The sequence below is a fragment of the Desulfothermus naphthae genome, from assembly GCF_054657475.1.
Genome location: NZ_BAAHYQ010000001.1, coordinates 978,358 through 1,093,700 on the forward strand (window position 1 = coordinate 978,358; position 115,343 = coordinate 1,093,700).

Genomic DNA, 115,343 nt, shown 5'->3' on the forward strand with positions numbered 1-115,343 from the left:
CCCAGATTTTTTTCTAAAAGGGATTTTACTCTTTTTAGGAAGATAATTTCATCATCCACAACTGCTGTTATAATAGATGAAAAATCCCTTTTCATAATTTAATTGTGGGCATTTTGGGAATAAACTGGAAGATAAACAAAAAAGGTAGTACCTTGTCCTTGCCTGCTTTTGACCTCTATGTGGCCTCCATGTTTTTTGACTATTCCGTAGACAATTGAAAGCCCCAGGCCAGTACCTTTACCTACTGGTTTTGTGGAGAAAAAGGGATCAAAAATTCTTTCCATAACCTCTGGCGGCATACCCACACCACTGTCTTCCACTGCTATTTCAATAAAACCTTCTTTTTCTCTGGCACTTATTTTGAGGTATCCACCATTTGGCATTGCCTGTATTGCATTTAAAAACAGGTTGATAAATACCTGTTTTAAGTTGTCTTCATTACCTTTAATCTTGGGAAGGTCAGAAGGAATATTTCTTATTAGTTGGATATCTGATAGCATTAGCTGGTTTTTTATAAGTTTTATTGTAGAATCTATTAGTTTTTTAATATCTATTAGTTCTGTTATGTCTGTCTTTCTCCTCCTGGAAAAGTCCAACAGATTTTTCACAACAGAGCTGGCTCTCCTGGCCTCCTCTAAAATTTCTTGTAGCATTTCTTCTATTTCTTCTTTTGATAAGTCGTTAAAATCTTCTAAAATGGCCTCTGCAGTGAGCGATATATTGTTTAAAGGGTTGTTTAGCTCATGTGCTATACCTGAAACAAGGGTTCCTACAGCAGAGAGTTTTTTTGCCTGGATCAAGGCATTTTGTCTTTCATCCAATTCTCTGATCATTCTGTTAAAAGCACCAATTATCAATGAAAAAGAGGAAGACTGTTGTGAATCCTGTGGAATATAGGAGAAATCTCCTTTGGATATCCTCTCTGTTGTTTGTTGAATAAAAGAAATTTGTTTTAAGATAGTGCGGGTTAATATGATTAAAAGTATAATAAGAGTACTACAAAAGAGAAACATCAAAATAGATGGAATATACAGAATTTTATTTAAAGTCTTTTCAATATGTTTTTTATTTAAATTTAAAAGCTTTTCAGCAAATGTGAGCATATTTTTACCATATTTTCTTATTTGTCTTAAATCCACTTTATTTTTCTTCTTTGCAATGAGAATTAGATTTTCATAGATAGTTAAGTCATTTTCAAATCTTTTAAAATCAGAGGATAGTTCTTCAAAAATATCTTTAAATGCATCTTGATTTTTTATATTATTTATTTCGGATTTTATCTTTTTTAAATATAAAAGCACCTCATTTAAATCTTTTTTATCTATAAAATATACAAAGTTCTTCTCATATCTTCTAAGCTCTAACACATCTTCCATAAAGTCATGTGTCCTTTCTAACATAGCAAGTTGTTTTTTGAAAAAATTAATATTGTAGGCATATCCAATTAATTGAATTAGCAGAAATAGAATGGCAGTAACTGTAAAAAGTAATATTTTGATCCTTAAATCTTTCATTGTTCCTGTTTTCCCAAATGTTCTAATAGGATTATTTAAAGAATTGTATATCTACTTTTAGGTATGCTACCAAAAGAATATTGGGTTTTGTCAAGTCCAAATACAAGGGAATTTATTTTTATCAGGAATTTAAATAAGTTGATAGCCTTAGATGAGATGAGGGGACATGGCCCCCCCTTTTTTAGCAAACTAAAGTTCCGAAAGCTGCATGTTGATTTGTGTTATGACTTTCTTAGTTATTGGTAAATCCCCTAACTTTGCCTGAAAAAAAATTGAATGTTCACAGGTAATTTCCTAAATAGGTGATTAGCACACACTCCATAAGGAGGAAAATTACCTGTGAACAACAACTTCATTGCTCAATTTTCAAAAAATATCAAGTTTTCCTACACATCTTTTGATCGTGTTATCCTTCGCGGTTACATTTTAGACCTCTTCTATGAAGGAGGCGTTGTTTCTTTCCTTATATGGGCTTTGTTAAACGCTCTAATGGCGTTATGCGCATTTTCACTGACCCGCCTGCCAATCGCCTTGATACTCTTTCATTAAAACTATATACCCTGCCTTCTCTAGTTAAATACCACATATTGTCGAGGCACTGGCGGGCAGGAACCACCATTAACAACCCTAAATCGCTGGGGCTTAAAAAACCTGTTTTCTATCTACAGGCCTATTTATGGAAAGGTCTTGATGCCAATAACAAATTCCTCAATTGTTGTGCTGACGTTGATCTCTCCTCATTATGTGAGATTGAACCGAACATGTTTTCAAAACCTGTTCTTGACCACCTTAACCATAAGGTCTCTGCTCCTGATCTTAGAAAAGACAGACAACTTGCTCTCATCAAAGAATTGCTTAAAACCAAATACTCCTCTTTTGGATTTAAAAGTTGTGAACTTAAGAATGCTCTATCCAACTACTTCCGAAATTCTTCTCAAATTCGCTACGAATTGAAAAAATTAATCTCTAGAAAGATCGTCAAAAAGGCAAAAGGTATATCATTTTATGCGGTTACTAAATTTGGCTGAAAGTGGCTTTGGGCTCCAATTTGTGCTAACGACTTTTTTAAAAATCCCATAATTTCAAGGTGTTTTAAAAAGGACTTAGAACATAGGACATCACAACCATCTAATATTGAAAAGTGCTATCTCCTCATCCATCAAGGCTTAACCATCATAACTCAAGAACTTGCAATGATTTAGGCTTCTCTAAAAAACGTAAATTTTTTTCATGTTGTTAAAGAAAAAAGCATAACCTTCGCCTATTTTGATAATTTCAACAATATCCGAATATATCATACTTCAAACCCCATAATCTTCAAAGAAGAGTATTATTCGTCTGGCACATTTCCGCTTATTTTCATAGAAGAGATCTAAAATGTAACCGCGAAGGATAACACGATCCAAAGATGAGTAGGAAAACTTGATATTTTTTGAAAATTGAGCGATAAAGTTATTGTTCACAGGTAATTTGCCTCCTTATGGAGTGTGTGCTAATCACCTATTTCGGAAATTACTTGTGAACATTCAATTTTTTTCAGACAAAGTTATTGCACTTATCAATAACTAAGAAACCTATAACACAAATCAACATGCGGTTTTTCGGAATTTTAGTTTGCTAAACTAGATAAGAAAGGGGATTTACGCATATCCGGATAACCAAAACCTCTATTATTTACTTGGGGAAAATTATCTCAGATTGGGAAAGACAAAAGATGCAAAGATGGCCTTTGTCCAGGTCCTCAAACTTGACAAATCAAAAGAGACAAAATTTGCCAAATTGGCCAGAAATTATCTGGATATCCTCAAATAAAAAAGACTATCCAAGGGTCTTAGGGATTAATCCGTGGATCTATGATTTTGCTGCATACAATTTCTGGGTCCGCCCAGTTGGTTTAATCTCCTGCCTAACTATGCTCAAGTTAGTTGGATGTGAAGTTGCCCTATTAGACTGTTTATATCCAATGTGGAGAGATATTAAATGGCCTAAGCCAGTCAAATATGGCACAGGTCCATATCCTAGAGTAGAGATTCCAAAACCCTGTGGATTAGAAAATGTTCCAAGAAAATTTGCAAGATATGGGCTGGATTTTAATGCAGTTAAAGGTGCGTTGAAAAATATGTCACCACCTGATTTTGTTCTGGTGTCTACAGTTATGACCTACTGGTATCCAGGTATAATCGCTGTTATATCACTTATTAGAAAAATATTTAAAAAAACAAAAATAATAGTTGGAGGGATTTATTCGACCTTGTGTATGGATCACGCCCAAAAAAATTTAGATGTGGATTTGATTATAAAAGGGCCTATTGAAAAAGAAGAGAACTGGAATTTGCTTATGAAGTTTATGGGACTTCCTTTATGCAAAGCAAATTTTAGAATTTCTTCAGAGTTTTATTCTGAGCCATATTTTTCCATAATATTAGGGTCCAGGGGTTGCCCATTTTCCTGTGAGTATTGTGCAAGCAAAATATTATACACTAATTTTATACAAAGACCCTTTAAAGATATTTTTGAAGAATTTTTGTTTGATTATAAACGAGGTGTTAGGGACTTTGTATTTTATGACGACGCACTCTTATATCAACCAGAAAATTGGTTTATTCCTTTTTTAGAAAAAATTATTAAAAATGGCTATAATGTGAGATTTCATACTCCAAATGGGCTCCATATACGTTATTTAACCAAGGATATTTGTATCCTCATGAAAAGGGCCGGATTTAAGACCATTAGACTGGGTTTGGAGACCAGAAATTTTCTGTCCAGACTGGATAAAAAACTTACAAAGGAAGAGTGGGATATAGGGGTAAAAAATCTTTTAGAAGCAGGATTTAATAGGGAAGAAATAGGTGTCTATATCTTATTTGCACTCCCAGGGCAAAGGGATGAAGAGGTCATTTCAACCATAGAATTTGCAAAATCATTTGGGTTTAGGCCTCATCTTGCCTATTTTACTCCTATACCAGGTTCAAAATTATTTCAAAAGGCCAAATCTCATTCTCTCTACCCCATAGAGGAAGATCCAATATATCAAAATAATGCGATCTGGCCATGCTATCCAGGTGGATTTTCATGGGAAAAAAGGTCCTTTTTCAGAAAGTTATGATTAAAACAAGCATTGACACTTCATTACTAATAATGCTAAAATACTTTTTAATAAATTAAATAAAATTTTTAAAATTATACAAAGGTATTTTTCTGTAACAATGATCCAGAATAAAAATGAGATAAAAGGCGATCTTTTAAATATTATGGATGGTTTGAAAATGCTCAAACCACCATCTCCATATTGGCCCCAATCTGCTAATGTATATATATTTGAAGACATGGAAGGATTGACACTTTTTGATGTGGGATGTGGAAGCATAAGCTCCATAGAAAATCTTTTATTGATTCTTAAGAGATTGGGCTGGGATTCTATAAAAATTACAAAAATCGTGTTATCCCATGCACACCCAGATCACATGGGTGGAATGGAGCTACTTGTGCCTGAATTAAAACCAGAAACAATTATTATTCACGAGTTGGATTTTCCTTTTGCTCTGAATCCTGAAAAACTAGAATCTTCTTTTGATATACCTCTATGTAAAGAACGACTGAAAGAAAGAGGAACTGTTGAAGATCAAAGTGATACAACGGGGAATTCAGGTAAAAAAGGACCGGCTTTTGATTTGCTCAATTATTTTAAGTCAGTTAATTGTCCAATGTCATCAGTTAAGGCAAATACTATTGTAAAGGAAGGAGATTGTATAAAAATAGGGGCTTATAATTTTGAAGTTTTACATACCCCAGGTCATGCCCCTGGCCACATCTCATTATACGAGAGAAAAAAAAGATTCTTGCTTTCTGGAGACATCCTTGGAGATGTAGTACCTTGGTATTCTCCATCCTCAGGAGGAGTTATAGGATATCTCAAGAGTCTTGAAAAAATAGAAACTTTAGATATTGATTTTATTCTTCCTTCTCACGGTGATGTTATTAGTGATGCAAACAAAGTTATTAGAAAAACAAGAAAGGAACTTTTGAAAAGGGATGAGCTGATTTTAATGAATCTAAAAAAGGGTCCTAAGAATTTTCATGAACTTGTCCAAGAGTTTTTTGATTCGCCTTCAGCACAATTTTTTCCTGGGACCCCAATATTACAATGCCATCTTCAAAAATTGAGATTAGAAGGAAAGATAAAAAGCACCACTTCTCGACCACAAAAATTCTTTCTTGTTTAATTAATATAAACTCCAAAAGGGGGACCTTGGGCCCCCTTAAAAAGTCACTAGATTCAAAATCCCGAAAGTTTTATAAATCATTATGCGGTATCTGGCTCAGCCACACCAAAAACAGACCTTAAAACGTCACACATCTCTTGAAGTGTTGCATATGCCTTAACACAATCAATAATATAGGGCATTAGATTTTCGTCTTCATTCTTTGCTGCCTTTTCCAGGGCCTTGAGGGTTTTAGAAACCGCTCCATTGTCTCTTTCCTTCTTAAACTTTGCTAATGATGCCCTTTTTCTCTCTTCTGCAGTTGCCATTAACTCTGCAGGATATACTTCAGGTACACTACGATTTGTTGTGACTTCTATCTCGTGGGGTCCAGTAAAACAATTTACGCCAACAACAAATTCTTCCTGATTTTCTATTTTACGCTGTTTCTCATAAGCACTTTTTGCGATTGCCTGCTTCATGTATCCATTCTCAATAGCTGCCACTGCTCCGCCCATCTCTTCAATCTTATCAAACTCCTTTTGTGCAGCTTCTTCAATCTCGTTGGTGAGCGATTCCATAAAGTATGAGCCTGCCCAGGGATCATTCACTTCACCGACCTTTGCCTCATAAATCAGAATACGAGTTGCGTCAAAGGCTAGTTGCTGAGCTTCTAAACTATGTCCAAGCCCTAAGGGCTCATCATATGGAGGGAATACCCCGGGAATGCCACCACTCATTCCAGCAGCCATGGCACCTACCACAGCGCGTGTCAAGTTATTGAGAGGACGCTGGAGGGTTGTGCTAGAACATCCTATATGTGCTGTTGATATCTGTCTAATCATCATGCCCCTGGGATTTTTGGCACCAAATCGCTCTTTTAGCATCCTTGCCCACATCCGCCTTGCTGCCCGCTGAAATGCTATTTCTTTGTAAAATTCCATACTTCCGCCAAAACCATTAAACGTAAAGTTTGGGGCAAAAGAGTCAATGTCTAAACCTGCATCTACTCCTGTTTGCAAGTATGCTGCTCCAATTGCCATACTAAAGGCCAAATCTTGCTCTCTTGTAGCACCTGCCTCCCGCATATGGTACCCGCCAATACTTGTTACATTCATATTGGGTACATATTTTGTACAAAACACCAGAATATCACGAAATAATCTCATTGAGGGACGAGGTGGAAAGATATAGGTACCCCTGCTCACAAATTCCTTCAAAATATCATTTTGAGGAGTACCCCTTAGCTTTTCCAAGGGGATATTTCTCTTCTGTGCCAAAGCTATATACATGGCTATTATTATTGCTGCAGGAGCATTGATTGTAAAGTTAGAGGGGACTTTATCTATATCCAATTCCCCTGTATAAGCTTCATATATTATCTCAAAATCACGAAATGTGTCCACAGCCACTCCCACTCTGCCTACTTCTCCTTCTGCCCAATCACTATCAGAATCATAACCACATTGAGTAGGAAGGTCAAAGGCCATATTAGGACCGCCTTTTCTTCCCATTTTGTGCATTCTAATCAAATAGTCTCTATAATCTTCAGGAGTACCAAAGCCACCATATTTTCCAGCTCCACTTGCACCCCATTCATAACGAACTCCTGCCTTTGCTGCTAAATTTGCCAGGGCCTGCCATCTAGGGAGAGGGTCATTGCCTGCTACAAAGGGATATTGCCCTGGAAATCCAACTTGCTCTAAAAAATCAAAATCCTTGATATCTAAAGGAGTATAGAAGCGAGTAGGACACTTATCTAGTTTAAATTTTTTCATCCTTGGCTCAAGTACTCGCTTTACCCACTCTTTTTGGGCCTGCTCTAAAGATTTGAGTTTTTCCTTGTTGTTAGCCATAACTTACTCCTACCTTTATATTTAATTGTGATTTCTATCCTAAAAGTTCCCTTTATTCTATTTTTTTTAAGACTTTTCGTCAAGTTTCACTCCATATTTCTTTTTTAGTTCCACTTTTTTAATCTTTCCACTGGCTGTCATAGGGAGTTCATCAATGAATTTTATATGTCTTGGATACTTATACCTGGCTATCTTACCCTCAAGAAAATCGTAAATTTCTTCTTTTGTTAGAGTTTCTCCTTTTTTTACAACTATAAATGCCATTCCTGTTTCACCCCACTTCGCATCTGGTACTCCAATTATTGCAACGTTTTCAATTTTTGGATGACCTGCCAGAACCTTTTCAATCTCAGCAGGATATACATTTTCACCACCACTGCGATACATATCTTTGGCCCTATCTACGATGTAGAAATATCCCTCTTCATCCTGATATCCTAAGTCCCCTGTATGTAACACACCATTTCTTAGAGCTTCTGCTGTTTTTTCAGGCATATTCCAATAACCACTCATAACTGTAGGTCCTTTTGCCACTATCTCTCCAATCTGACCTGGAGGTAATTTGTTGCCCTTTTCGTCTTGAATCCAAATATCTGTAAAAAATCCTGGAAGACCTATGGAACCCTTCTTCCTCTCAACATCTTCTTTAGGTAATAGCATCATTGCGGAATTTTCTGTTTGGCCAAACCCCTGTTGCATATAGAGGCCTCTTTTCGCCAACTCATCTAATAGGCTTAAAGGTGTTCTTTCTCCTCCGCCAAAAACAACCCGTACACTGCTTACATCTATATTATCTAGGGCATTTTTTTGTAATATAAAGCGCCACATTGTGGTTAAGGCAAAAATTATTGTGGCTTTGTACCTCTCAATATCTTTAGCAAAATCTTCCGGTCTAAATGTTTGACGCATAATAAATGTGCCACCACGACAAAAGGTAGGTGTCAACGCAATGAACAATCCGCCTGAATGGAAAAGGGGAAGTTGTGCCAGAAATACATCATCAGCTCTCATATCTGAATAAAGAATGATTTGAAAATTTTTAAAATATGTCTGTTCGTGGGAAAGCACAGCCCCCTTTGGAAGCCCTGTAACTCCTGAGGTATACATTATTGCTAGAGGATCACCAAATTCTATTGGCTCTTCTGGCTCAGGCTCTTCTGTAGACATATTTTTAATCGCTTCATTATAGTCCTGTGCCCATCCACTACAATCTGGTCCTTCTGAAATACCACTTTTTACAAATAAATATTTGTCTTCTTCCACTGGCACCCTGGAACGGATAGATTCAAAATTCTTTGCCAAAACATCATGAAACACTAAAAGACGAGAGCCACAATTATTTAGCTGGTATTCAAGCTCAGGTCCTACAAGACGAAAATTCAACGGAACAAATATTAAACCAAGTTTGGCCGCTGCAAAATAAACCTCTACAAACTCTGGACAATTCAAAAGCAACACTGAAATCCTATCTCCTTTTTTCAAACCCTTTTGTTGCAAATAATGCGCAACCTGGTTTACCCTCTTATTCAGTTCTTTGTAAGTTATAGGAACATCCTCATAAATGAGAGCTGTCTTATCTGGGGTAAGCATTGCCCTCTTACTCATTATGTATCCAACATTCCATTCCATAATAATTAACTCCTCCTTGGTTTATAATAATTTCAATTTTTATTAAAAGTCCTTATTGTTTCTTAAAATGGGCACGTATCCTCTCAGCAATCTCTTTTATTGATGTCCCAGCAACAAACACCTCGGCCACTCCTATTTCCTTGAGCTTGGGTATATCTTCTTCAGGAATAATTCCACCCACTATTACTATTACATCTATGGCCTCCATCTCTTCAAGTTTTTTTATCACCTTTTTACTCAAAGGGATGTGAGCGCCTGACAAAATAGATAGACCCACTACCTCCGCATCTTCCTGTACCGCTGCCTTTGCTATTTCATCAGGACTCTGTCTAAGACCTGTATAAATTACTTCAAATCCTTCATCTCTTAATCCATAGGCTACAACTTGGGCACCACGCTCATGACCATCAAGCCCGGGTTTGGCTATTAACACTCTTATCTTCCTGTCTTCATTCATAAAATAACCTCCCTATCCTCTAGGCCCTGGTATTCTCCATATTATTAAAAATTTAAAGGGGAATATTCCCATGACGTTTGGATATCCTTTGAACCTTCTTACCCTCAAGCATCTTGAGACAGCTAATTAGATACTTCCTTGTCTCTGCTGGTTCTATTACGTCTTCTACATTTATATTAGATGAAATATCATATATAGGATTGGCATAAGTCTCTCTATATTCTTCTAATTTCTCCGCTAAAAATTCTTTTGAGACATTTTCCCCCCCATAAAATAATATAACTGACTGCTCAGCCCCCAATATCCCTGTCTCTACAATTGGCCAATATAAAACTATATCTGTGCCAAGACCAGGCAATACACCCATACCTAAATTACCACCACCATATGCCTTTCTCAAAACAAGAGATACCCTCGGAACCACTGCCTCACACAATGCATATAAAACCTTTGCTCCATGCCTAATGATTCCAGCATGTTCCTGGGCTGATCCTGGCATATAGGCTGGCGTATCTACTAACAAAATTATCGGTATATTAAAACAATCACAAAACCTTATAAATCTAGCCTGTTTGTCTGAACTGTCTACTGTCAAACAACCCGCCATATACATGGGTTGGTTCCCTATAAAACCTACTGTTTGACCATCCAATCTCCCAAATCCAACCACTATCTCTTTTGCAAATTCGGCCTTCACTTCCATAAAATCATGATCATCTACTATTTCCTTTATTACCTCCCGCATGTCATAGGGTTTGTTGGGATCTGAGGGAACCAACTCTTCTAATTTTTTACACTCTCTCTCAGGATCGTCTCCAGTCTTAACCCTGGGAGGTTTTTCATCACAATTTAATGGAAGAAAACTCAATAATTTTCTAATCTTAAGTAAACATTCCCTTTCACTTGCACACCTGAAATCACAAACTCCAGATTTTTGAGCATGGATAGCTGCTCCACCCAGTTGTTCCTTTGTAATGTCTTCTCCCAACACAGATTTCACAATTAAAGGCCCGGTAATAAACATATGACTGGTCTTATCCACCATGAAAATAAAATCTGTAAGTGCTGGAGAGTAAACTGAAATACCCCCACAACTACCCAATATCGCTGATATTTGAGGAATCACCCCTGATGCCTGGGTATTTGGATAAAAAACAGAACCACCATGCTTATCTGAAACTAGTGAAAAAAAAGAACGCTTCTGTTTCCTCAACATTTCTACATCCTGGACAGTAGGTAACCTTGCGCCTGGAGAATCATGGAGACCAATGAGAGGAACTCTCATCTCCAGGGCCCTTTCTATGGTGCGATACATTTTATAACCATGCTCTAAGCCAATAGATCCGCCCTTAACTGAGGGATCCTGGGAATAAACAAAAACTTTTCTCCCATCAATGGTACCACTTCCAGTAATAATACCGTCTGCTGGACGGCCATCTAAATGCCCCACAAGCATATTTAATTCATGAAAACTGCCAGGATCTAGAAGAATTTCCAGCCTTTCCCTGGCAGTTAGCTTTCCCTGCTCATGGAGCTTTACAGCCCATTTCCCCCTACTTGCCTCAAGTACTGTTTCTCTGGCCTTTTTCAATTGTTTAAGACGCTTTTTTAACAGTGATTTCATATGGCCATACTCCTTAACTCTACTAAATAAATCTCTTTATAACATAGAACTATTTTTACCATTTTAAAACTAAAATTTGATATTTAGTTTAAACACAATATATCAGTCATGTCAATATTTTTGTACATAAATTTATCAGTAAAACCATATAACAATATTAGATAAATCTTATATTTTAATTTTAATATTGTTTATTTATAAATTATTTAATATATAAGTAATTATATTAATTTTATATTTTATAAAATAATTATAATTTATTTTCAGTATAATTTATTTATTTTTAAAAATTAACATAAATAATAAATGAAGTAATAAAATATGGATGTGTTAGCAACTTCTAGAAAAATTTTATTTTTTACAATCGAGAAAAGAAAATATTTCTCATTTTAAAAAAAAATGATAATTTTAAAGGAAATTTTTTATTTAATATAATATAACTCAACTTATTATAGTTTATAAAATAGTTGCTGTAAATTGTCTATTTTATCTAAGATATATGGAAGTGTTATTTTAACTGGTATAATTGAAATATGTGACTGATATAAAACAACTAAAGCTATAAAAGTAATTGAAAATACCAGAGGGATTTAATTTTGGCACCTATTAATGAACTCTCAATAATCTTTAATAAAATGGATTTGAATACTTTTCTGTTTTAGAGGGTGCTGCTTCAAAATAAAAATTTTTCACTTTTAAACCCAGAAAATTTGTTACCATGTTTAACAGTATGGCATTGATGTATATGTCGATGAACCAACGGTAATTTCTGACAAGGTTAAAACCCATTATCATGTAAAACTTGTTTCAGAAATAGAAAAATTTGCTCTTTATGATGCCTTTTGTAGTAGCAGTTAAGCACGGTGAATGTCAGAAAATATGTCACGAAAAGTTATTCTATTTTTTTCCATCAAGCAACCTTTTTAAGATGTTGTTTAATTCCTGGACTGAGATCAACACTTAAAATAGAATCCCAATTCCTAATGTTCCCAGACCACCGTTCTGGATATTTAGAACGAGCATTTTTGTATACATCTTTTTTACGGCTATAAATATAGTTATCCGCACAATTTCATATAATATGGGGTGACCTTTAAAAATTTTTCTATCCAACTTTTAGCAAAACTTATTTTTTTACATAACCTATTCCATGCTTCTGATATAACCTCCTTCATCTCTTTTATATCTTTTACAAAAACTAATGAAAGCACTCTTTTTATACTTTTCCAGATATACTCAATAGGATTTAACTCTGGTGAATAAGGGGGAAGATAGACAGATAAATAGCTAACTTAGATGCCTTTTCTCTTACTACTTTACTCTTATGGGATGAAAAATTATCTATTATTGCTACTATCGCTTTATATCTCTTATTTACTTCTCTTATCTTTTCTAAAAACTTAGCTATTGATAAACCTTTTGAATCTTCTAAAAATGACTTTACACTTTCTCCTTTTATAGCATAAAAACCTATTATATTTGTCTTTAACAAAGAAAAAGTAAGTTGAAGTTGATCCTCTAATATCTTCTCTGCATCTTTTGGTTTCCTATAATCCATCGGATATGGTTTAGAAAAATGCATCTTAAGCTTATCTCTCAGAATCCTTACTACATGATCTTGTGAGTATTCTATATCAGAAGTATCTTTTATCAATGTCCTTACTTCTTTTGTGGTCCAATAGGCTCTCTTTTTAAGTAATTCCTTAAGCATTTTTAAATCTTCCCTTGACAGCCTACTTGGCCTTCTTCCCCCTTTTCCTCTTCCTTTACCTTTTATCCCTTTATAACCCTCTTGGTTCCATTCCCTTATCCATAAGTACCCTGTCGATTGGGCTATCCCACAACCGCTACAAGCCTTTTCAAAATCTATCCCTTCTTTATAAGATTTAGAAAAATAAGTTTTACCAAGATATTGTCTATCTTCTCACTCTTTAATTTTTCCTTTAGCTCTTCTATATTTTAAACCTTAATACATTTCCCTTTCATAAATATTCATTATATCAAATTGTTCCTATTATATCAAGTTCTGAAGGATACTATAAATCGTGACTAGGATATATAATTTATTGCGTATTCATTCTCACATAATACATATGATTATTTCTAACCACTACCAACATAACTGCTTTCTGAAGCCTGTATCTGATATATGCATGTATCAATTTGTTAATAGATGTTTGAGCGGTCCCTCCTATTTTATAGATCACATCACCAGGCTTAAGTCCAAGTGCTGAGGCTGGTGAATTAGGATACACATTGGTTACAAGAAGGTTCCCTTTATATTCTTTTCCCCAAAAACCCCATCTCTTTTTTATTAACCTAATCGCTTGTTTTTTAGTAAAATATACAGGTTTTAGAGGGGAGGTCTCATACAATTTGCCCATTCTAAAAAGTTTTAATTTAATAACAGATTCAGAAGTAGTATTTAATAAATACCTTATATAATCTTCTTTATCTCGAATCTGTATTCCATTTATTGAAACTATCACATCTCCAGGTTTTATTCCTTCTTTATATGCAGGAAGCCCTTTAATCACCTCAGTAACCAAGAGCCCTTCAAGGCCTTTTAATCTGAGATAAGAGGCCACTCTTGGATCCACATTTTGGCCAAAGATTCCAAGCCATACAGGTTGCACCTTGCCATAATGGAGCAGTTCATAAATAACATTTTTTGCCTTATCTATGGGAATGGCAAATCCAATTCCCTCTGCCTTTGCGTAAATGGCTGTATTAATTCCAATTACTTCACCGAGTATATTTAAAAGAGGTCCACCACTGTTTCCTGGATTAATAGCTGCATCTGTCTGAATAAATCCAAAATAGGTTCCTTGCTTTGTCCTAATAGACCTATTTAAAGCAGACACAACACCAGTTGTCACTGTATGGCTAAAACCGTAAGGATTTCCTATTGCGATCACTGTCTCTCCAACCATTAAGTCTTTAGATGTCCCCATCCTTGCCTCGGGTAATTGCCCATGTCCTCGTAATTTTAAGAGGGCTACATCAAAATCAGGATCACATCCAACTAAATCTGCCTTAAATTCTCTTCCATCTAGTAATTTTACCTTGATTTTTGAGGCACCCATAATCACATGGGCGTTTGTAAGAACCAATCTTTTTATCCCGTTAATTATTACCCCAGAGCCTAAACTCTGTTCTAAAAATTTTCGTTTATATCCTGGAAAAATATCAGAAAAAAAAGGAGAAAAAAACTCATCTCCAAAAAAATCCCTAAAAGGATTAGAATACCTCTCAACTACCTTTGCTGCTTTAATATTTACCACTGCTGGAGCAGTCTTTTCCACTGCCTGAACAACCAGATTCCTTCTCAACTCAATTCCATTCTTGCCAAAGACATTTACTGAAAACAACAAAAAAAATAGACACATAGATATAGTAACCTGTTTTTTCATTCTAAATACTCCTTAAGTTAAAAATAAAAAAAGCTCAGGACTTCTCCTGAGCTTAAAAGATAATCCTTTAAAATTCAATCTTTTATTTTACCAATCTATGTATTTACATAAAGGGATTTATTAACTTTGACCATCAAAGGCCAATCAAACCCAGTTTTATCTTTAAAAACTCATGGCTCTTAGCCGTCTTATTCTTTCCTCAATAGGTGGATGGGTGCTAAATAAACTTATCAAAGACACACCTTTAAATGGATTTACAATAAACATGTGGGCAGTTGAAGGATTACCGACACTCATTGGTATTCTGCTCGAATATGCTTCAAGTTTTTCCAATGCGCTTGCAAGATAATGGGGATTTTCACACAGCTTTGCACCAGTCTCATCTGCAAGATATTCCCTTGACCTGGAGATGGCCAGTTGTATTAGCATTGCTGCAAATGGAGCTATAATTGCCAAAATAATGGCAACAAATGGATTTGAATCTTCATCATCTCGTCCCATCCCAAATATTGCAGCCCATTTTACCATATCAGAAATAAACATTATTACACCTGCTAAAGTTGCTGCTATAGTCTGGATCAATATGTCCCTATTCTTGATATGGCCTATCTCATGGGCAAGAACCCCCATAAGCTCCTCTGGAGTAAGGAGTTCCATTATACCCCTTGTTACAGCAACAACACCATTTTTTGGGCCACGCCCTGTTGCAAAGGCGTTTGGTTGTTCAGATGGTATAATGTAAATCTTTGGCTTTGGAATCCCAGCCCTTTTTGCCAGTTCTTCAACAATGTGATGAAGCTCTGGAGCCTCGTGATAATCAACCTTCTTTGCGCGATACATTCTCAAAACAATTTTATCAGAAAACCAGTAACTTCCAACATTCATTAAAATAGCAAAGAAAAATGCAATGTAAAGTCCTTGAGTACCACCAAGGGCCTTTCCAAAAAGTAAGATAAGGACAGTTAAAACACCCAAAAAAATCCCTGTTTTTACTTGATTTTTCATATTTTTCCTCCTCTTTTTATTTTTTTATTCCTCAAATTGTATTTGAATTTTTATTTCATCTGGTTTCACCTCTTTTTTAGGGAGCTTGATCATTAAGATCCCAATATCCATAGAAGCAGATATTGAGTCCAAATCAATATCTTTTGGAAGAGAGAACTTTCTTATAAAAGGGCCATATGACCTCTCTAAAATCATGTAAGAACATCTGGGAGTTTCTTTAATCAGCCTTTTTATCCCACAAATAATAAGCTCTTCCCCTTTTAATTCAATTTGAATATCTGATTTTTCCACTCCTGGAATCTCCATTTGTATCACATAATATTTTTCTGTTTCATAAACATCAGTTGCTGGTTCCCAGGTAGTAGAGGTTGGTTCATTATTGTTGGCAAACCTTCCAAATGTCTGTTCCATAATCTTATCTGCTCTTTTTTTCATATTTTGGATTTCAACAAATAGATCCGTGGATTTAAATCTAAAAGCACCCATTTTTTTCTCCTCTTTTTTTGCTTATGGTTAATTGAATTAGTAATTAATTTAGACAAAAAGTCAACTCTTGAAAGCAAACTTAATCTTTGACATAAATATATTTTAAAGGCTATATCTAATTTTTCAATCAACTACCTTAAGAGTTAAGGAGAATGAGCCATGCAAGAATTTCCAAGGATGAAAAGATTGCCTCCTTATGTCTTTGCCACAGTAAATGAACTCAAGATGAAATTAAGAAGACAGGGAGAAGATATAATTGACTTGGGAATGGGGAACCCAGATATTTCAACCCCAAAACACATTGTAGATAAATTAGTTGAAGCAGCACAAAAGCCAACAAATCACAGGTATTCTGCATCGAGGGGGATTCCTAACTTAAGAAAGGCAATAGCAAATTGGTACAAAAGAAGATATAATGTAGATATTGATCCAGAAACCGAGGCAGTAGTGACCATTGGTGCCAAGGAAGGACTCTCTCACCTTGCCCTTGTTATGTTGAGTCCAGGAGAGGTAGTCTTTGTCCCTGATCCAACCTATCCCATTCACACCTATAGTGCAATTATAGCAGGGGCTGATGTAAGGAGAATTCCCATATCACCAGAAAGGGATTTTTTTGAAGACCTATTAACAGCCACAAAACAAACCTGGCCCCAACCAAAATTACTAATAATATCTTATCCACATAACCCCACAACAGTAGTTGTAGATCTGGACTTTTTTCAAAAAATAGTGGACTTTGCCAAGGAACACAATATCTATGTAATCCATGACTTTGCCTATGCAGACCTTGCCTTTGATGGATATAAGCCACCGAGTTTTTTACAGGCAAAGGGCGCTAAGGATGTTGGTGTGGAATTTTTCTCCCTGTCAAAAAGTTATTCCATGGCAGGATGGAGAGTTGGATTTTGTTGTGGAAATAAACAGATGGTCCATGCACTTACAAGGATTAAAAGTTATCTAGATTATGGAATATTTCAACCAATCCAAATAGCATCCATTATAGCTTTAAATGGTGATCAAAGTTGTGTGGGAAAAATTGTTGAGGAATACAGGATTAGAAGGGATACCTTAATTCAAGGACTAAACAGAATCGGATGGCATACTCCCTCACCTAAAGCAACCATGTTTGTATGGGCAAAAATCCCTGAACAATTTCAATATATGGGTTCTGTTGAATTTTCAAAGCTCTTGCTCAATGAGTGTAAAGTAGCAGTATCTCCTGGACTTGGATTTGGTCATTTTGGGGATAATTATGTGCGTTTTGCCCTTGTTGAAAATAAACACCGAATAAATCAGGCTATTCGTGGACTAAAAAAATTATTCTCATAGAGTACCTTTTAAGGGAGAAAGGATGGAAAAAGACTCTATAAACATAGGAATAGCGGGATTTGGAACAGTTGCAACTGGTCTTACAAAATTAATTTTAGGTAACAGTGATATTATTTACAGAAGACTTGGAAAAAAAATAAAAATAAAGACTATCCTGGTCAAAAACATTAATAAAAAAAGGGATTTTTTGCCCCCTGAGAGCGTGAAATTTACAGACAAAATAGACGATATAGTAAATGATCCAGAAATTGAGATAGTGGTTGAATTAATTGGTGGTACAACAGTGGCAAAAGAGGTTATTAAAAAGTCCATTTTGGCCAAAAAACACGTTGTTACAGCCAATAAGGCAGTGCTTGCAGAATATGGAAGTGAACTCTTTCAACTAGCCAAGTGGCAAAATAGTGCATTGTACTTTGAGGCAAGTGTTGGTGGTGGTATTCCAATTATTCAAACACTCAAGGAAAATCTCTCTGGAAATAAAATCATTTCATTAACTGGAATTTTAAATGGAACTGCAAATTTTATCTTATCTAAAATGTCTCAAGAAAAGTTTCCTTTTGAACAAGCCCTTAAAATTGCCCAGGATAAAGGTTATGCAGAAGCAGATCCCACTTTAGATATTGAGGGAATTGATGCTGCCCATAAACTAATTATTTTAATTATGTTGGCCTACGGAAAAAACTATCCCCTAGATAAACTCACCATTGAAGGCATTTCAAATACAGACCCTTATGATATAAAAATGGCTGAAGAGTTTGGATACACTATAAAATTAATAGCAAAAGCAAAGGACAAAGGCGGAAATTTAGAGGCAGGGGTATATCCTGTTCTTATACCTAAAAAACATATACTTGCCAAGGTAGATGGTCCTTTTAATGCGATTTTAATAGAAGGAAATGGGGTTGGACCAATAATGTTATATGGTCAAGGTGCAGGCGGTCTTCCAACTGGAAGTGCAGTGCTCTCTGATATTATGTCAATCATTAGATCCCCCTCATACAATAATACTGGATTCTATAGTGACCAGATAGAGGAAGCTTCAATATTAGAAGATATATATACCTCTTGCTGCCATTATTTTAGATTCCAGGTAGAAGATAGACCAGGTGTTTTGGCAATTTTAGCAGGTATTATGGGAGAAAGAAACATAAGTATTGCACAGGTTGTTCAAAGACAGGAAAAAAAAGGCAAATACGTCCCTGTTGTATTCCTAACCCACAGGGCACAAATAAAAAACATCAAGGATGCAATAGAAGAGATAGATAAATTATCTTTTGTAATGCCAGGGACAAAACACTATAGAATCCTCAATTAAAAAACATACAGGATGTGGAGCTAAAAAATGAAATTGGCCTTTCTAATAGCAGATGGCATGGGGGATTATCCATTAAAAGAATTAGAAGGCAAGACTCCTTTAGAAGTTGCCAATACTCCAAACATGGATAGACTTGCAAAAACTGGAAAAATTGGGCTTTGTAGGACAATTCCCCAAGGTATGGAGCCAGGCTCTGACATAGCCAACATGGCAATATTGGGCTTTGACCCCTCTTTGTATCACACAGGAAGAGGACCAATAGAAGCAGCAGCACTTAAGGTCCCTGTGGATGAGAATGACATAATTTTTAGAATGAATCTGGTAACAGTGTCAGAATTTTCAGAAAATGGTGTAATGATTGATTACAGTGCCGCTCATATAACAGATGAAGAGGCAAAAAATATAATATCTTTTTTAAAAAAAAATTTAGAAGATGATACTTGGAAGATAATAGCAGGCTTTCAATATCGCCACTTGCTTATAAGAAAAGATGGAAAAGACACTTCTCTTGAAAATACAAAGATAAATCCCCCTCATGATATCCTTGATCAATCAATAAGAAATGACTATTTTCAATATAAAAACAACAAGCAATTATTTGATATCATAATTCGTGCAAAGAAACTACTAAAAGAGAACTTTCCAGAATCAAAAGCAAATTGTATATGGCCCTGGGGACAGGGTAAAAGATTGAAGCTACCTGATTTTTTTAAAACTTATGGTTTAAAAGGAGCAGTAATATCTGCTGTGGATTTAATAAAGGGCCTTGGATATGCTTCTAATATGGAAATAATTGACGTTGAAGGGGCAACAGGACTGGTTGATACCAACTATAAGGGTAAGGCAGAGGCTGCAATAGAATTTCTTAAACAAAAGGATTTTATATTTCTTCATTTGGAAGGTCCTGATGAATGTGGGCACGCTGGGGACATTAAATGCAAAATAAAGGCCATAGAGAGATTTGATAAATACATTGTTGGTCCAATATGCAATTTTCTGGAATCTAAAAAAGGGGCATGTTTAATTTGTTGCGACCATTTAACTCCAGTATATAAACGTACCCATGTATCTGATCCTGTGCCAATACTTTTTATCAACTTCAATGCTCCAATAAATAAAACTGATCAAAAATTTTCTGAAATAAATGCTAAAAAGTCTGATTTATTTATAGAAAGAGGGGAGGATTTGATAAAATGGATATTGGAACAAATAAAATAGATGACTTTCCAAAACCTGAGGCCACATGGAAACACATAGTTTCCTATGGTGAGACAGATTGTATGAGAATAGTTTATTATGCCAACTATCTCCACTGGTTTGAACAGGCAAGGAGCCATTTTTTTAGAGAACTTGGACAAAGCTATTTAGAAATAGAAAAAAGAGGGGTGTTTTTCCCTGTAATTGAGGCATATTGTAAATATTTGAGCCCAGCAAAATATGAAGATTTAATTTTAGTTAGATGTGGAATCAAAGAGTGGGGCAAGGCATCTTTAAAATTTGTATATGAAATATATAACAAAACAGAAGATTATAAAAAAATTACAACAGGGTGGACCAAACATCCATGTATGGACAAAAAGGGAAAAATAGTAAAAGTGCCTAATTGGTTGGTTGAAATGGTGCAAAATAAAGCAATAAAATAATTTACAGCTTTTTTTGTTCTTTTCAACCGATTTTTTTACCTTTTTTAGAACTTCTCTTCCTTTTTTTAAAAAGAGGAAAGTCTTCTTTGATGGCGCCTCAACTTTTTTCAAAATTATAAAGCTGCGGAGAAGATACTGTTAGACATGGTAATGCTATGAAAAATATTACAAGTTAATTTGCTGATTAATTCATATTGTTTAAATTTTTTATATTTTTATTCCGAACTTTAAAAGGTAAATACAGAGGATCACCAACCAAGACCATCTTCCAGGAAATATAAGGCAGAGATAAATAGTAACTTTCTACTAAAGAGAAATAGCCATCAGTAAGTGCCCAAAAAAAGATGTGGGGAAGGGGAAATGCCTGAATATACGGTTCACCAACTGGTCCAACAGTGGCTGCCACCCCTTTTTGCAACATTTTGACACACCATATATTGGAATTTTTATTTTTCAGTGTTTCGCATTCCACACTTGCCATGTGATACCCAATTGCACCTTTGACCCATGTAAATGAATCTATGTAATGTCCCAGACTATACCACCCACAATATAGCGCTGCATTTTTACATTCATTTTTTTTAAAGAGTCTTTTAGTGTCTTCAAGAACTACTTTTAATAATTTTGACTTCCTAATTTCTTTGGCAGCAAGGTGTAATGAGTAGTCATAAAATGCATATCCCCCCAATTTGTTTTTGTTTTTTGGCTCTTTCCATCTTGCATCAAAATATGCAACTCCCTTAAGCCCATTTTTTTCAGCATATATGGAATCATCAATTATTCTTTTCACAATTTCTGGATCAGGTCCATCTAGCCTTGCCACAAGTAAAACATCCTTTTTTTTATATTTTAATTTGGATTTTTGATTAAGTAAAAAAAATGGATTTGGAATCCAGAAGGCTAAGGGATAATCTTTTACCTTAACTAAAGACAACTCAGAATCTACTGAGGCAGAGGTGTTTAAGTTTAAATTTAACTGCATCAATTTATTTTTCAATTTTTTAATTTTGTTTTGTAAAGACTTCTTTTGTGCTATATCTTTTTCTGATTTTAGCTGTTCTTGTAAAAGAGAAAGTTTTATCTTTAAATTTTTTAATTCTGTTTGTTGTTCAAGACTTGGAGGTATTCCTTGAACCTTTAAAGGAATTCCATGTATGAGTAAAAGACATCTTATTTTGTTCCTGGGATGTTCTTTTAAAAATTTTTGAATAGGAATTTTTATTTTTTTATTATAATCTTCTCTTGAGATCCTTTCTGAATCAGTGCACCAAATCTTTAAAAAGTTATCCTTTGGAATGTGTCTTTTATTTATATAATACACTGCAAGGGATACACTTCGCCTTGCATTCATATTAGCAACTACTAAAACTTCTTCTGGAGAAAGGTAGCAAAAAGATTTACTAGAAATAAATAAAAAACAAAGAAAACATAACACGGTGATTATTTTAGATAAACAGTTTTTCATTTTATTGTCTCCAAAAAATATCTTATCCCTTGTTCTAGCATTTGAACAGCAAGTAAGACTAATATAAGCCCCATCAATCTTTCTATTGCCCTTGTACCTCTGTCTTTTAAAAAATTTTTTAATCTTGTAAAACTAATCATAATGATAAGACATGTCAACCACGCAAGGAATATTGACAGAAAAAGTTTTAATTGTGAAGGGGTCTTTTTTGCATACAGCATAATTGCAGCAAGTAAAGATGGACCTGCAACAAAAGGGGTGGCAATGGGCACAATAAATGGGTCTTTTTCATATTGAGACAAAGGGGTGGTCTCTTCAGGAAATATTAGTTTTATAGAAATAATAAATAAGATTATTCCACCGGCTATTCTCAAAGTGGATTTATCTATAGATAGTAAGTTCAAAAAAAATGATCCAAAAAATTGAAAAATAATCATTAGAAATAGTGCAATTAACATCTCCCTAAAAATTATTTTTTGTTGTACACATGGGGGATGATCTTTTAAAATTGCGAGACAGGCAGTTGAATTGGCAAAAGGATCCATGATGAGAAAGAGAGGAATTGAGATTTCCACAATTTCTTTTAACATTTTTAAAAAGTTAAGTTAACTAATAAACTAATTATAAATTTTATATTTAATTGATCCAATACTTCCAAAAACGGAATACTTCATAGAAGATTTATTGTTAAATGGAAATGAAATTAAGTCCTTTTTTATATTTGTAAGATTTAAGTTTATTTTACCTTTAATTGAAATTATTGAATCCATAATATTTTTCTTTAGAAAAATAGAACCCCTACCATCTATTTTAAAATAAGGGGATGTAATCTTAAAACCTTTTATATTAACCTTTGTTTTAAACACATTTGTTTCTATATCATCAATATTTATCGGAATCAGCCTTTTAAAGCCATATGCATTTACTAATATCTTTAGACCTTTAATAGATGTTTTAGTCATATAATTTAAATTGTTTTTATTGATTTTAATTAATCCATTAATCTTTCCCTTTAAAGAAATATTATTATAGATGGATATAGAATAAATGTCAAAATCATTAATATATATATCAATTTTTTGAATTACAGGTTTTTTAATTATACGGTTAAAAACAGTATTTGCATAAATTATTTTTTTATCTCTATGGTATACATCTATAAATAAAGTAGTGATTTTAAACAATCCTGGACTTAAAGTTATAAGAAAATTATCATCTATATTGAGATATCTCTGGTTTAGATGAATTTTAATATTTATATTAAAATTAACTGGAAAATGATAACTTACAGATTTTATTTCAATTTTACCAGATGTTTTTTCCTTTAAAACTGAATTTAAATAAAAAGTTAAAGAATTATATGGAAAAGTGTATAAAAAAATAAAAAAACTAAAAGCAAAAAAATAAAAAATGGTTAAACATATTAATGCAAATTTTTTCATAATTTTTAAGATATTTTTTGTGTTTTTAAAAGGATACGCATTGTTATTGTGTTTACTTCACCTTTTTTTCGTCTAATATTTAACCTTTGTATAAATATATGTTTCAATTTTTTGATTGTTTTTAAAAAGTTTAAGGTTTCTTTAAGTCCAATATCTTCTAATTTAATATCCACATACTGCTCTATGTGATTATTGTCTAATTTTCTATTTGATGGGATTATTGATATCAGATTTTTTTCTATTCCAATTTGTTTTAATATATCTTGCACATCACTAACAATGCTATCAGATGTATGGATACCAAATTTGGATCCCATTTCAGTAGTAAGAAGGGATTTATAGGTTTGTTCTAAAGACAAAATTTTTTTTAATTGATTGTGACGAAGATTTGTTTGCTGTTCTAATTTAATAATTTTTTTATGTAAAGGAAGATATATAAAAAGAATAAATAAAAAAACTATACCAATACAAATGAGTAATTGTACTTTTAATAGATCTTGTTTAGAAATCAAGTTTAAATTCATAATTTTAAGAAATCTCCATTATAAAATGAATATTTTTTTTGTCTTTATCCCAATTTGCCTGTTTTAAAGAAAATTTATATGTTGTTCCTTTAGATATATTCTTCCTAAATTCTGTTATTATATCTAGGGAATTGGCTTTGCCTTTTAAAATGACTCTATTTTCATTCATGGAAAATTCTTCTATAACTAAATTTAAATCATCCGGCATACTACGTGAGATATCCTTTAAAACTATTAATGGGTCTAATTTATTTTTATTTTCATTTGATGTACTTTCTATATCTTTTATTTTTCCCCTAAATATGCTTAAATATTGTTCAATGGTCAGTTTTCTTTGGATTTTGGGAAAAGTTTTATTAAAGACCCTTTCTATTTTTTCTGTAATTTCATTATCATACTTCTTTAATAAATAAATTTGTGTGGTTAAATGAATTAATACAAATATTAGAACAAAAACTATTGAAAAAAGGTAAGGTAAAAACTTCCTATCATATAGGACTTCTCTTAAAGATACATATCCTTTTTTACTAAAATCTGCTATTTTGTCTTTCTGCTTTTTTAAACATAAACCAAGTAAAGGAATAATGTCTTTGTCTGTTTCAAAGGATATGTTATTTTCAAAGTGTATATCAAAAGCCATTAATTTAAGAGGATCTATGACCTTGAATTGCTTTTTTGACTTTATTTTCGAGATTAAGTCTGAGTTTATATTATTTGATGGAATGATAATTAAATTAATTAACTCGTGGTTTTGAATTTGGTTGAACTCTGTTTCCAAAATATATTCTATTTTTGCAAATTTTTTGTTTGTGCTAGATATACTCTTTAAATTTGCATAAACCTTTTTATAATCAAAAGTTTTGTTGTTCTTTACAATAAGATTTAAAAAATCTCCATCTTCGTAGATAAAAATAACATTGTTTAAATAAACAGAATTTAAAAAGCTTATTATACACTGAATATCCAATGTGCAGACATAAAATGAATTTGGAATTGTAGATGACAATTTTTTATATAGTGGTTCAATTATTGTTTTTTTGCATGCAATACCCAATACTTTGAAATTGTTTTTTGATTTCATTAAAAAAAGAAAATCGTATATAAAATTGTTTTCTTTTATGGGAAGCTCAGATCCCATCTCCAAAGAAATGGCCTGCTTTATATTTTCTATTCCCTTAAAAGGAAAAGTGAGTTTTCTCATCATAAAATAATTGCTGGAAAAAACAACTATAAATTCATCTATTCTGTGGTTATTTTGCTTCGATTTAAAAGGGATTTCATCTATAATATCATCAATTAATAACTTTTTTTTCTCTATAACTTTAATTGACTTTTTATCTTGTTCAATGAAAAATGAAACCACATTATCATCAGATTTAATGTAATTTAATACAATCTTTTTCATTCTAATATTCTATTTGATATAAAGTTTTTAGCTTTTTATTTTTCCTTTTTACAAATCTTATTATTGTACAATTGTATGAGCCGGACATTCCTGTAGAAACTACTTTAAAATAATTACTTGTAGTGGTCAAAATATTATAGGGAATTTCAATATCTTTATACTCTGACATATTTTTTTTTATCCATTTTACATCACATAAAATTTCTCTATAAAAAGGATTGTTTCTTTTTATTAATATCTCATCCACATACTTATTTTTTTTCTCCTGATCTACTTCATTTAAAATCAATGACATAGCAATTGGTCTAGAACATGTATTGATATTAATCAAGCCCTCATCTGAATACACAGTAAATAAGTCTTTCAAGCCGATTTTCTCTTTTTCTCCATAATATATTTTCTCGTCAACAGATGGCAAAAGTAGCATCTCGCCTAAGGTTTCAAAGGTCCCATTCTTTGATTTATATTCTCTGTCTTTGTAATATGGGTTTATAACTTCAGTTTCTTTTAATGGGTATTTTTTGGGATTTATCCAATTTTTTATTTCCCTAATTATATTATCAGCCCGATTTTCAGATATATCAAGTTCATTAACCAGTAAGTTTTTAACTACCTTTACGTATATTTCTCCCTTTTTTTTATCCACAAGATAGTTTATGGGAATTTTAGATGTTTCATCTTGAATTTTTAAATCCAGATATTCTGAATTTATATCATCTGGTAAATATCCCTGAAGGGTATTTAAATTGTTCCAGGTGCTTAATAGTGTATCACAAACTAATTTGTTTTTTTCCTTTTCCCGTGTTAAAATAACTTCTGCAATATAAAGACCAGAGATGGCCCTGTGTTTTGCAATAAAAAAATTTTTCAAAATTTGTGTTGTATTTATCTCTATATTGGCTATTTTTGTGATTTGATACAATACAATAATTAGAATAAATATAATTACCAATACAGATATTAAAACAATACCCTTATTGTTTTTCATTATATTTTATAGAAAACAGATGTTTTAATCTATGAGTCTTACCCTTTAATTCAAATGAAAATTCTATTAATATTGCCACAGGCATTGATTTCATATCATCTATATCCCAAAAATCATGTTGAAATCCGTTTTTGTCAAAAAAAAATATATTCATATTTTTAATATAATCAGCTACCTTTATCTTAAATATCCTTTTATCTTCTAAGTCTAGATTTCCAAAAGGTATTTCTATTCTATAGAGGGAGTAATCATCCTTTTCTTCATTCTTTTTTAAATGATATTCTACTTTATTTATAAAAAAGGCGTCAGGTTTATTGATCAATGAGTTAGATGTATAAAATGTAAGAATGTTAGCATCATCAAAAATTTGATTTTTTCCTTCTAATTTAAATCTCTCTATTTCCTTTGTATCTATATAAATAGATGAAATATCTCTATCAAGTAAAATGGTTAGCATATTATCCATATTAATTAATATGGTCTCTGTATCTACATTTTCTGAAAAGTCAAGTATATTAATAAATGAAATATAAAGTCCAACTAATAATATTGAACAGATTGCAAGAGACACTAATAGTTCTATCAATGTAAATCCAGCATATCTATTTATTTGTATTGTATTCATATAGTTCTAGTATTTTAAAATCATTGTTTTTATTCTGGATAACGATAGATTGACGAATTATATTGTAGAATCCAAGATCATCTTCAATATAAGTCCACATATAGTCCATTCCTGTTACATCTCCTGAAAAAGAATATACATTTGTTTTTATTGAATTAAATTTATTGAATTTAGATTCAGTAAAATGAATCAAATAATTTAAATCTTTATTTTGAAGTATAGTATCACTGATACTATTTAAAGATTCAAAAATAGCTAATACACTAATAGCTATTAATGCCATCGATACTATAAGTTCTATTAAGGTAAAGCCACGCATATTAATCATTAAATATTATATTATTTTTTAATAAAAATGGATTAACATATATAGTTATTTGGTTATGTTCTCTTTTTTTTAAATGAATAATAATGGGATTTAAATATCCAAAATTAGATACTTCAATTTTAATTGGTTCAAATGAATAAATTTTGTCTTGGTACTCAATTTGAATTTTAATATTTTTAGGTAACTTCAGCTGTATCTCTCTTTCTCGATTATCTAAATCTGGTGTAGAGATCATTTTTTTGGATAAATCAAAAAGTAGATATGAGCTCCTTTTATGGAGAATACAATTACTCCTTGTTTGTTCGATAAAAAGAGATATATTTCTTGTAGTTTTTGATAAATCTGACTCAGCAAAAGATTCTAATACCTTTGGAATACCAAATCCTAGAAACAGGGAGATAGTGAGAATTACCACCATGAGTTCAATTAGGGTGAAGCCAAATCTATTCCAATTCATAACTTTTGATATCTGCATCAAAGCCCTCTCCACCTTCTTTTCCATCTGCGCCGTATGAAATTATTTCAAAGTCAGCGTGTTCTCCAGGGCATATGTAGATGTAATTATTTCCCCAAGGATCTTTGGGAACCTTTGACAAATATCCCTTCGGTGGAAAATTTTTGGGAATCCGTCCAATTACAGGCTTTTTTACAAGCGCTTCCAATCCTTGCTCTGTGGACGGATAAAATCCATTATCCATTTTAAATTTTTTCAGTGCCATGGACAAGTTCTGTATTTGTAGTTTGGCCTTAACCACCCTGGCTTTATCTGGTTCATTCATTATTCTAGGTACAACTAAACCAGCAAGTATTCCTAAAATCACAATAACAATCATTATTTCTATTAATGTAAATCCCTTTTGTGAAGTACTCATAATAATCCCTCCTAAACCTCTGTTTTTTTTAATAACTTAATATTTATTTAACTAATTTACTCATCTCAAATATAGGAAGTAAGATAGAAATTACCACAAATCCCACAACTCCTCCTAATATTAATATGAGCATTGGCTCAAGTAATGAAGTTGCAATACTCAATTTTGAGGATATCTCTTTTTCTAATCTATCTCCAATTTTAAGTAAAAGTTCATCAAGTTTTCCAGATTCTTCACCAGCACTAACCATCTGTATAATATATGCTGGAAATAACATAGTATTTTCCATGGCATCTTTTAAATTTTTACCTTGGCTCACATCTTTTATTATCTTTTCAATTGAATTTTGGTAAATGGTATTTTGAGAAACACCTTTAACTATATGTAATGAACTAATCAAGGGAAGTCCATTTTTAAGTAACATTCCAAGTATATTTGAAAATCTTGATAATATTATTTTTTTGTATATATCTCCAATAATCCATAAAGAGAATAAATATTTATCTATTTTAGGCTTAAGTTCCGTCTGAGTATATAAGTATCTAAATAAAAATATTGTAAAAATTGGTAAAAATATTAATATTATCCAAAAAGATCTAAAAAAAGAACTTATGCATAATAATATTCTTGTTGGTAAAGGTAAAACTTGATTTAACTCTCCAAAGATCATTGTTATTTTTGGTACAACAAAGCCAAGTAAAAATATGACAACTATAATCCCAACAATTAATATAAACATGGGATACACAATAGCTGTAATTATTTTTCTCTTAAAATCAGCTGAGTTTTCCAGTAAATTTGCGATTTCCTCTAATACTATATCTAGAGATCCAGATGACTCTCCAGCCTCTATCATAGCAACAACAGATGTTGGAAAAAATTTTGAAAAATTAGAAGCTGCTTTGGCAAAAGACATACCTCCTTTGATATCTTCTAGAATCTGCATCATTGATCTTTTTAAATATCTGTTTTTAATCTGAGAAATAGTGGATTTTAGCGACAAATCCAGAGGAAGCCCTGACGAAATAAGGGTCGCTAGGTGCCTCATACAGTCCACAAACTCCATTCCACCTTTTCTAGCTAAAAGTCCATTAAGGGAAATGAATTTTGTTGCCTCCTCTGTGTGGTCTTTTTCATTTGTAGTAAAAATTTCTGTTGGGTATAGGCCTTGTGCCTTGATATTGTCCCTGGCAGCCTTTAGGTTAGAACCACTTATTATTCCTTTTTTGACCTTCCCCTTTTTGTCTATAGCTTTGTATTCAAATAAAGGCATAGATTAAATCCTACTTATCCTAATGACTTCATCTAAAGATGTTTTTCCTTTAAGGAGTAAATTTTCTATTGCATACTCTTTTAAGGTCTTCATCCCAATTTCCCTGGCCTTTTGTGAAATTATATTACTGTCATAGGTGGTAAGCAAAAGGGATTGTATTTGTTTTGTTACGTTCAATAGTTCAAACACCCCAGTTCTTCCTTTAAATCCAGTATTTATACATTTATCACATCCACCTGGTCTGTATAATTTAATATCCTTTTGTGTATTAGCACCAATTTGTTTTAATTCCTGAAGGGAAGGGGTATATTCTTCCTTGCAATTTTCGCATAAGGTTCTAATAAGTCTTTGAGCAATAATTGCACGCACTGCTGATGAGACCAAAAATGGTTCAATGCCCATATCAACAAGTCTTGTTATAGCAGAGGGCGCATCATTTGTGTGTAAGGTTGAAAGCACAAGGTGGCCTGTTAAGGCAGCTTGTATAGCTATCTTGGCAGTTTCGCTATCCCTTATCTCACCAACTAAAATCACATCAGGATCCTGCCTCACCATGGTTCTGAGGCCTTTGGCAAATGTTAGCCCAATTTTAGGATTTACTTGGGTCTGGCTGATTCCATTTATCTGGTATTCTATGGGATCCTCTATTGTTAAAATATTCTTATCAGGGGTATTTATCTCTTGTAAAGCCGCATAAAGGGTTGTGGTCTTTCCACTACCTGTTGGGCCTGTTACTAAGATTATTCCATGAGTAATAGTTATTAAGTCTTTAATCTGGTCAAGTAATTCTTCATTTAATCCTATCTCATCAAGTTTTAGCAATCGTTTGCCCTTTTCTAGTAACCTTAAGACCACCCTTTCTCCAAAAGCTGTAGGCATAGTGGAGACCCTTAAATCTAAGCTCCTGTCTCCTACCTTTATCTCTATTCTTCCATCCTGGGGAAGTCTTTTTTCTGCAATATTTAATTTTGCCATTACCTTTATTCTTGAAATCACCAATGGATGTAATTTGGGGGATAATTTAAGTTGATTATAGAGGACTCCATCTAATCTGTATCTTACACTGGTGTAGGTCTTGAAAGGTTCAAAGTGCACATCACTTGCGCCAAATCTAACTGCCTGGGTGAGTATTTGATTTACCAATTTAACAATGGGTGCTTGATCGTGATCTTCTAATAGATCGGATATGTCTTCAAGCTCTCTTAATATATCAACAGGATCTTCTTGAACAATGTTCTCTAAAGTATTTTCAAGATCCTGTTCCACCTCTCCATAGACGTAATTTATAGAGTCTAAAATTTCTTTTGAAGTACACAATATTGGAATAACCGATTTGTTGAAGAGTGCTGAAATGTCGTTTAATGGTTCAAAGTTAAAAGGATCATTTATATATACTTTTATACATGAATTATCATCTATTAAAAAAATAGGATATTTCTTTAAGTAGTGAATTGGGATCTTTTTAGTAATATTTTTTGCTTTGTCTTTAGCATAAATTTTTTCAGTATATTCAATATCTAACAAAAACGACATTATTTTAAGATATTCTTGTTCTGAAATATCCTCCCCTTTGTATAATAAATTTACCTGTGATATTATTTTCTTTAAATTATTTAAATCAAGATCTTGTTTTGTCTTTAAAATTTTCTTTTTGTATAAAATTTCAATGGGAAAATTTTCAACTAGCATGGTTTAAATAGATCCTTTTTTAACTATCCTATTTTAGTGGTAATAGTTCGGGAGGATAAATTTTAAAATCTTTTTTTATTGGTTCTACTTTGCCATTTACATTGTATTTTACACTATTTATATTTTTCATCTTTTCGTAACTGAGTTTTTTAAATTTTTCGTCTGTCTCTACTATATGAGGTGTTATAAATATCATTAAATTTTTTTTTGATTTTTTTTTGTCTATATTTTTAAAGAGATATCCAATGATTGGTATATCCCCAAGAAGGGGTACCTTTGTGTTATTGCTATTATTCTGTTCTTCTATTAATCCTGCAATAACAACTGTAGCACCATTTTTTACCTCAACAGTGGTTTCCGCTGCCCTTTTTTTAGTTATGGGTCTTAAACTAAATGTTGAAGATGTAGTTAGTGTTTCATCAACTCTACTAACTTCTTGGTAAATTTTCATTTTAACAAATCCAGAATCATTTATTTGTGGGGTAACTTTCAAAGTGATTCCGACGTCTTTATACTCAAAATTGGCGTAGTCCTGGGTATCAGTTGTTTCTATTTTGGTCTGGAAAGGTCTATTTTCTGCAACAATAACACTTGCTTCTTCGTTTTCCATCACTGTTAATTGGGGGCGAGATATAATATTTACCTGATTTTTAGTTGAAGCTGCATGGATTAGGGACCCTGCATTGTAAAATCTCTCATCAGAGGAGATTACCCCATCGTTATTTGCATCATAGGTAAAGGGAAAAGATATTATCCCAAAAGTGAAAGGAGCAAGGGTTGAGACATTTGTTATAGTCTGTTTTACTTCGTCAAAGGTAGTGCCAATGCCTCCATGTATATTTCCCATAAGGAAACTTTCATGTCCTTTTGAGCCAATTTTTCCCATTGCCTGCCAGTTTATTCCAAAATTAAAACTATTTTCACCGCTAACCTCTATTATCATGGCTTCTATAAAAACCTGTTTTCTCGGAATATCCAATTTTTCTATTATCTTTGATAAGGTCTTAAACTCCTCAGGGGTTGATGTTATTATCAGGGAATTAGTTGCCTGATCTGCAACCACTTTAATTTCTCTGGATATTATCTGTTTGGAAACCTTATCTTTACCAGATACCTTTGTGCCAGCAAGTTGCACAAGCACCTTTGCAAGGTCTATTGCACTTGCATTTTTTAATTTAACCACGTGGATATTGCCAGTTCCTTCTGAAGCTGGTTTGTCTAATTTTACTATTAGACCTTCCACTTTGGCAATTATATTAGCTGGAGCAACCACAACCACACTGTTTAGTCTATCATAAGGTATTGCAAGAAACGAAGCTATATTTCCTTTTTTGTTTTCAACACGCATTAAAGATGAAAATAATTTAGTAAGAATCTCTGCTATATCTTTGCTGGGAGTATGTTTTAGCTTAATGGTCCTAATTACTACCTCTCCCTTTGGCACGTCCACACTTTTTACAATTTGTAGAATCTTATGCACATTGGACTCAAAGTCGCAAACTATCAGTATATTAGTTGGCTTATATGTAACAGCCAGTCCTTCTCTGGAGACCATATTGACTATGGTTCGTCTCACTTCCGCAGCAGGGGCATATTTTAAAGGAATGACCCGGGTAACAAATTTGTCTCTCCTATTTATTTTGCCAGTTTCAACAGGATTATATTGCCTCCGTGCATGTGCAGTAGGAACGATTTTAATTACATATTTTCCAGGAATAGTAGCAAATCCATAGACCTGCAGTACTGATTCAAAAACCTTATAAACTTCATCTAAACTCATAGGTCTTGGGCAAATAATGGAAATTTTCTTTGAGCCAACATTGGGATCTAACACAAAATTTTTGTTTGTAACTTTTCCAATATACTCGATAAAATTCTTTAATTGCACCTCCCTAAAATTTATACTTATCTTTACATCTGAAGAAGCAAATGTAACATTAAGGAAAAACAAAAAAACTAATACAATACTGAGAATTAATTTTTTACATGTTTTCTTTACCATAATACTTATCCTATTTTATTGAATAAGATAATACTTGTTTTTGACCATTTCTTAAAATTTCAAGATCCACATGATCAATATCTTGAATTTTGGAATAGAACTGCATAACATCATCCATATTTAGCACCTGTTTTCCATTAATTGATAGGATTATATCTCCCTTTTTTAACCCTAACCCATTTTTTATAAATCTATCTCTAATTGACACAACCTTAAGTCCTTTAATTCCTGATAATGAATATGGCACCACCCTAATAAAACGAAGTAAATATGACATATTAGATAATTTCGACCTTAATAGATGCCTTGATACTATATAATTTAATTCTTTTGAAGAATCTATTTCATTTTCCAACTCCGTAAAGTCTGAGAGTAAAATTCTTTTGTCCTTATTATTTAAATTAACTATAATCTGATCCTTCATTATATCTTTTATTATTGCATCACTAAGTTTATCTCCAATGCTGTAAATACCTTCTAATTTTAGTTTTTTATCATAAATAACCGCAATCCTATCTTTTTTTAATTCAGACCATATTATACCCCTTAATTCAAAATCCTTTATATCAGCTATGGGAATTTCTTCTATCTGGGATTCAATATTTCTATTGTTATCATTGATAGATTCTATTACTTTAAATGGATTTCTTTTCAAAATAGTATTTAAATCAATATTATTTTGTTTTAGAAAATTTACTTTAAATTTATTTCTTACATTGGAATTGATGATTTCTAATTTAGTGGAATTTAATCTCAATTTATACGAAATATAATTATTTATTGTAAAAATGACAAAAAAAAGTATGATATTTACAATAAGAAAATAAAATAATAAGTTAAATTTTTTGGTATTCATTTTAAGTTAATTATTCACAAACCATTATCTCTTTTAATTTTTTATATTCTTCACATATTCCTAACTCACATGCCTTTTTAAAGTCATTACATGCCAAACTATTTTTTCCTAAGGATAAAAATAAAACTCCTCTATTAATATAACCACTTATATACTGTGGATTAATTTTAATAGCCTCAGAATAACTAGATATTGCATTATCATATTGGTGTAATTTTTCATAGGATAAACCCATATTGAGATAAATATCTGCATCTTTATTATCCAGTAACACGGCTTTTTTCAAATTTGAAATTGCATCATTATATTTACCAAGATGGAATAAAGCATAAGCTAAATTTATAAATCCATCTTTTAAATCAGGCTGGATTTTTACAGCAGCATTTAATTTTTTAACAGCAGAATCATAATCGCCTTTGTCAATATAAAGACATCCAAGGTTGTATTTTATTATTGAGTTGTTTGGTGCAATTTGTTCGACTTGTTTTAGGTCCAAAATCGACTTGTCTATTTTACCAATTAATTTAAAGACAAAAGCCCTTAATATATAATTTTTGATATTTTTGGGGTAAATTGAAATAGCTTTATTTAAGACCTTTATTGCATCATTATATTTTTTTTGTACCATCAAACAATAGGCTTTATTAAACAGAATTGAGGATTTGAAATTTGAACTGCCTTTAAATTTAGTTGTATTTTCTAACTCACTTAACACAAGGTATGCGCCTACATAATCTTTGGCAATAATAGCCTTGTTTACCTGAATCAATTTCTTTTCAAAAGTTGACGTTTTCTTGAGAGACCTTGGCGCAACACACCCAAGCTGTACAAGGATAATAAAAAAAAGTAAGTGTTTTTTACACATTGCCACTCCCAATAATTTTTATTAATTCTGATATAAAAAATAAGTTGTTATTGGACAAAAAAGTGACATAAGTTGTATGGTTAGTCAAGGTGAACTCCAAGATTTGGCTTTGCTAAAAAGGTGCCAGGCAAATAAAACTCATTCCCTGCTTTCTGCCAGAACAGACTCCTATTAACAGCAAATTTTGAGTGTTTCATATTCGTTGAACTATTCTTCTCTGATTCTCACTGTAGATATAAAGTTTTTATGCTATTAGGAATGTCCCCAAAAAGTCCGGTTGTGTTAAAAAATTTGTGTAAATTTTTTATAGAAAAAATTGGCATCATCCTTTAGGGTGAGGTGAAAGGAAAAAATAACCAAAAAAAATATGCCCTATGTCTATATTAGAATGCAAGGTTAGTTTGCCTGAAATTAAAGATTTTATCAAGGACTTAGTTTTAGTTCCTGAGAATATTTTCAAGTTGATAAAAAGAGATATTACGGACCCTATAGGGAAATTTCTGACAAAGATGATGGAAGCTGAACTTACTTTTTTAGGAAGGCAGAAATATGAGAAGATTAAAGGAAAAAGGGAAAAAAATTACAGGAATGGATATACAACTACGACATAGGAAGAATCTCAAGCAATATCAAAATCCAAAGACCTAATTCCATCCAAATATATTTATATTGTAGGAGCAATTCATAAATTGGCCCTACAGAAATTGGCCATATATTATGGGGATTTTTACTGTTGGGTGATTCATAAATAGCACTTACCAGGCTGGATTTCCCGATAAACCATAAAATACCAAAAATAACATTATTACATATTATGTACATATTCCAAATAATTTTGGAATGATATAATATTTTCGCATGTTCTATCAATATTTTTCTATAATTCTTCTCCCAACATACATACATCTGATAACAATCCTTCTCTATATTTAATACGAAATTATCCACATGTATAAAATATGAATCTATGGAAAACAAGATAAAATTAAATATGATCTTTTAACTGTATTACAAATGGTGAAAAATATCCAAGAATTATATTACCCTCTTTTTCTTAATTCAACATGGCTTTTCTTAAAAAAAAGCAAAAAGACTCTATTCAGTTTTTTCTTTTGAATTGCATACAATACACCATTTTCTTTTTCTTTAACTACTTTTATTATATATTCTTCAGATTTTTTATCTGCTTTATCTTTATCGTGTTAAGTTCTTCTACTTCACAATCTAAATAAAAGCTCAATTCACAAAAGGGAACAAAATCCACAAATACCACTTCTTTTGGTAAGGATTTATTGATGCTTTTTATATATCTTGCCATTGTTCTACTATCTACTTTAAATGGAATTTTGGCCATAATAAATTTTATTATGAATAAAAAAAGTGACTATGCGCCTCTTACTCATCTCCTTTCGCCCTTTCCTTCAATACTTCTTATCGTAAAAAAGATTCATCCACTTTATGTATTACATCTCTATTATAGATCATTTATATACTTTGAAGAGATCATTAAGGCTGCTGTGCTTCCAATAAAATCGATTAGCTCAGGAACAGAGATCCTGCCATTAAATTCTCCAAGATGGGGACCTGTTTTTAAGATAATATCCCTCTCCCCTTTTCTTATTTTGGCAAGCTCATCATCGGTTACACCCTTATTTTTTAGAAATCTTTTAAATTCATTGTCATCCATCTCTAATTGATCAGCTGTTCTAAGTATTTCATCCAAATATCTATCAACTCCCATTTCATCAATTAATCTCTCAACAAATTGATCCATCTTTGTAAAATTTAATTCTTCTAAAACATAACCACAGAATCCAGAAAAATAATTTTTTACAACAAGTTCAATTGATTTTTTAAAAAGTTCTTTGTCAAATAGGTTTCTTACATCAACAAAGGATCCATCTGGATTTATTCCCCTTTTTTCAGGACACTTCATCCTAAAATAGCTCCCAATAATGAGAAAAAATGATAACATGTGATTTCCTATTTCAGTGTATAGCCTTCTTTTATTTACTCCATCAAAGCTAATTAGATGTTCAAAATCCCTTATGCCTGATTTACCAATATTTGGATAAAGGGCTGAATCTAGCCACCTATCTAGCCTTCCACCCCTCTCCCACAAATATATTCCTCCATCATCTCGTCTTGTCCTCTGGGTTCTGTTGTGAAATAAGGGGATTACTGATGTGTGGATAATTCCGCTTGCAGTTAGCCTTCCCAAAATGTTGGCGCATTTCGAGATAATATTCAAAAACTCCCCTTCTGGGACATTGTTTTTTGAACCATCTCCATTGGGATAATAAAAATAATCTGGGGACACAAAAAAACAGATACATGGAAGTTTGAAGGACTTAAGCAAAAAGAGATATTTTCCCTTTAAACCAACCTCTCTTGGTATTTCAAATACCTGATTCCACCCACAATTTTTAAGTAATTTAATCCATTTTATCTCAAGTAGCAGGTTCTGTATATCCCCTTGGTCCTTGGAAAACTTAAACACGAGTAACTCTTTTCTATCTTTAAGTTTCCAGACAAAAGACCTTCCCATTTTGGTCCTGGAAATAGGTTCCACTTTAAGTTTCGCAAATAAAATATCATGCTCTATTTTTAAAATATCATCTGAAATCTTAATTAAATTTATATTTGGTCCTTTTATTTTTAATGGAAGTGTTCCCAAAGCAAGGGAAGCTGAAAGAGATGAGCGGTCAATAATATTTAATGAATATCTCTTTAATATATTAAGTGAAAGTCTTTTTTTATTGGCATCTTTTGTTTTTATTGATATATCTCTGAGCAAGTTTGCTGCTTCTCTGTATAAAATAGATGCAAGTTTTTGTGTATCATGACTTTTTTGTTTTAATACTTTTTCCAGTATAAATATTATTGAAGTATCTACTTTTTCAGGTGCTTCTCTTAAAAGTTCTTGAATGTTTTTTAGGACCATGTAATGGGAGGTAAAGCTACCTCCCATATAAGTTAAAATGGACTTTGATGAGTAACTATACATCTATGTCTTTCTCAATTTTATCCCCTATTTTTGAATAGATAAATATTTCTTTATCTAAGGGCATATCTATTTGTTTAAGTTTTATTAAGTGATCGTATCTTCCAAATGTATGCATTGGAATAAATAAATCAGGTTGTACCATTTGTAAAAATTTTATCCCTCCACCAAAGTTTTTAAGTCGTGGATCCATATTTGAAAAACCTATATGAATCTTCTGTAATCTTAATTCCTTTAATATCTCTTCAAAATAGCTTTTTATAAATTCCTTTTCTTCATTTTTTGTATCAGGCCAGATCCATTCAGCTAGGTCTCCTCCATAATAGATGTTTATTCCCTTAAATGAAATAAGATAAGCATTCCCAAGATCATTGCTTTCATAAGCCCTTATTTTTATGTTATCTATATTTACTTCATCTTCAGGTTCCAATATATACGTATTATTTCCAAATCTAGAAGCATAATCTGCATAAATATCATAAGATATAATAAATTTGTATTCAGATGTAAAGGGTGTAATAATATCTTCTATATCTGGATTAAAATGATCATCATGGGAATGTGAAAAAAAGACAAACAAGGGATTTGAATTAAAAGATTTTCTTAATACATCTATACCTAGTTTAGGTAAATGATCACCATGGGGAAGATCAAATAAAAAATTGCATTCTGGAAATTCAACAAAAAATGAACTGTGATATATGTATGTAATTTTAACTCTATATCCCATTTCCCTTTTCCCTATCATCTTTAAAGAGTTTATAAATTACAGAGTCTTGTAAAGCCTTCCAACTGGCTTCAATGATATTATAAGATACACCAACAGTAATCCACCTTTGTTTTTGGTCTCCAGATTCAATAAATACCCTGACCATAGACGCAGTGCCAGCAAATTCTGGGTCTTTTGGTGTGAGTACACGAACCTTGAAATCTAAAAGTTTCATCTCCTCTAGGTTGGGATAAAATCCTTCAAGTGCTTTTCTTAAGGCTTTATCAAGGGCATTTACTGGTCCTTTACCTGTGGCAGCTGTATGAGAAAGCTTTCCACCAACGCGCACCATAACAGTTGCTTCTGATATTGGCTCTTCAATCTCCTTTTGCCTTGCATCAAGCACCCTGAAACCAATTAATTCATAATATTTTCTCACCTTCCCCAATGTTTTATACAAAAGGAGCTCAAAGGATGCTTCAGCAACAGAGAATTCATAACCAAGCATCTCCAGATTTTTTACCTCTTCCAATAGTTCTAATACAATTGGATCTTCCTTTTTTAGATTGAGTCCAAATTGTTTTGCCTTAAAGATTATATTACTTTTGCCTGCAAGATCAGAGAGTAAAACCCGTTGCCTGTTTCCAACCTTTTCAGGTGGAATATGTTCATAAGTCCTTGGATTGGACATAATAGCACTAACATGTATGCCGCCTTTGTGTGCAAATGCAGACTCTCCCACATATGGTTGTCTTTTAAAAGGAGAGAGATTGGCAATTTCTGCAACAAATCTGGACAATGATGTAAGTTTTTTTAAATTGCCCTCAGGAAGGCACTTAAGACCCATTTTTAACTCTAAATTTGGGATAATTGAGCATAGATTAGCATTTCCACATCTCTCCCCATATCCATTAATTGTGCCCTGCACATGTCTTATGCCAAGATTCACTGCAACAATAGAATTTGCAACAGCGAGTTCTGCATCATTATGGACATGAATACCATACTCTGGCTCTGGAAATTCCTTTAATACCTGCTCGATAATTTCCTTTAGCTCCATTGTGAGGCATCCACCATTTGTATCACAGAGCACAATGCAGTCACTTCCAGCCTCATATGCCTTTTTTATGCAGGCCATTGTATATTCTTTATTTTCCTTATAACCATCAAAAAAATGTTCTGCATCAAAAAATACTTCTTTGGCCTTATTTTTGGCAGCTTTAATTGAGTCATAAATTATTTCCAGATTTCTATCTAAGGTGGTTTTTAATGCCTCTTTTACATGGATATCCCAGGATTTTCCAACCAGTGTAATTACCTCGGTCTGGGCATCAAGGACCTTTTTAAAGGAGTCATCAGAACTCACATTCAGCTTTGGGTGATGTGTGCTACCAAAGGCAGCTATCTTTGAATGCTTGAATTCATAGTTTTTGATTTCTTTAAAAAAGTTTTCATCTGTAGGATTAGAAGATGGCCATCCACCTTCAATATAATCAATCCCAATTTCATCTAATTTTCTTGCAATTCTGATCTTGTCTTCAGGGGAAAAATTGACTTCTTCTGCCTGAGATCCGTCCCTTAAGGTAGTATCATAAATAAAGACTTTTTCTCCCATTATAGGCTCTCCATCTGGGGTTCTTTGTCCAGACCAAATGCTTCATGCAATGTTCTAACAGCGAGTTCTGTGTATTTTTCTTCAATTAAACAGGATATCTTAATCTCTGATGTGCTAATCATCAAAATATTTATATTTTCAGATTTTAATGCACGAAATGCAATTGCTGCAACTCCAGAATGGTTTCTCATTCCAACACCAATAACAGAGACCTTTGCTACATTTTTATCATATAATATCTCTTTTGCACCAATCTCGTCCTTAATTCTTTCTATTATTTTTATAGCATCCTCCATTTCCTTTCTGCTGACAGTAAAAGTTAAATCAGTTCTACCTTCATGGGATGGGTTCTGAACTATCATATCTATAACAATATTGTGGTTAGCAAGGGGCTCGAAAATAGCTGCAGCAATCCCAGGTTCATCATAAACCCCTGTAAGTGTAATTCTTGCCTGATCTTTGTCATAAGCTATTCCTGACACAAGTACTGATTCCATAACTTCATCCTCCTTTACAACCAACGTGCCTGGCTCATCTGAAAAAGTAGATCTAACATGTATTGGCACGTTGTATTTTTTGGCAAATTCTACAGACCTTATCTGTAGTACCTTAGCACCCATTGACGCCATCTCCAACATCTCATCATAAGCAATCTTGGAAAGCTTTCTCGCTTTGGAACACACATTGGGATCTGTTGTATAGACACCATCTACATCTGTATATATTTCACAAATTTCTGCATTTAAGGCAGCTGCCAATGCCACTGCAGAGGTATCAGAACCACCCCTTCCCAGGGTTGTTAGATTTTGCTGAAAATCGCATCCTTGAAACCCTGCCACAACTAAAACATCATTTGTCTTTAATAATTCAAGAAGTTTATCTGTGTCTATATCGAGTATCCTTGCCTTACCATAGGCCTTGTCAGTGTGAATTGGGATCTGAAATCCCAATAAAGATCTGGCCTTTATGCCTGCATCTTTCAAGAGTAAAGAAAAAAGGGCTACAGCTACCTGTTCTCCTGTTGTTAACAATACATCCATTTCAGCTGGATCTGGCTTTTTAGAAAATTCCATTGCCAGTTTTATTAATCTGTCAGTTTCCCCTGCCATTGCGGATAGCACAACTACAATTTTATACCCTTTTTTTAATTTTTTCTCCACCTTGGCCTTTACTTGTTTCATCCTCTCAAGTCCAGCGACTGAAGTTCCCCCAAATTTTTGTACTATAATTTTCATGGGTTGCCTCACTCCTTTTTTCCCTTTTATTTCAACCGATATTTTTTATAACTTGCTATCCTCGAACAAATTTTTCCTTTTTATCTAAAAAATCTAACAATGGGAAAAATTTAGATCCTTTGAGTTTAATCTCCATAAATCTTCTCTTTGCTTTGAATTTAAATTCAATTAATAGATGTTCCAAGGGCCAATAAACTTTAGGTAGTCTTTCACACCACTCCACAAACACAATATTATCAGGAGAAGAAAGATATTCCAGAACTTCTTCTTCTAAATCCACACACCTATATAAGTCAACATGAATTACCTCTGGTTTAGTGGGATAGATATTAAATAAATTGAAACTGGGGCTACTTACTTCTGCTAGCTCTGAGCCAGGCAACATTTCAACAAAGAATCTGACAAATGTTGTTTTCCCTGTTCCAAGCCCTCCTTGTAAAAGATACTTTCCATGACCAATTAATGAGCTTTTTTTTGCCAATAGGTGTGCGATTTCCCTTAGTTTACAAATGTCTGTTATTTCAAATTGTCTCGCTATATACATTTTTTATTCTGTACACACTTTATAAAGTTACTTAATAAAGTTACTTACCAATTTAGAGTTGAAAATAGTACCAACATAAGTAAGTTTTTAAACTTTTTTGTCACCAGTTGCAATCTTAATTTTTTAGAAATCAATATAAATTAAATAAGACTCTTCATTTGGTTAACTTAGTCCTTTGAAAAAACTAGAATTACAAACAATGGACAAATCATTTTATAAAAAAGAATCAATTTTACTATATTTTTTTTAGTCTTTACTTTTTAATTCTATTATCATATAATATAGCTATTCCTAATTATAATATTGAAATTTTGAAAATTCTAGAGACTGAATTGTTATGAAATTATCAATTTGTGCTGTATGCACAAGGAGGTGTAAGAAAAGGTGGGAACAACTGAACGTGCGCCCTTTCAATATTTCTTTTAAACTTAACAGGTTGAAAGGAGGTCATTAATGGATGTCTATTTTATGGAAAAGGAACATCACTTGTTAAAGAGCAGTGTGTATGAATGGGCCAGGGATTATCTTGGTCCAATTGCAGAGGAAATTGATAGGACTGATAAATTTCCTGATGATATTTTTAAACAAATGGGAGAGTTGGGACTTTTAGGCATTACCATACCGCAAAAATATGGTGGAGCTGGGATGGATATCTTATCAGCTTTAATCGTGGTTGAAGAAATCTCAAGAATTTCTCCTGCAGTAGCCCTGTCCTATGGGGCACATGCTATTTTGTGTGCTGATAATATCTATAGAAATGGAACAGAGGAACAGAGACAGAAATATCTTCCACCCTTATGTTCTGGAGACAAGATTGGTGCCATGGCATTAACTGAGCCAGGTGCTGGTTCTGATGCTGTATCTATTAGTACAAAAGCGACCTTTAAAGAGAATTGCTACCTCTTAGAAGGTTCCAAGACATTTATCACAAATGGTCCTATTGCTGATATCCTTGTTGTATATGCCAAAACAAGACCTGAGTTAGGATCAAAGGGGATAAGTGCATTTATAGTTGAGAAGGAATTTCCAGGATTTTCTGTTTCCAGAACCCTTGAAAAAATGGGAATGAGGGGCTCTCCAACTGGTGAGCTCTTTTTTGATAAGTGTGTTGTTCCCAAGGAAAATTTGTTGGGCAAGGAAAACCAAGGCGTGGCAGTAATGATGTCTGGACTAGATATTGAGAGGGTATTTTTTTCAGGACTCGCAATTGGACTTGCCCAGGGTGCATTTGACCATTCCGTAAAATATGCAAAAGAGAGAGTCCAATTTGGAAAACCAATTGGAAATTTTCAACTCATTCAGTCCAAATTGGCTGATATGTATACGCAAATAGAAAGTAGTCGTATATTTTCTTATCATGTAGCTCGTTTTGCCACTGACAAAAAAAAGAAAGGTCATCGAGAACTCCATAAAAAGGCTGCAGCCTCTGTCCTCTATGCTGGTGAGATGTGTAATTATGTTGCTTCAGAGGCTGTCCAAATACACGGAGGCTACGGCTATACTCTAGAATTCCCTGTTCAGCGGTTAATGAGAGATGCCAAGTTAATGACCATTGGTGCTGGAACTTCTGAAATAAGGCGTCTGATTGTGGCTAGAGAAATTCTTAAACTATCTTAAGTAGGGATAATTTTTGATATTATTGGCAAACACTTTTTACATAACTTAATAAAGTTGTCAAAAAGAGAGGGAAATTATGAATCAAAACCAAATTGTTGAAGGCGCTCTTCTTTGGGAGCCCTCAGATGAGTTAAAACAAGAATCAAACCTGACCCATTATATGAAATGGCTAAAGGATACCAAGGGTGTGGAGTTTAAAGACTACCAAGATTGTTGGAAATGGTCTGTGACAAATATAGAAGAATTCTGGGAATCTATTTGGAACTATTTTAAAGTAAAGGCTCATAAACCATGGCAACATATTCTTAAAAATAGAAAAATGCCTGGAACAAAATGGTTTGAAGGCGCTGAAATTAATTTTGCCCAGCAGGTCTTTGAAAAGTCACACCTAAATACCCCCTGTATGATTTTTAAATCTGAAATTTCTTCATTAAAGGAAATATCATGGGAAGAGTTAAAACAACAGGTTGGCGCCCTTTCACTCGCCCTAAAGGAGATGGGAGTTGAACCTGGGGATAGGGTGGCGGCCTTTATGCCAAATATTCCTGAAACAGTTATTGCCTTTTTGGCCTGTGCTAGTATTGGAGCAATCTGGTCTAGCTGTTCTCCTGATTTTGGGGCTAAGAGTATAATTGATAGATTTAAACAAATAGAGCCCAAGGTGCTTTTTGCAGTGGACGGGTATAGGTATGGGGGAAAGGCCTTTGAGAAAATTTCTATTGTAAAGCAACTGCAAAATGCATTGGATTCTTTAGAAATAACAGTATTGGTTCCATATCTTAACCACAAGGCAAAATTAGACAGGGGAAATGTCAGGCTTTGGGATGATCTCATTAAAAAGGGAGCAGATCCCTTTTTTCATCCAGTTTCCTTTGATTTTCCCCTGTGGGTCCTTTATTCCTCTGGAACTACTGGACCTCCCAAGGCAATAGTCCACTCCCATGGTGGGATCTTATTGGAACTTTTTAAGGTCTTAGGTTTTCATGTAGATTTAAAGCCTTCAACGAGGTTTTTTTGGTACACAACTACTGGTTGGATGATGTGGAATTTCTTGATTGGGGGTCTGCTACTTGGAAGTACTATCATCTTATATGATGGTAGTCCTGCCTATCCTGACTTAAATGTGCTATGGGACTTTGCTGAAAAGACCAAAATGAATGTATTTGGTACATCTGCTGGTTATATTACCACATGTATGAAACAAGGGCTCATTCCACAAAAATCATACGATTTAAAAGATTTAATTTCTATTGGTTCTACTGCGTCTCCACTCCCTCCTGAGGGTTTTAAATGGGTATATGACAATGTTAAACAAGATGTATGGCTGGCCTCGGCAAGCGGCGGTACGGATGTGTGTACAGCATTTTTGGGAGGATGTCCTCTGCTACCTGTATATGCAGGGGAGCTCCAGTGTCGCTGTTTAGGAGTTAAGGCTGAGGCATTTGATGAAGCAGGAAATTCAATTATAGATCAAGTGGGAGAATTAGTAATAACTGAGCCCATGCCTTCAATGCCAATTTACTTCTGGAATGATCCTGAGAATAAAAAATATATAGAAAGCTATTTTAATGTCTATCCAGGAGTGTGGCGTCACGGAGACTGGGTAAAAATAACTCAACGGGGAACAGCGATAATATACGGAAGATCAGATTCCACTTTAAATCGTAAAGGAATTAGAATAGGGACAGCAGAAATATACAGGGTAGTGGAAGATATTGAGGAAGTGGTTGATAGTCTTGTTGTGGGCCTGGAGTTAGAAGGTGGTGATTACCATATTCCATTATTTGTGGTTTTAAAAAATGGTCTTACCTTAGATAATCACTTAAAGAAAAAAATTAATTCAAAAATTCGGGAAAGCTTCACTCCCAGACATGTGCCTGACAATATAATCCAGGTTCCTGCTATCCCCTATACATTAAATGGAAAAAAGATGGAAGTACCAGTTAAAAAGATTTTAATGGGCTTCCCTTTAAATAGGGCAGTAAATCTTGATGCTCTATCTAATCCTGATTCTATTAATTTTTTTATTGAACTTGCCAAAGAGTTTAAGGACAAATTTCCATTAAAAAAATTTTCATAATTTATTTTAACAGGTTATCCAAAGGAGGAGGATAATGCGAAAAGTAGGAATTGTGGAAATAGCCATAAGACCAGGCACGGAGTCGCCTGAAAATCTTTTAAATCAGGTATTTGGAGTGTGTAAAGAGGTCATGGACAAGGCGGGACTGTCCAGAGAGGACATTGGGACTGTGGTGAGTGCAGCTTCAGATGTTTTTCATGGAGGAGTTTCCTGTGCCAACGCATATTATTGGGACTCTGGTGCTGCTTTTTTAAAAAATGGATCACGCCAGGACGGAGAATCTCTCTTTGCCCTGTGGTATGCTACCTTGAGAATAGCCTCGGGTCACTATGATACAGCCCTTGTTGTTGGAATTTGTAAGGGCTCTGAAAATCCTGAAAATGATTATATTACCCATTACTTTACTGACCCATTTTATCAAAGACAAATTGGATTAAATGAAAGTATAGCTGCAGCGCTGCAAATGCAGATGTATCTAAATTCTACTAATGCAAGTGAAGAAGATTGTGCTGCTGTGGTGGTCAAAAATTTAGGAAATGCGCTAAGAAATCCATATGCCCATAAAAAGGGTAAAGTAACAATTGAAGATGTTATGAACTCTGGATATGTGTATACACCTTTAAAAAAGATGGAATGTGGACCTAAATCTGAGGGAATTGTGGCATTGTTATTGGCTTCAGAAGAAAAAGCTAAAAAATTGACAAAAAAACCTGTATGGATCATGGGTTTTGGAACAGCAATGGACAGATTTTATTTAGGAGATAGGGACTTACTAAAAGGGCAACTTACTAATGCAGCAAAAATGGCTTACCAAATGGCCAATATAAAAGACCCACTAAAAGAGATCGATTTGGCAGAAATTTGCGAGCCCTATGCTTTTCAAGAGTTACTTTGGTATGAAGAACTGGGATTTTGTGAACCAGGACAGGGGGCAAAATTTCTTCAAAGTGGAACAACTCAAATGGATGGTGAACTACCTGTTAATCCCTCAGGAGGAACTTTGGCAAATAATCCCTATGTAACACGGGGATTGATCCGTGCAGCTGAAGTTGCACTCCAGATCAGAGGAGAAGCTGGGGAACATCAAGTGGATAAACCAGTTAAAAAAGGACTGGCCCATGGAGTGCATGGTTTTGCAGGACAATGTCATTCAGTGCTTATTTTGGGAGCATAATAATTAAGGAGGAATTAATATGGCCAGAAGAGTTGGTATAATAGGGATTGGTCAAACCAAACATGGAAATCGTTCTGAGATTACTTATCCTGATTTAGTCAGAGAGGCGGTAGTTGCTGCACTTAAAGACGCCAATATTACGCCAGAAGATATTGAGGGGATTGTATTTGGAACCATGCCCTCAATGATGGAAGGTGTAGCTTTAAATCATTTATATCTAGCAGACGCCTTGTGTGCAGTGGGAAAACCAATTTTAAAGACAGAAACCTGTGGTTCCACTGGGGTATCCTTAGCATTAACTGGATATTATTGGGTGGCCTCAGGTATGGCTGATTTAATCATGGTAGTGGGCAGTGAAAAAATGCATGAGGGAGATAGCCAGGCCACAATGACTACAGTAGCTGAACCTTTTTATCTCCGTTACTTTTTATCTGGTGCTCCAGGAGTTTTTGCCCTTCAATCCCATCAATGGTCACACAGGTACAATATACCTGATAAAAAGGCGAGAGAGGCGGCTACCAAACTCTCTTATGATCACCATAAAGATGCCTTAGATAATCCTTTTGCTCATATTAAAAAGGAGCTGAGTGTTGAAGAGATCGAGAATGCAAAGGTAGTTGTCTATCCAATTAGACTCTGGGATGTGTGTCCTAACTCTGATGGGGCCTGTGCGCTAATCTTTGCCTCAGAAGAAATGGTTAAGAGATTAGGCAGAGATGCAGCCTGGATTAAAGGTGTTGGGTATAGAGGGGATGAATATTGGTTTGGTGATAGTGATAAAGTTAGATGGCAAAGTGCAATTGAAGCTGCAAAGGAAGCTTATAAAATGGCAGGCATTACAAATCCCAGAAAAGAACTGGATGTTGCTGAAATTTATAATCCTTTTACTTATCTGGAACTTGCCTTTTTGGAATGTTTTGGTTTTTCTGAGCCTGGTAAAGCCGCTGATGATACACTCAAAGGAACTTTTTCAAGAGATGGAGAACTCCCCTGTGATCCTTCAGGAGGAGTCTTGTGTACAAATCCAATTGGTGCCACAGGTCTTGTGAGAGTGGCCGAGGCATCTTTACAGGTATTGGGAAGAGCAGGTTCTCATCAAATAGATGGAGCAAAACTCGCTTTTGCACATGCAATGGGAGGAATAAGTCAATTTAATGGAGTGATGATTGTGGGTTCAGAGTAAAAAATCATTAGGAGGAAAAAGATGGATAAACATTATGGCACCTTATATAGTGAAGTAAAATTACCATTTAAATTTTCAGTTGGACCTGTTTTCTTTAAATTCTATGAGGCGTTAAAAGAAAAGAAAATCATTGGTAACACTTGTCCAAAATGTAATATGACCTTGGTTCCACCTAGATCTTTTTGTCCTGTCTGTTATGTAGAAATGGGAGATTACCAAGAAGTTTCACAGCTAGGAAAGATTGTATCATGGACAATTGTAAACCAGCCAATTCACGGTGCTTCGTTAAATGTTCCTTACATTGTTGGTCTAATCAGATTAGAGGGGACAGATTGCAATTTTCTTCATTTAATAGGAGGTATAAAGCCATCTGAATATCAAAAATTAAAACCAGGTATAAAGGTTCAAGCAAGGTGGAAAGAAAACAGAAAAGGACATCTCCTTGATATAGCCTTTTTTGAACCAATTTAAAAATTTATAAAAAGTCAGATTTGCCTATAATACATCAGGAGGATAACATGATTACCTTTGATAAAAAAGGAAATCCAATAATAGAACAAGAAGCTACTTTAATATATAACCTTTCCTTTGGACCTATATGGCATAGATTTTTTCAGGGATTTAAAAATAAAAAGATTTTGGGTACAAGATGTCCCAAATGCAAGCGTGTCCTTGTCCCTGCCAGGGGTTTTTGTCCAAGATGTTTTGTGGAGATTGACGAATGGGTGGAGATTTCTCAACAGGGAATTTTAGAAAGTTGGGTCTTAGTTAACTATGAATATTATAATATGCCAATAGAACCTCCCTATATAGTAGCATCTATTAGATTAGATGGAACTGACTGCTCTTTTATTCATATGGTCGGAGGATTTGACTTAACTAATATTGATGTTGTAAATAAACATATCAAAATTGGTGACAGAGTAGAAGCAGTATGGAGAAAAGAAAGATATGGAAATATTTTAGATATTGAATATTTTAAACCTGTCAAAATAAAGGAACACTAATATTGTGATTTTCTTTATTTCACTTCTCTCTTGAGGAAAATCTTTTCCTTAAAAGGACTTCTAGACCTCAAGACCTAGAAGTCCTTTTAAATACAATTAAGAATCAACCTTATTTTTTCACAGCTTTTTCCATCTGTCTCTGGGCTCGTCTGTACTGAGGATCTGCACATTCTGCACCATCTGTATCAATAAGTTCTAATTCCTCATAATATTTGCACTTAGATGCATCCATATTGAACATTGTCATCATACCTGCATCACCCTCTGTTACAAATACAGGTGGCTCTGCATTTAAGTCACTCCCAACCTTCAATACAGCACAGAACCCCCTCCCATCAGATGCCCATGCGTTCTCTGAAAAATGCTTACATTTACCACAGGCCTTCTCTGGTACAATTTCCCGCCCTTCTACTCCTTTTGGCTTTGATAAAGTTGACACCATCTGCTGCCGCATCTTTTCCCAAGTATCATCTTTTTGACGTCTTCTTCTTCTTATCATCTTCTCCCTCCTTTTTGTTACTGACTGACTGTCAATTTACTCATTTAAGCCTGCTGATTTATCCCACACATGATCACCTGGTTTTACAATACGTACTGCCTCACCCTTTAACTCATCTGTTCCTATCCATTCCATACACTTGGGACATTGCCTGAGGGACAAACTATCATCTATCTTGGGATTATATAAATATCTAAATTGTTTTACTTGTGCCTCATATCCACATGCTGGACATTTCATCTTCTTCCTCCTCCATAGGTTAGCAACTTTATAAATTAAACCCCGACCTAAAGGATCGGGGTTTAAAGCTTTTATTTACCCAATTCCTGAATAGTCCTTTGAATAATATTGTCTTGGGTCTTACGACTAATATCTACAAAGTGGGCACTATATCCTGCAACACGTACAATCACTTCCTGATACTTCTCTGGATCCCTTTGAGCTGCACGAAGGGTAGCATCATCTACCATATTGAACTGTACGTGGTCATTACCCAAATCTGCCCAGGTCTTCACATAGGCCTTAAAGAGCTTAAATCCCTTTTCTCCAGCAAGCTGAGTTGGAGAAAGCCTCTGATTTAAGAGGAAAGCACGACCCATGGTCACATGGTCTATTTTTCCGCATGATTTAAGCACTGCTGTTGGACCTTTTTTATCCAGACCTGGTCCAGGGGATACTCCGCCATCATACAATGCATCTCCTCTCCTGCGCCCGTTTGGTAAAGCACCAACTACGTTTGCATAATGGATATTACCACTTACGTTTTCTGGAAGTGGTGGAAATGGTTTGCCTTCTGGACCTTTGATCTCCCAGGAATGCTCACAAATATCCTTTAGACACTGTACCATAATGCTATCTACATAATCATCATCATTACCCCATTTTGGAGCATTCTTCACAAAATCAAGACGCATCTCTTCATAGCCTTCCCAATTAGCCTCTAAGGCGGTGAGAAGCTCGTCCATTGTGTATTTCTTTTCTTCATAAATTAGTTTTTTAATAGCTGCTAAACTGTCTACATTCTCTACCCAAGTAAACCAGGTAATCCAGGTATTTCCACGTTCTCCATTGAATGGATCTACTGCGTCTGTACCTGTTTCTACTGCGCGCTCATAACAGGCTGACAAAAATGGCCTAGAGAAGAACTCAGGATCCTTTACTCTACCAAACGAAACAGTACGGATTAAGATGTCCATTAACCACCTCATCTGTTTCTTCCATGCCTCATAAAACTCTTCATAGGTCTTAAATGTCCTGGGATCACCAGTTTTTGGACCCATCTGCATGTTAACAACAGGATCATAACCATTAAAAAGAGTATATTCTATAATCTTAGCTGTATTTGCTGTACAAGAGGCCATCCGAAAAGGCTGGCATCCATATTTTGTCGGAGGACAGGGAGACATACAGGCCTGATTTACCCAGAGTCGCATTTCTTTTACTGGATGTCCATGCCAGTACATTCCATTTTCTATAAGGATTGGGTCATTACGCAAATTAGGATATCCAAGACCGTGTCTAATACATTCAAATACCTCACGCATAACCTCATCTTTTACTGCTGGATGCCATCTAAAAGAAAATGTGGGGTTGGCCACACGAACCAGCCTTGCAGCCTTTAAAAGTGCCATGGTCATTCCATTACATGCATCCTTCCCGTCTTCATCTACTCCACCTATTGTCCACACCCAGGTACCTACTATACCCTGGAGACCTTCCCGTGTCCACCTCGGTGTAAAGACACCCACTTCATAAGTCCTGATCATGTATTCACCAACAAGTTCAATGGCCTCTTCCTCTGTTATACGCTTATCAATCTCTACATCCTTTTCATAATATGGTCCATGGTTATAGTCAGGTCTAGCAGGCCATGCACCTTCAAAGGTCTCATATCTACTTAAGATATTCACAAATAAGTCAAATTGTAGGGATTCCTGCAGATTCCTTGGTGGCTTGGCTGGTACACGCTCACAGGTTTCTGCTATCCTGAGCAGCTCTTCCTTCCGTTTAGGATCACTTTCAAAATTCTCAGCAATAATTCTAGCAAGCCTTGCATATCTTTCTGCATAAGTAATAGCAGCATCCAGCACAATCTGCATGGCTTCCCATCTATGAAACTTATCATAAAGAGGTAATTGGTCAGGATGAGGTGATTCCTTTAATTTATTTCTGGCCTTCTCAACCTGCTCATCTATCATATCCATTATTCCTTCAAAACCCATTTTAAAAAGCCAAGGATAGTCGCGTGTTGAATAAGTTACTGCTGAAGAAGGGGTACCCCAACCTATGGCACCACTCATAAACTTTACTGCATCCTCAGGATCAAGTGCTTTTGTTAGCAAGTCAAGCGCTGCCTTTCCTGCCCAATAATCATTTAATTCTGCTATAAGCTTTAAGTTTTCTTCTTCAGGCTCAGGAATTATTCCAGGTTCATTATAAACCTCTTCATTTATCATACTTCCAGACTGCCAGTGCCATACCATTGTGTGGGGGGCACTACCAAGATATCCCACAAGCTGGGCATGGTCTGTAATAAAAATAGGAATATTTTCCCATACATGGGCTAAGGCCTTAGCCTTTTTTAACATAATGGGGTCATCCTCATTTTCTTTCCAGGCTTCAGTAAAGAGTTTAGGAAATTCCAAGTCAATTTTAAGTCCAGGTGTGTATACGCCCCCAAGAGCCCCCTTTTTCCATACTGCCTTTCTCAAGTAATCCAGACGTTTTGAACGTTTTTTCTCTGCAACAAACCACCATTTTTGTTCTTTTTCAAGCTCTTCTACACTCTTTTCCATTTCCTTACAATGCAAGCTCCTTTCCATTTTTAACCTCCTAATTTAATTTTTAATTTAAAAGAAATAATAACCTTAAGATAACTATTTCTTCTGAAAAGATGGACAACCAGACGCATCTTTATTAGCTTCTACAGGCTGTGTTTTGTAATATGCCTGGCGAGGGTCAACTACTCTCATAACACAATCACCTGTTGAAGAATCATCTTCCAATGGAAAAAAATTCTTACATTTCTTACAGATGGTCATCCTTTTACCTCCTTTTATTTTTTATTTATTACCCTTTACCTTTCTCATCCATTAGCATCCCAATCTCCAAAACCCAAATTTGTGCTGGTATTCTGATAAACAATATTCATACCAAGGGTGTTTGTTTTTGAATAAATACCTAACAATTACTTAACAATGCAAAAATTAAAGACTTTTGAAATATAAAAGGCAACTTTATTCACAAACAAAAACATTAAATTCGGAAATGTTGACGTGATTTTTATTTAAAAACACTGTTCAATAACTGGAAATAAATAGACAATTAAAAAAATAAGTCAACTTGGCTTCTTAATGACAATATGTTCTCAATTAACGGATGTTCGGTATTTTAAAATCAGTATAGAGGAATTGTTTTTCAAATTTAATATTAAGGCGGCATCATTATGGGACATATACAGAAATTAAGTAAAATTCTTCCTTTACAAAAAAATGAGTCTCCCGACTTTGACAGTTAGAGTAGGAAATTAGTGGAATTTGGGGGTATTTTTTTATAAAAGTTTAATCAGATCAGTTACATATATTTTTTATCAAAAAATTTTGTAGTCCTAACTTTACAATATTAATACTTTTTTATTGACTAAAAATAAAGAATTTATTAACATATCTATGCAGTCTAACTAAAGGGGGGAGTATGTTCCTTAAAGTTTCTAAGGTCAAAGGCTATGAATATGTTCGCATTGTTTATTCTTATAGAACTGAAGATAATAAAGTTAGACATAAAACCGTGGCTAATCTCGGTAGGGCCGACAAGCTCCATCTTATGTTTCCTGCTTTTGAAAAATTGTTCGAACTCTATGCCCAAAATGTTTTTACTTCTATTGATAAAATTAACACTCAAGAGGCTTGTATTAAAAATTATTCTTATATTATTATTAAAGAAATCTGGAATAAATATAAATTGGGTAATTTTTTTTCGAGTCTATTAAAAAAAAGAAGAGTTGCTTTTGATTTTGTAAAAACGGTTTTTACTTTGGTGATAAACAGATTGTTAGTAAGCGAGTTATCTAAGTTAGGGTATTTTAATAATAAAGATATGTTTTTATATCTTAATGAAGAATTATCTCTTCAGGATTTATACAAAACTTTAGATATGTTAGAAGAATGCAAAGAGGAATTAGAAGAATATTTATTTCACAGGAGTTTAAAATTAATAGATAGGGAATTAAAAGTATGTTTTTTTGATGTAACTACATTATATTTTGAGAGTAAAAAAGAAGATGAATTAAGGAAATATGGTTTAAGTAAAGATCATAAAAATAATGAAGTTCAGATAGTTCTCTCATTATTGATAGATTCTGATGGATTTCCTATAAGTTTTGATATATATGAAGGAAATAAAGCAGAAAGTAAGACGTTGTTGGACAGTCTTGATAGGCTAAAAAAGAAGTATAAATTAGAAAAAATAATCGTAGTTGCCGATAGGGGTATAAGTAATTCTTTGAATTTAAAGGAGATTAAAAAAAGGGGATATGAATATATAGTAGGATATAAGTTCAAAAATACTAAAATCCAAGATAAAATATTAGATAAAGAAGGATATGAAGTTATAACATATAATGAGAAAGAAGGAGTCTATGCATATAAGGAATTTGAGGTCCTAGAAAAAAGAAAGGTAAAGACTTCAAAAAGTTATCAAGAGATTGAATTAAATCATAAAATAGTAGCTACATATTCAGATAAAAGGACATTAAAAGACAAAAAAGAAAGAGATAAATTAATTAATAAAGTTATAAAAAAGCTTCAAAAAAATAAAATAAAAGGTAAAGAAAAATATATAGAAAAATATTGTGATGGTGGCAAAGTTAGATATAGATTAAATTTAAAGAAAATAGAAGAAGATAAAAAATATGACGGATATTATACTTTGGCGTGTTCAGATGTTAATATGCCAGCACTAAAAGTGATAAAAATCCATAAGCAAATATATAACGTTGAAAGTGCTTTTAGAGAATTAAAGACTGATTTGAATATAAGGCCTATTTATCATTACACTCCTAAAAGGATAAAAGGTCATATTATAGTCTCGTTTTTAGCCTATTTTTTATTAAAACATATAGAACATAGATTAAAATACAATAAAAAAACTCAGGACATGGTAATTACTTCAGCTGGTATAATAAATGCTTTAAAAGAGATAAATGCAATAGAAACAGACATAAATGGTAAGAAATATTATCTCAAAACCAAACATAATAAATTGGCAAGTAAGATGTTTGAAATTTTTAAAATAAAAAATATGAAACACATAATGTCTGAAGAGGAAATGAAAAAATATCTCTTTCCATCACTCTAAAGGTTTGTAGGTAAAATTCCCTCATTTTTAAAATTATAACATGCTAATATAATTGATTTTTAAACTTTTTAACTATCAAAGTCGGGATTAGCATCCCAATCTCCAAAACCCAAATTTGTGCTGGTATTCTGATAAACAATATTCATACCAAGGGTGTTTGTTTTTGAATAAATACCTAACAATTACTTAACAATGCAAAAATTAAAGACTTTTGAAATATAAAAGGCAACTTTATTCACAAACAAAAACATTAAATTCGGAAATGTTGACGTGATTTTTATTTAAAAACACTGTTCAATAACTGGAAATAAATAGACAATTAAAAAAATAAGTCAACTTGGCTTCTTAATGACAATATGTTCTCAATTAACGGATGTTCGGTATTTTAAAATCAGTATAGAGGAATTGTTTTTCAAATTTAATATTAAGGCGGCATCATTATGGGACATATACAGAAATTAAGTAAAATTCTTCCTTTACAAAAAAATGAGTCTGAAATAAAAACAAATTTTATGATGCAATAATAAAACAATATCGGTGTTGGCTGGTACTAGTCCTAAAAAATTTAACCCCGACCTAAATGGTCGGGGTTAAATTTTTTATTTACCTAATTCCTGAATCGTCCTTTGAATAATATTATCTTGTGTTTTACGGCTAATATCTACAAAGTGGGCACTATATCCTGCCACACGTACAATTACTTCCTGATATTTTTCTGGATCCCTTTGAGCTGCACGAAGGGTAGCATCATCTACCATATTGAACTGTACGTGGTCATTACCCAAATCTGCCCAGGTCTTCACATAGGCCTTAAAGAGCTTAAATCCTTTTTCTCCAGCTAACTGAGTTGGAGACAGTCTCTGATTTAAGAGGAAAGCTCGCCCCATGGTCACATGGTCTATTTTTCCGCATGATTTAAGCACTGCTGTTGGACCTTTTTTATCCAGACCTGGTCCAGGGGATATTCCGCCATCATACAATGCATCTCCTCTCCTGCGCCCATTTGGTAAAGCTCCAACTACATTGGCATAATGGATATTACCACTTACGTTTTCTGGAAGTGGTGGAAATGGCCTCCCTTCTGGACCTTTAATCTCCCATGAATGCTCACAAATATCCTTTAGACACTGTACCATAATGCTGTCTACATAATCATCATCATTACCCCACTTTGGAGCATTCTTCACAAAATCAAGACGCATCTCTTCATAGCCTTCCCAATTGGCCTCTAGGGCTGTAAGTAGCTCATCCATTGTGTATTTCTTCTCTTCATAAATTAATTTCTTAATAGCTGCGAGACTATCTACATTCTCAACCCATGTAAACCAAGTAATCCACGTATTTCCACGCTCTCCATTGAATGGGTCTACTGCGTCTGTTCCTGTTTCTACTGCACGTTCATAACAGGCTGACAAAAATGGCCTAGAGAAGAACTCAGGATCTTTAACCCGTCCAAAGCATACAGTACGGATTAAGATGTCCATCAACCATCTCATCTGTTTCTTCCATGCCTCATAAAACTCTTCATAGGTCTTAAATGTCCTGGGATCACCAGTTTTTGGACCCATCTGCATGTTAACAACTGGATCATAACCATCAAAAAGGGTGTACTCTATGATTTTAGCTGTATTTGCCGTACAAGATGCCATACGGAAAGGCTGGCATCCATATTTTGTCTGAGGACAAGGAGACATACAGGCCTGATTTACCCAGAGTCGCATTTCTTTTAAGGGATGTCCATGCCAATACATCCCGTTCTGAATAAGGACTGGGTCATTACGCAAATTCGGATATCCAAGGCCGTGTCTAATACATTCAAATACCTCACGCATAACCTCATCTTTTACTGCTGGATGCCATCTAAAAGAAAATGTGGGGTTGGCAACACGAACCAACCTTGCTGCCTTCAAAAGCGCCATGGTCATTCCATTACATGCATCCTTCCCGTCTTCATCTACTCCACCTATTGTCCACACCCAGGTACCTGTAATCCCCTGAATACCTTCCCGTCCCCACCTTGGCTGAAAAATTCCAACCTCATAAGTCCTGATCATGTATTCACCAACAAGCTCAATGGCCTCTTCTTCTGTCAAACGCTTATCAATCTCTACATCCTTTTCATAATATGGTCCATGGTTATAATCAGGTCTGTTTGGCCATGCACCTTCAAAGGCCTCATATCTGTTTAAAATATTCACAAATAAGTCAAATTGAAGGGATTCCTGCAGATTCCTTGGTGGCTTGGCTGGGACACGTTCACAGGTCTCTGCTATCCTGAGTAGCTCTTCCTTCCGTGTGGGGTCAGTCTCAAAATTTTCAGCAATAATTCTAGCAAGTCTTGCATATCTCTCTGCATAAGTAATAGCAGCATCCAACACAATCTGCATGGCTTCCCATCTATGGAATTTGTCATAAAGGGGCAGTTGGTCAGGATGGGGTGATTCCTTTAATTTATTTCTGGCCTTCTCGACCTGCTCATCTATCATATCCATTATCCCTTCAAAACCCATTTTAAAGAGCCAGGGATAGTCGCGCGTAGCATAAGTTACTGCTGAGGAAGGGGTCCCCCAACCTATGGCACCACTCATAAATTTTACTGCATCCTCTGGATCAAGTGCCTTAGTTACAAGATCGAGGGCTGCCTTGCCGGCCCAATAATCATTTAATTCTGCCATTAATTTTAATGATTCTTCTTCAGGTTCTGGGATAATCCCTTGTTCATTATAAACTTCTTCGTTAACTATACTTCCAGATTGCCAATGCCATACTATTGTATGAGGAGCACTTCCAAGATATCCCACAAGCTGGGCATGGTCTGTAATAAAAATAGGGGTATTTTCCCATACATGAGCCAAGGCCTTAGCTTTTTTTAACATAATAGGGTCATCCTCATTTTCTTTCCAGGCCTCAGTAAAGAGCCTTGGAAATTCCAGGTCAATTTTAATACCCGGTGCATAGACTCCTCCTATTGCTCCTTTCTTCCATACCGCCTTTCTCAAGTAATCCAGACGTTTTGAACGTTTTTTCTCTGCAACAAACCACCATTTTTGTTCTTTTTCTAACTGTTCAACACTCTTTTCCATTTCTTTACTATAGGTGCTCTTTTCCATCTTCTCCCCCTCCTATTTAAACTTTTTAGTCTTGAAGTTAAACAACCCTAAACCCTGAATTCAATTTATTTTTGGTTAATTCTCTTCTTTTTAAATTAAAAAATTTTCACGAAATTTATTTTTATGTAACTACTGAAATATGTCCTGTGTATAGCGAGATTTACCTCAAAGCTAAATTTTAACCTTCCACCTTTTACTTTAAATAGGCAATTTTGACCGAGCGCACAGTTCCAATAATTATCAGCTCTTTATTTTTGATATGGGAGGGTATCTACATCTCCCTCCCAAAAACCTTCTCTTTTACTTAACAACCTATAAACAACTTTTCTCTATTCAAAACAATGAGCCAAATACTTTTTTGTATTTTAACTAGCATTTTCTATACCAAAACCACATAAAATATCAATTGACTCCAATATTAAATACTTATGACGAACAGTAAAAATATATAATATACATAAACATTTAATTAGGTAACTACGTCTTATTTTTAAACATAAACATTGTTTAATTGCAAAGAAATATTATATTATTTTAAAAACAAGTCAAATTGGCTTTTAATGTCAATATGACCAAAACAAATTCATTTGTCATTCTTAAAAATTATATGTTACACTAATGGAATAGGCAATAAAATATCCTTTTTCCTCAACAGATACCCTGGCTTCAGGTTCGTTAGGTACCATACCTGTCATAAAACTTTGGTTTAAATTATTGCTCTCGCCCGCAATCATTCTATTATCCTGTTCTATAGTTGCATATTCAATTGCCCCATCTATATGCCATTTTTTGTTTAATTGGATACCTGCTCCAATGGTATAAATATGTTTATCTGAATCTGGCCATACCAGGTCATAAGTGTAGTCAGGTACAGCAGTAGGCGCATAAAAATATCCCGCCCTCAAAGTTAAAATATCTGTGGCCTTCCATTCTACACCTATTTTCCATTCTGTTGTATCCTTCCAGTCCCTATCTGAATAAATTTTAGACCCTCCAAGGGCACTTTGAAACACAGGATCTTTTATTTCAACAACCTGGGTATCATTAATTGACCACTGGGTCCACACTAAGTCGCCCTCAATAGAGAACCTTGAATTAGGCGCATATCTAAGGCCCATTTGTACCTGTCTTGGAAAGTGAAGACCCAATATGTTTACATCTGTCTTATATTTATTGATTCCCAACTGAGCTAATATGGCCTTATCAGTAGGAGATATGTTTTTTAATTTTAATTCTCCACTAAAAACCATATGAGACATTCCCCTGTAGGTTAGACCAAAAGTCAATTTTTTATTTATCTTATACATTAGTCCAAAATTAAATGAATAATTACTTGTATCAGTTGCTTCTACTTCCTCCCTAACATTACCAGTCCCCCCCAGACTAGTAAGCAATTCACGCATTGGATAGGAATGTAAGTAAGTGCCAGCTACGCCATATCCAATAGAAATTCCAAATCCAAGAGATAATTTGCGGTTTACCTTAAATGCTACAGTGGGGGTAACAGCTACCCTATAATGCCACGATTTAAAAGCATTATAGGCGCCAGGATTTTCAGTTAAAGAAGGCTTCTCATTCCAAGCAGCTCTAACTCCAAAGGGAACATTTACAAGAATGCCTGCAGCGATCCTATCATTTATGGGCATACCGAATCCTATGGCCGGGGAAGTGTCCTCTAAAACATCTGTACTATCTTCATAATCTACTGGACCAGCTATAATTTCACCTCCCTTTTCCACAGTAAAGTCTCTTTGTTCTAAATGGAGATTGGCAAACAAAACACCAACAGCGAATTGGGGACCTTTTAACTGCGTTAGGCCTGCTGGATTAAAGTACATAGCATAAACATCGTTCGCATAAGCTGCATAGGCCCCTGCCAAACCTGTTGCCTTTCCTCCCTGTTCAAATCTGTCATGCATTCCACCAAAAGCTGAAGATGTTAATAAACACAAAATAAACCCAATTAACCAAAGCTTTTTCATAAAATACCTCCTCTCTCTTTTGATTATTTGTTAAATAACCCTTAAACCCCTTACCTGAATTTAACTAATTTTTGACATTAATATTTTAGGGGAATCAAGCCAATTTAAATATAGGTTCCTACATTCGGAATTTCTAATGTTATTTCAAAACGTTTTATTTATGCAAATCCTATACCAAAATAAAGACATAAAAAAGAAACGTGCCACTCGAGTAAGATAATCATTCCTGTTTTAACCGAGCACCAATACAAAAAAAACAATAAACTCCTTTTATTAAGGATCTAATTTTTAAAATTTATTTTTTCTTGATTTAAAAGATAGATCCTCCTAAAATATATTTGTTCTCTTTATAAATAATGAGAAATTAGCAATCAACATATAACTACAATCCCATTTTTTCAGCTATCTGGTATTGGATTCCAATATCCCGTCTGAGATCCAGTCTATTTCCCTTTGGATCCTCCCTTGGAATTACCCTAACTTTTCCTAGGTCATAGGCATTAAGCAGTTTGCTCCTTAGCCTTTCTGCTACAACACTTCTTGATGTATTATCTTTTACCTGTCCATTTGCAACCATGTAAATTATTCTAGTGCCGTCAGAAAAAAATCCCTTTTCTTTTGAAAATCCCATACCAGATGGAACCAGTTGTATACCCTTTTTCTTAAAATAATCAAAGTCAATTTCCACAGGCTCAAATTTAGTTACACTCCATGGATATCCCTTTTGACCATCTGGTCCACCTGGCCCTGTGACCAGGGCTATACAAATACAGATTTGGTCATCTCGTACTTCAGGTTCTATTTCATTTAAATTTCCTTTAAACATGGCTTCAATAAGGTGACCTAAATTCCTAACCCTTTTTACTACTGCCTGGAATTCAGGTTCTCCTGCCCTTATGTTAATTTCACATACCCTTATTTTGGTAGGCTTAAGCTTTCCTTCTCCATTTAGTTTAAAAGAGACAAAACATCCAGGATACAAAATGCAGGGCCTAAGCCCGCCATTTTTCATTAGATACTTAACAAGTGGAGCTGCTATAGTTTTTTTAGCCATGTCTATTAATTCTTCTGACTCAAAAGGATGAGGGGATATTGCTCCCATACCTCCAGTAATTGGATTGGTCTTATCAGATGTGCCTTCAAATCTCTCTGGATAGTCCATGGCTGTAGGGAGTACTTGGTAATTGCCATTTTTGTCCACAAATATAGTAAAACTGATTTCAACGCCCGACATGCGGGATTCAATTAAAAGAGGCCACATAGAATTCCCGAACATTTTTTTATAATTTTTCTTATAATCTTTCATTAATGTGGAATAGACATCATTTATCTCCCATGTATTTAAGATTACCCTTGCGCCTTTTCCCCCAGCGCTATAAGGATATTTAAGTACTGCTCCACCAAATTCATGAATATAGTCAAGAGAAGTAGATAAAACATCCTTATAGGATCTGGCATCTACTACACACCATTTATCTGCCACAGGAATATTCATGTCTTTACATACTTCTTTGCACTTTGCCTTATCTCCTTCTATAAATGCAAATTCTTTGGTTAATCCAACTATCTTATCTCCAAATCCTTTTTTGTCCAGCATATCTACTAAACCATTAAAGAGGAGGGCCTCTGGCAATGGAACCACATAGTCTAATTTTCTATCTTTTAATCCCTTCTCTATGGCTAGGGAGTAACTTCCAACACTGTTATCCTTAGTTTCAATAAATTCAATAGGTATGTTTTGGAGTTTTGCAAATTCAGGCATAGATGAAGTACCTCTTATTACAACCCCTGTGTAACTTCCTTTGTATAAATCACTGATAGCAGTGGATACAGTATATGCAGACAGATATGTCCTTCCATCTGTACCTGCGAACCCAATTCTTTTTTTTGATACCATTATGAACTTCACCCCTTTCTGTTTAGATTATAAACTAAAAAACAAAAAATGTAAACCTCCCCTTTTCTTAGCCAAAAATTTTTTTTCTTTTCAATGGGTTAAATAAGTGAGTTTATTAAACCAGATTAATCATTCATTATGGTAGAAAATTCTTTTAAGGTCTTTAATGTCTCTACATTGGGGTCAAGAGGAACTTGTAGGGTCTTTAAATATTCGTATTTACCAATTGTAATTAATCGTGGTCGTGGGTCTTTTTTTGCCCCTCTGTTAATAACATCTAATTTGGGTTCAATGGGCATGGATAAGTCCGCTACAATAATTTTAAAATCATCAGATTCCACTGCTTTTCTGTATGCAAATATGTTCAGATAAGAAACTGGATAAAAACCTCTACTTTTCAGCTCATTAAATAGATACTCTTTTCTTGCAGGATCGTCTGAAATTACTAAGGCCCTCTGTTTAGTCATTTTTTCCCCCTTTCTTGTTGATTTTATTTAAAAGGAGACCTTAAAATTTTTAGCCATCACTTCTTTGTTATCCAGTATAATAAAACAAAAAGCTATTTTAATTCCTTTGAACTAAGCTCAAAAAAGATAATTAGGCCCTGCTTTAATATTTGATCAAACTCGTCTTTTTGTACCAAGTTAATATCCCTTTATCAAGAAAGGCTTTACTCCTTTTTCTAAAAAATATCAAACAGGAGGAGTGAAGATACAATTAAGTCTGCCATGGTTGTCGTCTTTTATCAAATTTTCAATTAATTGTCATAATTTTCAATAAAAAAATTCAAAATTTTTTTTATTGAGGACCAAAACTGGTAAAATCTACTACTTTACGAATGAAGTATTCAGTGATATAGTTCCTGTCAATTAAGATGTTATTCTATATTTGGGGTGTAAGAAAAAATAAAAAAGGGGGTGAGTAAACATGGAGAAGAAAAAAAATGAAAAAAATGGTCAGGTGGATGTAAAGAGAAGAGATGTATTAAAACTTACTGCAACTGGTTGCCTTGCTGGACTCTTACTTAAAAATAAAAAGGCCATAGCAAGGTCAATTCAAAACCACAGTATTGCCTCAGATTTTGTGCCAGATGAAATTACTAATACAATGATCAAGCGGGCAAAAAGAATGGGTGTTGATTTGGTTTTTGACAGAGAAGTTCACTGTGCTATTTCAAATGCGGGGTATGGTGGAATTACAGGGGTGTGTTGTTTTCACTGTCAGATGGGACCATGCACAGTAGATGATTCCACTGGTTATAAAAAAGGGGCATGTGGTGCCACTGCAGATATGATTGTTGGAAAAAATTTACTAACAAGGGTGCTTGGCGGAGCTGCTGCCCATGTAGAACATATGAGGGCAGCTGCAAAGACCATTGAGGGTGTGGCAAAAGGCAAGGTCAAGGGATACAAGATTACAGATAAGAAAAAATTAGATAAAGTATATAAAGGATTAAGATGCAGAGGTAAAAATAAAGCCCTCTCAGTTGCAAAAAAGAGTTTATATGATTTAAATAGAGATAAGGGTACTCCAAATTGGCTCCATTTTAAAGCAAATAAAGAGCGAATAAAGACCTGGAAAAAACTTGGAATAATCCCAAGTGGTGCTGGTGCAACCTTTTCAGAAGCGGCCCACAGGACCCATCTTGGAGTGGATAATGATATGACCCATTTGGCCCTTGGAGCTCTCAAACTTGCCTTAGTTGATGGTTATATGGGACTTCATGGTGCATGTGATCTCCAGGACATCTTATTTGGTACTCCTAAGTTAGTGGAAGGGGAAGCAAATTTAACGGTTATTAAAGAAGATTGTATAAATATAGTGGTCAATGGACATGAGCCTATTTTGTCTGAAAAAATATTAGAATATGCGAGAAAATACAAAAATCCTCCAAAAAAAATAAATATAGTTGGCATGTGTTGTACTGGTAATGAACTCTTAATGAGAAGGGGTGTTGCCCTTGCTGGTTCTATGGTACAGCAGGAACTTGCCATATTAACCGGTGCAGTTGAAGCCATGATAGTGGATGTCCAGTGTATTATGCCAAATATAGTTGAAGTAGCAAAACACTTCCATACAAAAATAATTTCAACAAATCCACAAGCCAAGTTTACTGGCGCAACGCACATAGAGTTTGAACCAGAAAATGCAGATGAAGTTGCTGCTAAAATAGTTGATATAGCAGTTAAAAATTACAAAAACAGGGATCCTTCAAAGGTATTTATTCCAAAAAAATCACCAGAAAAATTAATGGCTGGCTTTTCTGTTGAGCAGATTATAGATCTCCTTAAGGCAGTTAATAAAAAGGATCCTTTAAAACCCCTTAAAGATGCAATTTTTTCGAATAAAATAAGAGGAGTTGTAGCAATTGTTGGATGTGTAAGCCCAAGGGTTGAATATGGGTATAGACATACCGTGCTCACCAAAAGACTTATTGAAAATGACATACTTGTTATTGGCACAGGATGTTGGTCTCATGTTGCTGCCCAAAGGGGATTTTTAAGACCAGATCCAGAATACAAGGGCGTAGGACAAGGACTAAAATCAGTATTAAAGGCAATTGCCAGGGCAAATAATTTAAAGGCCCTTCCCCCTTGTTGGCACATGGGATCATGTGTTGATAATGGCAGACTAGAGGATCTCTTAAATCCCTTGGCAGAATACTTAAAAGTAGACATTAAAGACCTTCCAGTAGCTGCTTCAGCCCCAGAATTCATTACAGAAAAGGCAGTATCTATAGGTACATGGGCGGTGTGTATGGGTGTATTAACCCATATTGGGGGACAGCCCTATGTATCTGGAAGCAAAAACATGGTAAAGCTCCTTACCAAGGATCTGGAAAAGCTCATTGGGGCAAGATTTTATGTCGAAGAAGATCCAGAAAAAACAGCCAATTATTTAATTGGATATATTAATCAAAAGAGGAAAAAACTAGGCCTTCCAGTATAAGTCCTATGTAATAACCAAAAAAATAATTTTCACCCCAGGTTTACCAATCTGGGGTGAAATTAAGCAAAAGATTCCTGTTATTTTTATTTGCATAACGTGAATTTTTTCACAAAACTTTTCTTGACAATTCTAGTAATTCATATAAGCTGCCCCAAAAAGCACCATTAATATGTGAACATAATATCAAAAAAACAGGAGGTGTATGGATGTCTAGTTTAATTATCGAGAGGCCACTACCTCATGGGGGAAGGCTTGTAGAAAGAGTGATTAGAGATAAAGAAGCTGCAAAGAAGATTATCAAAGGTTGCCCCACATATGAAATAAAGCCCACATTGCACTATGAAACAGGGGTACCTGTTCGTAATGTCTATCGTGAGATTATGTCTATTTGTTATGGTTTTTTTAGCCCAGTTGAAGGTTCTATGAAAAAGGCTGAGGTTGATAGAATTTTGAAAGAGCGTCGTTTGCTCAATGATTGGATATTCCCATATCCATTGGTCTTTGACATTAGCAAAGAGGATTATAAAAATTTAGGGGTAGAGGCGGGTGATCGTTTGGTTTTAAACCTAAAAGGAAAACCATTTGCAATTTTGGATATTGAGGAAATTTGGGAAATTGAAGATCCAGAACAGTTGGCTCACAAGACATTTGGAACTCCAGAGGACAATCCAGAGGTAGTGAAAGAGCCTTTTAATAAAAAGCATCCTGGATGGGTAATTTATCGCAGTCTACAACCAATAGTGCTTGCTGGTAAATATACCATTATCAATGAACCCAAATTTAAACCACCTTTTGATCGCTTCTGGTATCCACCAAGAAAGGCACGTGAAGAGTTTGATAAGAGAAATTGGAGAACAGTAATTGCTCATCAGACAAGGAATGTTCCTCACGTTGGTCATGAATTTTTAATGAAAAATGCTGCCTATACTGGTGATGTTGAACCATGTCATGGTATTTTGGTAAATGCAATAATTGGTGTGAAACGTCGTGGTGACTATCCTGATGAGGCAATTTTAGAAGGTCAAGAGGCTGTAACAACTGCTGGATATATTAAGGAAGATAGGCGTTTAACTTCCATGTGTTTATGGGATATGCGCTATGGTAATCCACTTGAATCCTTATTACACGGTATAATTCGTCAAAATATGGGATGTACCCATCACATGTTTGGTCGTGATCACGCTGCAGTTGGTGAATACTATGATAAGTGGTCTACTCAGATTCTTTGGACAGAGGGCATTCCAAGCTTTGGATTTCCAAAACCTCCAACAGATGTCCCTTATGGACTCCAGATCAGGCCACAAAATATGCGTGAATTCTCCTACTGCCCAACATGTAAAGAGATGGCATATAGTGAGAGCTGTGGCCATAAACGTGAGAAACTCAGTGGAAGCTTTCTAAGGGGAATGGTTGCTGAGGGTGTGCAGCCACCAGCAATTATTATGCGGCCAGAAGTATACAAGATGATTGTAAAGTGGTGGAAGCACTTTAATTATCCATTCTGCAATGAGAAATACGTAATTAACAAAGAAAAGGAATTGGAAGTGGACTTGGAAGACCTTTAATATAATTTAGGAGGTAAAAAATGGCATATTTTATAGTAGTGCTTTTAGACGATAAACGGTTTGCCAAAATAAAAGGCACCGAGTTGGAAGATAAAGTTCAATACATGTTTGGTGGGGAACTTCGTTGCTTAAATGTTGAAGTCTCTGAAGAGATGAAAGAGAGGATATTGAAAGAATTTGACACTGCTCGTATTGACTCCCGCGGAGCAATTACAGATGTACCTGTGGCCTTTTTAAGAGAACTTTTTAATCAGGTAGCAGATAAAAAGGATTTAGGAGCTGCTGCCCTTGAAGGCGTTCTTGCAAAGGTTGATGAGATTAAAGAACTAGCTGCTAAGGAATCAGAATTTTTGCCAGCACCAGAAATTGAGGTATAAATTTGTGAAATTAGGGTCAGCAAAAGTTTGCTGACGCCTTATATATGAAGATTCTTTTTAGAAAGGAATATGATTGCATAGGAAAGATTAAATTACTGTAATTTAAGTAAAATTTAAAAGGATTTAATTCTTGACAACAATATTAGACATTGCTACTTTTTTCACAAACTTTTTAAGGGTAGTATAGTATAGGTAAAGCTTATTTAGAAATTAAAAACAGGAGGTATGAGTATGCCAACCTACGTTAACCCAGAAAAATGCGATGGTTGCAAAGGCGGAGAAAAGACTGCATGTATGTACATTTGTCCAAATGACTTAATGATCTTGGATGAAAAAGAAATGAAGGCTTACAATCAGGAACCTGATCAGTGCTGGGAATGTTATTCCTGCATTAAAATTTGTCCACAAGGTGCAATTACTGCAAGGCCATATGCTGATTTTGCTCCTCTTGGCGGCACCAGTATTCCTCTCAGGAGTGCTGAGGATATCATGTGGACTATTCAGTTTAGAAATGGAGAAGTAAAGAGATTCAAATTCCCAATCAGAACTACTCCTGAAGGCTCAATTAAGCCTTATGAAGGGAAACCAGAGGCTGGAGATCTGGAGAATAATTTATATTTCAATGAAACTGAATTGAAAGTTCCAAAGGAAGTTCTAAATAAAAAATATGAGGTTCAAGAAGCTGATCTCACTAAGACATGGAAGATTGGGTAATAGATTTTGTTTTTGGGTTAAGTAAAAAACTATAAAAACTAAACTGATAAAAAAGGAGTAGAAATATGCCACAACTACCAATCAAAGATGAACCTAAAGGTATACCTCTAGCCGAACCTGAGGTAGTAGAGTTAGAGACCGACGCATTGATCGTTGGTGGTGGTATGGGGGCTTGTGGTGCAGCATATGAGGCTGTGCGTTGGGCAGATAAGTATGGGGTTAAAGTACTTTTAGTAGATAAGGCAGCAATGGAGAGGTCTGGTGCTGTTGCTCCTGGTCTTTCTGCTATTAACACCTATCTTGGTGAAAATGAGCCCGATGATTACGTAAGAATGGTAAGAAACGACCTTATGGGAATTGTTCGTGAAGACCTCATTTTTGATCTTGGTCGTCACGTTGACAATTCAGTCCATCTATTTGAGGAATGGGGACTTCCCCTTTGGGTAATGAAGGATGGAAAGAGGTTGGATGGTGCAAAGGCAAAAGCAGAGGGATTGGCAGTAAGAAATGGTGCTCAGCCGGTACGTTCTGGTCGTTGGCAGATCATGATCAATGGTGAGTCCTATAAGGTGATCGTTGCTGAAGCAGCCAAGAATGCCCTTGGTGAAGATAGGTACATTGAGAGACTTTTTATTGTTAAATTGTTACTTGATGCAAAAGAGCCAAACAGGATTGCTGGTGCTGTTGGTTTTTCTACAAGGGAAAATAAGATTTACATCATTAAAGCCAATGCTGTTTTGGTTGCCTGCGGTGGTGCTGTAAATGTTTACAGACCAAGGTCCACTGGAGAAGGTATGGGCCGTGCCTGGTATCCAGTATGGAATGCTGGTTCTACCTATGCACTTTGCGCCCAGGTTGGTGCTGAGATGACCATGATGGAAAATAGGTTCGTACCAGCAAGATTTAAAGATGGTTATGGTCCTGTTGGTGCATGGTTCTTACTCTTTAAGGCAAAAGCAACCAATGCAAAGGGTGAAGACTACTGTCAAACCAATGCAGCTATGTTAAAACCATATCAGGATCGTGGTTATGCCCTTAGTTCAGTTATTCCCACATGCCTCAGAAATCACATGATGATGAGGGAAATGAGGGAAGGCCGTGGTCCTATTTATATGGATACAGCAACTGCCCTTCAGACCACTTTTAAAGAACTCTCCAAGGCTGAACAGAAGCACTTAGAGGCTGAAGCCTGGGAAGACTTCCTTGACATGTGTCCTGGCCAGGCAAACCTCTGGGCATGTATGAATATTAAGCCAGAGGAAAAGGGCTCTGAGATTATGCCAACTGAGCCTTATCTCTTAGGTTCCCACTCTGGTTGCTGTGGTATCTGGGTATCTGGACCAGACGAGGATTGGGTACCTGAAGAGTACAAGATAAAGGCTGATAATGGAAAAGTTTATAACAGAATGACCACAGTAAACGGTCTGTTCACTGCTGCTGACGGGGTAGGTGCTTCTGGACATAAATTCTCCTCTGGTTCTCATGCTGAGGGTAGAATTGCTGGTAAGCAGCTCATTAGGTGGTGTGTAGACCACAAAGACTTCAAGCCAACCATTAAAGAGAGTGCAGAAGAACTGAAGAAAGAAATTTATCAGCCATGGTATACCTACATGGAACACAAGGATGAGTCTACTGATCCAAATGTAAATCCGAACTTCATTACCCCAAGAAACTTCATGTTCAGACTTATCAAGCACACTGACGAATATGGTGGTGGATGTGCTACTTACTACATGACTTCTGAGGCAATGTTAAAAGTAGGATTTGAACTACTTGATATGCTTGAAGAAGACTCGAAAAAGCTCGCTGCTAGAGACTTACACGAACTCATGAGGTGTTGGGAACAGTATCACAGACTATGGACTGTAAGGCTTCATATGCTCCACATTGATTTCAGGAAAGAGACCCGTTATCCTGGATTCTACTACAGGGCAGATTACATGGGGATTGATGATTCCAAATGGAGATGCTTTGTAAACTCCAAGTATGATCCTGAGAAGAAAGAGATCACTCTGTTCAAGAGACCTTATATCCAGATTATTCCTGATCCATACGCACCATAATTCATATAATGAAAACAGAGGGCAGGATCTAAAATTAGGTCCTGCCCTTTTTTGATATCTTAAGTGATCTTGAGGGAAGATTACTCCAGAGGACTAAAATTCCCTTGAGGGCACAATTAAGCATAAATTTTTAAATGGGTTTTTTGGTTGCTTAAAAAAGGAGTATAAGATAAGAGAGAAAAAGTTATGTGTCCGGGCTGATGAGAAAGATTAGGTGTATCAAGGGAGGCTAAAGGCGATTATTGGTATAAGCTCTGTTATAGGGAGGATGAAATGTCAAAAAGTATTTTAGTAATCGGGGGTGGCTTCAGCGGCATAACTGCGGCCCTAGAGGCGGCGGAAGTTGGCCATGAAGTCTATCTCGTAGAAAAAAGGCCTTTTTTGGGCGGAAGGGTGATGCAACTGAATAAATATTTCCCCAAGTTGTGTCCCCCATCCTGTGGTTTGGAGATCCAGTTTCAGAGGATCAAAAAAAATCCGAATGTAAAGGTGTTTACATTAGCTGAAGTGACATCAGTGAGTGGGAGTGCTGGTAATTATGAAGTGGCTGTTAGGATAAAGCCAAGATATACTGCTCCTCGTAGTTGTGATTTATCAGAACTTGCTGCAAAACTCGCTGCCAATGTAAAGAATGAATTTGAATTTGGTCTATCATCCAGAAAACCCCTTTATCTGGATGCCCCTTTTGCTTATCCTGGAAGATATGTTCTTGAATTAGAACATGTATCAGAAGAGGAAAAGAAGCTTTTGTCAAAGAGCCCTTTTATTAATTTAAAGGACGAAGAAAAGACTATTACTCTGAACGTTGGAAGCATTATTATTGCCACTGGTTGGAAACCCTATGATGTGACTAATCTCACAAATCTAGGAGCAGGACAGATCGCAAACTGCATATCTAATATGCAGATGGAAAGGCTTGCTTCTCCATTTGGTCCTACAAATGGTAAGATAGTAAGGCCTTCTGATGGTGCTCCACCAAAAAAGGTTGCCTTTGTTCAGTGTGCAGGATCACGGGATGAAAATCATTTACCTTATTGTTCTTATATCTGCTGCATGGCATCAATAAAGCAGGCCACCTATGTACGTGAACAATATCCTGATGCAGAAGTGACAATATTCTATATTGATTTAAGGACGCCTGGTAGATATAAAAAATTTGCTGATAAGGTATTGGCAGACGAAAAGATAAAGACCATTAAAGGCAAGGTTGCAAAGGTTGAAGAGGATATTGCTACATCAGATGTATGGGTAACAGCAGAAGACGCCATATCTGGCAATAAGATAACCGAAAAATATGATCTAGTGGTGCTGGCAACAGGTATGCAGCCATCACTTGCAGGGGAGAGTGTTCCCTTTGATGTCCAAGTGGATGAAGAGGGTTTTGTTTTTGATTCTCAGGATAAAGGTATTTTTGTAGCAGGTTGTGCAGCCGAACCTCTCGATGTTATGAAATCAGCTCAATCAGGTACTGCTGCTGCTATGAAAGCCATACAAACGGTAAGAGGGAGGTAAATATGGCCGAGAAGATCGGTATATACATAGACAAAGCAACCTTTGATCCATATTTAGACGTGGATCAATTGGTAGAAAAAATTAAGAATAGATGGGGAGATGCAACACCAGTTATTAAGGTATTTCCACTGGTAGCCAGTGATGAAGCTCGTAAGGAGATCCAAAAAGATTTAGATTCTGGTGCTATTGATGGCGTGAGCATTGTTGGACCATCTCCCAGAGAAGATACTGAGTATTTTGATTTTGGTCCAAAGGTTGTTGTTGATAGAGTAAATTTAAGAGAACAGGGGATAATGGCATATAAAAATCCAGATGGGTCTTTGCTCAAGCCAGGAGATGAAACCCCTCAACTCCTATGGGACATGGTGATGGATTACATCAACATGTCTGTTATTAAACTCCAAAAAAGTGCTGCTCCAGAAGGGGAAGCAATTGAGAGTGTGAAAAGAGTGCTTGTTTTAGGTGGTGGTTGGACGGGCATTCATGCAGCTTTAGCAGTAGCTGAGGGAGGCTATGAGGCAGTTCTGGTTGAGAAAGAGTCGGAACTTGGTGGATACGCTGCAAAGATGCTTAAGAGTTTTCCAATAAATCCACCCTATACTCAGGCAGAAGATACAAAGATAGAAGAAAAGATCCAGGCTGTTAAAAATAACAAGAAGATAAAAGTATATGTTGGGACTCAGTTGGAAAAATTAAGTGGTCAACCAGGTCAATATATTGCCTATTTAAAGACCGCTAAGGGCGAGGAAGAGGTTGAAGTTGGAGCAGTTGTAGTAGCAACTGGTTGGAAGCCCATTGAACCAAAATATTTAGAACCCTTGGGTTATGGTTCTCTAAAGAATATAGTCACTAATGTTGAATTTGAAGAAATGGCCAAAAAGGGCGAGATCAAAAGGCCTAGTGATGGGGGCGTTCCAAAGAATGTACTTTTTGTACTTGGGGCCTCAGATTTATATGAGGATATAGCTAAACAAGAAGAAGAGGAAAGAAAGAAGAAATTAGAAGAAGCAGAGGCAAAGAGTGAAGAATCATCAGAAGAAGAAGAGACAATTGAGGTAAAGTTTGAACCAATCAAGACATATAGACATCTTGAGTATACATCAGAAGTTACTTCCCTTACTGCCCTGAAACAGGCAGGATATGTAAGGGAAATGATTGAGGATTCAATTGCTTATATCATCTATGAACACATGGTGACTCCTGGAGTGTATGAACTTTACTATAAATCAGCCCAGGATGATCCAGGTATCATGCTAACCAAAGGTAGAGTGACTTCTTTTTATGCTGGGTCCAATGAAAATGTGGTTGTGAGAATTGAAGATAACCTCTTAGGAGAGACAATAGAAATTGAGGCTGATCTTGTGGTTGTTCCTACAGGATTTGTACCAACCACTGCTCTTGAGCCTGTTATAAATCTTGAATATAGGCAGGGACCAGCATTTCCTGATCTAGACCTTTTCGATGGTTATGCAGATTCAAATTATATTTGCTTTCCTTATGAAACCAGAAGAACAGGGATTTATGCTGCAGGTCCTGTAAGACAGCCAATGACACTTGCCAGGTCTGAATCTGATGCTTATGGTGCAGCACTAAAAGCAATTCAGTGTATCGAATCTGTAAACAGGGGTGTGGCTGTACATCCACGCTCTGGGGATCTATCCTATCCAAAATTCAACTTTGTAAGGTGTACTCAATGTAAAAGGTGTACTGAAGAATGTCCATTTGGTGCATTAGATGACGATGAAAAGGGAACACCAAAACCAAATATTGCAAGATGTAGAAGGTGTGGTACCTGTATGGGTGCATGTCCTGAAAGGGTTATTTCCTTTGACAATTATAGTGTTGGTCAGATTGGATCAATGATTACCTCCATTAAAGTTCCTGATAATATGGAAAAGGAAGGTCCAAGGATAGTGATCCTTGCCTGTGAAAATGATGCCTATCCAGCCCTGGATATGGCTGCAAAAAGGGGACGTAGATGGAGTCCCTATGTAAGGATTATTCCTGTACGCTGTCTTGGATCTGTTAATACAATCTGGATTGCTGATGCCATGAGTAAAGGAAATGATGGATGTCTTCTTTTAGGATGTAAATATGGAGAAGACTATCAATGTCACTTTATGAAGGGATCTGAACTGTGCAATAGAAGAATGCAAAATATTGGTGAGACATTGGATAGACTGGGTGTGGAATTAGAAAGGGTTAGGCAGGAACAGGTTGCCATAGATGACTATGATAGGATTCCTGAGATAATTGATAGTTTTGTTGAGGACATTATTAAACTGGGTCCCAATCCTTTTAAGGGATATTAGTAGGAGGGAAATATGACAATGGTAAGTCGAGTTAAACCTGATCTTGAGTTTATAAAAGAACTACAGGAAATTGGTGGGGAAAACATAAAAAAGTGTTTTCAGTGCGCCACCTGTAGTGTTGTTTGTCCCCTATCTCCAATGGACAAGTCGTTTCCACGGAAGGAAATGATTTGGGCTCAATGGGGATTAAAAGACAAATTGGTAAATGATATTGATATGTGGCTATGCCACAAGTGTGGACAGTGTAGTGAAATGTGTCCAAGGGGTGCCAAGCCTGGTGAACTTATGGCTGCTTTAAGAAACATGGCCTATAGGAATTTGACCGGACCATCTTTCTTGGGTAAATGGATGAGCTCAATAAAACACCTTCCAAAATTGATTGCTATTCCTGCAATTATTTACCTTTTAATCTGGTTTATTACAGGAAGCATCTGTGGTTCACCGTTTCCTCTAAAAGATGGACATGTAGAATATTCCCTGATCTTTCCAGGAGACTACACAATAGACCCAATATTTGGTCTGGCTGCAATTTTTGTAATTTGGAGCTTTTATAAAGGGGTTAGAAAACTGAAAGAGGTGTTTGATACACAGCCAAAGACCTTTGTAGTTGGATACACGAGGCCAAAGACAATCTGGCATGCCTTATATGAAGTAATAAAAGATGAGGTCTTGACCCACAAAAAATTTAAGGATTGTGGAGAAGAAGAGGATGATCAATTAAAATTCAAAGGCCACTTGATGTTGTTTTATGGTTTTGCAGCCCTTTTTGTAGTTACAGCTATTGTGGCATTTACCCATTGGGCAGGAAAAATCTTTTCATTCCTGCATATGGGATATCCAATGCCCTTATATAACCCAGTAAAATTGCTTGCAAATGTTGGAGCTGTCTTACTTATAATTGGACTGATAAATCTTACAAAGAGAAGATTAAATGAATCCACAAAAGATGCTTCAACTTACTATGATTGGTATCTTTTAGGTCTTATCTGGGTAGTTGCTTTAAGTGGAATTTTAAGTGAAGTTTTGAGATGGGCTAATATTGCAGGACTTGCTTATTTAGCATATTATATACACCTTGTGTCTGTATTTATGTTAATAGCATATTTACCCTGGTCTAAGTTGGGACATTTAGTCTACAGGGTTTTTGCCCTTGCATATGCAAGGATGATAGGAAGGGTATCCACAGAGGTGGATGAGCAGAAAAATAAACTTTTTGTTATATAAATAAGGAGGCTGTCATGGCAGAAGCTCGAAAAGTTTTCCCCATACAGACATTCGTGTCTTATCTGAGGGGCAAGGCAGGCAACTATAATCAGGATGTTCTGGAGTTGCTAAGTTTTGTAACACAGAAACAGGTTGATAAGGAATTAGCTCCCTTTGCATCGGCAATGTCTAAGGCCTGGATTTATGAACAACATCCAGAGCTTGCAAGACTTGGAAAGGAAGAAGTCAGGGAACTGGGAGAAAATGTATCTATCTTATCTCTTCCAGCAGATGTTAAAGAAGAAGTAGATTCAATTTTTGATAAAATAGCTGAATACAAAAAGACCATTGAAGAGCAAAAGGCAAAACTAGCTGAATATGAGGGTATTATTGAAGAAAACAAAAAGAAAATTGCAGCTTTAGAAGCCAAGGTGGCAGATTATGAGGCTCAGATGAAGGAAGAAGGAGAGAAAAAGATAATTGCTTCTGCTGCCAAGGTGGACGAGTACATTAAGAAAGTAGATGAACTCCTTGCAAAGATTGAAGAAGTGAAAAAACATGGTGTGGTAACAGTATCTGGAGAAGGTGCTGCCGCTGCTGAGGCTGAAGCAGGTGCTGCTGAAACTGGTGAAACAAAATCTTCTGAAGCAAAACCAGAATTTGGATTTGGTGGCGATCTTTCTGACGGAGAGTTTGGTTTCTAAAATTTAAAATAAATACTAAGAAAAAAAAGCCTATCCTGGCCTGAGGATAGGCTTTTTTCTAAATTCTTTTTCTCACGATGTATTAAAAAACTGTTTTTAATTTACAAAGGCCCCTAAAAAATAGATGACACTGTAACACACATCAAAAGAGTGTCGAGGAACAAGCCTTTGTGGTGCGCGTGCAGCGCATCTTTGACACGTTATTTTCTTTTGTGTTGATCCTAAAAATGCTGACGGGGGAAAGACTGACTTCTTTACCTCTGAGTAAGATGCTATTATTTTTCTGTATTGTAGCCTAAATATAATTTTTTTCCCGATCTTTTAAATGCCTCCATATTCTTCTGAGAACAATATAATAAATGCTCTAAAAGGGGTAAATGCAATAGGAACAGAATGTAGAAAATAAGAGAAATTATGGAAAAATTTAAAATAGGAACAACTTCATTTATATTCCCTGCACCAATCTTTGAAAACTGCAAAAAATTAGAACATCTAGTTGATGAAGTCTCTATTGTAATGTTTGAAACAAAATCCTGTCTAAATTACACAATTAAGGATTTACCTTATGAACTTAAAGATTTTAATTTAACATACAACATACATCTTCCTCTAGATCTTGATTGGCAAAAAGAAATATCTTTTGTGTTGGAAGATATTTCAAGACTAATAGATAAGACATTATTTTTAAATCCAACATCATATGTGCTCCATCCCCCCCAGTCAAAACAAACTTTTATTGAATTTGTAGAACAAGCCCCAAAAAGGGAATTACCTATAAATAAATTTCTCATTGAAAATATCAAAGAAAACAATTTAGTAACTATCTGGGATATTGTCCAAAATACCCCTTTAAATGTGTGTCTGGATATAGGTCATTTACTTGAGTACAATCAGTTTGCTATATTAAATCTTGATAAGATTTTTCAAAAAATAAAAATGTTGCACTTGTATACTCCTAAAAATGGGATTCATAAGTCCTTAGCGCTTCTTGATAAAAGAGGTATTTCTCTCTTACAAGAGATATTAACACAGATATCTTCTCGCACCTCTCAAATAACCTATATTTTAGAGGTGTTCAATTTTAAGGACCTGTTAAGTTCTCTGGACTTTTTTAAATCATTCTTAACAAAGCCATAAAATGGCGTATCCTGCTCCCAAAAAACAAGGGATTTTACTATCGATTTAATAGGAATATCAGTCGGGAAAAGTCTCTCTTATCCAGGTTGGTTAAACCAAATTCTTTTGCTAAGTCTAAAGCTTGTTTGTATTCCTTGTATGAGATAGTAGAACAGAGTTCTGGGAATTTGTGTGCCTCCCCACATGGCCTATATTGATCCATGATATTCAAATAAGTCTTTTTTGAGATCTCTTTTGCTATAAATTCAAGCCATTTTTCAGTCCCAGCAAGGTTATTGGGCATAAGGAGATGTCTTACAATTAATCCTTTAATTGCAATATTATTTTTATCTAATATTAAATCTCCAACTTGTTTGTGCATTGCTTTAATGGCCTTTTTAGCTATTTCTGGATAATCTTTTGCTTTTAAATATTTTAAGCTGACTTGAGGATCAAAAAATTTTGTATCAGGCATATAGATATCTACAATACCATCCAAGAGATCAATTATTTCTACCTTGTCGTAGGAACCCGTATTATAAACAATTGGAATTTTTAATCCGATCTCCCTGGCTATTTTTATAGCCTTTATTATTTGAGGGACTACATGAGAAGGAGACACTAAGTTTATATTATGTGCCCCTTTTTTTTGGAGCGCCAACATAATTTTAGCCAGGTCTTGTTCAGATATTTCATAAGAATCTTTCACAGAGTGACTTATTTCATAATTTTGACAAAATACACAACCCAAGTTGCACCCAGCAAAAAAGATTGTTCCTGAACCATTTGTTCCCACTAATGGGGATTCTTCACCAAAATGAAGATTATAAGAGGCAACATAAGCATATCTGCCAGTTTTGCAGAATCCCTTTTCCCCTTTCACTCTTTCTACATTACAATTTCTAGGACATAAGACACAAGATTTTAGATATTCAAAGCCTTTTTTAATTCTATCTTCAAAAACTTTATCCTCTAATAGGAGATAGTTAGGTTTCATGATGACTTTATACTCCTTCTACCAATTCCTTAATTGTGTTTAAGGTTGTATGTAACTTTGCAAAATTTAAAGCCATTCCTATTAATTCACACAAAATAAAAAGAAATTCTAGTTCTTGTTTTGTAATATCATATGGTTGTTCAATATAAAGTCTTAAGCTCCCTATTGATCTTCCCTGGAATATTATGGGAATGCCTATTATACTCTTTATTCCTTCCTGTTCTGCCTGTTTAGGATATTGCACTCTATGATCTTTTTGAACATCTTTAATAACAATTGGTTCTTTAATCTTAATGTATTCAAGACTCTTTTTTGGATCCACAGGACCTTTGACTAAATAATTAGCACTAAGACCATAATTTGCCAACAATTCAAGCTCATTATTTTCTTCATTTAAAATGTATATAGAACATCCTTTAACTTGTAAACTTGATGCCAGTAAACTACACATATAGGTAGCCATTGTCTCTACATCTTGAATTTCAGCAATAGCCTGAGTTATAACTTTAAAGGTTTCTATAGATATAAGAGTTTTTTGTTCCATCTTTTTCCTCCTTTTTTAGGTCAAAATAATTATTTCTTTTTCTTTTAAAGAAGATATTAGTTTAATTGAGACACTTTCTCCAAAAGTCACAATTCTTTTTCCAGGGGCCCTATTTAAAATAACAGTGGAATATTTTTTGTCTTTTACTAGATTAACAATATCTTTTGCTATACTTTCTTGTTTTGGCTTAAAAATAATATCAACTTGTTCTTCTGTAAAATTATTTTCTAAAAATAATTCCTTTAACTTAAAAAATTCATCTTCTTTTTGTCTAAAATCCGTTATTTTCTTGCCAAGAGTTTTTATTAATTCATTCTTTCCCAAGCTAAAAACACCTATTTTTGAAATAGGCGCATGGAGATGAAGAAGAGAAATATAAACAGACTTGTCACCAGCAAAACTCCTTATGGCATAATGGATAGACTTTTCATCCCGTGGTTTAAAATTATATGGAATTAAAATTCTTTTTCTGAACATCTTTCACCCCCTCCTTTTTAAGCATGGCTTTTTTTAATAATTACTATAAACATAAAACAAATAATAAAAAAAGATAGTTTAAAAAAGAAGATTGACTTTTATTAAAATTTTCTATAGAAATGAATTCAGTTGCCCGGGTGGCGGAATTTGGTAGACGCAAGGGACTTAAAATCCCTTGGGGCCTTGTCCCCGTGCCAGTTCGATTCTGGCCCCGGGCATATTATAAAAAGTGTATCTTTTTATTGCCTGCTTTCAATCAATATAAAAAGAAAATTCTCGATATCCATTTATTTTATCAGTGCCTCTTAAATAGGTTATTTCAATAAAACTTACCCAATTATTTTTTTTCATCAAAAGCACAGTGGATGTCCTAGTTCCATATTTTGGATCTTTTATAAAAATTGGACATAGAAATCTCTCAAGTTTAATGCCAACACCTGTATCAGGAAGTTTTTCATCAGGAAATGTTGTGTCATCCCTTAATATGGTAAATAACTTTTCCACTGACGGAATAGTAGTACAATCTCTCGTAAGTTGGAGAAAAAGTTCTCTCAATCTTTCACATTTTGGCCATGGCTCATTTAAAATGCCATTGCTTAGAACATGAACGCCCTTTGATAAGTGTAGAGATATTGATTTGACATTATTGAAATAATAAAGCTTTTCCTTTGTACCAAAGATAAGATTATAGCCATTGTAATTTTTTTTGGATTTTTTTAGAAGAGATAGGTAGTGCTCAGGTAAATAATTATTTATCAGAAAATTTACTACAAGTGCTCCCCGAGAATGTTTATTACGTTCTTCTCCAGGTTCTCTAAAATTTGTCAAAAGCCCTATTTTGCCATTTTGTTTGTTAATTCCAAACCAGGTGCCTCCCTGTTCCAGGTCCTTTCCTGCAAGAATATCTGGATAATCTTTCCAGAAATGGGCCCTTTCAGTTGGACGATTGTGATATTCATCCCTATTTGACAGAATTATTAAGGGATAATCATTAAAAAAATTACACGCAATTAAAGCAATACACATAATTTTTATAACAGACACTGGTTATTTGGGGGGAATATTACCCCCCTTTTATTATTCAATAGATATTCCAGCTCTAAAGCCATCGTGGGTGGCATTAATTGCTAGTGCCACTTTATTTGCATCACCAATTACTTTGTAGGGAATATTAGCCTCTTCAAGATCCTTTGCTAAAGAATTTACTGATTCAGATCCAACTGCAAGCACAACAGAATCTGCAGGTAAGAGTTTCTTTTCTCCTTTCATGTCCACATATACACCCTCCTCACTTATTTTTAATGCCTTGGTTCTTGTAAAGTGTTTGACCCCAAAAATTTTCATATCCCTCATCATTGTCCAATGAGTAGATTTTCCAATGTCTTTACCTATTGAGTCTAACATTTCAATCAGCGTTACCTCTTTTGTGCCCTTGATACAAAGTTCCCGTAGGTGTTCTGGGGGTTCTACTTGATTTACCAGTAAAAATTTTAGGTCTTCACCATCCAGTGTGCCCCTTTGAGCAAGATCAATAGCAGTCTCAACACCAACAGCTCCTCCTCCAATTATCACTACCCGCTTTCCAACATTTACTTTTCCTTCTAAAACATCCCATGCCTGATGCACCTGGGGTTGATCAACACCTTCAATGGATGGAGTAATAGGTTTTGCTCCAGTGGCAACAATTACAAAATCTGGATTTTCTCTCTTTATATCTTCCAAAGTTGCCTCTTTTTCTAATTCCACTTCCACATCGCTATTTAACAATATATTTTCAAGATGTTCAGCGAGGATTAAAAATTCTTCTCTTCCTCTTGGAAGTCCTGCAATATTCAATTGACCACCCAATCTATCTGTTTTTTCCCACAATTTTACTTTGTGACCTTTTATAGAAGCACCTAAGGCTGCCCATATCCCTCCTGGGCCACCTCCGATTACCAGGACTTTTTTAGGATGATTTGTTTTTTTTATATTTTCAAACTCTACTTCATGTCCAGCAATTGGATTTGCAAGACATTCAACAGATTTTAAGCGAAATATATGGTCAAAACATCCTTGGCCGCAGCTAACACAATGGATTATTTCATGTTCTTTTCCTTCTTTGGCCTTATTGGGTAGGTCAGGATCAGCAATTAAAGGACGACCCAATGCCACCATATCACATATATGATCAACTATGAGTTCCCTGGCAACGTCTAAGTCATGGATTCTGTGGGAGGCAATAACAGGAACCGAAACAGTTTCTTTTATTTCCCTTGCAAGATAAGCAAATCCTGCAGTAGGAACTGAGGGGGTAAGTTGAGGTACCCTAGCCTCATGCCAACCTACATTAACACAAAAAGCATCCACCCTGGCCTCTTGTTCTAATCTTTTGGCAAAGAGTTTCATATTTTCTCTACCAATTCCACCTTCCATTAGGTCATTGCCATTTATTCTAACCATTACAGGGAAATCATCACCTACTGATTCCCTGACAGATTTTAACACCTCAATTCCAAAACGCATTCTATTTTCTAAGCTTCCACCATATTCATCTTCCCTTTTGTTGGTTAAAGGGGATAAAAATGCACTTATTAAATAGCCTGTTCCAGCAAGTATTTCCACGGCGTCAAATCCTGCTTGTTTACATCTTTTTGCTGCCTTTCCGAAGTTTTCAATAATTTCTTTTATTTCTTCCTGAGTGAGCTCCCGGGGTGTCTCTCTGGTAAGTCTGCAAGGTATAGGAGAAGGACCAACAGGCTGTTCGCCATTTAAGAATAAGGAGTGATTATATCTGCCAGCATGGTTAAGTTGAATACATGCAGTGGCTCCATATTCTTTTATATCATTTGCAAGTTGTTTAAGTCCTGGAATAAAAATATCTTTGTGTGCTCCGATGCCAAATGGATTACCGGCTTTTTCGTCTACAGTAGCACAACCAACACAAATCATTCCAGCACCACCCTTGGCCCTTGCTCTATAAAATGCTCTAATCTCTTTTGAGACAAAGAAATTTTTTGCCATGTTAAGATGCATAGCAGGCATATAAATCCTGTTTTTTATCTCCATTGATCCTATTTTAATAGGTTGAAATAATGGATCTTGCATATATAAATCCTCCTTTTATAGAAATTTAGACAGGTCTACACCAACTTCCTTTGCACGCATAGCTAACCACTCATTTTCGTCCTTTGGTGGCAGGGTCCAGTTGTCTTCTTTTTTGATAAGTTCAATTGCATCAGAGGGACAGGTTGATACACAGAGTCCGCAACCAATACATCTCTGTTCTAAAACTGAATATACCCCATCTTTTTCAACAATTGCATTAACTTGACACCTTTCATCTTTGCATATTCCACATCCGCTACATTGCTCCACATCGATTTTAGCCCTATATCTTGAATTTACTGCTTCATTTACTCCCATCTCATTTATTGCAGTGAGAACCGCACAACAACATCCGCAACAATTACAAATAAAATTTGTATCATCTTGTGTATTGAAAGTTAAGTGTACAAGAGCAGCCTGTTCTGCCCTTTTTAAAATGTTATATGCTTCTTCTTTGGTGATTGGTCGTCCCCAATGATCAAATTGTTCAATAACTCCAGGAATTTTTGCGACTGCAAGGCAAACTTCCTGGGGCTTATCACAGGGTTTTCCAGCGAGGGCCTTTTCCTTTCTACATATACATTGAGCCACTCCAAAGGATTTTCCCTTTTCAATAATTTCTGAAACCTTTTCAAAGGGTAGAACCTTTTGTTCTATCTTTAAAGTTTCTTCTACTGGAAGGACTTGCATATATCTTGGAGACTTTCCCAATATCTCTTTCCCAACATAAGATAAATATTTTTCACAAAGTTTTGCAAATTCTTCATCCATTCTCTTTACCTGATATTCATATATCCCAACCATCCAGGGCATCATTTTAAATAGCTTGGTCTTTCCAAAATCCAGTCCCATTATCTGTCCTTTTTTCCACATCTCTGTCAGCTTCTTGTCCAAAAAATCTTTGTCCATTCCTGTCCTTTTAGCGATATCGTCCACTGACTCAAATTTTAATTTCAATTTACAAAAAAGTTCAGCCTCATCTGGTTCAAAAATCTTTTTTAAGATCTTGATTTCCAGACCCTCTGGAGTTGGTGGAAATCTTTGAGGCATTGAATCCAACACCTGGGCCAATTTTTTGTAAACATCTTCCATGAGCTACCCCTCCTTGTTTTTCAATATTTCCAATAAAAGTTTCTTAAACAAAAATTTTTCTCAAAAGTAAAATTTGCTAACAACTCTTCATTTGTTTGTTTTCTAATTTCAATCACGGTGAATGTCAGTAAAGATATCAATTAATGTCACCAAAAGCTATTTTATTTTTTCCCATCAAACGACCTTTTTAAGATGTTGTTTAGCTTTTGGATTGAAATCAACGCTTGTAATAGAATTTTGAAATAGGATCCCAATTCCTAATGTTCCCAGACCACCGTTCTGGATGTTTAGAACAGGCATTTTTATACACCTCTTTACGCTTGGATAAAATCTCAATCTCTAGGCCTAAATGTCTCTGTTCAGGCATAACAAATTTAATTTTGCTGTGATAATGTTTAAAATTATACACCAATTAACAAACTCAAAACACCACTTCCTGGCTTTTTCCAGACTAAAAAATATACATGGATACTCACGACAATAGTTTAGTGTTTTAAAAAGGAAGTGTATGTATGGATTATCATCGCTAACATGAGGGAGACTAAATGATGGGATTCCAAAATTCTGCATACTAGCTAACATATTTTGAAGAAAATTCCAATTCCCTCTGAGGCAAGACAATAAAAACCTGCTTTGGGGGAGGACTTCAAATTACGAACCACCATTTGTCCTATCTCAACCTTTACCAGCAATTTTACCATGGTATGAGCTTTTATACCTCTTTTTGCTGGTTCCTCACATTTTAAAAATATTTTGTATTATTTATTCTGTTAAAGTCACCAAAAATCTCCACATAACTAGGACCCTAAAATCTTCCTTCCTTGGTCTAATTTTTTGATAATAAACTGGGATGTTAAGGGCTTTTTAATGGGACATTATGAATCAACAACCGTTCTGAAAACATTTAAATTTGGAAACTTATTTAATGCACTTATCTCAAGCCAGGTACTACAAAATATTATTAAAAAGGCTGCTTGATAGGGATAAACAATAATTTTTGTTTGTGTCTTCTTTACTGACATTCACCGGTTGCCTATGGAAATCAATAGAAGTGAAATAAATTGCGGAGCACCCCTGCATACACACTTAAATTTTAGTTTCAAAAAAGCCACTTAGAATTTTCTTTCTAACAGGCTTTAATTATTGGCTATTTATTTATGCCGAGGGGCGGAATCGAACCACCGACACAGGGATTTTCAGTCCCCTGCTCTACCGACTGAGCTACCTCGGCTTGATAACATCTTTTCAATGACCCTTTGAGTGCCGAAGGGGAGACTCGAACTCCCACGGGGTACACCCCACTAGGTCCTGAACCCAGCGTGTCTACCAATTCCACCACTTCGGCGATTGATAATATAGACTATATACCAAATTTTATACTTTGGCAAGTTTTTTTTTAGAAAAAATCCAGTGAATGTCTATAAAGACCCAGCAATTCTCGGTGAGTTTGGGAAGGAAGGGTTCATGGGGTAATCCAAAAAAATAATACATTTTTTTCGTGAAGTATGGAAAAAAAGACGGTATTGAAAATTTAGAGGGAAATTGTATTAATGTTTGAATAATTATTTGTAATTATAAGACAAAAAAATTATGTTAGCAAAAAATAAAAGTAGAGAGATTCTTTTATACACATATTGTAAGAAGAATTTATCAATAATTTTTTTCTTTTAAATTTATTAGCTTTTTTTGTACATCAGATATTAGAATTAACAGACCTATTATATCAGAAATGTCGAGGGAAATTTAGTTCTCGGAAAGAATACTGGAATCATTTGCGAGTGACATTTCGGATTTTGTTATTTGAGAGTTGGGAGGAATATCTGAAGTTTTTTTACTCTCCTCCATAGTAAAAAGTGTTTTGAGAGAATATTTTTTGAATTTATGGAACCTAAAATCTGCAATTACAGTTCAATCGTAAGCAACTGATTGTTCTGGACAGAGATACCTAGATATGGAGCTGTTATGTTAAAGGATATGTCTCCCTCATTGTGACTTGGAAGGCTTTTTCAGGTAGAAGCTGCGGTCAGTGGCACTCTTTACGGGTGTGTAAAGGCACACCACTGCACATGGACTTACGCAAAATCCTATTTTGGAGGATACTCTCAAAAAAAGATTAAGCAAATTGTAATGACCGGATGGAATTTTCTATCTTTATCCAACGTTCTTTGAAAAAATAATCCCTCGATAATCGAAGGAACCATTGTCGTCCCGCATGCATCAGCCGAGCTGGAACATGGATTAGAAACATGCGGATTGTGTTGGGCTCTTCTCTAAAACCATCTTCATCGTTGAGCCACATCATCCAAACCAGTAGATTGTAAGCCAGAATACAGGTCTGGAATATGGCGGAGTTGGCCCAAAAATCCTGTGTCAAAATGCTTCCAGAGGCCATCTGTCCCTTACACCACTCAATCCAGTTTTCACTGGCCCCCCGTTGGCAATAATACCTGTGGACGTCCCAGGGACTCAGGTTCATATTTGTTACATAACAAAAATAATCATACTCAGTCTTTGTAACGCTGAAAAAAAAGCAACTAAATTTGCTCTCTATTACTTGACGTACGGCCACAAACCGGCGGGGGTGTTTCCACCTCTCACATTTGTATGTGAATTCGGTCTTCTCATAGCCAGGTCTATTTTTAACCTTGTGCCATTTCTGAGCTTCTAAAAGCTGAGTGAGTCCTCGCATCTTAACCTTGATTAAGTACAAAGCATGAGCCTCTTCTAAGTAGTCTAAAAGTTCTCCATTAAAAAAGGCGGAATCTGCACGTACAATAATTTTCCAGACTCTCCTTGGAAGCTTGGCAAAGCACTCTTGCATAAACTCTACACAACCATTGGCTGAATAAGCATCTCCGGCTCTAAACCAGTTGTGAAGACATTCCCGCGTCTCAGCAATAAAGCAAAGTAGCGGATGATATCCCCTTTGTCCTGGCTTCTTGGGGTTGTAACCCTTCTCGGCACCTTCCTGTTTCCCATACACCCCACGCACTGTAGAGTCCAAATCTAAAGTGATGCGGCTAAACCATTTTTTACCCCAAACCTTTTTGCGCACTTTTGTTTCTACATCGGAGAGCTCATTGCAATGTCGGGGATTAAACAACTTAAAAACCCGATTTATGGTAGTATAGTCAGGAAACCTTTCCCATTTAAAAAGCGACCTCAATGCTAAATCAGATCTTAGGATAAATACATGGCTCATATGCTTAGCCCCAGCTAACACTGCCATCATCAAAATCATGATAATGTCGGAAACCTTATACTGTGCGGTAGCTCCCCGCTTAATAGTAATGTGTTGCTCAAGCATCTTGGGAAGCTTCAGTTTGTCAGCAAACAGGCCCAGCAATACCAGTCCGGCGTTGCCCGTAAGATTTTTTTCAGTGAACTTAACATGGAATCTACGCATAGAATCAGTGCCTCCTTCATACTTCCTATTTGAAACACTTTATACCATTAATTCACTATATTGTCAAGCTAAACATTATCTTATGATGCAAATTTTAGGTGGAAATAAGTTTGAGGGAGTAGTGCGTCCAAAAAGAGATTATAAGTGGATATTTTACCAAAGAAAAGTGGTATTTTATATCAAATTTTCTTAAATTTTTAATAGAGGGTAGTTTTTTGAATCTGAAAGAAGGATATAAAACATCTAAAATGATCTAATTTGTCCCTCACCGAGAATTGCTGAATTGTTAACTGAATGCTTGACAAAATAAATTATTTAAGTATAAAATTCTTTTCAGAACAATATTGAATTATTGTTCAGGTGCCGAGAGGCTTAATAGGGAATCCGGTGAGAATCCGGAACCGGCCCGCGGCTGTGATAAGGGGACGAAAGCTGCAATATACCACTCTGGTTTATATACCAGGGGAAGGTGCAGCTCGCCTTGTTGAATTGCAGAAATTTTATCCAACAAGGCGAGTCCTGTTGAATTTCCTTAAGAAAAAGGTAATTCAACAGGGCAAGTAGGATGATCCTTAGAGTCAGAAGACCTGCCTGAACAAGGAAAAAATTTTCCTTCGGCGCAAGGAAAGGATACTCCTTTAGGGATAAAAACGGGAAATCCCTGAAGTCCAGGTATTAGGATTTCAGGGATTTTTTATTTATATAAAAAGTTTCAACAAAAGGAGGAGTGGTTATGAGGACAGGTGTTATTTGTTATGTTAGAACAGACACAGAAAATCTTGATCTAGACCAAGTAAAAAAGGATCTGAAAAAAATTTTTAAAGATGCAGATTTAATAGAAATCGCCCATTCTCCAGATAGTGAAGAGGATATAACCTTTGGTTGGTGGGATATGACAAGACGGGGGATGAAAAGGATCCTCCTTAGATTTGTAGAAATTGGAAAGGATATGAAGATTAGATTTACAGGTAAAGAAATGAGACTTTGTGGATAAAATATCAAGGTGGAAAACACGGAGGAAATCACGAATGAAAAAATATCTAGTAGTTTTCATCGGAATTTTAGCCATTCTTGCTTCTCAAGATACCTCTGCATATGAAAACCAGACATCATTGGAGACCATTGTGGTAACTGCCAGCAGGTACAAAGAATCTGTAAAAGAAACACCAATGAACATCCAGGTAATTGGACCAGAAGAGATAGAAGCCTCCTCAGCAAGGGATTTAGGAGAACTCCTTTCAGAAAAGGGCATTGGTACTATTAGACAATATCCTGGAACTTCAACATCTGTTGGAATTCGTGGCTTTAGAACTGAAACCCATGGAAACGACCTCCTTGGACATGTGCTTATCCTTTTGGATGGTAGACGTGCAGGAACTGGAAATGTGGCCAAAATTTTAACAAAAAACATTGAAAAAATAGAAATAATCAGAGGTCCAGGAGCAGTTCAATATGGTTCAGCTGGTATCGGTGGAGTTATAAATGTAATCACAAAAAGGGGAATAGGAAAACCCCATGCTTTTTTGGAAGGAACATTTGGAAGCTTCAATTATCAGGACGGGACCATAGGCTCTTCTGGTAAAATAAATAAATTTGACTACTCATTTTCTTATAGCCGAGGGAAAATGGACGACTATGATACAGGAGATAACACAAAGTTCAAAAATACAGGTTATGATAAAAAAGAAAACTACTCCTTTAACATTGGTTATGAATTTTTACCTGGTAACAGGATTGGTGTAATCTATACCAAATTTGATGTGGATAGAGCAGGCAACCCTTCTTATCTCAGTCAAAATGATTTAGATGATTATTCAGATAAATCCCTTAGTTCAGCAGACTTCATCTATGAGGGCACCTTCCCTTCACTTCCTCTATTTTGGAAATTTAGATACTTTCAGGGAAAAGATAGAGATAAATGGGTAGATCCCCTTATAAGTAATCCTGATGGATGGGATGATGGAATTTCCACAACAAGAAAGACAACCCATAGGGGAGCTCAAGGACAGCTTACCTTAGATATGGAATATTTTGTAATAACAGGTGGTTTTGACTGGGTCTATTACAGAATTGAATCAAGCCCCTATCAACCCAGAGAAACCAAATATAAAAATCCAGCTGGATTTATTCTGGGAAAAATCAAACTCCTTGATAATAAATTTGTCATATCTGGAGGTGCTAGATATGACAAATTCAAGGTAGAAGTGGAAAAAGGCGAAGGACATGATAAAGACAAGATACATATATGTCCCACAATAGGAGCGACATATCTTATTAATAATAACATCAAAATCAGGGCAAACTATGCCCAGGGCTATAGGATGCCAAGTGCAAAAGAACTGGCATCAGATTATTATATGTGGGGTACACACTATAGAGGCAATTCTGACCTCGATCCCGAGAGAAGTTGGACAGCAGAAGGTGGAATAGATGCTTCTTTTGAATATCTATATGCATCTTTGGGATATTTTTACACCCATTTTAAAGATAAAATCGTGACAAAATCAGATTATGTAAATCAGGTAGTAACTTATGAAAACCATGGAAAGGCAAAAATCCAAGGTATTGAAGCAAACCTTTCTTTTAATGTTGATAAATTCTTTGATTTGCCTTGTAAGATAAAGCCTTATGGAAATATTGTATATCTTTTTGATAGAAAAGATGATGAAACAGACCATGATCTAAAATACGTTGAAAAATTAACTGCCAGCTATGGATTATATGTTTCTGATAAAAAGGGTTTCTGGGCTAATTTAAATTTTGAATATCATGGAAATCAGCGGATAGATGACTGGGAGTCTGGTTGGCCAGCCCCTGTAATTAAAAAAGGAGGCTTTACCGTGGCAAATCTCACAGTTGGAAAAAAATTAACTGATATTGGGAAATTTGGGAGTCTATCTATTAAAGGAAAAATTAGAAATTTATTGGATAAAGATTATAGCTTTGTAAAAGGGTATCCCATGCCTGGTCGCTCCTTTTATATTGGGATCAGGTATGATTACTAAATAAACCTGCTAGGCCCCTACTCTCCATAAAAAGAGCGGCGATAACAGCCCCCCCTATTTCGCCGCTCTTCAATTTTTTATTACAATAAAAATTCCTTTAATTTTTCCCTTGTTTTTGTTAAAACTTCATTATATTAAAAAGCTGCTTCTATGCATAAAGTGTTATAAAGGGTTAGCCACCCAGTGCTACCTGACAATGTTTAAGTCGCTACAATTATTTAGAATAAAGATCAAGAGAGAAAAATTATGTCTTTAAAAAAATGGGAACTCCTTGAATCAAAGAAGGATAGCTCATATAGAGTTTTTGACTTAAGGACAGATAAAGCTGTATCTCCAAGAACAAAAAAGGTTTATGAATTCTATGTGCTTGAAGCAACGCCATGGGTAAATATAATTCCTCTTACACCTGACAATAATGTGGTATTTGTAAAACAATACAGACACGGTATAAGGGACTTTACCCTAGAAATCCCAGGTGGAATGGTTGAACCAGAAGATACACCTGAAGGTGCTGCTCTAAGAGAACTTAGGGAAGAAACAGGATATGTTGCAGATAAGGTAGAATTTCTAGGAAAGGTACATCCAAATCCTGCTATATTAAACAATGAATGCTATACCTATCTCGCCAGAGATGTTAAAAATACTTATAATCAACACCTAGATGAAAAAGAAGACATAGAAGTTTTATTAATACCTCTAACAAAAGTGATTGAGTTAATACAAAAACAAGAAATTACTCATAGTCTTGTAATCTGTGCCTTTACATATCTTATATTAAAATATCCTCAACTATTTAATCTATAAATACTTGACTTAGAGGAATATTTTTATCAAGGGAATAGAGGCGATTTATAGATCTATAGTCATGTATCTCTTTGATTTTTACTAAATTAACATCATCATAGCTCTTTATTATTCTTAAAAATTCCCCTAAAGTACATTTTTCTTTCTCAGAAGCTATGACAAATGCTTTTTTATCATCTTTTAACTCAACAACAAATCCTAATTTCTTTAGAGCTTCTATAAATTCTTCTACAATGAATACAGGCATTTTAGTAAGATTTGATAATTCTTCCAGGGACACTACTCCATCTCCTTTTTTAAAAACATCAAGCATATAATGGATAATTTTTAAAAATATGAGCTCTTTTAAAGCCAAATTAAAACTGCCTAATTTGTCTTTAACATTAAATCTTCCATAATTGATGTATTTAAATTCATATGCTATAACAGCTCCAATAAGCAACATAAACCAGGAAAAATATAACCATAATAATACAAGTAATACTTTTGCAAAACTACCATATATAGCATTATATTTTGGATTAAATGGTTGATAATTAATAAATATATATCTAGATATTTCCCATAAAAGAGATGAAAAAAAAGAACCTATTAAAATACTTTTACTGTCAATCCTCCCATTTGGAATATAATAAAAGATAATAAAAATTGAAAACCATACAATTAAAAAAGGTATAATTTTTAATAAAAATAAATACACATATGATATTAATGAATAAGATAATAATTTTTTAATAATGGCAATATTTAGAAGTGAAGAAGAAAATGTTGCTATAACAATCATTAATATTGGAAATAAGAGAGTAATTGAAAAATAACTTGTTATTTTTTCCTTTAATGAACGATTTTTGGGAATCTCAAATATTGCATTTAAGGTATCTTCAATAGTACCAATTAAAGACACCACTACTCCTAGTAATGTCACGACCCCCAATCCACCTAACTTTCCAGCATTTGTATTATTTATGTATGAAAGTATATTATTCACTACCTCTTCTCTACCAGCAGTAATCTTTAATAGAAAGTTATGGATAACTTCCGTGTGATGAAACCCAAGACCCTTTGAAATTGAAAAAGCAATTGCCAAAAAAGGTACAATTGAAAGCACAGTTACATATGTTAGCGCTGCAGCCCTAACACCACATTTATTTTTTTGAATAGAAAGCACAATAGATTTAATGAAATATTTGAAATTATTGATAATTTTGCTAAAATCAAATCCTTTTTCATTAAATATTTTTTTACTTAATAATTTCATACCTTTAACTCCTAAAAACCTTTGTGACATCACAAGTTTTATTTTATATTTTTTTTAAAATCTTGCAATAAAATTACTAGGAAAAATTTTTTTAGAGCATTGAAATTGTAATTTTTAAGACAATATCCAATAAAATTAAATATTGCTTTTTTAAAAAAAATTTTTAATAATTGTCACAAGTTCATCAACTAATTAATGTATAGGAGGATTTGATGGCAAATTGTTTTCCATATTTAGTGGATAACACTTTAATTGAACAAATAAAGAACTTACCCACAGAAGAGCTTTTAGACTTTTGGGAAGAGACTCAGTTTTTAGATGATCAGTTTGACCAGGGAGAAGGCGCCCCCTTTATGCTGAACATCGAATATGAAAGGGCTGTACTCTTTGAATTACAGATAAGGAAGTGGACAGGTAAACTCCCTCTCTATTTGTAAAAAAAGGGGACATAAGAGTCCCCTTTAAATTATTTTCTGCCAATGCCGTAATACTCAAATCCTATCTCTTTAACCAGTCGAGGATTATAGAGATTTCTACCGTCAAAGATAACAGGATATTTCAATAATTTTTTAATACGCCGAAAGTCTGGATTTCTAAATTGATTCCATTCAGTGACAACTGCCAGACCATCTGCGCCTTCAAGTGCTAGATAGTCCCCATCTACTATTTCAACAAGGGGATTTTCTTTAAAATACTCCCTTGCCCTGTTATTGGCCTTTGGATCAAATGCCCTTACTTTCATTCCCTTTTCAGTCAGGTATTCAATTATGGTTATAGCAGATGACTCCCGAATATCATCTGTATTCGCCTTAAATGCAAGTCCCCATATTGCAATGGTTTTCCCTTTAACTCCACCTTTGTCTAAAAAAAACTTTTCCACTTTTTTTGCCAATATCTTTTTTTGTTCTTCGTTTACTAGATGAACAGAACTAAGAAGCTTTGGATCATATCCCATCTGCTTAGCCGTGCTAATTAAAGCTTTTACATCCTTTGGAAAACATGAACCTCCATAGCCAACCCCTGGATAAATGAAGTGATATCCAATTCTGTGGTCTGCCCCAATTCCAAGTCTAACATCTGATACATCTGCACCAACCTGTTCACAAATATTCGCAATTTCATTTATAAAAGAAATTTTGGTGGCTAGCATGGCATTGGCTGCGTATTTTGTCATCTCAGCACTTCTAATACTCATGACAATTAGTTTTTCCCTGGAACGAGCAAAGGGAGCATACAGGGCCTTAAGTAATTCAGCAGTTCTAACATTATCAGTTCCAACAATAATTCTATCTGGTTTCATGAAATCAGAAACAGCATCCCCTTCCTTTAAAAATTCAGGATTTGATACAACGTCAAATTCAACATCTACCCCCCGTCTTTTGAGTTCCTCTAAAATTATAGCCCTCACTCTATCTGCAGTGCCAACTGGTACTGTGGACTTATTTACCACTATTCTATATTCATTGATATATCTGCCTATATCTCTTGCTACACCTTCCACATATCTCATGTCACAGCTGCCATCTTCCTTTGGGGGTGTTCCAACACATATAAAAATAAACAACCCTTTAGCTATTCCTTCTTTAATATCTGTTGTAAACTGGAGCCTTCCTTGTTCTAAATTCCTTTGTATCAGATCTTCCAGTCCAGGTTCAAAAATATGAACTTGACCCTGCTTCAACTTCTTTATGATATCTACATTAATATCTACACAAATTACATTATTGCCTGTCTCAGCAAAACATGCAGCCGTAACCAGACCAACATAACCAGTACCAACAATGCAAATATCCATAATTTAAGACCCCACTTAAGCTAATTTTTTTGCAAGTTCTGCAACCCTTTTCCCAAGTTTTTTTCCATTTTCCACTGTTTTTTCATCTGGTGCTCCAACGCATGCCACCCCATAATGGCCAGTTGCACTCATGGGATCCCCAACAATTATCATTCCATAAATAAGCATGGTCTGTATAATAGACATCATGGTAGTCTCTTTTCCACCTGTTAAGTCTCCAGAAGTGGCAAAGGCGGCCCCTATTTTGTTTTCCATCTTTTTTCTAATGGATACAAATTCATCAAATACTCTCTTTAAATCAGCTGCCATTACCCCAAAATATACAGGGGAGCCAGCGATTACACCTGATGCATTTAAAAAGTCCTCTTTGGTTACTTCATTAGTTGATTTTAAGTTTGCCTTAACCCCTTCAACCTCTTCTACACCCCTGGCAATAGCCTCAGCCAATTTTTTTGTGTTGCCAGTCTTAGAATAATAAAGCACCAAGATTTCCATAACCACCTCCTATTTTATAACTTGCATAATAACAAACAATCCTATACAAATTAATCCAATTTGTAAATTTATAGTATCCTTCAGAACTTGATATAATAGGAACGATTTGATATAATGAATATTTATGAAAGGGGAACGTATTAAGGTTAAAAATGCAGAAGAGCTAAAGGAAAAATTAAAGGGTGAGAAGAAAGACAATATTTTGGTAAAACTTATTTTTCTAAATCTTATAAGAGAAGGGATAGATTTTGAAAAGGCGTGTAGCGGTTGTGGGATAGCCCAATCGACAGGATACTTATGGATAAGGGAATGGAACCAAGAGGGTTATAAAGGGATAAAAGGTAAAGGAAGAGGAAAAGGGGGAGGAAGGCCAAGTAGGCTATCAGAGGAAGATTTAAAAAAGCTTAAGGAATTACTTAAAAAGAGAGCTTATTGGACTACAAAAGAAGTAAGGGCATTGATAAAAGATACTTTTGATATAGAATACTCACAAGACCATGTAGTAAGGATATTGAGAGATAAACTTAAGATGCATTTTTCCAAACCATATCCAGTAGATTATAGGAAACCAAAAGATGCAGAGACGATATTAGAGAATCAACTTCAACTTACTTTTTCTTTGTTAAAGGAGAAAGGATTTAAAGAAGAGGAGATAGCAATAGGTTTTATAGATGAAACGAGTCCGCAGAACACCGCCAATACAGTAAGGGTATGGAGTTTTGAGAAGACAAGAATTATAAAAAATACAACAAAGTTCAAGACAAACACAATAGGTTTTTATGCTATAAAAGGAGAAAGTGTAAAATCATTTTTAGAAGATTCAAAAGGTTTATCAATAGCTAAGTTTTTAGAAAAGATAAGAGAAGTGAATAAGAGATATAAAGCGATAGTGGCAATAATAGATAATTTTTCATCCCATAAGAGTAAAGTAGTAAGAGAAAAGGCATCTGAGTTAGATATTTATCTAGTCTATCTTCCCCCTTATTCACCAGAGCTAAATCCTATTGAGTATATCTGGAAAAGTATAAAAAGAGTGCTTTCATTAGTTTTTGTAAAAGATATAAAAGAGATGAAGGAGGTTATATCAGAAGCATGGAATAGGTTATGTAAAAAAATAAGTTTTGCTAAAAGCTGGATAGAAAAATTTTTAAAGGGCACCCCATATTATATGAAGTTGTGCGGATAACTATAAATACCCTAAATAAAAAAAATGTCAAATACATATCTTTTAAATATAAATGGCAAGGATACCCCAAATAAGTTAAAACACATCACAAATGCTTTAAGTCTATTTAAGGGTGAGGTCCTGGATATAAATCAGGCAGTTATATATAAGACATTATCACTAGAAATCCTGATTAAACTCCCCTCCGATATCTCTACTGACGACTTTCTTAAGGAGATATTATACACCTGCCATAAATTAAATCTCCATGTAACCTTTGAAAAAATAGAGCTTGATAAAAATTACCCCTTAAATGAGCCGCAAAAAAAAAGATATATAATAACAGCCCTTGCAAAAAACCTTACAATAAATCATTTACATTCTTTAATGAACCTGGTTTTTAAGCACGATGTAAATGTAATTTCTATCGAAAGATTATCTAAACCTAAATTAAATACAGTTGAAAATAAAGGTGTTATTTGTATAGAAATGACCCTTGAAGGAGAATCTCTTGATTTAAAAAAAATCAGGCGAGAATTTTTAATTTTATCACAAAAGGGAGATATTGACTTAGGGATACAGGAAGATACACCCTATAGACGTCATAGAAGACTTATTGCCTTTGATATGGATTCTACCCTGATACAGACAGAGGTCATTGACGAGCTTGCCAAGAAAAAAGGGGTATATGAAGAGGTCAAAAGAATTACAGAAAGAGCTATGCAAGGAGAACTTGACTTTAAAGAGAGTTTAAAAAAAAGGGTTGCTCTGCTTAAAGGATTAGAAAGACCAGTCCTTTTTGAAGTGGCAAAAAATTTGCCCTTAACTGATGGGGCATTAAAGCTAATTAAAAATCTTAAGATACTTGGATATAAAATTGCCATAATTTCAGGTGGTTTTACATTTTTTGGGGAATATTTAAAAAAAAGGTTAAACATAGATTATGTGTTTGCAAATGAACTTGAAATAAAAAACAATGTGCTAACTGGAAAGGTCCTGGGAGAAATAATAGACGGCGAAAAAAAGGCTGAAATTTTAAAAAAACTCGCCAAATCAGAAAATATATCTTTAGAGCAGGTTATAGCAGTTGGTGACGGCGCAAACGACCTTCCCATGTTAAATCTAGCAGGACTTGGCATTGCCTTTAGGGCAAAACCCATTGTAAGGCAAGGGGCAAAGCAGTCTTTAACCAATGTAGGATTAGATGCAATATTGTATTTTTTGGGAATAAGGGATAGAGAGGTAATAGTGTAGATTTACCTTTTGTCTTCTCCATATCCACCACCACCTGGTGTCTCTATCCTTAAAATTGAACCTTTTTTTAAAAACCTGTTAAATTTACCAGGCATATCTATTTTTTTTCCATCAATTATCAAGATATTTTTTCCAACCTTTCCTGAATCTCCTCCAAATAGACCATATGGGCCATGCTCTCTTCTTTCAGACAACACTGTAACTTCTGCATCTGAAAGGAGCTTTAATTCTCTGACAATACCATCTCCTCCTCTATATTTCCCTTTTCCACCAGACCCCCTTCTAATTGAATATTCAGTGACCATGAATGGATATGTAAATTCAAGGGCCTCAATGGGTGTATTCAAGGTGTTCGTCATATGGGAATGTACTGCACTCTCTCCATCTCCCCCTAAAAATCCTCCCATGCCTCCGCCTATTGTCTCATAATAGGCAAATGGCATATTTACCCTCTTATCAAGACTTCCAATAGAGACATTATTCATTGTTCCTTGACTGGCTGCAGGTATTTTTTGGGGAATAGCTTTTGCCAGTGCCCCTAATATTACATCTACAATCCTCTGAGAAGTTTCAACATTTCCACCAGCAACTGGAGCTGGAAAATTTGCATCTACAATAGTCCCCTTTTTTGTTGTTACCTTAATAGGCCTAAGCAACCCTGCATTTGTTGGTATATCTAAATCTATCAAAGATCTAAATACATATAACACTGCTGATAAAGTAATTGAATAAACACAATTTACACTCCCTGTTACTTGAGCATGGCTCTTAGAAAAATCTATTTCAACATTATCTCCTTTGATTTTTATTGTTACTTGAATTTTTATATTTTTGGTACCAAGACCATCATCGTCTAAATAATCGCAAAAATCATATTCGCCATCTTTTATATTTAAAATCAAATCTCTTAATACTTTTTCAGAATAGTCCATCATAGCATTTGAATAAAATTTTACTGTGTCAATGTCATATTTTTGCACTACTTCTAAAATCCTCTTAATACCTATTCTATTTGCCATAATTTGTGCAGAAAAATCCCCTTTTCTCTCACCAGGAGTCCTCACATTATTTAAAAAAAACTTAAGCAACTTCTTATCAATTTCACCTTTTTCCACTATTTTTAAAGGAGGAATTATAATTCCTTCCTGATACAAAGACCTAGATAGAGGCATAGACCCACAAGAAACTCCTCCAACATCTGCATGGTGTGCCCTGTTTGCAACAAAAAAATCTGGTTTATCTTTATTCGAAATAAATACCGGTGCTATAATAGTGATATCTGGAAGATGAGTACCACCTTTATAAGGATCGTTTAATATAACCATATCGCCTTCAAAAAAGTCCACATCTGAGATTGCCTGTTTAACACTCATGGCCATTGAACCAAGATGTACAGGAATATGTGCAGCCTGAGCAATCATATCTCCATTTTCATCAAATATTGCACAGGAAAAATCCTTTCGTTCTTTAATATTGGGACTAAAGGCAGTTCTGTTTAAACTCACTCCCATCTCTTCTGCTATTGAAGAGAGCCTGTTTTTAAATACTTCCAATTGTATTGGATTTACCTTCATATATATAATCCCCATTACTTGCTTAAGTAGTTATTAAAATATTTTCAAATTCATCTACTACAGCTCTAGCATCTTCAGGAATTACAATAGTAGATGAATATTCAACTATAATTGCAGGACCTTTTATTTCATTACCAGGTAAAAGTAACTCCCTATCATATACAGAGGTGTTACATTCTTTTCCAGAAAAAATTGTTTTTGTTTCTCCTAAAATGGCATTTGCCGGTATTTGTTTTGTTACAAGGTCTTTTTTCTTAAACTCTGGTTTTGGCAATTTTCCTCTTGCCCTAATTCTAATATTTACAATTTCTATTTCATGCTCAAAATTGCAATAACCATAAATCCTTTCATGTAATTTATGAAAGGATTTTATAAAATTTCCCTTAAATGGAACTAAAATTTCATAAGATTGACCTTTATATCTTATATCCAAAAACTTATTTATTACAATATCCTGTCTCTTTATTGCCTCCTCTAAAAGGTCTGAAATTGCCTTATTTTCTATCTCTTTAAAATATCCATTTAAATCTTCTATTTCCAATTGATGTTGAGGAATCATTACTGTCTTTGAATAGTCCTTTATAACATCGGCAATGAGCATGCCTATAGCTGAGAGTATTCCTGGATGTTTTGGAACAAGTACTTTTGGAATATTTAACAGCCTTGCCAAAAAGCATGCATGCATCCCCCCTGCTCCACCAAAAGAAAACAGGACAAACTCAGAAGGATTATATCCCTTTTCCACAGATATCACCCGAATGGCCTTTTCCATATTTGCATTTGCAACTCTAAGGATTCCTTCAGCAAGCTCAATTGGATTAAGTGCACCTTTTTTTGCCATGTCTTCAAAATATCCATTAAGCCTATTTACATGAAGCTTCATATATCCGCCTAAAAATCTCTCTGGAATTAATCTGCCTAGATATAAATTGGCATCAGTAACTGTTATATGTTCACCCTTTCCATAACAAATAGGTCCAGGATCTGCGCCAGCACTCTGAGGTCCGACTTTAAGTGCACCTCCTTTATCAAAATATGCAATTGAGCCGCCTCCAGCACCAACTGTATGAATATGGATCATTGGGGTCTTTATTGGAAATCCAGCTATTTCTGACTCTGTTGTGATAGGCAGGTCCTTATCTATCAAAGACACATCTGTAGATGTTCCCCCCATATCAAAGGTAATTAATCTATCAAAACCTGCTAATTTACCTATCTCAAATGCCCCAACAACTCCTCCAGCAGGACCAGACAATATGGTCCTGACAGACTCTTTCATTGCTGTTTTAGCGGAAATACTCCCCCCATTTGACTGCATTATCCTGAGTTTACTATCCCCAATATTTTGTTCAATAAAAGAAAGATATCTGGTCATTTTTGGGGATACATAACCATTTATCACAGTAGTTGACATCCTTTCATATTCTCTGAATTCAGGAAGCACTTCACTGGACAGGGAATAAAACAATCTTGTATTCTCCAACTCTTTAGATATAACTCTCTCATGTATATCATTTTTAAAGGAAAAAAGCAGACATACTGCAACTGATTCAACACCTAATGCTTTAATCTTTTGAACAATGTCCTTAACTTCATTACAATCTATATCCTCTACAACCTCTCCTTTGTAATTTATTCTTCCCCTTACTCCAAACCGCAAATCTGAAGGTATTAATGGTGGTATTTTTTTGTATTTTAAATCATATAATTTATTTCTATTCTGCCTTCCAATTTCAATCAGGTCTTCAAACCCCTTATTGGTAATTAGGGCAGTTTTTGCACCTTTTCTTTCTAATAAAGCGTTAGTTGCAACAGTTGAACCGTGGGTAATGTTTGCAGATTTGCCCTTGCAAATTAGATTGTAACCTTTTAACACTGCCCTGGCTGGATTATCAGGGGTAGATAAAATTTTATATACCTTCCACTCATCATTTATCCTATAAATAAAATCCGTAAAAGTACCACCTGTGTCCACGCCCAGGATAATCATATTTTTTTAGCTCCTTAAAAAATAGTTAGGTCTTTTTATTTAAGGCAACTTCAAATGTCAACTTGACATTATTACAAAAAAATAAATATGGTGCCCAAAAATGAGAGGATGAAAATGTTCAATTTGCCACTTCTTTTTATAACATCTTTTGTAATCACTCTATCAGGTGCCATGATGCCTGGGCCGCTTTTAACTGTAACTATTGCAAATTCTGCTAAAAAGGGCTTTTGGGAAGGTCCTCTTTTGGTTTTAGGACACGGTATATTAGAATTTATCCTGGTTATCTCTATCTTATTGGGTCTTTCCTCAATTTTAAAATCTTCTACTTTTATTATGTCAATAAGTATTATAGGTGGTTCAATTCTCATATACATGGGCTATGATATGATAAAGTCGGCTAAAAATTTAACTTTAGACACAAAGAAGATAAAAAATAAAGACAAAGGAATTTATAGTTCTTCTATTATTGCAGGAGCAATGGTAAGTCTTGCAAATCCATATTGGATACTGTGGTGGGCAACCATTGGTATGGGGTATTTGATGTCTGCAATAAAATTTAAAATAATTGGCATTGCTATATTTTTTACAGGTCATATATTGGCTGATTTAGCATGGTATTCTTTAGTATCTTTTGGTATTAGTAAGGGCAAAAAAATAATGAAAGATACCACTTATCATGTTATAATTAAACTGTGTGGAGTATTTTTAATAATATTTGGTGGATATTTTTTATATGGAATTAGAAATTATGTCTAATATTTTTAGATATCACTTAAATAGACGCAAATAACATCTTTTAATAAAAGACCAAAATACTCTGTCTGGTCTAAAGGAGATGTCCTTTAATTCTTTCGGGTATTTAAATGCCATTTTTGAATTAAAAGCAGGGTCTTTTATTAAATTTATATGCTCAAGCTTTGATCCGTATAAATTATTTAATACACTACTTTTGTAAAGAGGTATGGAATTAATATCTGCACCTATCAAATTGTAGATAGCTGTATCCATTGCAACAGCACTGGTGGATACACCGATAAGATTTAACTTTTTTTCCTCTCCATCTAAAGGTCCTGTTTTCTCCATTGCCAATATTCCATCAACTATATTAATGGATCTTGGGATAAAATTTAAAATCTTTAAAATTGAGTCTGAAAATATAGTATGATTTTGTCCAAATTTTATATGTGCTAATAATTTATTGAGTCCCACCACAAGTCCAAAGTAATTTTTCACACAAAGAGTAAGTCCCATCTGTGCATGGGCCTTTAGTTTGCATACATTTACAATTAAATCTACATCTTGTATTTCCCTTGCCAAGGAAAAATAAAATCCCTTATATCTTTTTTTATTAAAATCAATAATTTTTACAGGCAAATCTTTTGCAATCTCATATAATCCTGTTATTTTTGCTATATCCTTAGCAGAGCCAAAGGCTGGAGAATCACCAATAAAGACATTGCATCCCTGTTTTAAAAAAATTTTACTTAAATAGTATATGATAAATGGATTTGTGCAACTTATTCTAAAATTCTTTGCAGCAATAAAATTTGGCTTAATTAAGATATTTTTACATTTAATGTCAAAATAATTTAAAACATCATCTAAAGCATGTTCCAATATTTCATTATATTCATCAATTTTTAATAAAAAAACAGGTATTTTCATGGCAATTTAGTTATTTGATTAATTTTAGTCCAACTAATAGAGATACTACAGACATAATTAGTATATAAATTATTACATAATCTAGATTTAAAGTGTATAAAAATCCAATTACAAAACTCCCTAAAAAATAAGAAAGTCCAAATACTGTGTTAAATATACCATATGAATATCCCCTTTTGGCTATGGGAATAATATCTGCAATAGAAGCCCTCATAACAGTTTCATACATTGCCATAACCATACCCCAGATTATAATTCCTAAAATTAAAAAATTTATACTTTTTCTAAAGACAAAAAAGGGAATAAAAATATTTATAAATGGTATAATAAGAACTGTTTTAAGTCCAAATTTATCATATATCCTGCCTATTATTAGGGCAAAGATTGCGTCTATTCCCATTGCAAATGCGTATATAATAGGAATAAATGAATCATTTAATATATGTTGAACCTTAAAATGATAAGATATTATCTGAAAATTTACAAATCCTATTACACTAATTGCACTAAAAACAACATATATCCAAAATATAGATGGAATATCTTGTTTTCTTTTATTATCACCTAGATTTTTTTCCAACCTTTTTGGATCTTTAACTGTATGTTTTGCAATAAAGAGGACAATAAGCAAAAAAATGCAGGGAAAAATTAACATCAAAAATCCTTTTTTATAGCCAAGCCCAACATATAAAAATAAACCAAATAAAAGAGGCCCGATAATTGCTCCAATCTGGTCCATTGCTTCATGGATTCCAAAGCCAAACCCCCTTCCTATCTCTTTTGTGGCATAGGAAAGGATTACATCCCTTGCTGGGGTACGAATTCCTTTCCCAATTCTTTCTAATATAATGAAAATAGCTGCTATTTCCCAGGAATTTGAGATACCAAGCAAAGGAATAGAAATAATCATCAAATAACCCAGAATAGTAAAGGTCCAGAGGAGATTGGTTTTGTCAGTGAGATAACCAGATATAAGCCTTAGGCCATAACCAAGGAACTCTCCAATACCAGAGACAAAACCAACAATAGCAGCACTGGCACCAAGGCTGGCCATATAAGGACCAACAACACCTCTAGCGCCTTCATATATCATGTCTCCAAGTAAACTCACTAACCCAAAGATTAAAATGAGTGATAATGAAGGATTTTTCTTTAATCTTTCTAAAATCATTTTTTACCCTTTGACTTTTAATCTCTGTTTATATCAATAGACTATTTTGAATTTTTAGGTAGTTGAATATTGTATTTTTTTAATTTTCTATAAAGAGTGGTTTTATGAATCCCCAAGGATTTTGCTGTTTTTACTGGGTGGTAATTGTTTTGTTTTAAAGCATTTATAATTATTTGTTTTTCCATAAGGGATTTTGTAGATTTTATATCTAAAGCTTCATCACTCTTAGTAAAAGAAATTATTTCTTCTGGCAGGTGTTCTATATCAATTATATCACCAAAACACAATATAGATGCCCTCTCTATAATATTTTCAAGTTCTCTTATATTACCTGGCCAATTGTAGCTCATAAGTAATGATATGGCCTCTGGAGAGACTCCTTTAATATCTTTGCCAAGCACCTTATTAAAATGAGATATAAAAGTATCTACCAACAAAGGAATGTCTTCTTTTCTTTCCCTTAAAGGAGGAAGTTCTAATTTTATGACATTTATTCTATAATAAAGATCTTTTCTAAATTTTTCCTTCTCAACTAATTCTTCCAGATTTTTATTTGTAGCACAGATTATCCTTATATCCACAGATATAGTTTTATTGGAACCAATGGGTTCAAAACATCGCTCTTGAATTACTCTTAGGAGTTTAGCCTGAATGGATAAGGGCATATCCCCAATTTCGTCTAAAAATAGAGTGCCTTTATCAGCAGTTTCTAATTTTCCTTTTCTGTCTTTAACAGCTCCTGTAAATGCCCCTTTTTTAAACCCAAAAAATTCTGCTTCCAGGAGTGTTTCTGGAAGGGCGGAACAATTTACTGCAACAAAAGGTCCATCTTTTCTTGGACTCAACTCATGTATTGTCCTGGCCAAAAGTTCTTTTCCTGTGCCGGTTTCACCTAAAATTAATACAGTGGAAGGACTGTTAGAGATAGTTGGTAGTATATCAAAAATTTTTCTCATCTTAGGAGAGCGGGAGACCAAGTTTCCCACTCTATATCTTGAAGTAAGTTCTAACTTGAGATGTTCAACCTCACTTAAGTCCCGAAAGGTCTCAGCCCCTCCAATTATGTTACCATTTGGGTCTTTTAAGACTGCTGATGAAACACTAATGGGCACTCTTTCTCCAAGGGCATTTATTATAAAGCCTGTCTGACCAATAATAGGTATTTTATTTTCCATGGTCTTTCTTAAGGGGCAGCTATCCTCGCACATACTTGATTTAAACACATCTGCACAAAATCGTCCCATGGCATCTTCCCTAGAAACCTTGGTTATTCTTTCAGCTGATTTGTTAAAATAGGTTATCTTCCAATCAAGATCTACTGTAAATACTCCATCATTAATACTTTCAAGGATAGATTCTGCCAGCCCCAGAGGCAGTTTTTTCAATTTTTTTTTCATACCATATCTCCAATATATCTTTTATTTGGTAATTTCAATTTTTCTTTTTTGCAACAAAAAAGAGATAAAGAAAAATATCACAATATCCCAGCATGAATATAAAAAATATTGTCAAAAAAGCTCCAATTATCTAAAAAAATGGCTTTGACAAAATTGTGAATTTTGATTTAAGGAATCACAAAAAACAATTCTATCCATAACTGCTTTGTAGAGTAGGGTTTGGTTTGTTGTTTAACCTTCAAAAAAAGGAGTATATGAAAATGGCCTATGATCCAACCAAAATGGAGGACTGGCAAATTTCTGAGGCAGCAGAAGAAAATATGCCAACACCTGATGAGTGGCGGGAAAAATTGGGGCTTCAAAAAGACGAAATCATCCCTATGGGAAGGCTTTGTAAACTGGACTTCTTAAAGATCATTGAAAGATTAAAGGATCGTCCAGATGGAAAGTACATTGAGGTAACAGCTATCACACCAACACCTCTGGGCGAGGGAAAAACCACTACTTCTGTTGGACTTATGGAAGGTTTGGGCAAGAGAGGTAAAAATGTAGGTGGGGCCCTTCGTCAGCCCTCTGGCGGTCCAACAATGAACATCAAAGGTACTGCTGCTGGTGGTGGAAATGCTATTTTGATCCCAATGACAGAATTCTCTCTGGGCCTTACTGGAGACATAAACGACATAACAAATGCCCACAACCTGGCCATGGTGGCATTGACGGCTAGAATGCAACATGAGAGAAACTACGGCCCTGAAAAGATTGAAAAGTTATCAGGAATTCCAGCATTAAATATTGATCCTACCAGAGTAGAGATGGGCTGGGTTATTGACTTTTGCGCACAAGCCTTGAGAAATATTATTATTGGTATTGGCGGAAGATACGATGGTTTTACAATGCAATCTAAATTCGGAATCTCTGTAAGTTCAGAATGTATGGCCATTCTCTCCATTGCAAAGGATCTTGCTGACTTAAAAAAGCGTTTAAATGAAATCACTGTTGCTTTTGATAGGGATGGAAAGCCCGTGACAACCGGAGACCTTAAGGTTGGTAATGCCATGTGTGCATGGATGAGAAATACCATTAATCCAACCCTTATGTGCACAGCTGAATATCAGCCATGTATGGTTCATGCAGGACCATTTGCCAACATTGCTGTTGGACAATCCTCCATAATTGCTGATAGAATTGGTCTAAAGATGTTTGATTACCACGTAACAGAATCTGGATTTGCAGCAGACATTGGTTTTGAAAAATTCTGGAATGTAAAATGTAGATTAAGTGGATTAAAACCCCATGTATCTGTTTTGACTGTAACTATTAGGGCTCTTAAAATGCATGGTGGTGGACCAAAAGTTGTTCCTGGTAGACCCCTTCCAGAAGAATATACCAAGGAAAATGTGGAATTAGTTGAAAAGGGCTGTGAAAATATGGTCCATCTCATCAATGTAATTAGAAAATCTGGTATGAACCCAGTTGTATGTATTAATAAATTCCATACTGATACAGATGCAGAAGTTGCTGCTGTGAGAAAAATAGCAGAACAGGCTGGTGCCAGATGTGCTGTATCTGATCACTGGAGATATGGTGGTGATGGAGCCCTGGAGCTTGCTGATGCTGTTATTGATGCATGTGAAGAAGAAAGTGAATTTAAATTCTTGTATCCCCTTGAAATGAAGTTAAGGGATAGGGTTGAGATAATTGCCAAGGAAGTTTACGGAGCTGACGGCGTAACCTGGACCCCTGAAGCTGAACAAAAGGCCAAGATGTTAGAATCTGATCCAAAATATGCAGACTACATGACAATGATGGTAAAAACCCATCTTTCCCTTTCCCACGACCCAACACTAAAGGGTGTTCCAAAGGGATGGGTGCTCCCAATCAGAGATGTTCTCATCTACTCTGGAGCAAAATTCCTCTGTCCAGTTGCTGGAACAATAAGCTTGATGCCAGGTACAAGCTCCAAACCTGCATATATGAGAGTTGATGTAGATCCAAAGACTGGAAAGGTATCTGGTCTATTCTAAACTTATTAAAAACAGGGCTGTTTAAAAGACAGCCCTGTTTTGTTTTAAGAGATATCTTACTGAGGCAAGCCTTATATTTTTACTTTTATTCTCTCTCCACAACTCAAGGGCCTTAATCGTCTCCTTATATGGATGTCCAATCACAATTACTACCCCTTTTTTCATAGAATACACTTCTGCTTTATGCATCTGGAGTAGAATATATTTTATATCCTTCTTATTATCTAAAAAAACATCTCTTTTGTACACAGGCACTTCTAACAATTTTCCTAAGTTACTGGATACACTCTTTGAGGTAGTCATACTGTCAATAAAAAATAGATGTCTCTTTTTGAGCTCACTAAAAAAAACCTTCATAAGTTTAGCGTTCTGGGTAAATTTAGAACCCATGTGATTGTTAACAGCAATTATACCTGGAAAACGATTTAATGCCCTTTGAGTAAAATTTTTGACCGTGTTTTTATCCATGGTTGTGAGCAAAGCACCAGGCCCTGGATCAGACTCAGGATAACTCAATGGTTCCATTGGCATATGTAAAAGTATTGGGATTTTTAGTTTTACACAAAGGTTATAAATGTCTATTGCATGAGGGCTATAGGGCAAAATAGATAGATTTATACTGGTCCCAAACATTGATATCAACTTCTTTGCTGCGTCTAAATCCCGTCCAATATCATCTATTATAAGTATTAGTGTTCCCTTTTTAATCTGTTTTCTAATAATTGTTCCTTTGGTATTAAAAAAAATAGAATGTGTTAAAACTCCCTCTACTATAATTTTTAAAGAATTTTTATCTTTTATTAACTTTAATTCACTATCCTTAAACCAGGCCTTTAAAAACTCCATTAATTTTCTTTTAAGTACTTTGATTTTAGCCGCCCTACCGGTTATCTCTATAGACTGATAGAGATAAATATTATTTTTTATACGTCTTTTTTCTATCTTTATGTAATGAACTGAATATTTGGGAAGGGAAGAGATAACAAGGGATTGAAGTAGTGCTAGATCTACTTTTTTTATCTTTTCATCCAGGGGAAAGATTAAAGGTTCTTCATATGTCATGCCCTTTTTAAGGGACAAAACCTTTTTCTTGCTTTGTATATAATTTTTTGACTTTTTATTAGTATAATTATATTGGTGTTTACTTGGCAGATTCAAGACATATACAAGAAAGAAAAAAGTAACGCCTAATATAAAAAGGAAGCCCAGGACAATGCCCAGGCTTCCTTTTTTATTTTTATTCTTTTTTTTACTAGATCGCTTTTTTGCCATTTTTAATTAAAGGTGATACTCTTTAATCTTGGCATGATCTTTACAAGCTCAAATGCTATCCTTAACTGGTTGTCCTTTGTGAGCATCTCCTTTGCCTTTTTATTTAATTGAAATTTTTTGTTTTCTTCTTTATTCTTATTTTCAAGATGTTTCTCCAGATCTTTTTCTCGCACTTTCATGATCTTCTCCATTAATTTTTGCTGCTCATCTTTTTTAGCTACAATCAAAGGCACTTCAATATCAGGTGCAATACCCTCGGCCTGTATAGACCTTCCAGATGGGGTATAGTATTTTGCAGTGGTTAGTTTAATGGCAGAGCCATCATATAGGGGGATAATAGTCTGAACAGAACCTTTTCCAAAACTCCTTTCTCCAACAAGCAAGGCCCTGTGTTGATCCTGAAGTGCACCGGCAACAATTTCTGAGGCTGAAGCACTACCAGCATTGATTAATACAACTAAGGGACAAGTTACATCAGTTTCTTGTTTTTGAGCAGAAAAACTCATTTTACTCTCAGGAACCCTACCCTTGGTATAGACTATAAGCCCTTTTTGTAAAAATACATCTGCCACTGATACTGCCTGATCAAGCAATCCCCCTGGATTATTACGAAGGTCTAAAATAATTCCTTTTAAAGTACTCTTTTGTCTATGTATCGCATCAATTAATTCCCTGGTAGTATTTTGATTGAAATTGGTTATTCTCACATATAAATAGTCTTTTCCAAACATCTGGGATTTTACACTGTGTACAGGAATTCTATCTCTTACAATGGTAACCTCCTCAGGCACATGGGAGTCTTTGTGAAGGATGGTTAAACGAACCTTTGTGCCTTTTGGTCCTCTAATTTTCTTTACAGCCTCAAAAAGCGTAATATCATCAGTGGGCTCATCATTTATTCTTATAATAATATCTCCAGCTTTAAGGCCTGCTTTATAAGCTGGAGTATCTTCAATTGGAGATACTACAGTGAGCCTTCCATTCATTATTGTTATCTCTATCCCTATTCCGGTAAATTCACCAGAAGTTTCAATTTGCATCTCTTTAAATGCGTCTTTATCCAGGTAAAGGGAATGGGGATCTAAATTTTTCAACATTCCCTCAATGGCACCCTTAATTAACTCTTTTCTGTCTACATTTCTCACATAGCTTTTTTCTATTATACTGAGCACCTGACTAAATTGTTTTAGGGGTTCATACATCTTATCAGCAGTGGATTTAGAAGGGCTAATAGCCAAAGAACACAACAAAAATAATGTCAAAATCCATTTATTGATCTTCATAATTATCTCCACTATATTTTTGTTTAAAAACATAAAAACTATTTAAACCAATTCATAAAGCTAATTTCTATTATATTTGATTGAGATAAAAAATTCAAGGCAAATTCACGCAAACAACATGCATGAGTGTAATTATTATAGATATTGTCTCAAGAGGTTTAAAGCTTCATTTATATCAAAGGTCTTGTTTGTCCAGATCTGAAATTGGAACAATGCTTGATAGATAAACATATAAATCCCAGGAATAACTTTTATGCCTAAATTTTTTGCATCTTTTATGAGCTTGGTTTCAAGGGGATTATAAACCACATCATAGACCAATTGAAATCTGCTTAAGCCATCTTTATCTGGATAGGGGTTTTCATCTTTATAAGAAGACATTCCAATGGGAGTACAATTTATAAGGAGATCGGCGTTTGGCTTGTCTCTAAGGTCCCAGTCAATAATTTCTACGTTGAACCTTTTCTTTACCCAGTTTAATTTATCTTTATTGCGTCCTGCTACTGTGATTGATTCTATTTTATTTTTTTTCAGTCCATAAATACAGGCAAGGGCAGCTCCACCACATCCTAGAATCAGGGCAGAATCTACATCAATATCCTTAATTGGAGCCAAAAAACCATCCACATCTGTATTGTGTCCAATCTTTTTATTTTCATTAACATACACAAGATTAACTGCCCCAACTGCAGTAGCTTCATCAGTCACTTCATCTAAATAAGGGATTATTTTTTCCTTAAAAGGAATGGTTACACTAAAACCACCTATATTCAAAGTATCCACAGATACTATAAATTCAGGAAGTTTACATGGATCTATACTCCATTTAAAATATACATAAGGTAAATTAAAAAGTTTAAATCCCCAGTTATGAATTATTGGACTAAGGCTATGGGATATTGGATATCCAATTACTCCAAAAATCTTTTTATATTCGTAATCACTCGCCACTACCAATTTTATAACCCTCAAGCAATGCCTTTTTATTGTTTTCAATTACTTCTTTTTTTAAAGATGACAGGAGTTTTTCCATTGATTTCATAACTACATCCAAATCCATAGCCTTGGTTGCACCTACCCATACACCCATGGCAACCATATTGGCCATCCTGATATCTCCCAGCTTATCAGCTATATCATTTACTGGCACAACAAAGGCATTGTACTTTTCTTTATCAACTAAACTTTCATCTACTATTGAGGAATTGACAATGAGAAGGCCCTTTTCAATTAATCTTGGTTGAAATTTCTCAAGAGAAGGTTGGTTCATGATGATAAGTGTTTTTGGATAAAAGATAACAGGCGAGCCTATTTCTTCGTCAGATATAACCACAGTACAATTGGCAGTACCACCCCGCATTTCCACGCCATATACAGGCATATATGTAACATTAAGCCCTTGCTCCATTGCAGCATAGGCAAGGATATTTCCAATTAACATAACACCTTGACCGCCAAATCCTGCTATTATCACATCTTGATACATAAATCTTCACCTCTAAAATACTAAGTTTAGTGTCAAGTTAGAAATTTTTCACTTAAATCTATTTCTTATCCTCCAATTTATCCTTATATATACCCAGAGGAAAATACTTCATCATTTCTTTTTCTACCCTCATATTGGCCTCTAAGGGAGTCAAATGCCAATTAGTTGGGCAAGCAGATAAAATTTCTACAAAACCAAAGCCTAAATCCTCAAGCTGTACCATAAATGCTTTTTTTAATGCTTTTTTTGTCTTCATTAAATTTTTTATATTATTCACTGCAACGCGTGCTGAAAATGCAGTCCCTTCTAAAGAAGCGAGCATCTCTGCCATTTTTAGAGGATACCCCTCATTGGATTCACTCCTTCCATAGGGAGTTGTAGTGGTCTTTTGCCCAAGCAAGGTGGTGGGTGCCATTTGTCCACCTGTCATACCATAGACTGTGTTGTTTACAAACACAATAGTGACTCGCTCTCCCCTATTGGCACAGTGAACAATTTCTGAAAAACCAATTGCTGCCAGGTCTCCATCCCCTTGATAGGCAAATACAAAATTTTCTGGGCTTGCCCTCTTTATCCCTGTGGCAACAGCTGGAGCCCTGCCATGTGGTGCCTCCACAGTATCCACATCTATATAGTCATAGATAAAGACAGAACAACCCACTGAGCCAACGCATATACTAATATCCTGGAGTTTTAAATCATCAATTGTCTGAGCCACCAATCTGTGTATTATTCCATGGTGACAGCCAGGACAAAAATGGGTTGGAACATCCTTTAGAGATTTTGGCAAAGAAAACACCTGTTTTTCTAAAATTTCACTCATCTTATATCCCCTAATATACTTAAAACATTTTCTTTATTGGCTCTATGAAATCCTCTGGTGTGGAAACCTTTCCAGGCATATTGGCAAAAAACTCTGTTTCCCCAACACCACATATGGCCAATTTCACATCTTCAACCATCTGACCAGTGTTGTTTTCAATGGTTATAAATCTTTTTCCAGAAATAGCCAATTTCCTTAATGGTTCATATGGAAAAGGAAACAGGGTAATTGGCCTAAATACTCCCACTTTATATCCCTTTTCTCTTAATTTTCTTGCACTGGACTTGGCAATCCTGCCAATTGATCCAAAGGCAACAGCAACAACTTCTGCATCATCAACTAAAAATTCTTCCCACCTTACATCTTGCTCCATGGATTTATATTTCTTCCAAAGCTTCATATTATGTGCTTCCATTTCCCCATCACCAAGATATAAGGATTTTAATATTCTCTGTGCTCTACCTTTTTTGCCTGTTAATTTCCATTCATTGCCCTCATTTGGGTTAATAGTTCTCTCTTTCCATCTAACGATTGGTTCTTTCATTTGTCCTAAAATGGCATCTCCCAGAATAAGAACAGGATTTCTGTATTTAAATGCAAGATCAAAGGCATTAATAGTTAAATCATAACATTCTTGACAGGTAGAAGGGGCCAACACCAAGGTTCGATAATCCCCATGTCCACCACCTCTGGTGGCCTGAAAATAATCGCCTTGAGAAGGTTGAATGCCTCCTAAACCTGGTCCGCCTCTGGTAATATTTACAATCACACCTGGTATTTCACTTGCTGCCATATAAGATATACCTTCTTGTTTTAAAGAAATTCCAGGTGATGAGGAAGAAGTCATTGCACGTTTCCCACAGGCCCCAGCGCCGAGCACCATGTTTATTGAAGCTATCTCACTTTCTGCCTGCAGAAACTCTCCACCTAATTTTACTAATTCCCTTGATAGATATTCAGGGATATCACTTTGAGGAGTGATTGGATAGGCAAAGTAACACTCTACCCCGGCATCCAATGCCCCTATTGCTATTGCCTCATTACCTTTTACAAGCATTCTCTCTTTATTATTTTTATTTTTGTCCATAACTATTTTGTCCCTTTTGGTTTAATGGTTTTAAAAACCACTATGGCTCCATCTGGACATATTTCAGCGCAAAATCCACATCCACGACAATTTTCTTTTTTTTCCTCATCACAGGTAATAACCTTATACCCTTTAGAATTTATAACATTACCCTGCACCAATATATTCTCTGGACACACAGAGGTGCAAAGCAAACAACCTTTACATCTCTCTTCTCTAATTTCAATTCTAGACATAGCACTCCCAACACCTTTTTTAAAATATTTAAATTTAAATAAATAACTCCATGTGCCAATAAACGTTTTATTTCCTAGCTTAAAACAAAAATAAAAGTCAATGAACTTTTTGAAGGTTAGAACCTCTTTTTATAAAATTAACATGCAGTCACCGTAAGAAAAAAATCTAAATTTGTTTTTAATTGCATACTCATAGGCGGACAGAATAAGGTCTCTTCCTGCAAATGCAGAGACTAAAAGTAATAGAGAAGAGCGAGGGAGATGAAAATTTGTGATCATATGGTCAATCACATGAAATTTAAAGCCTGGATATATATATAAGTCTATCCAGCCCTTATATTCATCCAATTCACCTATTTTTTGGTACACCCCCTCTAAGGTTCTCACTGAAGTTGTTCCCACAGCAACTATTGGATAATTATTTTCTCTGGCACACCTTATTTTCCGGGCAGTCTCAAAATCTATCTCTACATATTCTTCATGCATTTTGTGTTCACGAATATCTTCACATCTTACTGGTTCAAAGGTCCCTGCCCCAACATAGAGGGTAATAAATGCCAAATCTATATTTTTTTCCTTTAATTTTTTTATAACCTCATTATCAAAGTGGAGTCCGGCAGTTGGAGCAGCAACAGATCCTGCCTTTTCGTCCTTTGCAAAAACAGTCTGGTATCTCACGAAATCCTGGAGTTCAGGATTCCTTTTTATATAAGGAGGCAAAGGCATAGTGCCAAACTTGTTTAATAACTCAAAAAGATTTGTTTTCCAAAAGAGTTCTACTTCACATCTGCCAAATTCGAATTTTTTCTTTATTTTTAAAAAAAAGTCATCTGAAAATAGTACTATATCTCCAGGCTTAAGGCGTTTTAGGGGTCTAAGCAGGCCTTTTACCACGCTTAAATTCCAATTTCCTTGTTTATGGACCTTGAGCAAGGGCAAAGGTGTGAGCAACAAAAATTCTATCCTGGCGCCAGTAGATTTTTTTTTACCAAAAATTCTTGCAGGAATTACCTTAGACTGATTAAACACAACAACACTATTTCCAGGTATAAAATTATGGATATCCCTGAATCTGGTTTCAAAAAAAATTTTTTTTATTCTATCCACTACTAAAAGTCTTGACTCACTACGATTTTTTAGGGGATACTGCGCAATGAGTTCTTTTGGTAAATCAAAATCATAATTGGATAAGTGAAACTTTTTTTCCATTTTAATCCTAAATTATATTAACAAAGGGGCACGGTTATGATGAAAAAAATATCATTGTTTTTTTTAGCGATTTTATTAATAAGTTGCACCCAGTTTAAAAAATTTACTCATCTTAAAGCTAGCTCAAGCAATAGCACAAAAAAATATACTAATGATTATCAAAAATCAACATCTTATGATTTTCCTGACATTCCAATCCCTAAAGAGTTGAAATTGGACCCAAAAAATTCCCTTGTCTTTGAATCAGCAACTCAAAAAGTTGGGATACTTGTGTATAAGGGAAGGGTAGATTCCTTATCTCTATTTGAGTATTTTGAATCCAAGCTCCCTCAAATGGGATGGAGGTTAAGGAGTTTTTTCAAGTATGGAAAATATATGATTTTATTCTCCAAAGAGAAGAGAGATCTGGTGATCAGGATACAGGATAAAGGTTTTACAACAGAGATATATATTTGGGTAGTTCCAAGGACAAATAGCTTGAGCAACAGTTCTCCTAATATAATTGAAGAAGAGTTAAAGCCATGATTCCAAAATATTTAGAATATTCATATCCAAGAGGTAAAGGTGTACATATAGGAATTACTGGAAGCATTGCTGCATATAAATCTTTGGATTTAATAAGAGAATTAGTAAAAAAAGAAATGAGAGTAAGTGTCAGCCTATCTCAGGCTGCGTTAAAATTTATTACACCAATTACTATTAAGGGTTTGGGAGTTGAGTGCATAACCTATGATATGTTTTCATTAGAGTCCCTTTATTCTCACCTATATCCAGGATATGATCCAGAGGTCTTTGCAATTGTTCCGGCCACAGCAAATATAATAGCAAAGATAGCCCATGGTATTGCAGATGATATAATCTCTACCCAGGCCCTTGCATTTGATAAACAAATATTAGTTGCCCCTGCTATGAATCCAAGAATGTTTAATGCCGAGCCTACAAGAGAGAATTTAGAAAAATTGAAAAATTATGGAATAAAGATTATAGAGCCGGGTGTGGGTGAAGTTGCCTGTGGCGAATACGGCAGAGGCAGACTTGCAGATCTAAGAGAAATTTATTTTCAGATTTTAAAAAGTCTTGTTCCACAAGATTTTGCTGGATATAAGATTTTAATAACCCTGGGGCCTACTAGGGAATTTTTTGACCCGGTGCGATTTTGGTCCAACCCTTCTAGTGGTAAAATGGGGGCAGCTTTAGCAACTGCTGCATGGCTTAAGGGGGCAGAGGTAACCTGTATTTCTGGGGAAACCGAGGTTTGGCTTCCTTCAGAAATTACAAAAATTGATATAATTAGTGCCCAGGATATGTTTGATGTTGCTGTAGAACTTTGGCCAGAACACAACATTGGCTGTCTATGTGCAGCAGTTTGTGATTTTAGGCCTAAAACCAAATTTACCCAAAAATTTAAAAAAGAAAAAGCACAGGACAAACTATTGATTGAAGTGGAAAAAAATCCAGATATATTAAAGACCTTGGGAGAAAAAAAGAAACAAGACCAGATGTTAATAGGTTTTGCTGCAGAGACAGAAAACAATTTTATTGAATTGGCCAAAGAAAAAATGGCTCGAAAAAATCTTGACTTTATAGTGGTAAATCAAATAAATCACAAAAATTCAGGATTCAAGAGTGACAATAATAGCGTAGTAATTATTGATAAAGTTGGAAACACTGTAGATCTTGGCACCATGGTTAAAGCTGACATAGCCTGGGAAATATGGAACAGAGTATTAAAGAGTTAAGTATTAGAAATTACCTCTGGTTGAACTCTGGCCTACAATTTCTATACCTTTCTCGAAGAAACAAAGATAAGGTAAAAAGTTATCAGGTAGACCATTTAAAAACATATGGTTTTCCCCCTTATAAGTTTGTCATCACATATTATTCTTTACATGAGGACATAGAACATTTCTCAGAGAATGGTGGTCCTAGAATAAAGTTATTTAAAGATATTTTGCGTAATTTAAACTGGGGGTCTGGATATATATTTATCCCTTTTACACAAAGATTAAAAAACACGGTAAAAGAGGTTCCCCATATTTTTTGGGCAAAAGTGGAAGATTTAAAGAAAACTTATAATGTAAGTCATATATTAATATTTGGAAGAGGTGCACAAAAAATTTTGGTTCCATCATTAAAATCTTCTTTACTCTATTTTGTTGATAAATTTAATTCATATACCATACTGGTTCTGCCCTCACCAGAGGATATGTTGCCAGATAATAGAAAGATGAAGAATATAACATGGAATTTTTTACAACATTTTAAAATGACATAAATAAAGGAAAATAAAATGGATAATGTTCTAGTAACTGGATGTGCTGGTTTTATTGGCTTTCATGTATGCAAAAACCTTCTTGAATCCAGCAGATATAAGGTGATAGGTATTGATAATTTAAATCCATATTATTCAGTTA

General features: G+C 34.8%; 99 protein-coding genes, 3 tRNA genes, 1 pseudogene and 1 riboswitch (2 of these 104 only partly in view). Of the genes and pseudogenes, 37 read left to right on the forward strand and 66 right to left on the reverse strand.

Annotation, left to right across the window (positions count from 1 at the left end; all coding sequences use genetic code 11):
• Both ACYQ1E_RS04710 and ACYQ1E_RS04715 read right to left on the reverse strand, forming a co-directional pair.
• Positions 1–95: the 5' portion of a sigma-54-dependent transcriptional regulator gene (locus ACYQ1E_RS04710; protein ID WP_459875881.1), read on the reverse strand. 1,270 nt of this gene lie to the left of the window's left edge; the window shows 95 of its 1,365 coding nt (coding positions 1–95); it begins with the start codon at positions 93–95; its stop codon lies beyond the left edge, outside the window.
• A 3-nt stretch (positions 96–98) separates the two neighbouring features.
• Positions 99–1,514 carry a sensor histidine kinase gene (locus ACYQ1E_RS04715; protein WP_459875883.1) on the reverse strand — a complete coding sequence of 472 codons (1,416 nt, stop codon included), beginning with the start codon at positions 1,512–1,514 and terminating at the stop codon, positions 99–101.
• 497 nt (positions 1,515–2,011) lie between these two features.
• Between ACYQ1E_RS04715 and ACYQ1E_RS04720 the strand changes: the two genes are divergently transcribed.
• The 3 genes from ACYQ1E_RS04720 to ACYQ1E_RS04730 all read left to right on the forward strand — a co-directional run bounded on the left by ACYQ1E_RS04720 (position 2,012) and on the right by ACYQ1E_RS04730 (position 5,737).
• Positions 2,012–2,542 carry a hypothetical protein gene (locus ACYQ1E_RS04720; protein ID WP_459875886.1) on the forward strand — a complete coding sequence of 177 codons (531 nt, stop codon included), beginning with the start codon at positions 2,012–2,014 and terminating at the stop codon, positions 2,540–2,542.
• A 686-nt stretch (positions 2,543–3,228) separates the two neighbouring features.
• The gene (locus ACYQ1E_RS04725; RefSeq protein ID WP_459875889.1) at positions 3,229–4,620 is read left to right on the forward strand and encodes a B12-binding domain-containing radical SAM protein; all 1,392 of its coding nucleotides are present in this window, start codon (positions 3,229–3,231) and stop codon (positions 4,618–4,620) included.
• A gap of 100 nt (positions 4,621–4,720) precedes the next feature.
• Positions 4,721–5,737 (forward strand): MBL fold metallo-hydrolase, encoded by a 1,017-nt coding sequence (locus ACYQ1E_RS04730; RefSeq protein WP_459875891.1) that lies wholly within the window; start codon positions 4,721–4,723, stop codon positions 5,735–5,737.
• Positions 5,738–5,817: 80 nt separating this feature from the next.
• On the opposite strand, the gene ACYQ1E_RS04735 is transcribed toward ACYQ1E_RS04730, so the two are convergent.
• The 9 genes from ACYQ1E_RS04735 to ACYQ1E_RS04775 form a co-directional block, all read right to left on the reverse strand.
• Positions 5,818–7,572 (reverse strand): methylmalonyl-CoA mutase family protein, encoded by a 1,755-nt coding sequence (locus tag ACYQ1E_RS04735; protein ID WP_459875893.1) that lies wholly within the window; start codon positions 7,570–7,572, stop codon positions 5,818–5,820.
• Between the two features lie 66 nt (positions 7,573–7,638).
• The gene (locus ACYQ1E_RS04740; RefSeq protein WP_459875895.1) at positions 7,639–9,201 is read right to left on the reverse strand and encodes an acyl-CoA synthetase; all 1,563 of its coding nucleotides are present in this window, start codon (positions 9,199–9,201) and stop codon (positions 7,639–7,641) included.
• Positions 9,202–9,253: 52 nt separating this feature from the next.
• Positions 9,254–9,658: a cobalamin B12-binding domain-containing protein gene (locus ACYQ1E_RS04745; protein ID WP_459875898.1), complete on the reverse strand. Its 405-nt coding sequence runs from the start codon at positions 9,656–9,658 to the stop codon at positions 9,254–9,256.
• Between the two features lie 52 nt (positions 9,659–9,710).
• Entirely contained in the window at positions 9,711–11,282 is a 1,572-nt protein-coding gene (locus ACYQ1E_RS04750; protein ID WP_459875901.1) for an acyl-CoA carboxylase subunit beta, read from the reverse strand.
• 1,058 nt (positions 11,283–12,340) lie between these two features.
• Entirely contained in the window at positions 12,341–12,493 is a 153-nt protein-coding gene (locus ACYQ1E_RS04755; protein WP_459875903.1) for a hypothetical protein, read from the reverse strand.
• Between the two features lie 35 nt (positions 12,494–12,528).
• A complete protein-coding gene (locus ACYQ1E_RS04760; protein ID WP_459878454.1) occupies positions 12,529–13,152 on the reverse strand; it encodes a helix-turn-helix domain-containing protein in 624 nt (207 codons plus the stop codon).
• A gap of 193 nt (positions 13,153–13,345) precedes the next feature.
• Entirely contained in the window at positions 13,346–14,695 is a 1,350-nt protein-coding gene (locus tag ACYQ1E_RS04765; protein WP_459875905.1) for a trypsin-like peptidase domain-containing protein, read from the reverse strand.
• A 162-nt stretch (positions 14,696–14,857) separates the two neighbouring features.
• Positions 14,858–15,700: a zinc metalloprotease HtpX gene (gene htpX, locus ACYQ1E_RS04770; RefSeq protein ID WP_459875908.1), complete on the reverse strand. Its 843-nt coding sequence runs from the start codon at positions 15,698–15,700 to the stop codon at positions 14,858–14,860.
• 24 nt (positions 15,701–15,724) lie between these two features.
• Positions 15,725–16,186: an Hsp20/alpha crystallin family protein gene (locus tag ACYQ1E_RS04775; RefSeq protein WP_459875910.1), complete on the reverse strand. Its 462-nt coding sequence runs from the start codon at positions 16,184–16,186 to the stop codon at positions 15,725–15,727.
• A 159-nt stretch (positions 16,187–16,345) separates the two neighbouring features.
• Here ACYQ1E_RS04775 and alaC point away from each other — a divergent pair, with 159 nt between their 5' ends.
• Genes alaC through ACYQ1E_RS04795 form a run of 4 tightly spaced genes read left to right on the forward strand, consistent with a single transcriptional unit; the run spans position 16,346 to position 20,473 of the window.
• Positions 16,346–17,515 carry an alanine transaminase gene (gene alaC, locus ACYQ1E_RS04780; protein WP_459875912.1) on the forward strand — a complete coding sequence of 390 codons (1,170 nt, stop codon included), beginning with the start codon at positions 16,346–16,348 and terminating at the stop codon, positions 17,513–17,515.
• A gap of 22 nt (positions 17,516–17,537) precedes the next feature.
• The gene (locus ACYQ1E_RS04785; RefSeq protein ID WP_459875915.1) at positions 17,538–18,830 is read left to right on the forward strand and encodes a homoserine dehydrogenase; all 1,293 of its coding nucleotides are present in this window, start codon (positions 17,538–17,540) and stop codon (positions 18,828–18,830) included.
• Between the two features lie 27 nt (positions 18,831–18,857).
• Positions 18,858–20,048: a cofactor-independent phosphoglycerate mutase gene (locus tag ACYQ1E_RS04790; RefSeq protein WP_459875918.1), complete on the forward strand. Its 1,191-nt coding sequence runs from the start codon at positions 18,858–18,860 to the stop codon at positions 20,046–20,048.
• Positions 20,024–20,473, forward strand: coding sequence for an acyl-CoA thioesterase (locus ACYQ1E_RS04795; protein WP_459875921.1), 450 nt, complete (start codon positions 20,024–20,026; stop codon positions 20,471–20,473). Before ACYQ1E_RS04790 ends, ACYQ1E_RS04795 begins: the two co-directional genes overlap by 25 nt.
• Positions 20,474–20,657: 184 nt before the next feature.
• Here ACYQ1E_RS04795 and ACYQ1E_RS04800 read toward each other — a convergent pair whose 3' ends face one another.
• From ACYQ1E_RS04800 to tsaE, 22 genes and pseudogenes are all read right to left on the reverse strand, one after another.
• Entirely contained in the window at positions 20,658–21,938 is a 1,281-nt protein-coding gene (locus ACYQ1E_RS04800) for a TIGR03790 family protein (protein WP_459875924.1), read from the reverse strand.
• Positions 21,935–22,528, reverse strand: coding sequence for a MarC family protein (locus tag ACYQ1E_RS04805; RefSeq protein ID WP_459875927.1), 594 nt, complete (start codon positions 22,526–22,528; stop codon positions 21,935–21,937). The genes ACYQ1E_RS04800 and ACYQ1E_RS04805 overlap by 4 nt, the downstream gene beginning before the upstream one ends.
• 27 nt (positions 22,529–22,555) lie before the next feature.
• A complete protein-coding gene (locus tag ACYQ1E_RS04810) occupies positions 22,556–23,380 on the reverse strand; it encodes a hypothetical protein (RefSeq protein ID WP_459875930.1) in 825 nt (274 codons plus the stop codon).
• A gap of 5 nt (positions 23,381–23,385) precedes the next feature.
• A complete protein-coding gene (locus tag ACYQ1E_RS04815) occupies positions 23,386–23,904 on the reverse strand; it encodes a hypothetical protein (protein WP_459875933.1) in 519 nt (172 codons plus the stop codon).
• Between the two features lie 4 nt (positions 23,905–23,908).
• Positions 23,909–25,309 carry a hypothetical protein gene (locus ACYQ1E_RS04820; protein ID WP_459875936.1) on the reverse strand — a complete coding sequence of 467 codons (1,401 nt, stop codon included), beginning with the start codon at positions 25,307–25,309 and terminating at the stop codon, positions 23,909–23,911.
• Between the two features lies 1 nt (position 25,310).
• The gene (locus ACYQ1E_RS04825) at positions 25,311–26,297 is read right to left on the reverse strand and encodes a type II secretion system minor pseudopilin (protein ID WP_459875939.1); all 987 of its coding nucleotides are present in this window, start codon (positions 26,295–26,297) and stop codon (positions 25,311–25,313) included.
• Positions 26,284–26,922 (reverse strand): prepilin-type N-terminal cleavage/methylation domain-containing protein, encoded by a 639-nt coding sequence (locus ACYQ1E_RS04830; RefSeq protein ID WP_459875942.1) that lies wholly within the window; start codon positions 26,920–26,922, stop codon positions 26,284–26,286. Before ACYQ1E_RS04830 ends, ACYQ1E_RS04825 begins: the two co-directional genes overlap by 14 nt.
• A complete protein-coding gene (locus ACYQ1E_RS04835; protein WP_459878513.1) occupies positions 26,900–27,031 on the reverse strand; it encodes a hypothetical protein in 132 nt (43 codons plus the stop codon). Before ACYQ1E_RS04835 ends, ACYQ1E_RS04830 begins: the two co-directional genes overlap by 23 nt.
• A 147-nt stretch (positions 27,032–27,178) precedes the next feature.
• Positions 27,179–27,250 (reverse strand): annotated as a pseudogene (locus ACYQ1E_RS04840) (prepilin-type N-terminal cleavage/methylation domain-containing protein); the annotation flags it as partial.
• On the reverse strand, positions 27,243–27,725 hold the full coding sequence (locus ACYQ1E_RS04845) for a pilus assembly FimT family protein (RefSeq protein ID WP_459875945.1): 483 nt from the start codon (positions 27,723–27,725) through the stop codon (positions 27,243–27,245). The pseudogene ACYQ1E_RS04840 and the gene ACYQ1E_RS04845, both read right to left, overlap by 8 nt.
• Positions 27,694–28,122, reverse strand: coding sequence for a type II secretion system major pseudopilin GspG (gspG, locus tag ACYQ1E_RS04850; protein WP_459875948.1), 429 nt, complete (start codon positions 28,120–28,122; stop codon positions 27,694–27,696). The genes ACYQ1E_RS04845 and gspG overlap by 32 nt, the downstream gene beginning before the upstream one ends.
• A 43-nt stretch (positions 28,123–28,165) precedes the next feature.
• On the reverse strand, positions 28,166–29,395 hold the full coding sequence (locus ACYQ1E_RS04855; protein WP_459875950.1) for a type II secretion system F family protein: 1,230 nt from the start codon (positions 29,393–29,395) through the stop codon (positions 28,166–28,168).
• A 3-nt stretch (positions 29,396–29,398) separates the two neighbouring features.
• A complete protein-coding gene (gene gspE / locus ACYQ1E_RS04860) occupies positions 29,399–31,084 on the reverse strand; it encodes a type II secretion system ATPase GspE (RefSeq protein ID WP_459875953.1) in 1,686 nt (561 codons plus the stop codon).
• Positions 31,085–31,112: 28 nt separating this feature from the next.
• The gene (gene gspD, locus ACYQ1E_RS04865) at positions 31,113–33,086 is read right to left on the reverse strand and encodes a type II secretion system secretin GspD (protein ID WP_459875956.1); all 1,974 of its coding nucleotides are present in this window, start codon (positions 33,084–33,086) and stop codon (positions 31,113–31,115) included.
• A gap of 10 nt (positions 33,087–33,096) precedes the next feature.
• Complete coding sequence (locus ACYQ1E_RS04870; protein ID WP_459875959.1) at positions 33,097–33,942, reverse strand: PDZ domain-containing protein; 846 nt, start codon at positions 33,940–33,942, stop codon at positions 33,097–33,099.
• Positions 33,943–33,952: 10 nt separating this feature from the next.
• Complete coding sequence (locus tag ACYQ1E_RS04875) at positions 33,953–34,807, reverse strand: tetratricopeptide repeat protein (protein ID WP_459875962.1); 855 nt, start codon at positions 34,805–34,807, stop codon at positions 33,953–33,955.
• Between the two features lie 1,159 nt (positions 34,808–35,966).
• Positions 35,967–36,161, reverse strand: a complete 195-nt coding sequence (locus ACYQ1E_RS04880) for a hypothetical protein (RefSeq protein WP_459875965.1) — start codon at positions 36,159–36,161, stop codon at positions 35,967–35,969.
• 120 nt (positions 36,162–36,281) lie between these two features.
• Complete coding sequence (locus tag ACYQ1E_RS04885) at positions 36,282–37,814, reverse strand: SidJ-related pseudokinase (RefSeq protein ID WP_459875968.1); 1,533 nt, start codon at positions 37,812–37,814, stop codon at positions 36,282–36,284.
• Positions 37,807–38,541, reverse strand: coding sequence for an MBL fold metallo-hydrolase (locus ACYQ1E_RS04890; protein ID WP_459875971.1), 735 nt, complete (start codon positions 38,539–38,541; stop codon positions 37,807–37,809). Before ACYQ1E_RS04890 ends, ACYQ1E_RS04885 begins: the two co-directional genes overlap by 8 nt.
• Entirely contained in the window at positions 38,531–40,135 is a 1,605-nt protein-coding gene (gene cimA / locus ACYQ1E_RS04895; protein ID WP_459875974.1) for a citramalate synthase, read from the reverse strand. The genes ACYQ1E_RS04890 and cimA overlap by 11 nt, the downstream gene beginning before the upstream one ends.
• The gene (locus tag ACYQ1E_RS04900) at positions 40,135–41,370 is read right to left on the reverse strand and encodes an aspartate kinase (RefSeq protein WP_459875977.1); all 1,236 of its coding nucleotides are present in this window, start codon (positions 41,368–41,370) and stop codon (positions 40,135–40,137) included. The genes cimA and ACYQ1E_RS04900 overlap by 1 nt, the downstream gene beginning before the upstream one ends.
• A 55-nt stretch (positions 41,371–41,425) precedes the next feature.
• A complete protein-coding gene (tsaE, locus tag ACYQ1E_RS04905) occupies positions 41,426–41,914 on the reverse strand; it encodes a tRNA (adenosine(37)-N6)-threonylcarbamoyltransferase complex ATPase subunit type 1 TsaE (protein ID WP_459875979.1) in 489 nt (162 codons plus the stop codon).
• A gap of 453 nt (positions 41,915–42,367) precedes the next feature.
• Between tsaE and ACYQ1E_RS04910 the strand changes: the two genes are divergently transcribed.
• The 6 genes from ACYQ1E_RS04910 to ACYQ1E_RS04935 all read left to right on the forward strand — a co-directional run bounded on the left by ACYQ1E_RS04910 (position 42,368) and on the right by ACYQ1E_RS04935 (position 48,975).
• Positions 42,368–43,531, forward strand: coding sequence for an acyl-CoA dehydrogenase family protein (locus ACYQ1E_RS04910; RefSeq protein WP_459875982.1), 1,164 nt, complete (start codon positions 42,368–42,370; stop codon positions 43,529–43,531).
• Positions 43,532–43,607: 76 nt separating this feature from the next.
• Positions 43,608–45,611 (forward strand): acetoacetate--CoA ligase, encoded by a 2,004-nt coding sequence (locus ACYQ1E_RS04915; protein WP_459875984.1) that lies wholly within the window; start codon positions 43,608–43,610, stop codon positions 45,609–45,611.
• 34 nt (positions 45,612–45,645) lie between these two features.
• Positions 45,646–46,785 carry a thiolase family protein gene (locus tag ACYQ1E_RS04920; protein WP_459875987.1) on the forward strand — a complete coding sequence of 380 codons (1,140 nt, stop codon included), beginning with the start codon at positions 45,646–45,648 and terminating at the stop codon, positions 46,783–46,785.
• 19 nt (positions 46,786–46,804) lie between these two features.
• Positions 46,805–47,968 (forward strand): thiolase C-terminal domain-containing protein, encoded by a 1,164-nt coding sequence (locus ACYQ1E_RS04925; protein WP_459875990.1) that lies wholly within the window; start codon positions 46,805–46,807, stop codon positions 47,966–47,968.
• Positions 47,969–47,989: 21 nt separating this feature from the next.
• Positions 47,990–48,439, forward strand: a complete 450-nt coding sequence (locus ACYQ1E_RS04930) for a Zn-ribbon domain-containing OB-fold protein (protein WP_459875993.1) — start codon at positions 47,990–47,992, stop codon at positions 48,437–48,439.
• 47 nt (positions 48,440–48,486) lie between these two features.
• The gene (locus ACYQ1E_RS04935; RefSeq protein WP_459875996.1) at positions 48,487–48,975 is read left to right on the forward strand and encodes a Zn-ribbon domain-containing OB-fold protein; all 489 of its coding nucleotides are present in this window, start codon (positions 48,487–48,489) and stop codon (positions 48,973–48,975) included.
• Between the two features lie 109 nt (positions 48,976–49,084).
• On the opposite strand, the gene ACYQ1E_RS04940 is transcribed toward ACYQ1E_RS04935, so the two are convergent.
• From ACYQ1E_RS04940 to ACYQ1E_RS04955, 4 genes are all read right to left on the reverse strand, one after another.
• Positions 49,085–49,474: a hypothetical protein gene (locus ACYQ1E_RS04940; RefSeq protein ID WP_459875999.1), complete on the reverse strand. Its 390-nt coding sequence runs from the start codon at positions 49,472–49,474 to the stop codon at positions 49,085–49,087.
• Between the two features lie 36 nt (positions 49,475–49,510).
• Positions 49,511–49,714, reverse strand: coding sequence for a hypothetical protein (locus tag ACYQ1E_RS04945; protein WP_459876001.1), 204 nt, complete (start codon positions 49,712–49,714; stop codon positions 49,511–49,513).
• Positions 49,715–49,785: 71 nt separating this feature from the next.
• Positions 49,786–52,296, reverse strand: coding sequence for a pyruvate formate lyase family protein (locus ACYQ1E_RS04950; protein WP_459876004.1), 2,511 nt, complete (start codon positions 52,294–52,296; stop codon positions 49,786–49,788).
• A 54-nt stretch (positions 52,297–52,350) separates the two neighbouring features.
• Complete coding sequence (locus ACYQ1E_RS04955; RefSeq protein WP_459876007.1) at positions 52,351–52,515, reverse strand: benzylsuccinate synthase gamma subunit family protein; 165 nt, start codon at positions 52,513–52,515, stop codon at positions 52,351–52,353.
• 652 nt (positions 52,516–53,167) lie between these two features.
• Between ACYQ1E_RS04955 and ACYQ1E_RS04960 the strand changes: the two genes are divergently transcribed.
• Complete coding sequence (locus tag ACYQ1E_RS04960) at positions 53,168–54,829, forward strand: IS1634 family transposase (protein WP_459874985.1); 1,662 nt, start codon at positions 53,168–53,170, stop codon at positions 54,827–54,829.
• Positions 54,830–55,428: 599 nt separating this feature from the next.
• On the opposite strand, the gene ACYQ1E_RS04965 is transcribed toward ACYQ1E_RS04960, so the two are convergent.
• The 4 genes from ACYQ1E_RS04965 to ACYQ1E_RS04980 all read right to left on the reverse strand — a co-directional run bounded on the left by ACYQ1E_RS04965 (position 55,429) and on the right by ACYQ1E_RS04980 (position 62,285).
• Positions 55,429–57,939 (reverse strand): pyruvate formate lyase family protein, encoded by a 2,511-nt coding sequence (locus tag ACYQ1E_RS04965; RefSeq protein WP_459876010.1) that lies wholly within the window; start codon positions 57,937–57,939, stop codon positions 55,429–55,431.
• Between the two features lie 596 nt (positions 57,940–58,535).
• Positions 58,536–59,921 carry an OmpP1/FadL family transporter gene (locus ACYQ1E_RS04970; RefSeq protein ID WP_459876013.1) on the reverse strand — a complete coding sequence of 462 codons (1,386 nt, stop codon included), beginning with the start codon at positions 59,919–59,921 and terminating at the stop codon, positions 58,536–58,538.
• A gap of 382 nt (positions 59,922–60,303) precedes the next feature.
• Positions 60,304–61,818 (reverse strand): hypothetical protein, encoded by a 1,515-nt coding sequence (locus tag ACYQ1E_RS04975; RefSeq protein WP_459876015.1) that lies wholly within the window; start codon positions 61,816–61,818, stop codon positions 60,304–60,306.
• Positions 61,819–61,943: 125 nt separating this feature from the next.
• Complete coding sequence (locus tag ACYQ1E_RS04980; RefSeq protein ID WP_459876018.1) at positions 61,944–62,285, reverse strand: ANTAR domain-containing protein; 342 nt, start codon at positions 62,283–62,285, stop codon at positions 61,944–61,946.
• A gap of 460 nt (positions 62,286–62,745) precedes the next feature.
• Between ACYQ1E_RS04980 and cooS the strand changes: the two genes are divergently transcribed.
• From cooS to cbiR, 10 genes are all read left to right on the forward strand, one after another.
• Positions 62,746–64,767: an anaerobic carbon-monoxide dehydrogenase catalytic subunit gene (gene cooS, locus ACYQ1E_RS04985; RefSeq protein WP_459876021.1), complete on the forward strand. Its 2,022-nt coding sequence runs from the start codon at positions 62,746–62,748 to the stop codon at positions 64,765–64,767.
• Between the two features lie 206 nt (positions 64,768–64,973).
• Positions 64,974–66,332: a sulfate adenylyltransferase gene (gene sat / locus ACYQ1E_RS04990; RefSeq protein ID WP_459876024.1), complete on the forward strand. Its 1,359-nt coding sequence runs from the start codon at positions 64,974–64,976 to the stop codon at positions 66,330–66,332.
• Positions 66,333–66,352: 20 nt separating this feature from the next.
• On the forward strand, positions 66,353–66,709 hold the full coding sequence (locus ACYQ1E_RS04995; protein ID WP_459876027.1) for a DUF6955 family protein: 357 nt from the start codon (positions 66,353–66,355) through the stop codon (positions 66,707–66,709).
• A gap of 231 nt (positions 66,710–66,940) precedes the next feature.
• A complete protein-coding gene (gene aprB / locus ACYQ1E_RS05000; RefSeq protein WP_459876029.1) occupies positions 66,941–67,423 on the forward strand; it encodes an adenylyl-sulfate reductase subunit beta in 483 nt (160 codons plus the stop codon).
• A 65-nt stretch (positions 67,424–67,488) separates the two neighbouring features.
• Entirely contained in the window at positions 67,489–69,486 is a 1,998-nt protein-coding gene (gene aprA, locus ACYQ1E_RS05005) for an adenylyl-sulfate reductase subunit alpha (protein ID WP_459876032.1), read from the forward strand.
• A gap of 273 nt (positions 69,487–69,759) precedes the next feature.
• The gene (locus ACYQ1E_RS05010; protein ID WP_459876035.1) at positions 69,760–70,998 is read left to right on the forward strand and encodes a CoB--CoM heterodisulfide reductase iron-sulfur subunit A family protein; all 1,239 of its coding nucleotides are present in this window, start codon (positions 69,760–69,762) and stop codon (positions 70,996–70,998) included.
• Between the two features lie 2 nt (positions 70,999–71,000).
• Positions 71,001–73,310 (forward strand): hydrogenase iron-sulfur subunit, encoded by a 2,310-nt coding sequence (locus tag ACYQ1E_RS05015; RefSeq protein WP_459876037.1) that lies wholly within the window; start codon positions 71,001–71,003, stop codon positions 73,308–73,310.
• A gap of 12 nt (positions 73,311–73,322) precedes the next feature.
• A complete protein-coding gene (gene qmoC, locus ACYQ1E_RS05020) occupies positions 73,323–74,534 on the forward strand; it encodes a quinone-interacting membrane-bound oxidoreductase complex subunit QmoC (protein WP_459876040.1) in 1,212 nt (403 codons plus the stop codon).
• Positions 74,535–74,548: 14 nt separating this feature from the next.
• Positions 74,549–75,217 (forward strand): hypothetical protein, encoded by a 669-nt coding sequence (locus ACYQ1E_RS05025; RefSeq protein WP_459876043.1) that lies wholly within the window; start codon positions 74,549–74,551, stop codon positions 75,215–75,217.
• A 414-nt stretch (positions 75,218–75,631) separates the two neighbouring features.
• The gene (gene cbiR / locus ACYQ1E_RS05030) at positions 75,632–76,354 is read left to right on the forward strand and encodes a cobamide remodeling phosphodiesterase CbiR (protein ID WP_459876046.1); all 723 of its coding nucleotides are present in this window, start codon (positions 75,632–75,634) and stop codon (positions 76,352–76,354) included.
• Positions 76,355–76,391: 37 nt separating this feature from the next.
• Here cbiR and ACYQ1E_RS05035 read toward each other — a convergent pair whose 3' ends face one another.
• Genes ACYQ1E_RS05035 through ACYQ1E_RS05045 form a run of 3 tightly spaced genes read right to left on the reverse strand, consistent with a single transcriptional unit; the run spans position 76,392 to position 78,351 of the window.
• On the reverse strand, positions 76,392–77,330 hold the full coding sequence (locus tag ACYQ1E_RS05035; protein WP_459876049.1) for a radical SAM protein: 939 nt from the start codon (positions 77,328–77,330) through the stop codon (positions 76,392–76,394).
• Between the two features lie 7 nt (positions 77,331–77,337).
• Positions 77,338–77,874: a GAF domain-containing protein gene (locus ACYQ1E_RS05040; RefSeq protein WP_459876052.1), complete on the reverse strand. Its 537-nt coding sequence runs from the start codon at positions 77,872–77,874 to the stop codon at positions 77,338–77,340.
• Between the two features lie 15 nt (positions 77,875–77,889).
• Positions 77,890–78,351: a hypothetical protein gene (locus ACYQ1E_RS05045; RefSeq protein ID WP_459876055.1), complete on the reverse strand. Its 462-nt coding sequence runs from the start codon at positions 78,349–78,351 to the stop codon at positions 77,890–77,892.
• 131 nt (positions 78,352–78,482) lie between these two features.
• Between ACYQ1E_RS05045 and ACYQ1E_RS05050 the strand changes: the two genes are divergently transcribed.
• Positions 78,483–78,569, forward strand: a tRNA-Leu gene (locus ACYQ1E_RS05050).
• 34 nt (positions 78,570–78,603) lie between these two features.
• Here ACYQ1E_RS05050 and ACYQ1E_RS05055 read toward each other — a convergent pair.
• The 6 genes from ACYQ1E_RS05055 to ACYQ1E_RS05080 form a co-directional block, all read right to left on the reverse strand.
• Complete coding sequence (locus ACYQ1E_RS05055; protein WP_459876058.1) at positions 78,604–79,377, reverse strand: NRDE family protein; 774 nt, start codon at positions 79,375–79,377, stop codon at positions 78,604–78,606.
• Positions 79,378–79,428: 51 nt separating this feature from the next.
• Positions 79,429–81,438 carry an oxidoreductase gene (locus ACYQ1E_RS05060; protein ID WP_459876061.1) on the reverse strand — a complete coding sequence of 670 codons (2,010 nt, stop codon included), beginning with the start codon at positions 81,436–81,438 and terminating at the stop codon, positions 79,429–79,431.
• A 15-nt stretch (positions 81,439–81,453) separates the two neighbouring features.
• Positions 81,454–82,530 carry a 4Fe-4S binding protein gene (locus ACYQ1E_RS05065; RefSeq protein ID WP_459876064.1) on the reverse strand — a complete coding sequence of 359 codons (1,077 nt, stop codon included), beginning with the start codon at positions 82,528–82,530 and terminating at the stop codon, positions 81,454–81,456.
• 1,158 nt (positions 82,531–83,688) lie between these two features.
• Positions 83,689–83,761: transfer RNA gene (locus tag ACYQ1E_RS05070), tRNA-Phe, on the reverse strand.
• Positions 83,762–83,791: 30 nt separating this feature from the next.
• Positions 83,792–83,875 (reverse strand) — tRNA-Leu (locus tag ACYQ1E_RS05075).
• 768 nt (positions 83,876–84,643) lie between these two features.
• Entirely contained in the window at positions 84,644–85,936 is a 1,293-nt protein-coding gene (locus tag ACYQ1E_RS05080) for an IS1380 family transposase (protein WP_459874805.1), read from the reverse strand.
• Positions 85,937–86,277: 341 nt separating this feature from the next.
• Positions 86,278–86,545: riboswitch (cobalamin riboswitch) on the forward strand.
• Between the two features lie 124 nt (positions 86,546–86,669).
• Between ACYQ1E_RS05080 and ACYQ1E_RS05085 the strand changes: the two genes are divergently transcribed.
• From ACYQ1E_RS05085 to ACYQ1E_RS05095, 3 genes are all read left to right on the forward strand, one after another.
• Complete coding sequence (locus tag ACYQ1E_RS05085) at positions 86,670–86,930, forward strand: hypothetical protein (protein WP_459876067.1); 261 nt, start codon at positions 86,670–86,672, stop codon at positions 86,928–86,930.
• 34 nt (positions 86,931–86,964) lie between these two features.
• Positions 86,965–88,941, forward strand: coding sequence for a TonB-dependent receptor plug domain-containing protein (locus tag ACYQ1E_RS05090; RefSeq protein ID WP_459876070.1), 1,977 nt, complete (start codon positions 86,965–86,967; stop codon positions 88,939–88,941).
• A gap of 246 nt (positions 88,942–89,187) precedes the next feature.
• On the forward strand, positions 89,188–89,745 hold the full coding sequence (locus ACYQ1E_RS05095) for an NUDIX hydrolase (protein WP_459876073.1): 558 nt from the start codon (positions 89,188–89,190) through the stop codon (positions 89,743–89,745).
• Here the strand turns inward: ACYQ1E_RS05095 and ACYQ1E_RS05100 are convergent.
• The gene (locus tag ACYQ1E_RS05100) at positions 89,735–91,003 is read right to left on the reverse strand and encodes a YihY/virulence factor BrkB family protein (RefSeq protein ID WP_459876076.1); all 1,269 of its coding nucleotides are present in this window, start codon (positions 91,001–91,003) and stop codon (positions 89,735–89,737) included. The two genes, ACYQ1E_RS05095 and ACYQ1E_RS05100, sit on opposite strands and share 11 nt — an antisense overlap.
• Positions 91,004–91,215: 212 nt before the next feature.
• Here ACYQ1E_RS05100 and ACYQ1E_RS05105 point away from each other — a divergent pair, with 212 nt between their 5' ends.
• Positions 91,216–91,440 (forward strand): hypothetical protein, encoded by a 225-nt coding sequence (locus tag ACYQ1E_RS05105; protein WP_459876078.1) that lies wholly within the window; start codon positions 91,216–91,218, stop codon positions 91,438–91,440.
• A 29-nt stretch (positions 91,441–91,469) separates the two neighbouring features.
• Here ACYQ1E_RS05105 and ACYQ1E_RS05110 read toward each other — a convergent pair whose 3' ends face one another.
• Both ACYQ1E_RS05110 and ACYQ1E_RS05115 read right to left on the reverse strand, forming a co-directional pair.
• Positions 91,470–92,798, reverse strand: a complete 1,329-nt coding sequence (locus tag ACYQ1E_RS05110; protein WP_459876081.1) for a UDP-glucose dehydrogenase family protein — start codon at positions 92,796–92,798, stop codon at positions 91,470–91,472.
• A 15-nt stretch (positions 92,799–92,813) separates the two neighbouring features.
• Positions 92,814–93,293: a flavodoxin family protein gene (locus ACYQ1E_RS05115; RefSeq protein ID WP_459876084.1), complete on the reverse strand. Its 480-nt coding sequence runs from the start codon at positions 93,291–93,293 to the stop codon at positions 92,814–92,816.
• Positions 93,294–93,417: 124 nt separating this feature from the next.
• Between ACYQ1E_RS05115 and ACYQ1E_RS05120 the strand changes: the two genes are divergently transcribed.
• Positions 93,418–94,479 (forward strand): IS630 family transposase, encoded by a 1,062-nt coding sequence (locus ACYQ1E_RS05120; protein WP_459874998.1) that lies wholly within the window; start codon positions 93,418–93,420, stop codon positions 94,477–94,479.
• 24 nt (positions 94,480–94,503) lie between these two features.
• Positions 94,504–95,712, forward strand: coding sequence for a phosphoserine phosphatase SerB (gene serB, locus ACYQ1E_RS05125; protein ID WP_459876087.1), 1,209 nt, complete (start codon positions 94,504–94,506; stop codon positions 95,710–95,712).
• Between the two features lie 2 nt (positions 95,713–95,714).
• Here serB and ACYQ1E_RS05130 read toward each other — a convergent pair whose 3' ends face one another.
• Both ACYQ1E_RS05130 and ACYQ1E_RS05135 read right to left on the reverse strand, forming a co-directional pair.
• Entirely contained in the window at positions 95,715–97,286 is a 1,572-nt protein-coding gene (locus tag ACYQ1E_RS05130; protein ID WP_459876090.1) for a hydantoinase B/oxoprolinase family protein, read from the reverse strand.
• Between the two features lie 22 nt (positions 97,287–97,308).
• Positions 97,309–99,276 (reverse strand): hydantoinase/oxoprolinase family protein, encoded by a 1,968-nt coding sequence (locus ACYQ1E_RS05135; protein WP_459876093.1) that lies wholly within the window; start codon positions 99,274–99,276, stop codon positions 97,309–97,311.
• A gap of 114 nt (positions 99,277–99,390) precedes the next feature.
• Between ACYQ1E_RS05135 and ACYQ1E_RS05140 the strand changes: the two genes are divergently transcribed.
• Entirely contained in the window at positions 99,391–100,032 is a 642-nt protein-coding gene (locus ACYQ1E_RS05140; RefSeq protein WP_459876096.1) for a LysE family transporter, read from the forward strand.
• A 12-nt stretch (positions 100,033–100,044) separates the two neighbouring features.
• Here the strand turns inward: ACYQ1E_RS05140 and ACYQ1E_RS05145 are convergent, their stop codons facing one another.
• The 3 genes from ACYQ1E_RS05145 to ACYQ1E_RS05155 are packed head-to-tail and all read right to left on the reverse strand — an operon-like array spanning position 100,045 to position 103,509.
• A complete protein-coding gene (locus tag ACYQ1E_RS05145) occupies positions 100,045–100,941 on the reverse strand; it encodes a DUF362 domain-containing protein (protein ID WP_459876099.1) in 897 nt (298 codons plus the stop codon).
• A 10-nt stretch (positions 100,942–100,951) separates the two neighbouring features.
• Entirely contained in the window at positions 100,952–102,112 is a 1,161-nt protein-coding gene (locus tag ACYQ1E_RS05150) for an MFS transporter (protein ID WP_459876101.1), read from the reverse strand.
• A 41-nt stretch (positions 102,113–102,153) separates the two neighbouring features.
• Positions 102,154–103,509 carry a sigma-54 interaction domain-containing protein gene (locus ACYQ1E_RS05155; RefSeq protein ID WP_459876103.1) on the reverse strand — a complete coding sequence of 452 codons (1,356 nt, stop codon included), beginning with the start codon at positions 103,507–103,509 and terminating at the stop codon, positions 102,154–102,156.
• Between the two features lie 260 nt (positions 103,510–103,769).
• On the opposite strand from ACYQ1E_RS05155, the gene ACYQ1E_RS05160 reads away from it, so the two are divergent.
• Positions 103,770–105,533, forward strand: a complete 1,764-nt coding sequence (locus ACYQ1E_RS05160) for a formate--tetrahydrofolate ligase (RefSeq protein ID WP_459876105.1) — start codon at positions 103,770–103,772, stop codon at positions 105,531–105,533.
• Positions 105,534–105,554: 21 nt separating this feature from the next.
• Here the strand turns inward: ACYQ1E_RS05160 and ACYQ1E_RS05165 are convergent, their stop codons facing one another.
• From ACYQ1E_RS05165 to queA, 8 genes are all read right to left on the reverse strand, one after another.
• A complete protein-coding gene (locus tag ACYQ1E_RS05165) occupies positions 105,555–106,805 on the reverse strand; it encodes a divergent polysaccharide deacetylase family protein (protein WP_459876108.1) in 1,251 nt (416 codons plus the stop codon).
• Positions 106,806–106,807: 2 nt separating this feature from the next.
• The gene (locus ACYQ1E_RS05170) at positions 106,808–108,088 is read right to left on the reverse strand and encodes a S41 family peptidase (protein WP_459876111.1); all 1,281 of its coding nucleotides are present in this window, start codon (positions 108,086–108,088) and stop codon (positions 106,808–106,810) included.
• A 135-nt stretch (positions 108,089–108,223) separates the two neighbouring features.
• Positions 108,224–109,039 (reverse strand): shikimate dehydrogenase, encoded by an 816-nt coding sequence (aroE, locus tag ACYQ1E_RS05175; RefSeq protein WP_459878457.1) that lies wholly within the window; start codon positions 109,037–109,039, stop codon positions 108,224–108,226.
• On the reverse strand, positions 109,029–109,574 hold the full coding sequence (locus ACYQ1E_RS05180) for a 2-oxoacid:ferredoxin oxidoreductase subunit gamma family protein (protein ID WP_459876114.1): 546 nt from the start codon (positions 109,572–109,574) through the stop codon (positions 109,029–109,031). Before ACYQ1E_RS05180 ends, aroE begins: the two co-directional genes overlap by 11 nt.
• Positions 109,575–109,632: 58 nt before the next feature.
• Positions 109,633–110,397 carry a thiamine pyrophosphate-dependent enzyme gene (locus ACYQ1E_RS05185; RefSeq protein ID WP_459876117.1) on the reverse strand — a complete coding sequence of 255 codons (765 nt, stop codon included), beginning with the start codon at positions 110,395–110,397 and terminating at the stop codon, positions 109,633–109,635.
• A 19-nt stretch (positions 110,398–110,416) separates the two neighbouring features.
• The gene (locus ACYQ1E_RS05190) at positions 110,417–111,484 is read right to left on the reverse strand and encodes a 3-methyl-2-oxobutanoate dehydrogenase subunit VorB (protein ID WP_459876120.1); all 1,068 of its coding nucleotides are present in this window, start codon (positions 111,482–111,484) and stop codon (positions 110,417–110,419) included.
• A 2-nt stretch (positions 111,485–111,486) separates the two neighbouring features.
• Positions 111,487–111,720: a 4Fe-4S dicluster domain-containing protein gene (locus ACYQ1E_RS05195; protein WP_459876123.1), complete on the reverse strand. Its 234-nt coding sequence runs from the start codon at positions 111,718–111,720 to the stop codon at positions 111,487–111,489.
• Between the two features lie 129 nt (positions 111,721–111,849).
• The gene (gene queA / locus ACYQ1E_RS05200; RefSeq protein WP_459876126.1) at positions 111,850–112,929 is read right to left on the reverse strand and encodes a tRNA preQ1(34) S-adenosylmethionine ribosyltransferase-isomerase QueA; all 1,080 of its coding nucleotides are present in this window, start codon (positions 112,927–112,929) and stop codon (positions 111,850–111,852) included.
• A 36-nt stretch (positions 112,930–112,965) separates the two neighbouring features.
• Here queA and ACYQ1E_RS05205 point away from each other — a divergent pair, with 36 nt between their 5' ends.
• The 4 genes in view from ACYQ1E_RS05205 to ACYQ1E_RS05220 are tightly spaced (at most 15 nt apart) and all read left to right on the forward strand, a layout consistent with a single transcriptional unit that may run on beyond the window.
• Entirely contained in the window at positions 112,966–113,454 is a 489-nt protein-coding gene (locus ACYQ1E_RS05205; RefSeq protein WP_459876129.1) for a hypothetical protein, read from the forward strand.
• Positions 113,451–114,668 carry a bifunctional phosphopantothenoylcysteine decarboxylase/phosphopantothenate--cysteine ligase CoaBC gene (gene coaBC, locus ACYQ1E_RS05210; RefSeq protein ID WP_459876133.1) on the forward strand — a complete coding sequence of 406 codons (1,218 nt, stop codon included), beginning with the start codon at positions 113,451–113,453 and terminating at the stop codon, positions 114,666–114,668. The genes ACYQ1E_RS05205 and coaBC overlap by 4 nt, the downstream gene beginning before the upstream one ends.
• Positions 114,644–115,204, forward strand: a complete 561-nt coding sequence (locus ACYQ1E_RS05215) for a hypothetical protein (RefSeq protein ID WP_459876136.1) — start codon at positions 114,644–114,646, stop codon at positions 115,202–115,204. Before coaBC ends, ACYQ1E_RS05215 begins: the two co-directional genes overlap by 25 nt.
• Positions 115,205–115,219: 15 nt before the next feature.
• Positions 115,220–115,343 carry the 5' portion of an NAD-dependent epimerase gene (locus ACYQ1E_RS05220; protein ID WP_459876139.1) on the forward strand. It continues 896 nt past the right edge of the window, so 124 of the gene's 1,020 nt are visible here — the first part of the coding sequence; its start codon is at positions 115,220–115,222; its stop codon lies off the right edge, out of view.

Excerpts from the sequence above, each read along its gene's own strand:
- ACYQ1E_RS04715 (WP_459875883.1), bottom strand. The coding sequence starts at position 1,514 with ATGAAAGATTTAAGGATCAAAATATTACTTTTTACAGTTACTGCCATT.
- ACYQ1E_RS04720 (WP_459875886.1), top strand. The coding sequence starts at position 2,012 with ATGCGCATTTTCACTGACCCGCCTGCCAATCGCCTTGATACTCTTTCA.
- ACYQ1E_RS04725 (WP_459875889.1), top strand. The coding sequence starts at position 3,229 with ATGCAAAGATGGCCTTTGTCCAGGTCCTCAAACTTGACAAATCAAAAG.
- ACYQ1E_RS04730 (WP_459875891.1), top strand. The coding sequence starts at position 4,721 with ATGATCCAGAATAAAAATGAGATAAAAGGCGATCTTTTAAATATTATG.
- ACYQ1E_RS04735 (WP_459875893.1), bottom strand. The coding sequence starts at position 7,572 with ATGGCTAACAACAAGGAAAAACTCAAATCTTTAGAGCAGGCCCAAAAA.
- ACYQ1E_RS04740 (WP_459875895.1), bottom strand. The coding sequence starts at position 9,201 with ATGGAATGGAATGTTGGATACATAATGAGTAAGAGGGCAATGCTTACC.
- ACYQ1E_RS04745 (WP_459875898.1), bottom strand. The coding sequence starts at position 9,658 with ATGAATGAAGACAGGAAGATAAGAGTGTTAATAGCCAAACCCGGGCTT.
- ACYQ1E_RS04750 (WP_459875901.1), bottom strand. The coding sequence starts at position 11,282 with ATGAAATCACTGTTAAAAAAGCGTCTTAAACAATTGAAAAAGGCCAGA.
- ACYQ1E_RS04765 (WP_459875905.1), bottom strand. The coding sequence starts at position 14,695 with ATGAAAAAACAGGTTACTATATCTATGTGTCTATTTTTTTTGTTGTTT.
- htpX (WP_459875908.1), bottom strand. The coding sequence starts at position 15,700 with ATGAAAAATCAAGTAAAAACAGGGATTTTTTTGGGTGTTTTAACTGTC.
- ACYQ1E_RS04775 (WP_459875910.1), bottom strand. The coding sequence starts at position 16,186 with ATGGGTGCTTTTAGATTTAAATCCACGGATCTATTTGTTGAAATCCAA.
- alaC (WP_459875912.1), top strand. The coding sequence starts at position 16,346 with ATGCAAGAATTTCCAAGGATGAAAAGATTGCCTCCTTATGTCTTTGCC.
- ACYQ1E_RS04785 (WP_459875915.1), top strand. The coding sequence starts at position 17,538 with ATGGAAAAAGACTCTATAAACATAGGAATAGCGGGATTTGGAACAGTT.
- ACYQ1E_RS04790 (WP_459875918.1), top strand. The coding sequence starts at position 18,858 with ATGAAATTGGCCTTTCTAATAGCAGATGGCATGGGGGATTATCCATTA.
- ACYQ1E_RS04795 (WP_459875921.1), top strand. The coding sequence starts at position 20,024 with ATGGATATTGGAACAAATAAAATAGATGACTTTCCAAAACCTGAGGCC.
- ACYQ1E_RS04800 (WP_459875924.1), bottom strand. The coding sequence starts at position 21,938 with ATGAAAAACTGTTTATCTAAAATAATCACCGTGTTATGTTTTCTTTGT.
- ACYQ1E_RS04805 (WP_459875927.1), bottom strand. The coding sequence starts at position 22,528 with ATGTTAAAAGAAATTGTGGAAATCTCAATTCCTCTCTTTCTCATCATG.
- ACYQ1E_RS04810 (WP_459875930.1), bottom strand. The coding sequence starts at position 23,380 with ATGAAAAAATTTGCATTAATATGTTTAACCATTTTTTATTTTTTTGCT.
- ACYQ1E_RS04815 (WP_459875933.1), bottom strand. The coding sequence starts at position 23,904 with ATGAATTTAAACTTGATTTCTAAACAAGATCTATTAAAAGTACAATTA.
- ACYQ1E_RS04820 (WP_459875936.1), bottom strand. The coding sequence starts at position 25,309 with ATGAAAAAGATTGTATTAAATTACATTAAATCTGATGATAATGTGGTT.
- ACYQ1E_RS04825 (WP_459875939.1), bottom strand. The coding sequence starts at position 26,297 with ATGAAAAACAATAAGGGTATTGTTTTAATATCTGTATTGGTAATTATA.
- ACYQ1E_RS04830 (WP_459875942.1), bottom strand. The coding sequence starts at position 26,922 with ATGAATACAATACAAATAAATAGATATGCTGGATTTACATTGATAGAA.
- ACYQ1E_RS04835 (WP_459878513.1), bottom strand. The coding sequence starts at position 27,031 with ATGGACTATATGTGGACTTATATTGAAGATGATCTTGGATTCTACAAT.
- ACYQ1E_RS04845 (WP_459875945.1), bottom strand. The coding sequence starts at position 27,725 with ATGCAGATATCAAAAGTTATGAATTGGAATAGATTTGGCTTCACCCTA.
- gspG (WP_459875948.1), bottom strand. The coding sequence starts at position 28,122 with ATGAGTACTTCACAAAAGGGATTTACATTAATAGAAATAATGATTGTT.
- ACYQ1E_RS04855 (WP_459875950.1), bottom strand. The coding sequence starts at position 29,395 with ATGCCTTTATTTGAATACAAAGCTATAGACAAAAAGGGGAAGGTCAAA.
- gspE (WP_459875953.1), bottom strand. The coding sequence starts at position 31,084 with ATGCTAGTTGAAAATTTTCCCATTGAAATTTTATACAAAAAGAAAATT.
- gspD (WP_459875956.1), bottom strand. The coding sequence starts at position 33,086 with ATGGTAAAGAAAACATGTAAAAAATTAATTCTCAGTATTGTATTAGTT.
- ACYQ1E_RS04870 (WP_459875959.1), bottom strand. The coding sequence starts at position 33,942 with ATGAATACCAAAAAATTTAACTTATTATTTTATTTTCTTATTGTAAAT.
- ACYQ1E_RS04875 (WP_459875962.1), bottom strand. The coding sequence starts at position 34,807 with ATGTGTAAAAAACACTTACTTTTTTTTATTATCCTTGTACAGCTTGGG.
- ACYQ1E_RS04880 (WP_459875965.1), bottom strand. The coding sequence starts at position 36,161 with ATGGCCAAAATTCCATTTAAAGTAGATAGTAGAACAATGGCAAGATAT.
- ACYQ1E_RS04885 (WP_459875968.1), bottom strand. The coding sequence starts at position 37,814 with ATGTATAGTTACTCATCAAAGTCCATTTTAACTTATATGGGAGGTAGC.
- ACYQ1E_RS04890 (WP_459875971.1), bottom strand. The coding sequence starts at position 38,541 with ATGGGATATAGAGTTAAAATTACATACATATATCACAGTTCATTTTTT.
- cimA (WP_459875974.1), bottom strand. The coding sequence starts at position 40,135 with ATGGGAGAAAAAGTCTTTATTTATGATACTACCTTAAGGGACGGATCT.
- ACYQ1E_RS04900 (WP_459875977.1), bottom strand. The coding sequence starts at position 41,370 with ATGAAAATTATAGTACAAAAATTTGGGGGAACTTCAGTCGCTGGACTT.
- tsaE (WP_459875979.1), bottom strand. The coding sequence starts at position 41,914 with ATGTATATAGCGAGACAATTTGAAATAACAGACATTTGTAAACTAAGG.
- ACYQ1E_RS04910 (WP_459875982.1), top strand. The coding sequence starts at position 42,368 with ATGGATGTCTATTTTATGGAAAAGGAACATCACTTGTTAAAGAGCAGT.
- ACYQ1E_RS04915 (WP_459875984.1), top strand. The coding sequence starts at position 43,608 with ATGAATCAAAACCAAATTGTTGAAGGCGCTCTTCTTTGGGAGCCCTCA.
- ACYQ1E_RS04920 (WP_459875987.1), top strand. The coding sequence starts at position 45,646 with ATGCGAAAAGTAGGAATTGTGGAAATAGCCATAAGACCAGGCACGGAG.
- ACYQ1E_RS04925 (WP_459875990.1), top strand. The coding sequence starts at position 46,805 with ATGGCCAGAAGAGTTGGTATAATAGGGATTGGTCAAACCAAACATGGA.
- ACYQ1E_RS04930 (WP_459875993.1), top strand. The coding sequence starts at position 47,990 with ATGGATAAACATTATGGCACCTTATATAGTGAAGTAAAATTACCATTT.
- ACYQ1E_RS04935 (WP_459875996.1), top strand. The coding sequence starts at position 48,487 with ATGATTACCTTTGATAAAAAAGGAAATCCAATAATAGAACAAGAAGCT.
- ACYQ1E_RS04940 (WP_459875999.1), bottom strand. The coding sequence starts at position 49,474 with ATGATAAGAAGAAGAAGACGTCAAAAAGATGATACTTGGGAAAAGATG.
- ACYQ1E_RS04945 (WP_459876001.1), bottom strand. The coding sequence starts at position 49,714 with ATGAAATGTCCAGCATGTGGATATGAGGCACAAGTAAAACAATTTAGA.
- ACYQ1E_RS04950 (WP_459876004.1), bottom strand. The coding sequence starts at position 52,296 with ATGGAAAGGAGCTTGCATTGTAAGGAAATGGAAAAGAGTGTAGAAGAG.
- ACYQ1E_RS04955 (WP_459876007.1), bottom strand. The coding sequence starts at position 52,515 with ATGACCATCTGTAAGAAATGTAAGAATTTTTTTCCATTGGAAGATGAT.
- ACYQ1E_RS04960 (WP_459874985.1), top strand. The coding sequence starts at position 53,168 with ATGTTCCTTAAAGTTTCTAAGGTCAAAGGCTATGAATATGTTCGCATT.
- ACYQ1E_RS04965 (WP_459876010.1), bottom strand. The coding sequence starts at position 57,939 with ATGGAAAAGAGCACCTATAGTAAAGAAATGGAAAAGAGTGTTGAACAG.
- ACYQ1E_RS04970 (WP_459876013.1), bottom strand. The coding sequence starts at position 59,921 with ATGAAAAAGCTTTGGTTAATTGGGTTTATTTTGTGTTTATTAACATCT.
- ACYQ1E_RS04975 (WP_459876015.1), bottom strand. The coding sequence starts at position 61,818 with ATGGTATCAAAAAAAAGAATTGGGTTCGCAGGTACAGATGGAAGGACA.
- ACYQ1E_RS04980 (WP_459876018.1), bottom strand. The coding sequence starts at position 62,285 with ATGACTAAACAGAGGGCCTTAGTAATTTCAGACGATCCTGCAAGAAAA.
- cooS (WP_459876021.1), top strand. The coding sequence starts at position 62,746 with ATGGAGAAGAAAAAAAATGAAAAAAATGGTCAGGTGGATGTAAAGAGA.
- sat (WP_459876024.1), top strand. The coding sequence starts at position 64,974 with ATGTCTAGTTTAATTATCGAGAGGCCACTACCTCATGGGGGAAGGCTT.
- ACYQ1E_RS04995 (WP_459876027.1), top strand. The coding sequence starts at position 66,353 with ATGGCATATTTTATAGTAGTGCTTTTAGACGATAAACGGTTTGCCAAA.
- aprB (WP_459876029.1), top strand. The coding sequence starts at position 66,941 with ATGCCAACCTACGTTAACCCAGAAAAATGCGATGGTTGCAAAGGCGGA.
- aprA (WP_459876032.1), top strand. The coding sequence starts at position 67,489 with ATGCCACAACTACCAATCAAAGATGAACCTAAAGGTATACCTCTAGCC.
- ACYQ1E_RS05010 (WP_459876035.1), top strand. The coding sequence starts at position 69,760 with ATGTCAAAAAGTATTTTAGTAATCGGGGGTGGCTTCAGCGGCATAACT.
- ACYQ1E_RS05015 (WP_459876037.1), top strand. The coding sequence starts at position 71,001 with ATGGCCGAGAAGATCGGTATATACATAGACAAAGCAACCTTTGATCCA.
- qmoC (WP_459876040.1), top strand. The coding sequence starts at position 73,323 with ATGACAATGGTAAGTCGAGTTAAACCTGATCTTGAGTTTATAAAAGAA.
- ACYQ1E_RS05025 (WP_459876043.1), top strand. The coding sequence starts at position 74,549 with ATGGCAGAAGCTCGAAAAGTTTTCCCCATACAGACATTCGTGTCTTAT.
- cbiR (WP_459876046.1), top strand. The coding sequence starts at position 75,632 with ATGGAAAAATTTAAAATAGGAACAACTTCATTTATATTCCCTGCACCA.
- ACYQ1E_RS05035 (WP_459876049.1), bottom strand. The coding sequence starts at position 77,330 with ATGAAACCTAACTATCTCCTATTAGAGGATAAAGTTTTTGAAGATAGA.
- ACYQ1E_RS05040 (WP_459876052.1), bottom strand. The coding sequence starts at position 77,874 with ATGGAACAAAAAACTCTTATATCTATAGAAACCTTTAAAGTTATAACT.
- ACYQ1E_RS05045 (WP_459876055.1), bottom strand. The coding sequence starts at position 78,351 with ATGTTCAGAAAAAGAATTTTAATTCCATATAATTTTAAACCACGGGAT.
- ACYQ1E_RS05055 (WP_459876058.1), bottom strand. The coding sequence starts at position 79,377 with ATGTGTATTGCTTTAATTGCGTGTAATTTTTTTAATGATTATCCCTTA.
- ACYQ1E_RS05060 (WP_459876061.1), bottom strand. The coding sequence starts at position 81,438 with ATGCAAGATCCATTATTTCAACCTATTAAAATAGGATCAATGGAGATA.
- ACYQ1E_RS05065 (WP_459876064.1), bottom strand. The coding sequence starts at position 82,530 with ATGGAAGATGTTTACAAAAAATTGGCCCAGGTGTTGGATTCAATGCCT.
- ACYQ1E_RS05080 (WP_459874805.1), bottom strand. The coding sequence starts at position 85,936 with ATGCGTAGATTCCATGTTAAGTTCACTGAAAAAAATCTTACGGGCAAC.
- ACYQ1E_RS05085 (WP_459876067.1), top strand. The coding sequence starts at position 86,670 with ATGAGGACAGGTGTTATTTGTTATGTTAGAACAGACACAGAAAATCTT.
- ACYQ1E_RS05090 (WP_459876070.1), top strand. The coding sequence starts at position 86,965 with ATGAAAAAATATCTAGTAGTTTTCATCGGAATTTTAGCCATTCTTGCT.
- ACYQ1E_RS05095 (WP_459876073.1), top strand. The coding sequence starts at position 89,188 with ATGTCTTTAAAAAAATGGGAACTCCTTGAATCAAAGAAGGATAGCTCA.
- ACYQ1E_RS05100 (WP_459876076.1), bottom strand. The coding sequence starts at position 91,003 with ATGAAATTATTAAGTAAAAAAATATTTAATGAAAAAGGATTTGATTTT.
- ACYQ1E_RS05105 (WP_459876078.1), top strand. The coding sequence starts at position 91,216 with ATGGCAAATTGTTTTCCATATTTAGTGGATAACACTTTAATTGAACAA.
- ACYQ1E_RS05110 (WP_459876081.1), bottom strand. The coding sequence starts at position 92,798 with ATGGATATTTGCATTGTTGGTACTGGTTATGTTGGTCTGGTTACGGCT.
- ACYQ1E_RS05115 (WP_459876084.1), bottom strand. The coding sequence starts at position 93,293 with ATGGAAATCTTGGTGCTTTATTATTCTAAGACTGGCAACACAAAAAAA.
- ACYQ1E_RS05120 (WP_459874998.1), top strand. The coding sequence starts at position 93,418 with ATGAAAGGGGAACGTATTAAGGTTAAAAATGCAGAAGAGCTAAAGGAA.
- serB (WP_459876087.1), top strand. The coding sequence starts at position 94,504 with ATGTCAAATACATATCTTTTAAATATAAATGGCAAGGATACCCCAAAT.
- ACYQ1E_RS05130 (WP_459876090.1), bottom strand. The coding sequence starts at position 97,286 with ATGAAGGTAAATCCAATACAATTGGAAGTATTTAAAAACAGGCTCTCT.
- ACYQ1E_RS05135 (WP_459876093.1), bottom strand. The coding sequence starts at position 99,276 with ATGATTATCCTGGGCGTGGACACAGGTGGTACTTTTACGGATTTTATT.
- ACYQ1E_RS05140 (WP_459876096.1), top strand. The coding sequence starts at position 99,391 with ATGTTCAATTTGCCACTTCTTTTTATAACATCTTTTGTAATCACTCTA.
- ACYQ1E_RS05145 (WP_459876099.1), bottom strand. The coding sequence starts at position 100,941 with ATGAAAATACCTGTTTTTTTATTAAAAATTGATGAATATAATGAAATA.
- ACYQ1E_RS05150 (WP_459876101.1), bottom strand. The coding sequence starts at position 102,112 with ATGATTTTAGAAAGATTAAAGAAAAATCCTTCATTATCACTCATTTTA.
- ACYQ1E_RS05155 (WP_459876103.1), bottom strand. The coding sequence starts at position 103,509 with ATGAAAAAAAAATTGAAAAAACTGCCTCTGGGGCTGGCAGAATCTATC.
- ACYQ1E_RS05160 (WP_459876105.1), top strand. The coding sequence starts at position 103,770 with ATGGCCTATGATCCAACCAAAATGGAGGACTGGCAAATTTCTGAGGCA.
- ACYQ1E_RS05165 (WP_459876108.1), bottom strand. The coding sequence starts at position 106,805 with ATGGCAAAAAAGCGATCTAGTAAAAAAAAGAATAAAAATAAAAAAGGA.
- ACYQ1E_RS05170 (WP_459876111.1), bottom strand. The coding sequence starts at position 108,088 with ATGAAGATCAATAAATGGATTTTGACATTATTTTTGTTGTGTTCTTTG.
- ACYQ1E_RS05180 (WP_459876114.1), bottom strand. The coding sequence starts at position 109,574 with ATGTATCAAGATGTGATAATAGCAGGATTTGGCGGTCAAGGTGTTATG.
- ACYQ1E_RS05185 (WP_459876117.1), bottom strand. The coding sequence starts at position 110,397 with ATGAGTGAAATTTTAGAAAAACAGGTGTTTTCTTTGCCAAAATCTCTA.
- ACYQ1E_RS05190 (WP_459876120.1), bottom strand. The coding sequence starts at position 111,484 with ATGGACAAAAATAAAAATAATAAAGAGAGAATGCTTGTAAAAGGTAAT.
- ACYQ1E_RS05195 (WP_459876123.1), bottom strand. The coding sequence starts at position 111,720 with ATGTCTAGAATTGAAATTAGAGAAGAGAGATGTAAAGGTTGTTTGCTT.
- queA (WP_459876126.1), bottom strand. The coding sequence starts at position 112,929 with ATGGAAAAAAAGTTTCACTTATCCAATTATGATTTTGATTTACCAAAA.
- ACYQ1E_RS05205 (WP_459876129.1), top strand. The coding sequence starts at position 112,966 with ATGATGAAAAAAATATCATTGTTTTTTTTAGCGATTTTATTAATAAGT.
- coaBC (WP_459876133.1), top strand. The coding sequence starts at position 113,451 with ATGATTCCAAAATATTTAGAATATTCATATCCAAGAGGTAAAGGTGTA.
- ACYQ1E_RS05215 (WP_459876136.1), top strand. The coding sequence starts at position 114,644 with ATGGAACAGAGTATTAAAGAGTTAAGTATTAGAAATTACCTCTGGTTG.